Annotated in this window: 108 protein-coding genes (1 of these 108 cut by a window edge); 45 read left to right on the forward strand and 63 right to left on the reverse strand. The window is 71.4% G+C overall.

Features of this window, described 5'->3' with window-relative positions; genetic code table 11:
- Window positions 1-300: 300 nt before the first annotated feature.
- Window positions 301-1,281, reverse strand: a complete 981-nt coding sequence (locus H7965_RS03205) for a 2-hydroxyacid dehydrogenase (RefSeq protein ID WP_186769101.1) — start codon at window positions 1,279-1,281, stop codon at window positions 301-303.
- 200 nt (window positions 1,282-1,481) lie between these two features.
- Between H7965_RS03205 and H7965_RS03210 the strand changes: the two genes are divergently transcribed.
- Window positions 1,482-2,474, forward strand: coding sequence for a Bug family tripartite tricarboxylate transporter substrate binding protein (locus tag H7965_RS03210; protein ID WP_186769102.1), 993 nt, complete (start codon window positions 1,482-1,484; stop codon window positions 2,472-2,474).
- Window positions 2,475-2,488: 14 nt separating this feature from the next.
- Entirely contained in the window at window positions 2,489-3,253 is a 765-nt protein-coding gene (locus H7965_RS03215; RefSeq protein WP_186769103.1) for an SDR family NAD(P)-dependent oxidoreductase, read from the forward strand.
- A gap of 42 nt (window positions 3,254-3,295) precedes the next feature.
- Here H7965_RS03215 and H7965_RS03220 read toward each other — a convergent pair whose 3' ends face one another.
- From H7965_RS03220 to H7965_RS03235, 4 genes are read right to left on the reverse strand one after another with little or no spacing between them, the layout of a single operon-like run.
- Window positions 3,296-4,540, reverse strand: a complete 1,245-nt coding sequence (locus H7965_RS03220) for an ABC transporter substrate-binding protein (protein WP_186769104.1) — start codon at window positions 4,538-4,540, stop codon at window positions 3,296-3,298.
- Between the two features lie 11 nt (window positions 4,541-4,551).
- Window positions 4,552-5,274, reverse strand: coding sequence for an ABC transporter ATP-binding protein (locus H7965_RS03225; protein ID WP_186769105.1), 723 nt, complete (start codon window positions 5,272-5,274; stop codon window positions 4,552-4,554).
- Window positions 5,262-7,025, reverse strand: coding sequence for a branched-chain amino acid ABC transporter ATP-binding protein/permease (locus tag H7965_RS03230; RefSeq protein WP_186769106.1), 1,764 nt, complete (start codon window positions 7,023-7,025; stop codon window positions 5,262-5,264). Before H7965_RS03230 ends, H7965_RS03225 begins: the two co-directional genes overlap by 13 nt.
- Before the next feature lie 10 nt (window positions 7,026-7,035).
- Entirely contained in the window at window positions 7,036-7,989 is a 954-nt protein-coding gene (locus H7965_RS03235; protein WP_186769107.1) for a branched-chain amino acid ABC transporter permease, read from the reverse strand.
- 228 nt (window positions 7,990-8,217) lie between these two features.
- On the opposite strand from H7965_RS03235, the gene H7965_RS03240 reads away from it, so the two are divergent.
- Window positions 8,218-9,168: a TIGR03619 family F420-dependent LLM class oxidoreductase gene (locus H7965_RS03240; protein ID WP_186769108.1), complete on the forward strand. Its 951-nt coding sequence runs from the start codon at window positions 8,218-8,220 to the stop codon at window positions 9,166-9,168.
- Between the two features lie 10 nt (window positions 9,169-9,178).
- Here H7965_RS03240 and H7965_RS03245 read toward each other — a convergent pair whose 3' ends face one another.
- Window positions 9,179-10,147: a Bug family tripartite tricarboxylate transporter substrate binding protein gene (locus H7965_RS03245; protein WP_186769109.1), complete on the reverse strand. Its 969-nt coding sequence runs from the start codon at window positions 10,145-10,147 to the stop codon at window positions 9,179-9,181.
- Between the two features lie 130 nt (window positions 10,148-10,277).
- Between H7965_RS03245 and H7965_RS03250 the strand changes: the two genes are divergently transcribed.
- Genes H7965_RS03250 through H7965_RS03270 form a run of 5 tightly spaced genes read left to right on the forward strand, consistent with a single transcriptional unit; the run spans window position 10,278 to window position 16,064 of the window.
- Window positions 10,278-11,192, forward strand: coding sequence for an SMP-30/gluconolactonase/LRE family protein (locus tag H7965_RS03250; RefSeq protein ID WP_186769110.1), 915 nt, complete (start codon window positions 10,278-10,280; stop codon window positions 11,190-11,192).
- Window positions 11,193-11,202: 10 nt separating this feature from the next.
- Entirely contained in the window at window positions 11,203-12,333 is a 1,131-nt protein-coding gene (locus tag H7965_RS03255) for a thiolase family protein (RefSeq protein WP_186769111.1), read from the forward strand.
- A gap of 13 nt (window positions 12,334-12,346) precedes the next feature.
- Window positions 12,347-12,763, forward strand: coding sequence for a Zn-ribbon domain-containing OB-fold protein (locus tag H7965_RS03260; RefSeq protein WP_186769112.1), 417 nt, complete (start codon window positions 12,347-12,349; stop codon window positions 12,761-12,763).
- Complete coding sequence (locus tag H7965_RS03265; RefSeq protein ID WP_186769113.1) at window positions 12,760-15,306, forward strand: CaiB/BaiF CoA-transferase family protein; 2,547 nt, start codon at window positions 12,760-12,762, stop codon at window positions 15,304-15,306. Before H7965_RS03260 ends, H7965_RS03265 begins: the two co-directional genes overlap by 4 nt.
- Window positions 15,307-15,311: 5 nt before the next feature.
- The gene (locus tag H7965_RS03270) at window positions 15,312-16,064 is read left to right on the forward strand and encodes a metallophosphoesterase family protein (RefSeq protein WP_268239692.1); all 753 of its coding nucleotides are present in this window, start codon (window positions 15,312-15,314) and stop codon (window positions 16,062-16,064) included.
- Here the strand turns inward: H7965_RS03270 and H7965_RS03275 are convergent.
- Genes H7965_RS03275 through H7965_RS03290 form a run of 4 tightly spaced genes read right to left on the reverse strand, consistent with a single transcriptional unit; the run spans window position 16,061 to window position 18,577 of the window.
- Window positions 16,061-16,747, reverse strand: a complete 687-nt coding sequence (locus H7965_RS03275; RefSeq protein ID WP_186769115.1) for a DJ-1/PfpI family protein — start codon at window positions 16,745-16,747, stop codon at window positions 16,061-16,063. The two genes, H7965_RS03270 and H7965_RS03275, sit on opposite strands and share 4 nt — an antisense overlap.
- Window positions 16,744-17,280, reverse strand: coding sequence for an HPP family protein (locus H7965_RS03280; protein WP_186769116.1), 537 nt, complete (start codon window positions 17,278-17,280; stop codon window positions 16,744-16,746). Before H7965_RS03280 ends, H7965_RS03275 begins: the two co-directional genes overlap by 4 nt.
- Window positions 17,277-17,891 carry a TIGR04282 family arsenosugar biosynthesis glycosyltransferase gene (locus tag H7965_RS03285; protein WP_186769117.1) on the reverse strand — a complete coding sequence of 205 codons (615 nt, stop codon included), beginning with the start codon at window positions 17,889-17,891 and terminating at the stop codon, window positions 17,277-17,279. The genes H7965_RS03280 and H7965_RS03285 overlap by 4 nt, the downstream gene beginning before the upstream one ends.
- Entirely contained in the window at window positions 17,888-18,577 is a 690-nt protein-coding gene (locus H7965_RS03290; RefSeq protein WP_222440449.1) for a TIGR04283 family arsenosugar biosynthesis glycosyltransferase, read from the reverse strand. Before H7965_RS03290 ends, H7965_RS03285 begins: the two co-directional genes overlap by 4 nt.
- 74 nt (window positions 18,578-18,651) lie before the next feature.
- Here H7965_RS03290 and H7965_RS03295 point away from each other — a divergent pair, with 74 nt between their 5' ends.
- Window positions 18,652-19,785, forward strand: coding sequence for a PA0069 family radical SAM protein (locus H7965_RS03295; RefSeq protein WP_186769118.1), 1,134 nt, complete (start codon window positions 18,652-18,654; stop codon window positions 19,783-19,785).
- A 40-nt stretch (window positions 19,786-19,825) separates the two neighbouring features.
- On the opposite strand, the gene H7965_RS03300 is transcribed toward H7965_RS03295, so the two are convergent.
- The 5 genes from H7965_RS03300 to H7965_RS03320 form a co-directional block, all read right to left on the reverse strand.
- Window positions 19,826-20,242: a cupin domain-containing protein gene (locus tag H7965_RS03300; protein ID WP_186769119.1), complete on the reverse strand. Its 417-nt coding sequence runs from the start codon at window positions 20,240-20,242 to the stop codon at window positions 19,826-19,828.
- A 553-nt stretch (window positions 20,243-20,795) separates the two neighbouring features.
- Window positions 20,796-20,993, reverse strand: a complete 198-nt coding sequence (locus tag H7965_RS03305; protein WP_186769120.1) for a hypothetical protein — start codon at window positions 20,991-20,993, stop codon at window positions 20,796-20,798.
- Window positions 20,994-21,282: 289 nt separating this feature from the next.
- Complete coding sequence (fabG, locus tag H7965_RS03310) at window positions 21,283-22,020, reverse strand: 3-oxoacyl-[acyl-carrier-protein] reductase (RefSeq protein ID WP_186769121.1); 738 nt, start codon at window positions 22,018-22,020, stop codon at window positions 21,283-21,285.
- A 71-nt stretch (window positions 22,021-22,091) separates the two neighbouring features.
- Window positions 22,092-23,051 (reverse strand): ACP S-malonyltransferase, encoded by a 960-nt coding sequence (gene fabD / locus H7965_RS03315; protein WP_186769122.1) that lies wholly within the window; start codon window positions 23,049-23,051, stop codon window positions 22,092-22,094.
- A gap of 126 nt (window positions 23,052-23,177) precedes the next feature.
- Window positions 23,178-23,906 (reverse strand): hypothetical protein, encoded by a 729-nt coding sequence (locus H7965_RS03320; RefSeq protein WP_186769123.1) that lies wholly within the window; start codon window positions 23,904-23,906, stop codon window positions 23,178-23,180.
- 348 nt (window positions 23,907-24,254) lie between these two features.
- Here H7965_RS03320 and rpsF point away from each other — a divergent pair, with 348 nt between their 5' ends.
- From rpsF to H7965_RS03355, 7 genes are all read left to right on the forward strand, one after another.
- A complete protein-coding gene (gene rpsF / locus H7965_RS03325; RefSeq protein ID WP_186769124.1) occupies window positions 24,255-24,725 on the forward strand; it encodes a 30S ribosomal protein S6 in 471 nt (156 codons plus the stop codon).
- A gap of 3 nt (window positions 24,726-24,728) precedes the next feature.
- A complete protein-coding gene (rpsR, locus tag H7965_RS03330) occupies window positions 24,729-25,016 on the forward strand; it encodes a 30S ribosomal protein S18 (protein WP_186769125.1) in 288 nt (95 codons plus the stop codon).
- Between the two features lie 28 nt (window positions 25,017-25,044).
- Window positions 25,045-25,989, forward strand: coding sequence for a hypothetical protein (locus tag H7965_RS03335; RefSeq protein WP_186769126.1), 945 nt, complete (start codon window positions 25,045-25,047; stop codon window positions 25,987-25,989).
- Between the two features lie 15 nt (window positions 25,990-26,004).
- Window positions 26,005-26,559: a 50S ribosomal protein L9 gene (gene rplI / locus H7965_RS03340; RefSeq protein WP_186769127.1), complete on the forward strand. Its 555-nt coding sequence runs from the start codon at window positions 26,005-26,007 to the stop codon at window positions 26,557-26,559.
- A gap of 95 nt (window positions 26,560-26,654) precedes the next feature.
- Window positions 26,655-28,271, forward strand: a complete 1,617-nt coding sequence (locus H7965_RS03345) for a DUF6311 domain-containing protein (protein ID WP_186769128.1) — start codon at window positions 26,655-26,657, stop codon at window positions 28,269-28,271.
- Window positions 28,272-28,319: 48 nt separating this feature from the next.
- Entirely contained in the window at window positions 28,320-28,619 is a 300-nt protein-coding gene (locus H7965_RS03350; RefSeq protein ID WP_229682454.1) for a hypothetical protein, read from the forward strand.
- Between the two features lie 17 nt (window positions 28,620-28,636).
- Window positions 28,637-28,849: a hypothetical protein gene (locus H7965_RS03355; RefSeq protein ID WP_186769129.1), complete on the forward strand. Its 213-nt coding sequence runs from the start codon at window positions 28,637-28,639 to the stop codon at window positions 28,847-28,849.
- A gap of 30 nt (window positions 28,850-28,879) precedes the next feature.
- Here H7965_RS03355 and H7965_RS03360 read toward each other — a convergent pair whose 3' ends face one another.
- From H7965_RS03360 to H7965_RS03370, 3 genes are read right to left on the reverse strand one after another with little or no spacing between them, the layout of a single operon-like run.
- Window positions 28,880-30,079 (reverse strand): MFS transporter, encoded by a 1,200-nt coding sequence (locus tag H7965_RS03360; protein ID WP_186769130.1) that lies wholly within the window; start codon window positions 30,077-30,079, stop codon window positions 28,880-28,882.
- Window positions 30,080-30,086: 7 nt separating this feature from the next.
- Window positions 30,087-31,064 (reverse strand): Bug family tripartite tricarboxylate transporter substrate binding protein, encoded by a 978-nt coding sequence (locus tag H7965_RS03365; protein ID WP_186769131.1) that lies wholly within the window; start codon window positions 31,062-31,064, stop codon window positions 30,087-30,089.
- A gap of 5 nt (window positions 31,065-31,069) precedes the next feature.
- Window positions 31,070-32,041: a Bug family tripartite tricarboxylate transporter substrate binding protein gene (locus H7965_RS03370; RefSeq protein WP_186769132.1), complete on the reverse strand. Its 972-nt coding sequence runs from the start codon at window positions 32,039-32,041 to the stop codon at window positions 31,070-31,072.
- A 118-nt stretch (window positions 32,042-32,159) separates the two neighbouring features.
- Between H7965_RS03370 and H7965_RS03375 the strand changes: the two genes are divergently transcribed.
- The gene (locus tag H7965_RS03375; RefSeq protein ID WP_229682453.1) at window positions 32,160-33,518 is read left to right on the forward strand and encodes an LLM class flavin-dependent oxidoreductase; all 1,359 of its coding nucleotides are present in this window, start codon (window positions 32,160-32,162) and stop codon (window positions 33,516-33,518) included.
- A gap of 77 nt (window positions 33,519-33,595) precedes the next feature.
- Here H7965_RS03375 and H7965_RS03380 read toward each other — a convergent pair whose 3' ends face one another.
- The 4 genes from H7965_RS03380 to lpdA all read right to left on the reverse strand — a co-directional run bounded on the left by H7965_RS03380 (window position 33,596) and on the right by lpdA (window position 37,060).
- The gene (locus tag H7965_RS03380; RefSeq protein WP_186769133.1) at window positions 33,596-34,252 is read right to left on the reverse strand and encodes a DUF4142 domain-containing protein; all 657 of its coding nucleotides are present in this window, start codon (window positions 34,250-34,252) and stop codon (window positions 33,596-33,598) included.
- A gap of 67 nt (window positions 34,253-34,319) precedes the next feature.
- Window positions 34,320-34,598, reverse strand: a complete 279-nt coding sequence (locus H7965_RS03385; RefSeq protein WP_186769134.1) for a PGPGW domain-containing protein — start codon at window positions 34,596-34,598, stop codon at window positions 34,320-34,322.
- Between the two features lie 2 nt (window positions 34,599-34,600).
- The gene (locus H7965_RS03390; protein ID WP_186769135.1) at window positions 34,601-35,647 is read right to left on the reverse strand and encodes a DNA adenine methylase; all 1,047 of its coding nucleotides are present in this window, start codon (window positions 35,645-35,647) and stop codon (window positions 34,601-34,603) included.
- 21 nt (window positions 35,648-35,668) lie between these two features.
- The gene (lpdA, locus tag H7965_RS03395) at window positions 35,669-37,060 is read right to left on the reverse strand and encodes a dihydrolipoyl dehydrogenase (protein WP_186769136.1); all 1,392 of its coding nucleotides are present in this window, start codon (window positions 37,058-37,060) and stop codon (window positions 35,669-35,671) included.
- Window positions 37,061-37,518: 458 nt separating this feature from the next.
- Here lpdA and H7965_RS03400 point away from each other — a divergent pair, with 458 nt between their 5' ends.
- Window positions 37,519-38,493 carry a tripartite tricarboxylate transporter substrate binding protein gene (locus H7965_RS03400; protein ID WP_186769137.1) on the forward strand — a complete coding sequence of 325 codons (975 nt, stop codon included), beginning with the start codon at window positions 37,519-37,521 and terminating at the stop codon, window positions 38,491-38,493.
- A gap of 7 nt (window positions 38,494-38,500) precedes the next feature.
- Here H7965_RS03400 and H7965_RS03405 read toward each other — a convergent pair whose 3' ends face one another.
- The gene (locus H7965_RS03405) at window positions 38,501-39,649 is read right to left on the reverse strand and encodes an MFS transporter (RefSeq protein WP_186769138.1); all 1,149 of its coding nucleotides are present in this window, start codon (window positions 39,647-39,649) and stop codon (window positions 38,501-38,503) included.
- A gap of 13 nt (window positions 39,650-39,662) precedes the next feature.
- On the opposite strand from H7965_RS03405, the gene H7965_RS03410 reads away from it, so the two are divergent.
- Window positions 39,663-40,289: a GNAT family N-acetyltransferase gene (locus H7965_RS03410; RefSeq protein WP_315898676.1), complete on the forward strand. Its 627-nt coding sequence runs from the start codon at window positions 39,663-39,665 to the stop codon at window positions 40,287-40,289.
- 171 nt (window positions 40,290-40,460) lie between these two features.
- Here H7965_RS03410 and H7965_RS03415 read toward each other — a convergent pair whose 3' ends face one another.
- The 3 genes from H7965_RS03415 to H7965_RS03425 are packed head-to-tail and all read right to left on the reverse strand — an operon-like array spanning window position 40,461 to window position 43,853.
- Complete coding sequence (locus H7965_RS03415; protein ID WP_186769139.1) at window positions 40,461-40,910, reverse strand: DNA polymerase III subunit chi; 450 nt, start codon at window positions 40,908-40,910, stop codon at window positions 40,461-40,463.
- Window positions 40,910-42,325, reverse strand: a complete 1,416-nt coding sequence (locus H7965_RS03420; RefSeq protein WP_186769140.1) for a leucyl aminopeptidase family protein — start codon at window positions 42,323-42,325, stop codon at window positions 40,910-40,912. Before H7965_RS03420 ends, H7965_RS03415 begins: the two co-directional genes overlap by 1 nt.
- 16 nt (window positions 42,326-42,341) lie before the next feature.
- Window positions 42,342-43,853 (reverse strand): leucyl aminopeptidase, encoded by a 1,512-nt coding sequence (locus tag H7965_RS03425; RefSeq protein WP_186769141.1) that lies wholly within the window; start codon window positions 43,851-43,853, stop codon window positions 42,342-42,344.
- A gap of 136 nt (window positions 43,854-43,989) precedes the next feature.
- Here H7965_RS03425 and H7965_RS03430 point away from each other — a divergent pair, with 136 nt between their 5' ends.
- From H7965_RS03430 to H7965_RS03445, 4 genes are all read left to right on the forward strand, one after another.
- The gene (locus tag H7965_RS03430) at window positions 43,990-44,775 is read left to right on the forward strand and encodes a 3'(2'),5'-bisphosphate nucleotidase CysQ family protein (RefSeq protein ID WP_186769142.1); all 786 of its coding nucleotides are present in this window, start codon (window positions 43,990-43,992) and stop codon (window positions 44,773-44,775) included.
- Complete coding sequence (locus H7965_RS03435) at window positions 44,775-45,749, forward strand: L-threonylcarbamoyladenylate synthase (protein WP_186769143.1); 975 nt, start codon at window positions 44,775-44,777, stop codon at window positions 45,747-45,749. Before H7965_RS03430 ends, H7965_RS03435 begins: the two co-directional genes overlap by 1 nt.
- Window positions 45,750-45,927: 178 nt before the next feature.
- Window positions 45,928-46,890, forward strand: coding sequence for a TauD/TfdA family dioxygenase (locus H7965_RS03440; protein WP_186769144.1), 963 nt, complete (start codon window positions 45,928-45,930; stop codon window positions 46,888-46,890).
- 109 nt (window positions 46,891-46,999) lie between these two features.
- The gene (locus H7965_RS03445) at window positions 47,000-48,742 is read left to right on the forward strand and encodes an N-acyl-D-amino-acid deacylase family protein (RefSeq protein WP_186769145.1); all 1,743 of its coding nucleotides are present in this window, start codon (window positions 47,000-47,002) and stop codon (window positions 48,740-48,742) included.
- Window positions 48,743-48,763: 21 nt separating this feature from the next.
- Here H7965_RS03445 and H7965_RS03450 read toward each other — a convergent pair whose 3' ends face one another.
- Together H7965_RS03450 and H7965_RS03455 are read right to left on the reverse strand one after the other, a co-directional pair.
- A complete protein-coding gene (locus H7965_RS03450; RefSeq protein ID WP_186769146.1) occupies window positions 48,764-48,922 on the reverse strand; it encodes a hypothetical protein in 159 nt (52 codons plus the stop codon).
- 81 nt (window positions 48,923-49,003) lie between these two features.
- The gene (locus H7965_RS03455) at window positions 49,004-49,498 is read right to left on the reverse strand and encodes an MmcB family DNA repair protein (protein WP_268239691.1); all 495 of its coding nucleotides are present in this window, start codon (window positions 49,496-49,498) and stop codon (window positions 49,004-49,006) included.
- A 78-nt stretch (window positions 49,499-49,576) separates the two neighbouring features.
- Between H7965_RS03455 and H7965_RS03460 the strand changes: the two genes are divergently transcribed.
- The gene (locus tag H7965_RS03460; protein WP_186769148.1) at window positions 49,577-50,011 is read left to right on the forward strand and encodes an Rrf2 family transcriptional regulator; all 435 of its coding nucleotides are present in this window, start codon (window positions 49,577-49,579) and stop codon (window positions 50,009-50,011) included.
- Between the two features lie 14 nt (window positions 50,012-50,025).
- On the opposite strand, the gene H7965_RS03465 is transcribed toward H7965_RS03460, so the two are convergent.
- Window positions 50,026-50,316: a 4a-hydroxytetrahydrobiopterin dehydratase gene (locus H7965_RS03465; protein ID WP_186769385.1), complete on the reverse strand. Its 291-nt coding sequence runs from the start codon at window positions 50,314-50,316 to the stop codon at window positions 50,026-50,028.
- Between the two features lie 58 nt (window positions 50,317-50,374).
- On the opposite strand from H7965_RS03465, the gene H7965_RS03470 reads away from it, so the two are divergent.
- Window positions 50,375-50,782, forward strand: a complete 408-nt coding sequence (locus H7965_RS03470; RefSeq protein ID WP_186769149.1) for a metallopeptidase family protein — start codon at window positions 50,375-50,377, stop codon at window positions 50,780-50,782.
- Between the two features lie 7 nt (window positions 50,783-50,789).
- On the opposite strand, the gene chrA is transcribed toward H7965_RS03470, so the two are convergent.
- From chrA to H7965_RS03485, 3 genes are read right to left on the reverse strand one after another with little or no spacing between them, the layout of a single operon-like run.
- Window positions 50,790-52,118, reverse strand: a complete 1,329-nt coding sequence (gene chrA / locus H7965_RS03475; protein WP_186769150.1) for a chromate efflux transporter — start codon at window positions 52,116-52,118, stop codon at window positions 50,790-50,792.
- On the reverse strand, window positions 52,115-52,414 hold the full coding sequence (locus tag H7965_RS30710) for a hypothetical protein (protein ID WP_186769405.1): 300 nt from the start codon (window positions 52,412-52,414) through the stop codon (window positions 52,115-52,117). Before H7965_RS30710 ends, chrA begins: the two co-directional genes overlap by 4 nt.
- Window positions 52,387-53,205 (reverse strand): chromate resistance protein ChrB domain-containing protein, encoded by an 819-nt coding sequence (locus H7965_RS03485; protein WP_186769151.1) that lies wholly within the window; start codon window positions 53,203-53,205, stop codon window positions 52,387-52,389. The genes H7965_RS30710 and H7965_RS03485 overlap by 28 nt, the downstream gene beginning before the upstream one ends.
- A 189-nt stretch (window positions 53,206-53,394) precedes the next feature.
- Here H7965_RS03485 and H7965_RS03490 point away from each other — a divergent pair, with 189 nt between their 5' ends.
- From H7965_RS03490 to H7965_RS03500, 3 genes are read left to right on the forward strand one after another with little or no spacing between them, the layout of a single operon-like run.
- Complete coding sequence (locus tag H7965_RS03490; protein WP_186769152.1) at window positions 53,395-53,793, forward strand: hypothetical protein; 399 nt, start codon at window positions 53,395-53,397, stop codon at window positions 53,791-53,793.
- Complete coding sequence (locus H7965_RS03495) at window positions 53,780-54,634, forward strand: hypothetical protein (protein ID WP_186769153.1); 855 nt, start codon at window positions 53,780-53,782, stop codon at window positions 54,632-54,634. The genes H7965_RS03490 and H7965_RS03495 overlap by 14 nt, the downstream gene beginning before the upstream one ends.
- A 9-nt stretch (window positions 54,635-54,643) precedes the next feature.
- A complete protein-coding gene (locus H7965_RS03500) occupies window positions 54,644-55,261 on the forward strand; it encodes a hypothetical protein (protein ID WP_186769154.1) in 618 nt (205 codons plus the stop codon).
- On the opposite strand, the gene H7965_RS03505 is transcribed toward H7965_RS03500, so the two are convergent.
- The 12 genes from H7965_RS03505 to H7965_RS03560 form a co-directional block, all read right to left on the reverse strand.
- The gene (locus H7965_RS03505) at window positions 55,242-56,111 is read right to left on the reverse strand and encodes a manganese catalase family protein (protein ID WP_186769155.1); all 870 of its coding nucleotides are present in this window, start codon (window positions 56,109-56,111) and stop codon (window positions 55,242-55,244) included. The two genes, H7965_RS03500 and H7965_RS03505, sit on opposite strands and share 20 nt — an antisense overlap.
- Window positions 56,112-56,337: 226 nt before the next feature.
- Window positions 56,338-56,883, reverse strand: coding sequence for a YciE/YciF ferroxidase family protein (locus tag H7965_RS03510; RefSeq protein ID WP_186769156.1), 546 nt, complete (start codon window positions 56,881-56,883; stop codon window positions 56,338-56,340).
- Between the two features lie 81 nt (window positions 56,884-56,964).
- Complete coding sequence (locus H7965_RS03515; protein WP_186769157.1) at window positions 56,965-57,912, reverse strand: aldo/keto reductase; 948 nt, start codon at window positions 57,910-57,912, stop codon at window positions 56,965-56,967.
- A 91-nt stretch (window positions 57,913-58,003) separates the two neighbouring features.
- Window positions 58,004-59,083: an extracellular catalytic domain type 1 short-chain-length polyhydroxyalkanoate depolymerase gene (locus tag H7965_RS03520; RefSeq protein ID WP_186769158.1), complete on the reverse strand. Its 1,080-nt coding sequence runs from the start codon at window positions 59,081-59,083 to the stop codon at window positions 58,004-58,006.
- Between the two features lie 651 nt (window positions 59,084-59,734).
- Window positions 59,735-60,394: an endonuclease III domain-containing protein gene (locus tag H7965_RS03525; RefSeq protein ID WP_229682451.1), complete on the reverse strand. Its 660-nt coding sequence runs from the start codon at window positions 60,392-60,394 to the stop codon at window positions 59,735-59,737.
- A 13-nt stretch (window positions 60,395-60,407) separates the two neighbouring features.
- A complete protein-coding gene (locus tag H7965_RS03530) occupies window positions 60,408-60,842 on the reverse strand; it encodes a hypothetical protein (RefSeq protein WP_186769160.1) in 435 nt (144 codons plus the stop codon).
- 647 nt (window positions 60,843-61,489) lie between these two features.
- Window positions 61,490-62,398 (reverse strand): hemolysin family protein, encoded by a 909-nt coding sequence (locus tag H7965_RS03535; protein WP_186769161.1) that lies wholly within the window; start codon window positions 62,396-62,398, stop codon window positions 61,490-61,492.
- Complete coding sequence (ybeY, locus tag H7965_RS03540; RefSeq protein WP_186769162.1) at window positions 62,395-62,898, reverse strand: rRNA maturation RNase YbeY; 504 nt, start codon at window positions 62,896-62,898, stop codon at window positions 62,395-62,397. The genes H7965_RS03535 and ybeY overlap by 4 nt, the downstream gene beginning before the upstream one ends.
- Window positions 62,899-62,920: 22 nt before the next feature.
- Window positions 62,921-64,015, reverse strand: a complete 1,095-nt coding sequence (locus H7965_RS03545; protein ID WP_186769163.1) for a PhoH family protein — start codon at window positions 64,013-64,015, stop codon at window positions 62,921-62,923.
- A complete protein-coding gene (gene miaB / locus H7965_RS03550; protein ID WP_186769164.1) occupies window positions 64,012-65,418 on the reverse strand; it encodes a tRNA (N6-isopentenyl adenosine(37)-C2)-methylthiotransferase MiaB in 1,407 nt (468 codons plus the stop codon). The genes H7965_RS03545 and miaB overlap by 4 nt, the downstream gene beginning before the upstream one ends.
- A gap of 153 nt (window positions 65,419-65,571) precedes the next feature.
- Window positions 65,572-66,540 carry a lysophospholipid acyltransferase family protein gene (locus H7965_RS03555; RefSeq protein ID WP_186769165.1) on the reverse strand — a complete coding sequence of 323 codons (969 nt, stop codon included), beginning with the start codon at window positions 66,538-66,540 and terminating at the stop codon, window positions 65,572-65,574.
- Window positions 66,541-66,610: 70 nt separating this feature from the next.
- A complete protein-coding gene (locus H7965_RS03560; RefSeq protein WP_186769166.1) occupies window positions 66,611-68,668 on the reverse strand; it encodes a protein-disulfide reductase DsbD family protein in 2,058 nt (685 codons plus the stop codon).
- 105 nt (window positions 68,669-68,773) lie between these two features.
- Here H7965_RS03560 and H7965_RS03565 point away from each other — a divergent pair, with 105 nt between their 5' ends.
- Both H7965_RS03565 and hrpB read left to right on the forward strand, forming a co-directional pair.
- Entirely contained in the window at window positions 68,774-69,592 is an 819-nt protein-coding gene (locus tag H7965_RS03565) for an alpha/beta fold hydrolase (RefSeq protein ID WP_186769167.1), read from the forward strand.
- Window positions 69,589-72,102: an ATP-dependent helicase HrpB gene (gene hrpB / locus H7965_RS03570; protein WP_229682450.1), complete on the forward strand. Its 2,514-nt coding sequence runs from the start codon at window positions 69,589-69,591 to the stop codon at window positions 72,100-72,102. The genes H7965_RS03565 and hrpB overlap by 4 nt, the downstream gene beginning before the upstream one ends.
- A 50-nt stretch (window positions 72,103-72,152) precedes the next feature.
- Here the strand turns inward: hrpB and gmk are convergent, their stop codons facing one another.
- Together gmk and H7965_RS03580 are read right to left on the reverse strand one after the other, a co-directional pair.
- Complete coding sequence (gene gmk / locus H7965_RS03575) at window positions 72,153-72,788, reverse strand: guanylate kinase (RefSeq protein ID WP_186769169.1); 636 nt, start codon at window positions 72,786-72,788, stop codon at window positions 72,153-72,155.
- The gene (locus H7965_RS03580) at window positions 72,785-73,684 is read right to left on the reverse strand and encodes a YicC/YloC family endoribonuclease (RefSeq protein ID WP_229682449.1); all 900 of its coding nucleotides are present in this window, start codon (window positions 73,682-73,684) and stop codon (window positions 72,785-72,787) included. Before H7965_RS03580 ends, gmk begins: the two co-directional genes overlap by 4 nt.
- Before the next feature lie 39 nt (window positions 73,685-73,723).
- Between H7965_RS03580 and H7965_RS03585 the strand changes: the two genes are divergently transcribed.
- On the forward strand, window positions 73,724-74,518 hold the full coding sequence (locus H7965_RS03585; RefSeq protein ID WP_229682448.1) for an SDR family NAD(P)-dependent oxidoreductase: 795 nt from the start codon (window positions 73,724-73,726) through the stop codon (window positions 74,516-74,518).
- A gap of 92 nt (window positions 74,519-74,610) precedes the next feature.
- On the opposite strand, the gene H7965_RS03590 is transcribed toward H7965_RS03585, so the two are convergent.
- Window positions 74,611-75,345: a TerC family protein gene (locus tag H7965_RS03590; protein WP_186769171.1), complete on the reverse strand. Its 735-nt coding sequence runs from the start codon at window positions 75,343-75,345 to the stop codon at window positions 74,611-74,613.
- 134 nt (window positions 75,346-75,479) lie between these two features.
- Here H7965_RS03590 and H7965_RS03595 point away from each other — a divergent pair, with 134 nt between their 5' ends.
- The 5 genes from H7965_RS03595 to H7965_RS03615 all read left to right on the forward strand — a co-directional run bounded on the left by H7965_RS03595 (window position 75,480) and on the right by H7965_RS03615 (window position 81,786).
- On the forward strand, window positions 75,480-77,978 hold the full coding sequence (locus H7965_RS03595; protein ID WP_261394067.1) for an ABC transporter permease: 2,499 nt from the start codon (window positions 75,480-75,482) through the stop codon (window positions 77,976-77,978).
- Between the two features lie 186 nt (window positions 77,979-78,164).
- Window positions 78,165-78,959 carry a Bax inhibitor-1/YccA family protein gene (locus H7965_RS03600; protein ID WP_186769173.1) on the forward strand — a complete coding sequence of 265 codons (795 nt, stop codon included), beginning with the start codon at window positions 78,165-78,167 and terminating at the stop codon, window positions 78,957-78,959.
- Between the two features lie 97 nt (window positions 78,960-79,056).
- Entirely contained in the window at window positions 79,057-80,001 is a 945-nt protein-coding gene (locus tag H7965_RS03605) for a cation diffusion facilitator family transporter (RefSeq protein ID WP_186769174.1), read from the forward strand.
- Between the two features lie 85 nt (window positions 80,002-80,086).
- Window positions 80,087-81,256 (forward strand): zinc-dependent alcohol dehydrogenase, encoded by a 1,170-nt coding sequence (locus tag H7965_RS03610; protein ID WP_186769175.1) that lies wholly within the window; start codon window positions 80,087-80,089, stop codon window positions 81,254-81,256.
- Window positions 81,257-81,267: 11 nt separating this feature from the next.
- Window positions 81,268-81,786, forward strand: a complete 519-nt coding sequence (locus tag H7965_RS03615) for a hypothetical protein (protein WP_186769176.1) — start codon at window positions 81,268-81,270, stop codon at window positions 81,784-81,786.
- A gap of 163 nt (window positions 81,787-81,949) precedes the next feature.
- Here the strand turns inward: H7965_RS03615 and H7965_RS03620 are convergent, their stop codons facing one another.
- The gene (locus H7965_RS03620) at window positions 81,950-82,366 is read right to left on the reverse strand and encodes a tellurite resistance TerB family protein (RefSeq protein WP_186769177.1); all 417 of its coding nucleotides are present in this window, start codon (window positions 82,364-82,366) and stop codon (window positions 81,950-81,952) included.
- 93 nt (window positions 82,367-82,459) lie between these two features.
- Window positions 82,460-85,303: an ATP-dependent DNA helicase gene (locus H7965_RS03625; RefSeq protein ID WP_186769178.1), complete on the reverse strand. Its 2,844-nt coding sequence runs from the start codon at window positions 85,301-85,303 to the stop codon at window positions 82,460-82,462.
- 166 nt (window positions 85,304-85,469) lie between these two features.
- On the opposite strand from H7965_RS03625, the gene H7965_RS03630 reads away from it, so the two are divergent.
- The gene (locus tag H7965_RS03630; RefSeq protein ID WP_222440452.1) at window positions 85,470-87,056 is read left to right on the forward strand and encodes an ABC transporter substrate-binding protein; all 1,587 of its coding nucleotides are present in this window, start codon (window positions 85,470-85,472) and stop codon (window positions 87,054-87,056) included.
- Window positions 87,057-87,233: 177 nt separating this feature from the next.
- Window positions 87,234-88,178, forward strand: a complete 945-nt coding sequence (locus H7965_RS03635; RefSeq protein ID WP_186769180.1) for a Bug family tripartite tricarboxylate transporter substrate binding protein — start codon at window positions 87,234-87,236, stop codon at window positions 88,176-88,178.
- A 216-nt stretch (window positions 88,179-88,394) separates the two neighbouring features.
- Here H7965_RS03635 and H7965_RS03640 read toward each other — a convergent pair whose 3' ends face one another.
- The 4 genes from H7965_RS03640 to H7965_RS03655 form a co-directional block, all read right to left on the reverse strand.
- Window positions 88,395-88,985 carry a sensor histidine kinase gene (locus tag H7965_RS03640; protein WP_186769181.1) on the reverse strand — a complete coding sequence of 197 codons (591 nt, stop codon included), beginning with the start codon at window positions 88,983-88,985 and terminating at the stop codon, window positions 88,395-88,397.
- A gap of 196 nt (window positions 88,986-89,181) precedes the next feature.
- Complete coding sequence (locus H7965_RS03645; protein WP_186769182.1) at window positions 89,182-90,720, reverse strand: replicative DNA helicase; 1,539 nt, start codon at window positions 90,718-90,720, stop codon at window positions 89,182-89,184.
- 123 nt (window positions 90,721-90,843) lie between these two features.
- Window positions 90,844-92,058 (reverse strand): SAM-dependent methyltransferase, encoded by a 1,215-nt coding sequence (locus H7965_RS03650; RefSeq protein WP_186769183.1) that lies wholly within the window; start codon window positions 92,056-92,058, stop codon window positions 90,844-90,846.
- A gap of 100 nt (window positions 92,059-92,158) precedes the next feature.
- A complete protein-coding gene (locus tag H7965_RS03655) occupies window positions 92,159-93,328 on the reverse strand; it encodes an MFS transporter (protein WP_186769184.1) in 1,170 nt (389 codons plus the stop codon).
- A gap of 113 nt (window positions 93,329-93,441) precedes the next feature.
- Here H7965_RS03655 and H7965_RS03660 point away from each other — a divergent pair, with 113 nt between their 5' ends.
- From H7965_RS03660 to H7965_RS03675, 4 genes are all read left to right on the forward strand, one after another.
- On the forward strand, window positions 93,442-96,501 hold the full coding sequence (locus H7965_RS03660; protein ID WP_229682447.1) for a helicase-related protein: 3,060 nt from the start codon (window positions 93,442-93,444) through the stop codon (window positions 96,499-96,501).
- 3 nt (window positions 96,502-96,504) lie between these two features.
- Window positions 96,505-96,822, forward strand: a complete 318-nt coding sequence (locus H7965_RS03665) for an RNA-binding S4 domain-containing protein (RefSeq protein ID WP_186769185.1) — start codon at window positions 96,505-96,507, stop codon at window positions 96,820-96,822.
- A 114-nt stretch (window positions 96,823-96,936) separates the two neighbouring features.
- Entirely contained in the window at window positions 96,937-97,269 is a 333-nt protein-coding gene (gene fdxA, locus H7965_RS03670) for a ferredoxin FdxA (protein ID WP_186769186.1), read from the forward strand.
- A 1,029-nt stretch (window positions 97,270-98,298) separates the two neighbouring features.
- Window positions 98,299-98,784 carry a CarD family transcriptional regulator gene (locus H7965_RS03675; RefSeq protein WP_315898677.1) on the forward strand — a complete coding sequence of 162 codons (486 nt, stop codon included), beginning with the start codon at window positions 98,299-98,301 and terminating at the stop codon, window positions 98,782-98,784.
- 267 nt (window positions 98,785-99,051) lie between these two features.
- Here H7965_RS03675 and H7965_RS03680 read toward each other — a convergent pair whose 3' ends face one another.
- From H7965_RS03680 to H7965_RS03690, 3 genes are all read right to left on the reverse strand, one after another.
- Window positions 99,052-100,236, reverse strand: a complete 1,185-nt coding sequence (locus H7965_RS03680; protein WP_186769187.1) for an MFS transporter — start codon at window positions 100,234-100,236, stop codon at window positions 99,052-99,054.
- Between the two features lie 111 nt (window positions 100,237-100,347).
- Window positions 100,348-100,674 (reverse strand): hypothetical protein, encoded by a 327-nt coding sequence (locus H7965_RS03685; protein WP_186769188.1) that lies wholly within the window; start codon window positions 100,672-100,674, stop codon window positions 100,348-100,350.
- A 73-nt stretch (window positions 100,675-100,747) separates the two neighbouring features.
- The gene (locus H7965_RS03690) at window positions 100,748-101,725 is read right to left on the reverse strand and encodes a Bug family tripartite tricarboxylate transporter substrate binding protein (protein ID WP_186769189.1); all 978 of its coding nucleotides are present in this window, start codon (window positions 101,723-101,725) and stop codon (window positions 100,748-100,750) included.
- A 185-nt stretch (window positions 101,726-101,910) separates the two neighbouring features.
- On the opposite strand from H7965_RS03690, the gene H7965_RS03695 reads away from it, so the two are divergent.
- Window positions 101,911-103,284, forward strand: coding sequence for a hypothetical protein (locus H7965_RS03695; protein WP_186769190.1), 1,374 nt, complete (start codon window positions 101,911-101,913; stop codon window positions 103,282-103,284).
- Window positions 103,285-103,289: 5 nt separating this feature from the next.
- Window positions 103,290-104,606, forward strand: a complete 1,317-nt coding sequence (locus tag H7965_RS03700; RefSeq protein WP_186769191.1) for a hypothetical protein — start codon at window positions 103,290-103,292, stop codon at window positions 104,604-104,606.
- Window positions 104,607-104,649: 43 nt separating this feature from the next.
- On the opposite strand, the gene ccmI is transcribed toward H7965_RS03700, so the two are convergent.
- The 7 genes from ccmI to H7965_RS03735 are packed head-to-tail and all read right to left on the reverse strand — an operon-like array spanning window position 104,650 to window position 109,991.
- Window positions 104,650-105,465, reverse strand: coding sequence for a c-type cytochrome biogenesis protein CcmI (ccmI, locus tag H7965_RS03705; RefSeq protein ID WP_186769192.1), 816 nt, complete (start codon window positions 105,463-105,465; stop codon window positions 104,650-104,652).
- A complete protein-coding gene (locus tag H7965_RS03710) occupies window positions 105,462-105,935 on the reverse strand; it encodes a cytochrome c-type biogenesis protein (RefSeq protein WP_186769193.1) in 474 nt (157 codons plus the stop codon). The genes ccmI and H7965_RS03710 overlap by 4 nt, the downstream gene beginning before the upstream one ends.
- Entirely contained in the window at window positions 105,932-106,531 is a 600-nt protein-coding gene (locus H7965_RS03715) for a DsbE family thiol:disulfide interchange protein (RefSeq protein WP_186769194.1), read from the reverse strand. The genes H7965_RS03710 and H7965_RS03715 overlap by 4 nt, the downstream gene beginning before the upstream one ends.
- Window positions 106,528-108,504 (reverse strand): heme lyase CcmF/NrfE family subunit, encoded by a 1,977-nt coding sequence (locus tag H7965_RS03720; protein WP_186769195.1) that lies wholly within the window; start codon window positions 108,502-108,504, stop codon window positions 106,528-106,530. The genes H7965_RS03715 and H7965_RS03720 overlap by 4 nt, the downstream gene beginning before the upstream one ends.
- Window positions 108,505-108,526: 22 nt before the next feature.
- Entirely contained in the window at window positions 108,527-109,045 is a 519-nt protein-coding gene (gene ccmE / locus H7965_RS03725) for a cytochrome c maturation protein CcmE (RefSeq protein WP_186769196.1), read from the reverse strand.
- The gene (locus tag H7965_RS03730; protein WP_186769197.1) at window positions 109,042-109,200 is read right to left on the reverse strand and encodes a hypothetical protein; all 159 of its coding nucleotides are present in this window, start codon (window positions 109,198-109,200) and stop codon (window positions 109,042-109,044) included. Before H7965_RS03730 ends, ccmE begins: the two co-directional genes overlap by 4 nt.
- Before the next feature lie 2 nt (window positions 109,201-109,202).
- Window positions 109,203-109,991 (reverse strand): heme ABC transporter permease, encoded by a 789-nt coding sequence (locus H7965_RS03735; protein WP_186769198.1) that lies wholly within the window; start codon window positions 109,989-109,991, stop codon window positions 109,203-109,205.
- A gap of 83 nt (window positions 109,992-110,074) precedes the next feature.
- Here H7965_RS03735 and H7965_RS03740 point away from each other — a divergent pair, with 83 nt between their 5' ends.
- Window positions 110,075-110,284 carry the 5' portion of an EVE domain-containing protein gene (locus H7965_RS03740; protein WP_186769199.1) on the forward strand. The gene runs 207 nt beyond the window's last position, so the window shows 210 of its 417 coding nt (coding positions 1-210); the start codon lies at window positions 110,075-110,077; the stop codon falls past the right edge of the window.

Below are 110,284 nucleotides of genomic sequence, written 5' to 3' on the forward strand. Positions count from 1 at the left end.
GCCATCACCCGCTACATCCGTGACCACAACAGAGCCGCCAGGCCATTCGTCTGGACCAAACCTGCAGATACCATCCTCAGCAAGCTCGCCAGACTTCCTGCACCTTCTGAATAAGGCAGTGCACTAGGTCTCCGCAGACGAGGGCGGCAGTACCATCATCGGCTATGCCGGTGCGGAGCGCTGGCTGCAGATCTCGGCGTCCGGCTTCGGCGGCGGGTGGCTACCCGCATGAATCTGCTGGCGACGGCCGCGATGTGGAGAATGCCGGCGGCTTCGCCGCCGACGCGGCCGGCGTTTGCGTCAACCCGGCGCCGCCAGCCGCTCATCCTCGCCGATCAGGTACAGCGGCGCCTCGCCGCGCAGCACCCGGGCGCAATTCGCCGCGGCGCGACGCAGCGCCACCTCCTGCCAGCCTTGGATGGAGGCCGAGTTGTGCGGCGAGCCGATGACGTTCGGCAGTTGCAGGAAGGGCCTGTCCATCCGGAATTCGCCATGGCGCACCGGTTCGACCCACCAGGCATCGATGCAGGCGGTGAAGTCCGGAGCCGCCTGCAGATGAGCGTAGAGCGCATCCTCGTCGATGATCTCGCCGCGCGCCAGGTTGATCAGGATCGCATCCGGCTTCATCAGCCGCAGCTCGCGCGCGCCGATCATCCCGCGGGTTGCCTGGGTCAGCGGCAGGCTGAGCACCAGCACATCGGCCGCGGCCAGCATCTCGTTCAGCCGATCGGGCGTGCCGAGCCAATCCACCCCCTCGGCCACGGTCCCGCGCCGGATGGCGTGGATGCGCATGCCCAACGCCCGCATCAGCCGCGCCGTCGCCACGCCGATGCCGCCGAAGCCGAGGATGCCGCAGACGCCGCCGGCCAGCATGCGGTTCACCGTGAACTGGTTGAACACGTTGCGCGACAGCTCCGCCTGCTCAATGAACAGCCGCTTCGCCGCGGCCAGTGCCATGGCCAGCGCGTGCTCAGCCATCGGCTCGGCATAGGCACCGCCATTGCTGGCGATGGGCACCGCAGCGGGCAAGGCGCGCAGCGGGATGTAGTCGACACCGGCTGTCATGAACTGAATGAGTTTCGCCGCGCCGAGCAGCCCGGCCTCGCCTTGCCGCAGCTCATTGCCGGTATTGCGGGCGAGCAGCACGCTGGCCCGACGCAATGCTGCGTGGCGGTCCGCCGCATTCAGCTCAGATAGCGCCACCACCTCGACGTCCGGGCCCAGCTCCTCGGCCAGCACGCTGCGGGCGGGCGTATCCAGGCCGAAGCTGACAACCAGCATGGCGCGGCTCACGCGGGCCCCCGCGCGCAATGGGCACTTAACGTCTCAGCATCGATCCGGTGGGGCATGAGGGCATCCTGCTGGGAAGCGTGGAGCATAGGCCGGACCAACGGCGTGTGCACAGGCACCGATTGACCCCTTGGCCGGCGGAAGTGCAGCATCGCCGCCAAGGCCCAGCACAGGGCCAGTGGGAGGATACGATGACCGATGCCGCCTGCCCGGCCACGCGCCGGACGCTGCTCGCCGCCGGTGTCACCCTGGCCCTGCCGCGCCTTGCGCGTGCCGCCACCTTCCCGGCCGGCGACATCCGCATCATCAGCGGGGCACCACCGGGCGGCACCAGCGACATCTTCTCCCGGCTGCTGGCGGAGAAGCTGGCGCCGCGCTTCCGCCAGCGCGTGGTGGTGGAGAACCGCGGCGGCGCCGGCGGGCTGGTCGGCGCAGTCGCAGTGAACACCATGCCGGCCGACGGCCATGCGGTGTTCGTCACCTCCATGGGCGTGCAGGCAGTGATGGCGCAGCTGCCCGGGCAGGTGATGCCGCTCGATCCCGACCGCGACCTGACGCCGATCTCGAACGGCGTCGGCATCCCCAACCTGCTGATCGTGCATCCGGCCGCGCCCTACGCCAGCGTGCCGGAGCTGATCGGTCATGCGGCTGAGAATCCGGGGCGGCTGACCTATGCCTCGGCCGGCAGCGGCGGCTCGCAGCATCTGGCCGCCGAGATGTTCAAGCAGAAGACCGGCACGCAGATCCTCGGCGTGCCCTATCGCGGCGGCGCACCGGCGACCCTGGCGGTAATCTCCGGCGAGGTCAGCATGTTCTTCGGCAACCTGCCGGATGTGCTGGGTCAGGTGCGGCAGGGCGCGGTGCGGGCGATGGCGGTCGGCAGCACGGAACCGGCACCGGCGCTGCCGGAGGTGTTGCCGATGGCGCGCTTCGTCCCGGGGTTCGAAATGGTGAACTGGTTCGGCCTGGCCGGCCCGCGCGGCATGGATCGCGCCGCCCTGACCCGCTGGACCGAGGCACTGCTCGCTGTGCGCGAGGATGCCGATTACCAGAGGCGGATGCGGGAGAACGGCATGGCGGTGCTGCTCGGTACGCCGGAGGAATTGCAGGCACGGATCGACAACGACAAGCGCATCTGGGGCGAGCTGATCCGGAGCGCCGGACTGCAGGGCGAGAACGCGTAACGGAGGACACCGACATGCGCTTCAAGGACAGGGTCGCCATCATCACCGCGGCGGCCAGCGGCATCGGCCGCGCCACGGCGGAGATCATCTCCCGCGAGGGCGGGACCGTCATCGCCGTGGACAACAATGCGGCACGGCTGGATGCGGCGGTGGGCGCCATCCTCGATGCCGGCGGCAGCGCGCATGCGATCCCGGCCGATGCGCTGGACGAGGGCCAGGTGAACGGGCTGGTCGCCGAGGTGGCGAAGCGCTTCGGCCGCATCGACGTGCTGGTGAACGCCGTCGGCGGCAGCACCATCATCGCCGACCCGGCAGCAACGACGGAGGCGCTGACCCTGGCCGAATGGCAGGCGCTGCTGCACTTCAACCTGACCGGCACCTTCCTCTTCACCCATGCGGTGATCCCGGTGATGCGGCGGCAAGGCAGCGGCAAGATCGTCAACCTAGCCTCCATCGCCGGGCGCGGACTGAGCGAGGCGAGTTCCTCGGCCTATGCCACTGCCAAGGGCGGCATCGTCGCCTTCACCAAGAAGCTGTCGATGGAGCTTGGGCCGCACGGCATCAACGTGAACGCCATCGCTCCGGCAACGACTTTGACCGAGCGTATCCGTCCGCGTTGGGAACAGCGGCCGCCGGAGGCGCGGGCGCGTGACCTGGAGCGGACGCCGCTGCGGCGCATGGGCGAGGCGGCGGACCAAGCGCGGGTGATCGCCTTCCTCGCCTCCGCCGACGCCGATTTCGTCACCGGCCTGACCATCGACGTGACCGGCGGGCTATAGGCGGAGCATGGGCGGCGCGGCGGGTGCCGCGCCGCCGCGCCTTCAGCCCTTCGGCCAATAGGCGGCGGCCGTCGCCATGGAGGGCGGGTCGACCAGTTGCGGTACGCCCGACTTCCACTGCACCGTCACCAGCTGCGCATCCTCCAGCCGGCCGCGGGCGTCGTATTTCAGCCGCTTGCTGGGGAAGAACAGCGCCGGTCCCTCGTTGCGGATGTCGAAGCCGCGGATCGCCTCCGCCACCTTGTTCCGATCGGCGGAGCCGGAGCGTTCCATGGCTTCCCGGAAAATCATCATATGGGCATAGGGGAAGATGCTGTCATGCCCCATCCAGGGCTCCTTGGTGCGCTCGACGAAGCGGCGCGTCAGCGCTTCCTGGTCCTTGCCCGGCCAATTCGCCATGCAGACCATCAGCCCTTCCAGGATTTCCGGGCTGGTGAGCTGCACCAGCTCCGGCACCGCCATGTGGCCGCCGTTGCCGATGGTCGGCAGCTTCGCCTGGCCGAGGCCGTATTCGTTCAGCTTCTCCATCACCAGCTTGTCGTCGGGCACGTTGGTGGCGATGAACAGCAGGAAGTCCGGCCGCGCGCTGCGCACCTTCTGGATCAGTGGCGTGGCGTCGGAGAGCGGCGGCGTGAAGGTCTCGTCCACCACGATGCGCAGCCCGTATTTGGCGGCCTCCGTGGCGCGGACCGGCCGCACGAAGCTCTGCGGCGAGGCGGTGCTGTCGGAGATCAGGCCGAGCCGCGTCGGCTTCTTGCCAGTGGCGCGCTCGGCAAGCGCCATCAGGGTCGGCAGCACCGCGATGGCCTGGTTGTCGTTGGTCGGAGAGGACTGGAAAATGTAGCGGAAGCCGCGGCTGGTCAGGCTGTCGGCGTAGGAGAGGGTCAGCCAGGGCAGCTCCGCGCGCTCCGTCACCTCGGTCACCGCCAGGGTGAAGCTGCTGAGCCAGGCGCCGGTGCCGCCGGCCAGGTCGGGTTCCTGCGCCACCATGCGCTGCGCCGCGTTCTTCGCCTTCTCGGTGCTGTCGCCCGCGTCGTAGACGACGAGCCTCATGCGGGCGCCGCCGAGCGAGCGGATGCCGCCGGAGGCGTTGATGTCGTCGATCGCCATCTCGGCGCCCATCTTCATGAGCAGGCCCTGGCGTGCCCAGGGGCCGGAGATCGGCGCCAGCAGCGCCACCTTCACCTCTGCCGGCGCCTGGGCGCGGGCGCGGCCGGCGCCGCCAAGGGCAGCCATCCCGGCGCCGAGCGCCAGCGCGTCGCGACGGGTAAATCCGCTATCGGTCATCTGGAACCTCCCTATGATTCTTCGTCGCCGATCCCGAGATAGGAACGGCGCACGCGATCGTCGTTCATCAAGGTCTGGTAGGGGCCATCGAGCACGATGCGGCCGGTCTCCAGCACATAGCCACGGTCGCATAATTCCAGCGCCTCGGCGACGCGCTGTTCCACCAGCAATATGGTCAGCCCGTCCTCGCGGTGGATCTGCGAGATGCGGTCGAAGATCATATCGGCCACGGCGGGTGCCAGGCCCATGGAAGGCTCGTCCAGCATCAGCAGCCGCGGGCCGGAGGCGAGGCCGCGGGCGATGGCCAGCATCTGCTGCTCGCCTCCCGAAAGCGTGCCGGCAAGCTGGGCGTGGCGCTGTTCCAGGATGGGGAAGAGCGCATGGATCCGTTCCAGCGTCCGGGCGTAGTGCCGGCGGCCGGCCTCGGGGAAGGCGCCCATCTCGATGTTCTCGCGCACCGTCAGGCTCTTGAACACCTGACGGCCTTCCGGGACATGGGCGATGCCGAGATGCGCCCGGTCGGATGCGGGCCGGGCCAGCAGATCCTCGCCGCAGAAGCGGATGCCGCCGCCCTGCGGCGGGACGATGCCTGAGATGGTCTTGAACAAGGTCGACTTGCCGGCGCCGTTCGGCCCGACGACGGTGATGAACTGCCCCTCGCCCACCGCGAGTGAGACATCGGACAGCGCCCGCAGCCCGCCATAGGCGACGGAGAGACCGGTTACTTCGAGCATGTCTTCGCCAGCCACTTGCGGCCCAGATAGGCCTCGATCACCGCAGGATCCTCCACCACCTCGCGCGGCGGGCCGCTGGCCAGCAGCCGGCCGCGGTCGATAACGACGAATCGATCCGCCAGCTTCAGCATCGCATGCATGGTGTGCTCGATGATGACGATGGTCATGCCGGCCTCTCGCAGCCGGCGCAGCACCGTCAGCACCTCGTCGCATTCCTCGCGGCCGAGGCCCGCCAGCGTCTCGTCCAGCAGCAGCAGATGCGGCTGTCCGGCGAGCGCGCGGGCCAGTTCCATCAGCCTGAGGCCCTTGTTGGTCAGCTGCCCTGCCGGCTGCCCGGCCTGGTGAAGCAGCCCGACCCGGGCCAGCGCATCCTCCGCCGCCGCGGTCGCCGCCGCGCCGGTGAGGCCGGCGCCATAGGCACCGATCAGCACGTTGTCGAGCAGCGGCAGGCGGGGAAAGCTGCGCACCACCTGGAAAGTGCGGCCGACGCCCATGCGGCAGATGGCGTGCAGCTTGCGGCCGCCGAGCGCCTGGCCATCCAGCCAGGCGGTGCCGCTGTCGCTCGGAAGCACGCCGTTCAGCAGATTGAACAGCGTGGTCTTGCCGGCGCCGTTCGGGCCGATGATGCCGAGGATCTCGCCCGGCGCGACCTCGAAGGAGATGTCGTCCACCGCGCGCAGCCCGCCGAAATTCTTGGTCAGGCCGGAGACCTTCAGCAGCGGGCCGGCGCCGCCCGCAGTGGCAATGCGCAGCGGCGCCGGAATGCGCGGGCGCGGTGGTGGTGGCGCTGCGAGGCGGGCCCAGCGGTCGCGCAGGGTCCAGAAGATCCCCTCCGGCGCCAGCAGCATCACCAGGATGATGGCGACGCCATACACCACGCCCTGGATGCCGGGGATGATGTTGCCGAGTTCGGCGTGCAGCGTCTCGGCCAGCGGGATCAGCACCGCGGCACCGATCAACGGCCCCCAAACGGTACCGACGCCGCCAAACAGCGCCACGGTCAACGCCTGGGCGGAGGTGAGCATGCCGAATACCGCTTCCGGCGTTACCACCAGCAGGATGCAGGCGTAGAACCCGCCCGCCGCCGCGGCGATGGCGCCGCTGAGCACCAGCGCCATCATCTTCCAGCGCCGCAGGTTGATGCCGGAGGCCTCGGCCGCCAACTCATTCTGGCGGATCGCCATCAGGGTCAGACCGAAGCGCGAATTCTCCACCGCCAGCGAGATGCCGAAGGCGATCGCCAGCAGTCCGAGCGCCACCCAGGTATAGCCGCGAGGGTCGGTGAATTGCAGCCAGAGCAGCGGCTCCTGCCGCTTCATCGGCAGCGAGACTTCCTGCCAGCCGAGGAACTGGAAGACATAGAGCAGCACCAGCGGAAAGGCGAGCATCGACAGCGCGAAGTAGTGCCCGCGCAGCCGGAAGGTCGGCAGCCCGATCAGCACCGCCGCCAGCGCGCCGACCACGGTGCCGGCCAGGATGCCGAGCCAGGGGTTCAGGTCATAGAGGCTCATTGACAGCGCCACCGCGAAGGCGCCGAGGCCGAAGAACACCGCATGACCGAAGGAGATCAGCCCGACGTAGCCGGAGAACAGGTTCCAGGACAGGCCCACCACCGCCCAGACCGGCACCAGGGTCAGCATCAGCTGGTAGTAGCTGTTGGTGACGATGCCGGAGAACAGCAGGTAGGCCGCGAGCAGGCCGGCGAAGATCAGCGCGTCGCGCCGCAGCCGGGGGAGTGCGCCGGGTCTCATGCCACGCTCCTCATGCCCGGTCCGCCGAGCGGCCGAACAGCCCCTGCGGCCGCAGGATGATGATCAGCAGGAAGACCACGAAAATCGCCGCGTTCTGCAACTGCGGCGGCAACGCCAGCGCTGAGAATTGCTGCACGAAGCCGATGGTGACCCCGCCCCAGAAGGCGCCGAGCAGGCTGCCCATGCCGCCCAGCACCACCCCGGCATACATGATCACCACGAAGTCCAGCCCCATGAAGGGGGTGAAGGAGAGGTAGCTCGCCACCAGCCCGCCGGCGATGGCGGTGACCGCGCTGCCGAGGGCGAAGGCGATGCGATGCGCCCGGTCGACGTTGATGCCCATGTAGGTGGCCGCCGTCGGGTTGTCCGCCGCGGCGCGCAGCGCCCGGCCCAGCCGCGTGCGATCCAGCAGCAGCCACAGCCCGACGACGACGACGATGGCGACGAGGCAGGCGATGACCCGCGCCTTGTTCAGGAAGATGGTGGTGTCGCCGATCCCCACCTCGACCAGCCAGGCGGAGGCCGAGAGCGGCGTGCGCACCGCCCGCGGTGTCGAGCCGAACAGGATCAGCCCGCCGTTCTGCAGGATCAGCGCCAGGCCGAGGGTGACGATGAGCTGGCCGAAATGCCCCTCATCCAGGCTGCCCGCGGTGCGCAGGCCGGACACCTGGGAGACCAGCCAGCGGTGGATCAGCCAGGCGCCGGCGAAGACGATCGGCCCGGCCAGCACCGCGGCGGCGAAGGGTCCCGCCAGCCCGAGGAACGCCAGCAGCCCCCAACCGGCCACCAGGTAGAAGGCGGCATAGGCACCCAGCATCAGCAGGTCGCCCTGGGCGAAATTCACCACCCGCATGATGCCGAAGATCAGGCTCAGCCCGACGCACATCAGCCCATAGATGCAGCCTATGACGAGGCCGGCGACACAGGCGTTCAGCGCGTTCTCGAGCAGGATCTGCGCGTCCATCGCGCCGCCTCAGCAGGCAGCGGCAGCGGGTGGCGCGAGGCGCGCCCAACCGTGCCGCCTGGCATCGCCATGCGTCATCTCGTCCGTCACTCCCGTTCCTGGCTTGCTGCCATTATGGCGGTGATCCTGACAGAGTTTGCCGGCACCGCAACAGGGGCTGCACCGGTTGCCTGCAACATCCGGCTGAGGCAGCCTGCCGGCAAACGGCCAGGGATGGAGACAGTGGCAATGCGGATCGGGTTCAACCTGCCGGTCAGCGGGCCGATGGCGGCACCGAAGACGATGGTGCGCATTGCCCGGCTCGGCGAGCAGCTCGGGTTCGACTATCTGACGCTGACCGACCATCTGGTGCTGCCGGACACCAGCGTGCCGGGCTACCCCTATTCGGAGTCCGGGTCCTTCTACTCGCCCGATCCCGGCCACCGCCATGAGCAGCTGATCGCCGCCACCTATGTCGCGGCCAGGACTGAGCGCATCCGGCTGGTGCTGGCGGTGATGGTGGTGCCGCACCGGCCGGCGGTGCTGGCGGCGAAGATGCTCTCGACCCTCGACGTGCTGTCGGGCGGCCGGCTCACCGTCGGCATCGGCGCCGGCTGGCTGCAGCCGGAGCTGGAAGCGGTGGCGATGACGCCCTTCGCCGAGCGCGGCGCCGTCACCGACGAATACCTCGATGCCTTCCGCACGCTGTGGACGGAGGAGAAGCCGCTGATCGAAGGCAAATACGTCCGCTACAAGGACCTCGTTTTCGATCCGAAGCCGGTGCAGAAGCCGCATCCGCCGTTATGGATCGGTGGCGAGAGCGGGCCTTCCATGCGGCGCGCGGCGCGGCTGGGCGACGCCTGGTACCCGATCGGCAGCAACAACGCGCATCTGCTGGACACGCTGCCGCGGCTGGAAGCCGGCATCGCCAGGCTGCGCAAGCTGACCGCGGCGGCGGGGCGCGACCCGGATGCGGTTGGTGTGGTCTATCGGGTGAAGCGGCACGGCCAGGCGGCGCCACCCGCAACCGACGGCAACCGCCGGCTGTTCACCGGCAGCATCGACCTCGTGCTGCAGGATATCGCCGCGCTGCGCCGCATCGGCGTCACCGCCCTCGACTTCGACTTCGAGGGCCGCGATGCCGACCGCGCGGCGGCGGAGATGGAACGCTTCAAGGCTGAGGTGCTCGACCGCGTGTAACCGCCCCGGCCTACTCCGCGCGAATGCCGAGCTGGCGGATCAGCGGGCCGAACAGGGCCTGCTGGTCGCGCAGCATGGTGGCGAACTGCTCGGGGCCGAGCGGGCCCACCTCCATGCCGATGCTGGCGAAGCGGTCGCGCAGCTCGGTCGTCGCCAGCCCTTGCCGCACTTCGGTGAAAAGCCGTTCGATGATCGGCCGCGGCGTCGCGGCGGCGACCATCAGCCCGTTCCAGCCGCCGATGTCGTAGCCCGGCACATCCGCCGCCTCGGCCAGCGGTGGGACGCCGGGCAGCAGCGCGCTCGGCTTGCCGAGGCTCTGGCCCAGCACGCGCAGGCTGCCGTCGCGCACCAGCGCATTGGCAGCCGCAGGGGTGTCGATGGCGTAATCCACCTGGCCGGCGAGCAGCGCGGCCATGGCCGGGCCGCTGCCCTGGAAGGGCACATGCAGCGCATCCAGCCCGGCGCGGGCGTTGAACATCGCCGTCAGCAGGTGCTGCGCCCCGCCGATGCCGGAGGAGGGGAAGGTGTATTTGCTGGGGCTGCCCTTCACCAGCGCCACGAAGCTGCGGGCATCGGTGGCGGGGAAGCTCGGCTTGACCAGCAGCATGTAGGGCGCGAGCCCGAAGCTGACGACCGGCGCCAGTTCCCGCGCCACGTCATAGGGCGTGCGGTTGACCAGCGGCCCGAAGGTGATCGGCCCGATCGAGGCCGACAACAGCGTATGGCCGTCCGGCACCGATTTCGCCACCGCATCCGTGCCGATCATGCCGCCGGCGCCGGGCCGGTTCTCCGGCACCACCGGCTGGCCGAGCGACGCGGTCAGCAGGTTCGCGATCATACGGCCGATGACGTCAGTGGCCTGGCCGGGCGGCCAGGGAATCACCATGCGCAGCGGCTTCGACGGCCAGGCCTGGGCGGCGGCGGGCCGCGCCGCAAGCAAGGGGGCGAGGGCGAGTGGCAAGGCGCGGCGGCGCAACATGGTGGATCCTCCCGATGGCATCGTGCTTGGCAGCGATGCTGCCCGAGCGGTGACAACCCGGCAACCGCGGCTTGACCGGCTGGCGTATCCGGCGACGATAGGCGGCGAAGCAAGATTTGGGGGAAACGCCATGACCGAGATCCGCATCCTGGCCAAGGGGCTCGGCTTTCCGGAAGGCCCGGTGGCGATGGGCGACGGCAGCATCATTCTCACCGAGATCAACGGCGGCTGGGTGACGCGCGTCGATGCCGACGGCACGGTGACGCGGCTCGGCCAGTCCGGCGGCGGGCCGAACGGGCTGGCACTGGCGCCGGATGGCACGCTGATCCTCTGCAACAACGGCGGCAGCCGCTACCTGCCCGGCAGCTTCATGGGCCATGGCCCGATGGAGGGCTATGAATACGGCTCGGTCGAGCGGGTGGACCCGAAGACCGGCGCGCGCAAGCTGCTCTACAAGGACTGCAACGGTCACAAGCTCTCGGCACCGAACGACCTGGTGTTCGACCGGCACGGCGGCTTCTACTTTACTGATCTTGGCAAGCGCTACGATTACTCGCGCGACCACGGTGGGCTGTACTACGCCATGCCGGATGGTTCCTCGGTGCGGGAGATCGCCTATCCGATCCTCAGCGCCAACGGCGTCGGCCTCTCGCCGGATGAGAAGACGGTCTACGTCGCCGATACCGAATCGGCGCGGCTCTGGGCCTTCGATATCGAATCGCCGGGCGTGCTGAAGAAGCTGCCCTTCCCCTCGCCGCATGGGGGGCGCTGCATCGGCAGCCTGCCGGGCTTCTGCCGCTTCGACAGCCTGGCCGTCACCGCCTCGGGCAATATCTGCGTTGCCACCTTGGTGACCGGCAAGATCAGCGTCTTCGCGCCGGACGGCCGGGTGCTGGACCAGGTCTCGATGCCGGACAGCCACCCGACCAACATCTGCTTCGGCGGGCCGGACATGCGCACGGCCACCATCACCCTCTCGGGCAATGGCGAGCTCGGGCAGATGCAGTGGCCGGAGCCAGGGCTGAAGCTGAACTTCCAGCAGTAGGATCAGCAGGATGAACGCCTTCCACCGGCTGAAGGACCGCATCGCCGTCGTCGGCGTCGGCAACACCGCCTACGGCAATTTCCCGCACACCGACGACTACGGTCTGGGCGCCGAGGCCTTCCGCCGCGCCATCGAGGATTGCGGCCTGGACAAGAACAAGGTCGACGGCCTCGGCGTCTGCCGGGTGCCCTATTACGCGCGCATGGGCGAGATCCTCGGCCTCGCGCCGCGCTGGACCGTGCAATTCCCGCCGCATGGCCGGATGTCGGCGATGGCGATCATCGAGGCGGCGGCGGCGCTGGACGCCGGGCTCTGCGACTACGCCGCGCTGATCTACGCCAACATCGGCCGCTCCCGCCGCGTCAACTACGGCGGCGAGGAAAGCCCCGGCGTGTGGGATTCCTTCGGCTTCACCTCGCCGGGTGCGGCGCATGCGCTGATGTTCCAGCGCCACCGCGCGCTCTACGGCACCACCACGCGGCAACTGGCGGAAGTCTCGGTCGCCTTCCGCCACCACGCCCGCCTCAACCCCGATGCGGTGATGAAGCAGCCGATCACCATCGACGACCATGAGGCGGCACGGCCGATCACCGAGCCGCTGCGGCTGCTCGACTACTGCCTGATCAACGACGGCGCGGTCTGCCTGATCCTGACCACGAAGGAACGCGCGAAGGATCTGAAGCAGAAGCCGGTGATGATCTCCGGCTTCGGCGCGCGGGAAGCCTACAGGCAATCCTCCATCGCCAATTTCGACCTGAATTTCTGGTACGACGAGGTGCGCGACGTCGCCTCCCAGGTCTATGGCATGGCCGGCGTCGGCCCGGGCGATGTCGATGCGCTGATGTGCTACGACAATTTCAGTCCGACCGTGCTGTTCAGCCTGGAAGGCCTCGGCTTCTGCGGCCAGGGCGAGAGCGGCGGCTTCGTCGAGGGCGGAACCTTGCGCGTCGGCGGCAAGCTGCCGACCAACACCGACGGCGGGCACCTTTCGAATTCCTACATGCAGGGCTGGGCGCTGAACGTCGAGGCGGTGCGGCAGATCCGCGGCCAATGCGGCGCGCGCCAGGTGCCGGATGCCGAGGTGGTACAATTCGTCGCCGCCACGCCCTGCTCGCGTTCCATCATCTACACGCCCGGCTGAACGGAGGCACGCCATGTCCACCACCAAGCCGCGCCCGCGCATCGACACCGTCAGCAAGGGCTTCTGGGACGCCGCGCGCGCCGGCACCCTCACCGTGCAGCGCTGCGACGATTGCGGCCACAACCACTACCCCGGTTCGCCGGTCTGCCCCAATTGCCTCTCCTCCAACCAATCCTGGGCGCCGGTGTCCGGCCGCGGCACGCTGCTCTCCTGGGTGCGCTTCCACCGCGCCTACTGGGATGGGTTCCGCGACGACCTGCCCTATGCCGTCATCCTTGTCGGGCTGGAGGAAGGGCCGCTGATGATCAGCAATTTGATGGGCGCAGAGCCGGAATCCCTGAAGATCGGCGATCCGCTGGAAGTGTGTTTCGACGCGGTTGATGAGACGACCACCCTGCCGAAATTCCGCCCGGCCGGAAATACCCGATGAGCGTCGCTCCCGGGCAGGTACCGGCGGATGCACCCGGCATTCTCAGTGGCATCCGCGTCATCGAGGAAGCCGACGAGACCGCCGAGTACTGCGGCCTGATCCTCGCCGGCCTCGGCGCCGAGGTGGTGAAGCTGGAGCCGCCGGAAGGCGCCGCCACCCGCCGCATCGGACCCTTCCTTGATGACCGGCCGGGACCGGAGCGGTCGCTGCATTTCTGGGCCTACAACCGCGGCAAGCGCTCGGTCATAGGCAGCGTCGAGAGCACCGACCTGCTGGCCAATGCGGACATCCTGCTGACCTCCCGCCGTGACCTGGATCTGGCGGCGCTGCGGGCGAAGCATCCGCGGCTCATCGTCGCCCGCATGACGCCCTTCGGCGACACCGGCCCGTGGAAGGATTTCAAGGGCAGCGACCTGGTGCACCTCGCGCTGGGCGGCATCATGATGAATTGCGGCTACGACCCCGATCCGGCGCTGCGCTACGATCTGCCGCCGATCGCGCCGCAGCTCTGGCACGCCTACCACATCGCGGGCGAGCAGCTCATGGTCGGCATCCTCGCCGCGCTGCTGCACCGGCTGCACACGAATGAGGGCCAGGAACTCTCCTGCGCGGTGCATGAGGCGGTCTCCAAGAACCCCGAGCTGGACGTGATGTCCTGGGTGATGCGGCGCGCCCCACTCTACCGCATGACCTGCCGCCACGCCGGCGAGGTGCCGACGCATGTGCCGAGCATCGGCCACACCAAGGACGGCCGCTGGTGCATCGCCGCCGGTGTCTCGGTGCGCGACCAGGCGAATCTCGTGCCCTTCCTCACCCGCTACGACATGCAGGCGGATCTGGTGGCACCTGGCGTCGATGCCGATCGCAGCGCCCGCAACGTGCCGGGTTCCGGCCTCGGGCGGAACGAGAAGGCGGCACATATCGCCGAGGTCGTGCAGCGCTTCATCCGGGCGCATACCTACGAAGACCTGCCCTGGCGCGAGGCCCAGGCGGCCGGCCTGCTCTGGGCGCCGCTGCGCAAGCCGCATGAGAATGCCGCCGACCCGCACTGGCAGGCGCGCGGCACCTTCGCCGAGGTCGAGCACCCGGAGCACGGTCGCAGCTTCACCTACCCGGTCAGCCGCTGGCTCTCGACGGAAACACGCTGGCAGCCCGGCCGCCGCGCGCCGCTGCTCGGCGAGGACAACGGCCACCGCTTCGCCGCGGCGGCGCCCAGCGTGCCGGCCCGGCCGCGCGCCGCGGCGCCGCCACAATTCTCGGCACGGGAAAAACCCTTCCCCTTGCAGGGCGTGCGCATCTTCGACTTCTCCTGGTTCCTCGCCTCGGCCGGCGGCACGCGGCTCGCCGCCGCGCTCGGCGCCGATGTCATCAAGGTGGAGTGGAAGGAGAACCCCGACACCCGCCTCGCCGCCATGGCGCCGGTCGGCGGCCGCGCCGCCCGCGCCGCCGCGACAGCGCCGCTGCCGCCGGTGACCGATCCCGACATGGGCGGGCAGTTCAACAACAAGAACGCCGGCAAGAGCGGGCTGTCGCTCAACATCCGCCATCCGAAGGGGCTGGAGATCGCGCGGCGGATGATCGCTCAATCGGATGTGGTGGCGGAGGGCTTCTCGCCCGGTGTGCTGCAACGCCTCGGCCTGGGCTATGAGGCGCTGCGTGCGATCAAGCGGGACATCATCTATGTCCAGCAATCCGGCATGGGCGGCGTCGGCAGCTACGGGCGCTTCCGCACCATCGGCCCGGTGGCCGCCGCTTTTGCCGGCACTTCGGAGATGTCTGGCCTGCCGGAGCCCGCCATGCCGGCGGGCTGGGGCTATTCCTACCTCGACTGGATCGGCGCCTACGGCTTTTCCATGGCGATCCTCGGCGCGCTGTTCCACCGCGACCGCACCGGGGAGGGGCAATGGATCGACAGCTCGCAGTGCGAATCCGGCATCCTGCTCGGCGCCGTGCCGGTGCTGGACCATTCGGCCAATGGCCGGGTGTGGTCACGCATCGGCAACCGCTCGCCCTACAAGCCGGCGGCGCCGCACGGCGCCTATCGCTGCGCCGGCACCGACCGCTGGCTCGCCATCGCCTGCTTCGAGGAGGCGGAGTTCCGGGCGCTGGCACAGCTCGCCGGGCATCCCGAATGGCTCGCCGACCCGCGTTTCGCAACCCTCGCCGCGCGGCTGGCCAACCAGGATGCGCTGGATGCCGCCGTCACCGCCTGGACCGCGACGCAGCAGGCACCTGCGGCGATGCTGGCGCTGCAGGCCGCCGGGGTCGCCGCCGGCGTCTGCCAGAATGCCGAGGACCGCTGCGACCATGATCCGCAGCTCGCCGCGCTCGACTGGCTGACCGAGATCGAGGGCACCAAGATCGGCCAATGGCCGGTGACGGAACTGCCCGCGGTGAAGCTCTCCGCCACGCCGGGCCATGCCGCCGGCATCACCCGCCGCGGTGCGCCGGGCTATGGCGAGGACAATGAGCGACTGCTCGGCGAGCTGCTCGGCTATTCGCGCGCCGAGGTGGCGGCGCTGGCGGCGGAGGGCGTGATCTGATCTTCATCGGCGACATCCACCGCCGCTGGGACCATGTGGAGCGCGGGCTGGCGATGCTGTCCCGCGCGCCGCGGGATGTGGTGCTGCTCGGCGACATGGAATGCCATGCGCCGCTGGATGCGCTGGTGGCGCCGATCCTCGCCACGGGCGCGCGGCTGCACTGGATCCATGGCAATCATGATGCCGATGGCGGGCCGGAGATGTGGGCCAACCTGGCCGACCCGGTGCGCAACCCCGTCACCGCCGCGGGCGCGCTGCACGGACGGGTGGCGGTGATCGACGGGCTGCGGGTGGCCGGACTTGGCGGCACCTTCCGAGCCCGGGTCTGGACCCCGCCGGCGCCGCCGCGGCTGCGGGCGCGGGCGGAGCTGGCGGCGGATATCGCGACCCTCGGCCCGGAATGGCTGCCTGAGGCGCGTGCGACGCTGCACGCCTCGCTGGCGAGGATGGCGATCTGGGCGGAGGATGTGGAACGGCTGGCGGCGCAGCGGGCCGATATCCTGGTCACGCATGAGGCGCCCTCCAGCCACCCCGCCGGCCTGGCAGTGATCGAGGCGCTGGCGCGCAGCATGGGCGCGGCGCTGATCGTGCACGGCCACCACCATGTCGGCTACCGCGCCCGCGCCGCGGATGGGCTGGAGGTGCAGGGCGTCGGCGCCGCCTGGGGGGTGGACCGGCACGGCGTGGTGCATTGGCCAGGCGAAGCCGACCGCTGGCCCGGCCGGCGGCCGGCGGGGTGGGAGTTCGCGGGAGGCTAGGCCGCCGCCAGCCGCGCCGCGACCCGCGCCACCAGCGCCTCCCGCTCCGCCCGCATCGCCGCGCCGCGGCTGCGGGCGGCGTCCAGCACCTCGGCCGGGGCGGTGTCCGGGTGGCCGGCGTTGAAGGGCGGCGCCGGGGCGTATTCGATCTGCAACTGGATCGCCTGCGCCACCGCCGGCCCGGCGATCTCGGCGGCGATGGTCAGGGCGAAGTCGATCCCCGCCGTCACCCCGCCGCCGGTGAACAGCTTGCCGTCCCGCACCACCCGTGCCGCCACCGGCGTGGCGCCCAGCGCCGCCAGGAAGTCGTGGCTCGCCCAATGGGTGGTGGCCCGCTTGCCGCGCAGCAGCCCGGCCGCCCCCAGCACCAGCGCCCCGGTGCAAACCGAGGTCACGTAGCGCGCCCCCGCCGCCTGGGCGCGGAGGAAATCCAGCACCGCCGCATCCTCCATCAGCGCCGCCACGCCGGGCCCGCCGGGGACGCAGATGATGTCGAGCTGCGGGCAATCGGCGAAGCCGGTGTCGGCCAGGATGGAAAGCCCGGTGTCGGAGCGGACCGGCCCGGCTTCCTTCCACAGCATCCGCACTGCGGCGCCGGGCAGCCGACTCAGCACCTCGAAGGGGCCGGTGAAGTCGAGCTGGGTAAGGCGGGGAAAGAGCAGGAAGCCGATGTGCAGGCTCATGGTGGTCCTCCAAGACTTTGCGCGGAGGGTGCCACGTCGCGCGCCCGTTGGGCGAGGAATCGTGGCCAGGGCCCGACCCCCCAGGGCCGTGGCAGGTTGTTGGTGGCCCAGGCCACGGCGAACAGCACCGCCAGCCCCGGCAGCAGCGGCGAGAGCAGGAAATTCCACCCGGCATCCTCGGCGAAGACCACCAGCGGGTTGGCGCCGGCGGGAGAGTGGATGGTCCGCGTCGCCATCATCAGCGCCAGCCCTGCCCCCACCGCCGCCGCAGCCCAGAGCTCGACCGGCCCGCCGAAGGCCAGATGGCCCTGGTGGAACAGCAGCCCCACCAGGCTGGACAGCAGATGCCCGCCGAGGAAGCTGCGCGGCTGCGCCATGATGCCGCGCGGCATGCCGAAGAGGATGACGCAGGACCCGCCGAAGGAGGGCAGCAGCCAGGGGTGCTCGGTTACCCGCAGCAGCAGCACCGCGCCGATCAGCGCGGCGGTGCAGCCGAGGAAACAGATCAGCAGGCGTTGTGGGGGTACCCTCATGGCATGGCGGCATCCGATGGCCGGGCCGGGCCCCGACGGTCGCGCCTGACCGCCAGGGCCCGGTAATCCTCGGCAGTGTCGACATCCCGCAGCCGGCGCAGCACAGCGGTGCGCGGGCCGCAATTCGACAGGGTATCGGCCAGCGCATGCGGGCCGGACCAGCGCACTCCGGCGAAGGGCCGGGCCGGCCGGCGCGGGCCGAAGCCGACCAGCCAGTAGCCGCCATCCTCCGCCGGGCCGAAGACGGCGGGCACCCGGCCGAGGGCGCGGAAGGCATCGGCGATATCGGCGGCGCGGATTCCGGGAACGTCGCAACCGATCAGCACCGCCCGCCGATGCCGCAGCAACGCCCGCTGCATCCGCTGGCCGAGATCGCCGCGTCCCTGCGGCCGCACCGCGATGCAGCGCGGCCAGCGCGCGGCGGCACGATCTGGCGTCACCGCCAGCTCGGTCCGCCAGCGCCGGCTGCGCCCGAGCCGGCGCAGCAGCGCCGCGACTTGCGCCCGGTGGAAGCGCAGCGCCGCCAGAGCGCCGATACCCTGCGCCAGTCGCCGCTTCACCTGGCCGAGGCGCGGCGCCCGGGCGAAAATGACCAGCGTATCTCCCTTCACCCATAGACCTTTCGGATCAGCCGCGGCGGCACGCCGAGGAACCACAGCGACAGGCACAGCAGATTCCGTGCCGAGCGGCGGCGCCAGCCGTCCCGCCGCCAGCGCTCGGCCGAGGTCACCGCCGCCGCCGGCAGCGCCACCAGCCGCTGGCGGCCGAGGCGGCGGACCAGATCCACATCCTCCATCAGCGGCAGCGGCCGGAAGCCACCGGTGGCATCATACAGGGTGCGGGAGATCAGCAGCCCCTGATCGCCATAGGGCAGCGCCAGCACCCGGCAGCGCCAGGCGACGGCGCGTTCCAGCCGGCGGGCCTCGGACGCCGTATCATCGAGGGCGAAGCGGAAATAGCCGGCGCGGCCAGTGCTGCCGGGGGCGGCGATGAAGCCGCGCACCACGGTCGCCCAGCCGGGCTCCGGGCGGGTGTCCGCATGCAGGAACAGCAGCCAGTCGCCAGCCGCCGCCGTGGCCCCGGCGGCAAGCTGGATGCCCCGCCCGCGCGGCGCCACCACCACCCGCGCGCCGGCGGCGCGGGCCACTGCTGCGGTGTCGTCGGAGCTGCCGCCATCCACCACCACCAGCTCCGCCCCAGCCTCGGCCAGGGCGGCGAATGTCGCCGGAAGACATGCGGAGGCATCCAAGGTGGGGACTACGATGGACAGGCTTTGTTCTCTGGGGATCTTAACCAAACGTTCCTACATTGTTCTTGACAGCGGCTTCCGCAGGCCGGCAAGGTGGCATTGAACAGAAAAGGAACGGAGCCATGCCGGACGGGCATTCTGTTTCTCTCGCCTCGCTGCCGTTGCGCAAGGGGTCTCCGCCCAAGGGCCGGGGCGCCATCTCGAATCCCGCCGTGCGCTTCGAAAGCACCGCGCGGGAGGCCTTCGACGATGGCTGGGGAAGCCTTGCCGACCTCGCCGACCTGCCGCCGCTGCCGACCACGCTGCTGCGGGAGAAGGCGCGTAGCGCGATGGCCTGGAATGAGAGTCCGGACATCGGCTTCGACCGATCCATTAACCCTTATCGCGGCTGCGAACACGGCTGCGTCTACTGCTACGCCCGGCCGTCCCACGCCTATGTCGGCTATTCGCCGGGGCTCGATTTCGAGACCAAGCTGCTGTTCAAGCCTGAGCTGCCGGCATTGCTGGAGAAGGAGCTGCGCAAGCCCGGCTATACGGCGAGGCCGGTTGCCCTCGGCGCCAACACCGACCCTTACCAGCCGATCGAGCGTACCCTGCTGCTGACCCGGCAGGTGCTGGAGGTGCTGGAACGCTTCGGTCATCCGGTCACCATCGTGACCAAATCGGCCGGGGTGCTGCGCGATCTCGACATCCTGCAGCGGCTGGCAAAGCGCAACCTGGTGCATGTGTGCCTTTCGGTCACCACGCTGGATGCGGCCCTGGCCCGCAGGATGGAGCCACGCGCCGCGGCGCCGGCCCGGCGGGTGGAGGCGATCCGGCAGCTTGCCGCCGCCGAGATCCCGGCCGGCGTGCTGGCGGCGCCGATGATCCCCGGTCTCAACGATGCCGAGCTGGAGCGGATCCTGGCGGCCTGCGCCGCGGCCGGGGCAACCCGGGCGGGCTATGTGCTGCTGCGCCTGCCGCTCGAGATCCGGGAGTTGTTCGAGGAATGGGCCCGGGCGCATTTCCCGGAGCGCGCCGCCCGCATCCTGGCGCTGGTGCGGGAGACGCGAGGCGGGGCGATGAACGACAGCCGCTTCGGGGTGCGGCAGACCGGCACCGGCGTCTATGCCGACATGCTGGCCAACCGGTTCCGGATGGCGGTCGGCAGGCTCGGGTTGAACCGCAGCGCGGTCGCAGCGCAGCGCTTGGATTGCAGCCAATTCGTGCCGCCGCCACCGGCCGATGCGCCGGCGCGGCAGCTGGAGCTGCTGTAGCCGGCTGGCCCTCCCTCCCCATGGGGGGAGGGCCAGGGCTTCAGCCCTGGTTTTCCTCGGTGAAGAATTTCCGCCCATCAGCGAAGATGTTCGGCTTGAGGAACACGCCGAGGACCGTCGCCCCCTCCGCCCCGGCCCAGGCGACATGGGTGTTGCCGGCAGGCCGCCAGACGAATTGGCCCGGCAGGCACTCGCCCTCCTCGTCGAGGAAATGTCCCTTCAGCACATAGGTCTGCTCAATGGCGGTGTGTTCGTGCAGCGGCACCTCGGCGCCCGGCTCCATCTCCAGCAGCAGCGTCGCCATGCCGGTGCCGTCGCTGTAGAGCGTCTTGCACTTGATGCCGGGGAATTTCGTCTCCTCCCACGGCATGTTCGGCACGTCGAGGAACACCGAGGCGGGCGAGGGCTCATCGGCCGTCAGGCGCTTGCGGGGCAGCTTGTGGGTTCCGTCGGGCATGGTGCGCTTCCTTCTGGATTGGCGCGGCCGGTGGCTCCGCGCATTCCGGTCGCAGGAGCCTAGAGCAACCGCGGCCCGGCTGGAAACAGCCGCGGTGTGCCGCAGCGCACGGCGCCCGGGCGCGTGATGGGCGGAAAAACGCGGCATCGCCGCGGCGCGGCACCTCCGAAACCTCAGGCTGCGTGGAGCGGTCGAATGCGTATCATCGCAAGATCTCACCGACCGGCCCTGAACGGCCGATCCCTGACGCGGGCACTGGCTGCGCTCTGGAGCTGGCTTAGCGCCAGCGGCTATCGGCCAGAGCGGCATTACATGCGGGGCGGCCGGCCCCTGGATACCGGCCAAGCCTAGCAGGCTGTCGGCCTAAAAGCCGGCAGACAACGCCCGTAAGGTGAAAGCTATCGCCATATGATGCGCGCAAACCTGCAAATTCTGTGTGCTTCTCACAACCAAATTTTGCGCAGCAGCAAATCCGACGGGCTCCGAGAGCGGATCGCAGATAGGCATGACCGCCCCGGAGGGGACGTCCACCTTGCAGGCCACAGCGGCGGCGCTACCGCCGGCCAGGCGCCAGGGCGAGCCCCAGCCGCGCCATGCCCATCATCATCTCGATGGCGAGGCAGGGCACCGCCAGGCATGCGAGGCCGGCAAGGATGGCGGTGTGGCCGTCGCCGCCTTGCGCCAGCACCGCCAGCGGGGCGCAAGCGGCGGTCGCCGCCAGCAGGATCCAAGGCCCCTCCTCCCGATCCATGCCGGACCATCCGCGGGGACGCCGTCGCCAGACCCGTTCCACGTCACACCCCATCGTTGCACCGGGATCAGCGGCGCCCCGGCTCACAGGTTGCAGCGCCGGGGCGGAAACTTGGTGTGCGGCACGACAGACGGAACGAGGCATCCCGCCGATGCGGACTATGGCGCAACGGAACCCCGCCACGCCACAGCGACGAAGGCTGGACGCAAACAGCCTGCGGGTATGTCAAGCTGCGGCGCACAGGCCGCGCTGACCGTGCCGGGCAGGGCAGGCCGCCGGCCCGCACGGCTCAGATCATCGCCATCCCGCCGTTCACATGCAGCGTCTGCCCGGTCACCCAGGCCGCCTCGGCGCTGGCCAAATAGGCAACGGCGCCGGCGATGTCCTCCGGCGTGCCCATCCGCGCCGCCGGGATGCGTTCCAGCAGCTTGCTCCGCTGCGCCTCGCCCAGCGCATCGGTCATCGCGGTCTTCACGAAGCCCGGGGCGACGACGTTCACCGTCACGTTGCGGGTCGCGACCTCCTGCGCCAGCGACTTGCTCATGCCGATCAGCCCGGCCTTGGCGGCGGCGTAATTGGCCTGCCCGGCATTGCCGGTGACGCCGACGATGGAGGCGATGGAGACAATCCGCCCCCAGCGCTTCTTCATCATCCCGCGCAGCGCGGTGCGGGCCAGGCGGAAGGGCGCGGTCAGATCCACGTCCAGTACCGCCGCCCAATCGGCGTCGCCCATGCGCAGCGCCAGCATGTCGCGGGTGAAGCCGGCGTTGTTCACCAGGATATCGAGCCCGCCGAGCCCGGCCTCCACCGCCTCGACCAGCGCCGCGGGCGCGGCCGGGTCGGCGAGATCGGCCGGGGCGACCAGGACGCGCTCGCCCAGCTCCGCCGCGAGTGCCTCCAGCTCCGCCGTGCGGCGGCCGGTGAGAGCCACCGCGGCGCCCTGGGCGTGCAGCGCCTTCGCTACCGCAGCACCGATGCCGCCGGTCGCCCCGGTGACGAGCGCGACCTTGCCATCCAGTCGGAACATGGCGCGATCTCCTTCAGATACAGGCTGTGCCGGCCGCGGGCCGGCGGTCGGGCAGAGGCTTCGCCGGCCCGCTAGATCGATTTCAGGAAGGCCTCGACCTCGGCCGGTGTGCCGATGGCGGAGGCGGTGGCGTCCGGCGCGTTGCGCTTCATCAGCCCGGTCAGCACCTTGCCGGCGCCGAGCTCGACGAAGCGGTCGCAGCCCATGGTGGCCATGGCGGCGACGCATTCGCGCCAGCGCACCGTCGCCGTCACCTGCCGCACCAGCAGGTCGCGGATCTCATCCGGGCCGGTCGCCTTGGCGGCACTGACATTGGCCACCACCGGCACCAGCGGGGCGACCAGCCGGGCCTGACCCAGCGCATCCCGCATCACATCGGCGGCGGGCGCCATCAGCGCGCAATGGAAGGGTGCCGAGACCGGCAGCGGCAGGGCCCGCTTGATGCCGGCGCCGGGTGCCGCCGCCACCGCGCGGTCCACCGCCGGCTTCGCGCCGGAGATCACCACCTGGCCGCCGCCGTTGTCATTGGCGATCTCGACCACCTCGGTGGCGCCGGTCTCGGGGTTCGGGCCGGCGGCCTCGCAGAGCGCGCGAGCCTGCTCAAGCTCCGCGCCGAGCAGCGCCGCCATGGCACCGGTGCCGGGCGGCGTCGCCTGCTGCATCGCCTCGCCGCGCAGCCGCAGCAGTCGGGCGGCGGTGGCCAGGTCGAAGGCGCGGGCGGCGGTCAGCGCGCTGTACTCGCCGAGCGAATGGCCGGCCACCAGGGCGACCCGGGCGGCAAGGTCGAAGCCGCCCTCGGCCTCCAGCACCCGCAGCACCGCGACGGAGGCGGCCATCAGCGCCGGCTGGGCATTGGCGGTCAGGGTCAACTCCTCCGCCGGGCCCTCGAACATCAGCCGGGAGAGCTTCTGCTTCAGCGCCTCGTCGATTTCCTGGAAGACCTCGCGCGCGGCGGGGAAGGCGGCGGCGAGGTCGCGGCCCATGCCGGGGGCCTGGCTGCCCTGGCCGGGGAAGACGAAGGCGAGCGCCATGGCGTTTCCTGCTGTTCCTGGGGCGGAATCCTTCGCCCGATGCACGAACCGGGCGCGGGCCCGGGGCGACCGCGCCTAAACCCTGGTCACTTCGGTGTCAACGCAAGCCCATCGGGTCACGTCGCATCAGGGCGTTGCCTCGCCGCCCATGGCGCGGACCATCGGTAGCGCGACTGGCGGCAACTGGCTGGCTGCGGACTCCTCCAGCTTCTGCCGCACCGCCAGGCCGGGGCCGGAGGAGGTCTCGCCGCTGGGCGGCGGCGGGGGCGGCGCAACCACCGGCGGAGGCGGCACCGCCGGAATGGTGGTGGGTGCGCCGGCCGAGGTGGGCGTCACGGGGGTGGCGTGCTCGGCCGGGCCCGGCGCTTCCCTCGCCACCTCGGCCGGCGTCGCCGGTGGCTGGGTGGTGTAGTCCGGCACGATTCGCGCTTGGTTGCCGGCGATCACCAGCACCCGCTGGCCGACCACCAGCGGCGTGGTATCGCGCTGAGTGACCGAAACAAGTTCCTGTTTGGCGGTGCGGACGACGTATTCGAAGGCCTTGGTGTCGACCACGACGTGCTCGGTCGCGGTGCCGATCAGCCCGCCAATCAGTGCCCCGCCGACGCCGCCGAGCGCGGCGCCGATGCCGCCGCCCGGCGTCTGCGCGCCCAGCACGCCGCCGGCCGCGGCGCCGGTGGCGGCGCCGGTGCTGCCCTCGGCGGAGACCTGGACCTCACGCCGGCCGACCACCATGCCCTGTTCCACCCGGTTCGCCTGTTGCACGGCGCGGGTGGCGTAGGTGTCCGGAGAATAATCGGATTTGCAGCCGGCCAACAGGGCCAGCACGGCGAGGAGGGGGAGGCGGTGCTGCAAGGCAAGGTCCCGTTCCGGTGGGTGCTGCACATAGAATAGCAGGGCGGCGGAGTCACGCTGGAAGCGGCTGGAGGGCCGGCCAACCAATAGCGCGGCTCCCGCACCGCAGCGCGCGGTGTCTGTTCGGAGATTGGGATCTCAGGCATGCAGGGTATTCCTTGCTACAGAATATATTCCTGTTATTCTGCCGGACCAGGAGCTTGCTGCCCCTTGCGCCGCAACCCCCGTCCGTGCTTAACGCCCCGCTTCCCTGCCGCCCGCGGAGGCATCGCGCGCGGCTATGCCCAATTCGCGCCCGGCGGCATCCCGTCCCGGACCAATGGGCTGAGACAGCCATAGGGGGAACCCATGCCGCTATATGAATGCGTGTTCATCGCACGCAACGATGTCACCCAGCAGCAGGTCGACGCCATCGCCGACCAGATCACCACCGTCCTGACCGAACAGGGCGGCGAGGTGAAGAAGCGCGAGTACTGGGGCCTGCGTGGCCTCGCCTACAAGATCAAGAAGAACCGCAAGGGGCACTACATGCTCCTCGGCATCGATGCCTCCCCGGCGGCGATGCAGGAGGCCGAGCGCCAGCTCGGCCTGAACGAGGACGTGCTGCGCGAGATGACCCTCAGGATCGAGGCGATCGACGAGGCGCCCTCCGCCATCCTCACCCGCCGTGGCGAGGAGCGCGAGCGTGACCGCGGCTTCCGTGGCCCCCGCCCGCCGGGCCGCTTCACCAGCGGCCGCCGCGAGCGTGGCGACGAGCGCGAGGAATTCCGTGCCCGCCCGCGCGACGAGGTCGATCCCTCCATCGGCGGCGAGGAGTAAGCAATGTCCGACATCACCCCACCCGCCGACCTGAACCCGGCCGCCCGCCGCCCCGCCGTCGGCGCCCGCCGGCCGTTCTACCGCCGCCGGAAGTCCTGCCCCTTCTCCGGCCCGAACGCGCCGAAGATCGACTACAAGGACGTGCGGCTGCTGTCCCGCTTCCTGTCCGAGCGTGGCAAGATCGTGCCGAGCCGCATCACCGCGGTCAGCGCCAAGAAGCAGCGCGAGCTGGCGAACGCGATCAAGCGCGCCCGCTTCCTCGCACTGCTGCCCTACGTCATCAACGACTAGGCCGGGCGACCGGCCGAGCAGCACGGGAATGCGCGAGGTGACGGCGAGCGGGCCGCAGGACACGCAGGACCGGGGGCAGCCCGGAGGGCAGCCTCATGGCCTGTCTGCCAATCCGAGCCTGCTGGCCGCGGGCGCCGCCGGATTCACCGCGGCCTTCGCGGTGCTCTGGGCGGTGCGCGGACTGCCGGGTGGCACCCTGCTGTTCTGGGCGGCGCCGCTGCCGCTGTTCGCCGCCGGGCTGGCGTTCCGCCCGCTGGCGGCGGCGGTGGCCGGGCTGCTGGCGGCGGCGCTGCTCGGGGTCACCGCCGGCATCGCGCCGGCGCTGGTCTTCCTGGTGCTGTTCGGGGTGCCGGCGGCGCTGCTGCTCGGCAGCTGGCGGCATGGCTCGCTTGGCCTGGCGCTGGCGATGCTCGGCCTCTGGCCGCTGGTGGTGCTGCTGGCGGCCGCGCTCTTCCTCGCCGATGACGGTGGGCTGGACGCAGTGATGCGGGCGGCGGTGGAAGCCGTGCTGCTGCGCCTCGACATGCCTGCCTCGGAAGCGCTGGTGACCACGCTGGTACGGCTGAAGGCCGGCGCCATCGGCTTCTGGGTGGCCATCGCGCTGCTCGGCAATGCCACGGCGGCGGCCCGCCTGCTGGAACGGCGCGGATTGCTGGCGGTGCCGGCGCCGGCTTGGTCGCGGGTGCGGCTGCCCGGCTGGTATCCGCTGCTGCCACCGGTCGCGGCACTGGCCTATCTGGCGATGCCGGAGGATGCGGTGCCACTCTCCGCGTTGCTGCTGCTGCTGGTGCCGCTGTTCTTCCAAGGTGTCGCCGGCGTGCATCGGCGGCTGGAAGGGCGGCAGGCGCGCCCCGCCTTGCTGGCAGCCTTCTACATGCTGCTGGTGATGTTCCTGCAGGTGATGGGCCCCGGGCTGATCGGCCTCGCCCTCTATGACCAATTCCGGCGGCGCGCGGCGCCGCGCAACAGCTGACGAAAGCCGACAACCATGATCGAACTGATTCTCAAGCAGCGCGTCGACAAGCTCGGGCAGATGGGGGAGGTGGTGAAGGTCCGCCCCGGCTACGCCCGCAACTTCCTGCTCCCGCTCGGCAAGGCGATCCGCGCCAGCCAGGAGAACCTGGCGCAGTTCGAGCAGCAGCGCGCCCAGCTTGAGGCCGAGAACCTGAAGCGCCGCGAGGAGGCTGAGCGGGTCGCCGAGCGCGTCGCCGGCCTCTCCGTCGTCATCATTCGCCAGGCGGGCGAAAGCGGCGGCCTCTACGGCAGCGTCTCGCCGCGCGACATCGCCGATGCGGCGAAGGAAGCCGGGCTGACGGTCAACCGCAGCCAGGTGCTGCTGGAGCAGCCGATCAAGACCCTCGGCATCACCACCGTCCGGGTCGAGCTGCACCCGGAAGTGCACCTGCCGATCGCGGTCAACGTCGCCCGCAGCGTCGAGGAGGCCGAGCGCCAGGCCCGTGGTGAGGAGCTGGTCCGCGAGGAGGAGCCGACCCTCGAGGAGGAGCTGCGCGCCGAGATCGGCGCGGCGATGGACGACCGCTGAGCCGGCCGCATCCACGACCGATCGACACTGAGGGGGCCGCAAGGCCCCCTCGGCAATTCCGGGCACTATCATCTTGTAGTAGAATTGCGGCGGCGTTGCTTGGCGCTTCAGTGGTGCTGGTGGTCTTCGGCCTCGGGCCGCTTGACCCGCGCAACCAGGGCTGGCTGCTGGCCGGGCCGCTAGGGCCGGACCCGGTGCAGCTCTGGCTCGGCTGGACCTACTTCGCCCGCGCCCCCTGGGGTTGGCCACCAGGCGCCAACCCGGATTACGGGCTGGAACTCGGCACCGCCATCTATTTCGCCGACACGATCCCGCTGCTGGCGCTGGCGCTGAAGGCGCTGCGCGGCCTGGTTGAGGTGCCACAATATGTCGGCCCCTGGCTGCTGGCCTGCGGGGTGCTGCAGGGGCTGGTGGGATGGCGACTGCTGGGCCGCGCCACCGGCGACCCGCTGGCCCGCGCCGCCGGTGCCGGGCTGCTGGCGTTGCAGCCGATGCTGATCAACCGCATGGCCGGGCACACCCCGATGGCTGGGCAATGGACCCTGCTGCTGGCGCTCTGGCTGGCGCTGGACCCTGGCCGGGCGGCGCGCCGCGGCTTGGCCTGGGGGGCACTGCTGGCTGCGACCAGCCTGATCCACTCCTACCTGCTCGCCATGGCGGTGTCGATCTGGCTGGCCGATTGGCTGCGCCGGGTGCTGGCACGCCGGCCACGCCTTGGCCTTGCCATCGAAGCCCTGGCGGTGCCCGCGGCGGTGCTGGCTGCGCTCTGGACCGGCGGCTTCTTCCTGCTGGGCAGCGGCCTCGACACCGGACCGGGCAGCGACCGGGGCGGCTACGGCACCTGGAACTTCGACCTGCTGGCCTTCCTCGACGGCGGCATGTGGTCCGGCCTGCTGCCCGACCTGCCCGACCCGGGGCATTGGGAGGCCGGCAGCAGCTATCTCGGCCTCGGCGGGCTGCTGCTGCTGGCGGCGGGAGCGCTGGCCTGGGCGCGGCGGCCAATGGCGCTGCCGCGCCGGCTCTGGCCGCTGACGGCGGCGCTGCTCGGCCTGCTGGCCTTCGCGGTGACCCAGCGAGTGACCCTCGGCGGTGCGCTGATGGCGGAACTGCCGCTGCCGGCCTGGCTGCTCGACCGGCTGGACGTACTGCGCAATGCCGAGCGCATGGCCTGGCCGCTGGCCTATGCGCTGATGGTCGGCGCGGTCGCCCTGGCGGACCGAGCCTGGGGCGGGCGGCGGGTGGGATGGCTGCTGCTCGGGCTGCTGGCGCTGCAATGGGTGGATCTGCGGCCGGGCCTCGCCTTCCGGCACGGGCTGGTGGCCGGCGCGCCCTCCGGCGTGCCGCAACGGCTGTTCGACCCATTCTGGGCCGAGGCCGCCGGGCGCTACGTCCGGGTGCGGGCGGTGCCGGCGGTCAATATGGGCGAGGGCTGGGAGAGCATCGCCCGCTTCGCCGCCCAGGCCGGGCTGCCGACCGACAGCGTCTACATGGCGCGGGTCGATGAGGTGGCGGCGGCGGCGCTGCGCGCCCGAGTGGCGGCCGAACTCCGCGACGGGCGCTATGAGCCGGGCACACTCTACGTACTGCGCGACGCGGCAAGCCTGGCGTTGGCCCGAGGCTCGCACGATCCGACGCGCGACCTGCTTCGCCAGGCGGATGGCTATTGGGTGCTGGCGCCGGGCTGGTCAGAGCGGATCGCGGAGGGCCGCTAACGCCCCGAAGCGTGCAAACGGCAGGCTACGGCGGATCGGCATTCGGACATGACCGCAATCCGCGGTAGCGCCGCGCTGAACACCGGGGAACGGCGCCGCGCGGGGCGGCGTTGGGATGCCACCACGGCGTTCAAGGAAACCACCATGTCGAAGGCGCATCTGCCGCCGGTCCCACCGGCCAACCGCACCACCAAGGGGCCGGGCCCGCAGGACGACACGCCGCGCGGCACGGACCACCAGGGCGAGGCCCTGCCCAGCGATGCCAGGGACCGCAATCTGGCCGAGCAGGGCCGCCAGGGAAACATCAAGCAGAACACCACAAACCAGGGCTTCACCCAGGACCGGTGACGCAGGAGAGATCGGCCATGAAGCAGCAGCGCGGCGAGCACGACCCGCACCGCGACAAGGGCGGCCCGGGCAGTAGCCATCAGGGCGGCACACATGGCGCGGCGCACCGCGACCGCGACGACCAAGGGCCGGCGCCTGACGAACCGACCAACCCGGACCGCAGCCGGATCTCGGGTGGTGGCGGCGAACGCGACCGGCATCACGTGCACGACCCGAAGACCAAGTCCTGAGGCCAACGGGCCAACCCGCCGCGGCCACGCCTACGACTCGCGTGGCCACGGCTGCCGCGCGGGCAGCAGCCGGGCCATCGCCAGACAGCCGAGCGCCGGCCCCACCGCCAGCACCGCGAAGGCGCCGCCGCCCCAGCCGAGCCGCGCCTCCACCCAGGGCAGCAGGTGGATGGCCGGCAGGGTGAGCGCGAAGCCGAGGCAAGTCTGAACTGTAAGCATGGTGCCGGCGAGGCCGGGCGGGGCCAGTTCCGCCACACTGGTCGAGAATTGCGCGGAATCCGCCACCACCGCTGCCCCCCACACCAGGCACAGCGTCATCACCAGGGCGGGATGCAGGCCGAAGGCCGGGCCGGCCAGCAGGCAGCACAGCGCGCTGGTGGCCATGGCCCAGATCGTCAGCCTCGCCCGGCCGATGCGGTCCGCCAGCAGCCCGCCGGCGACGCAGCCCAGGCTGCCCGCTGCCATCACCGCGAAGCTGGCCAGCGCCGGGCCGCCCGGCGCCGAACTGCCCCAGGCGAGAAAGCTGGCGGCGAGATAGGCCCCGACCCAGGCCCACATCGCATAGAGCTCCCACATGTGGCCGAGGTAGCCGAGGGTCGCCAGCCTGGTGCCCCGATTGCGGAACAACAGCAGCGCCAGCCCCGGCCGGAAAGGCGGCGCCTTGGCATGGCGTGGCCCGAGCCGCACCGCCAGCACCAGTCCCGCCGCCAACAGCGCCGCCAGCGAGGCCGCCGCCACCGTCACCCGCCACTCCAGCCCGCCCAGCGCATTGACCAGATGCGGCGCGCCGGAGCCCAAGGTCAGCCCACCCACCAGCAGCCCCACCACCAGCCCGGCATCGCCCGGCCCCGCCCAGCCGGCCGCCAGCTTCATCCCCACCGGATAGACGCAGGCCAGCGCCAGCCCGGTGGCGCCGCGCGCCACGACGACCCAGGGATCGCCCACCGGCAGCGCCAGGATCAGCGCATTGGCGGTGGCGCCGAACAGGCAGGCGGCGGCGATCAGCCGGCGCGGATCGACCCGGTCCGGCAGGGCGAGCGCCGCGCTCGCCAGCGTCCCCAGCACGAAGCCGGCCTGCACCCCGCCGGTGAGCCAGGCGAGGAACCCCGGCGGCACCGCCGCCTCCCGCGCCATGGCGGGACCGGCGGCGGTGCCGGAGAACCACAGCGACAGCGCCAGCACCTGCGCCAGCACGATCAGCACGATGCTGGCCGGCCGGTCGCGTGCCATTCAGGCGCTAGTCAACCGTGGCCCCGGCGGCGGTGACCACCGGCGCCCATTTGGCGACCTCGGCGCGCATGAAGGCATTGTACTCGGCGGTGGGCAGCGGCCAGGGCTCGGCGCCGATCTCGGCGAGGCGGGCGATGATGCCGGGGTCCGCCACCGCCTCCAGCAGCACCTCGGCCAGCTTCGCCACCGCGTGCCGCGGCGTCGCCGCCGGCGCGGCGATGCCGTACCAGGAGGCGACGTCGAAGCCGGTCACCCCCTGCTCGGCCAGGGTCGGCAGGTCCGGCATCGTCGCCGCCCGCTGGGCGGTGGAGACGCCGATGGCCCGCAGCGCGCCGGATTGCACATGCGGGCGGGAGGTCGGCGCATTGTCGATATTGAACAGCACCTCGCCGTTCAGCACTGCCAGCATGCTCGGCGCGGTGCCGCGATAGGGCACATGCGTCACCTCGACGCCCATGATCTGGCCGAACAATATCCCCGACAGATGCGACGAGGTGCCGGAGCTGGCCGAGCTGAAATTCGCCCGCCGCGGATTAGCCCTGATGTAGGCAACAAGGTCGGCGACATTGTGGATCGGCAGCTCGGACCGGACGATCAGCACATTCGGCATGGCGCAGAGCCGCGCCACCCCCGGCATGTCGCGCAGCGGGTCGAAGTTCCCCCGGTTGCGGTAGACCGAGGGGCCGATGCCGTGGCTGGCAATGTGGTTCACGGTGAAGCTGTGCGCGTCATTGGCGCGGATCACGCTCTCCGCCGCGATCAGCCCGCCGCCACCCGGCTTCGGCTCGACGTAGAGGGGTTGGCCGAGCCGTTCGCGGATGCGGTTCTCCAGGATGCGCACCAGTATGTCGGAGACGCCTCCGACCTGGGCGCTGACGACGAAACGCAGCGGCCGGTCGGGCCAGCTGCCTTGGGCGGTCCCTTGGGCCCTTGCCGGCCGGATGGCCAGCGCCGGCAGGGCCAGCAGAGCTTGACGGCGGCGCATGGCGGCTAATCCACTGAGGCGCCGGAGGCGCGGACCACCGGGGCCCATGTCGCCACCTGGCTCCGCATGAAGGCGTCGAATTCGGCCGGGCCGAGCGGCGCCGGCTCGGCGCCGAAGTCGCGATACCGCTGGGCCAGCCCCGGGTCCTGCAAGGCCGAGACAAGTTCGCGCCCCAGCCGGTCCACGATCGGCCGCGGCACGCCGGCAGGGGCGGCGATGCCGTACCAGGAGGCGACGTCGAACTCCGCCACGCCTTCCTCCTGCAGGGAGGGCAGTTCCGGCATCGTGGCGGCGCGGGTGGCGGTGGAGACCGCCAGCGCCCGCAGCATTCCCGCCAGCACCTGCTGCCGGCTGGCCGGAGCGTTGTCGATGGCGAAGAGCACTTCGCCGTTCATCACCGCGGCCATGGAGGGGGCGGTGCCGCGATAGGGTACGTGCGTGGTCTCGACACCGGTGCGCAGGCCCAGCAGCACGCCCGAGAGATGCGAGGAGGTGCCGGTGCCGGCGGAGGAGAAGGTCGCCTTCTCCGGGTTGGCGCGGATGAAGGCGACCAGGTCCTTCACCGTGCGGTGCGGGCTGTCGCCCTTGACGATCAGCACGTTCGGCATGGCGGCCAGCCGCGCCACCCCCGGCAGGTCCTTCAGCGGGTCGAAGGAGAGCCGCTTGTAGAGCGTTGGGCCGATGCCGTGGCTGGCGATGTGGTTGATGTAGAAATTATAGCCATCGGCCGGGGCGCGGGCGACGATCTCGGCGCCCACCATGCCGCCGGCGCCCGGCCGCGGGTCTAGCACGATGGGCTGGCCGAGCCGTTCGCGCAGCCGATTCTCCATGATGCGGAGCAGGATGTCGGAGACGCCGCCGGCGGAGCCGCCGATGACGAAGCGGATGGGCTTTTCCGGCCAGCTTGCCTGGGCCCGCGCCAGCCCCGGCATGGCCAGCAACCCGGCCCCCAGCACCATGTCTCTCCGACGCAGCATTCGCTTCCCCCTTGCGGAATTCGTCCAACCGCTTGGTTGCGATGCTACCATCATTGCCCGGCGTTGACGCAAGCCTGGGGCAGCGCGAACCTGCGGGTGATCCAGGGAAGGAATGGCCATGCGCCAGATGCACCTCGTCGGCTTCCTGCAGGCGCAGAATTGCACCAATCTCGCCAGCTCCTGGCGCCATCCGGATAGCCGCACCGATTTCCTCTCGGCCGACTACTACCAGGAGATCGCTCGCATCCTGGAAGCCGGCAAATTCGACCTCGGCTTCTTCGACGACCGACTGTCCATGCCGGACCGCTACGGTTCCGACCATGTGCACACGGTGGAGCACGGCATCCGCTGCGTGAAGATGGACCCGGTGGTGGTGCTGACGATGATGGCGGCGGCGACCTCGCGGCTCGGCCTCGGCTCCACCGCCTCGACCACCTACTACGAGCCCTTCCACGTGGCGCGCCTCTTCCAGACGCTCGACCTGATGAGCAACGGGCGGGCGGCCTGGAATGTCGTGACCTCGCTGAACGACGGCGAGGCGGCGAACATGGGCCATGCCGAGATGATGGCGCATGACGCGCGCTACGACCGCGCCGATGAATTCGTCGAGGTGGTGCTCGGCCACTGGGATTCCTGGGAGGACGATGCGCTGATCGTCGACAAGGCGTCGGGGCGCTTCGGCGACGGCCACAAGGTCCACCGGCTGGACTACAAGGGCCGGTACCTGCACTCGCGCGGGCCCTTCACCGTGCCGCGCAGCCCGCAGGGCCATCCGGTGCTGATCCAGGCCGGCAGCAGCGGCCGTGGCAAGCGCTTCTCCGCCCGCTGGGCGGAGCTGGTCTTCGTGCATTACCCGACCCTCGACGGCGGGCGGAAGGACTACGCCGAGTTCAAGGCGATGGTGGCGGCGGAAGGCCGCGATCCGGCCTCGGTGAAGGTGGCGACGCTGGTCTACCCGATCTGCGCCGCGACCAGGATGGAAGCCGAGGACAAGGCCGCGCTGATCCAGACCCTGCCGCTCGAGATCGACGCGCTCTCGCTGCTGAGCGAGGCACTGAACTTCGACTTCGCCAGCAAGGGGCTGGACGAGGCCTTCACCACGGAGGAGCTGGACGGCATCCAGGGCCTGCAGGCGATGCGCGACAAGGTGGTGCGCGCCATCGCGCCCCGGCTGCCGACGGTGCGCGACTTCATCACCGTCAGCGGCCGCGGCCGGCCGGTGCACCCGATCGTCGGTGGGCCGAAGGAAGTGGCGGACGCGCTGGAGGAATGGTTCACCACCCCGGCCTGCGACGGCTTCGTCATCTCCGCCACCCATGTGCCCGGCACCTACGCCGAGTTCGTGCAGCATGTGGTGCCGGAGCTGCAACGGCGCGGGCTGCACCGCAAGGATTACACCGGGCCGACCTTGCGCGACCACCTCGGGCTGCCGCGCTCGGTGCGCGGCGACTGGCGGGGGAAGCTGGCGGCCGAGTAGCCGCCCCACGAACAACAGGCCGTGGCGGATTGGCGTATGGGCATGAACGCCAATCCGTTGTAACGGCCCCTGCCGTATCAAGCACCATTCTGGAGCTGCTGCGCCATCCGCAGATGCTCCTGCAGCGCGGGCAGGGTCGCCGCCGCCCATTGCTTCAGCTCGGCATTGTCGCCGGACGCGGCATAGGCGCGGAACAGGTCCACCGCCTGCATATGCGCCATCACCTGCTGGCGCAGGTAGAGCCGATCGAAGGCCGCGCCCTGGGTGCCCTGCAACTGCTGGAACAGCGCCAGGTGCTGCTGGTCGAGGCCGGTGGCCTGCGGCGAACCCGGCGTAGGCTCCGCGCCGCCGCGTGGCGCGGCGGTGGCGCCGCTCTGGCCCGGCATCGCCGCAATCAGCCGCTGGAGCTCCTGCGTCGTCTTCTCATGGTCACGCACCATGTGCTGGGCGAATTCCTTCACCTTCGCGGTCTGGGTACGTTCGATGGCCAAGGTGCTGGAGACGATCTCGAAGCGGTCGCTCATCGAGGCCATGCGGATGAACTCCGGCGTGGTCGTCACCTCGGCGCGGTTGCCGGTGGCGCTGGCGCCCGCTGCGGGCCCCGCCGTCGTGCCGGGGACGCCGGGCTGGCCGGTCTGGCCCTGGGCGGCCTGGGACCGCTGCTGTTGGGTCTGCGCCAGCGCGGGCACTGCGGCGAGCAGGGCGGTGGCGGCGAATAGGGCGATCCGGGACATGCGTCTGCCTCCTGTCGGGAGGCAGGATGAACGGGGCGCCGATGGCGAAGTTCGGTCGGCGGCCGGATCAGGGCAGCAGGCGGCGCAGCCGGGCGGTCTGCCGCCGGGTCCAATCCAGCAGCCGGTCCTCCATCACCTCCACGCCCTCGACCGCGCGCGGCCAGCGGCGGCGCAGCGCATCCGTGGCGCGCCGTGCCCAGCCAAATTGCTCGCGCAGCACGAACAGCCCGAGCCCGAGCAGCAGCCCGCCTTGCAGGATCGGCAGCACCAATCCCAGCACGCCCAGCACCAGCAGCCCGATGCCGCCGACCTTGCGCTTCAGGGAGGGCCGACGCGGCGCCGACATCATTACGCCGCGCGCTGTGGAGGCAGGGCGATGCGCTGCTCGCTGACCACGAAGAGGTACTCGATGTTGGTCAGCCGGCCGATGGTGCCGACCTTCTCGCCCCGCGGGTTGTGGATGCCGATCTTGGCGCCGACGTAGCGGCCGTAGGGGATCTCCACCACCTGAACATGGCCGCGCGGCGCCAGCATCGCCTCCAGCGCGGCGCGGCTCAGATAGCCCTCGTCACTGAAGGAGACGACCAGGGTTGGGCAACGCAGCGCGCCGATGGTGCGGGCCAGTGCCGGGCCGATGCCGGGGCGGCTGTTGAAGGCCGAGATCCTGGTGCGGCAATCCGTCCGCTTGTTGGCCACCCCGTAGACCTCCGGCTGGTCCCAGCGCACCAGCGTCTCCCAGACATGGTAGTTCCTGAGGTAGCTGTGCTGGTTGTACGGCGGGTCGAGGTAGGCCAGGTCGCAGTCGAGCGTCGCCGCCACCTGCTCGGCCTCGCCGCAGAAGGCGGCGCAGGCGCCGGCGGCGGGGCGCGTCAGCATCGCCGGCAGCCGGAGGCTCAGCGGGTTCAGTGCCCGCGGCGCCCAGCGCTTCATATAGGCCATCTGCAGCCCGGCGGTGGAATCAACGCGGTCCGCCGCCTCCAGCAGCGAGGTCAGAAGCACCGCCTCCAGCTCCGGCTCGGCGCCGAGCGTCAGGATCGCCTCGCGCACCGCCTCGATCCGGGCGCCATTGTCGGGGTGGAAGTAGCGGGCGGCGACGCAATAGGTCTCGGTGAACCAGCCCGGGCGCGGCGGCAGGCGCTGGAGGTCGGCCAGGATCTTCCGCGCCGGCTCGGCCCAGCGCTCGGCATCGGCCTGGACGTAGCAGGTGGCCAGGATATGGGCGAAGGCGTTGTGGTCATTCGCCAGCACCCGGTAGCCGGCGCGCTTCAGCGCATGGCCGACCCGGGCGGTGCCGGAGAACAGGTCGGCGACCACCGCCCCCGCCGGCGCGGCGGCGCCGATGGCGGAGAGGATATGGGTCAGCAGGGCGCGCTTGCTGCCGATGTATTTGATCACCGGCGGAAGCCCAGCCGCGGATCAGATATGCAAGGCCCGCCCGGCCACCGCGAGCGCCGCTTCCTTCACCGCCTCGTTCAGGCTGGGGTGGGCGTGGCTGGTGCGGGCCACATCCTCGGCGCTGGCGCCGAATTCGATGGCGAGCGCCAGCTCCGCGATCAGTGTGCCGGCATCCGGTCCGACGATATGCGCGCCGAGCAGCCGGTCGGTCTTCGCATCCGCCAGCAGCTTCACGAAGCCGTCGGTGTCGCCCATCGCCCGCGCCCGGCCATTGGCGGTGAAGGGGAATTTGCCGGCCTTGTATGCCACGCCGGCTTCCTTCAGCTGCTCCTCGGTACGGCCGACGCTCGCCACCTCGGGCCAGGTGTAGACCACGCCGGGGATCGCCTCGTAGTTCACGTGCCCGGCCTGGCCGGCGATCAGCTCGGCGACGGCGACGCCTTCCTCCTCCGCCTTGTGCGCCAGCATCGGCCCGGCGATGACATCGCCGATCGCCCAGATGCCGGGGACATTGGTGGCGAAATGCGCATCCACCTTCACCCGGCCGCGCTCATCCAGCGCCACCTGCGCGGCATCCAGGCCAAGCCCCGCGGTATAGGCGCGGCGGCCGATCGCCAGCAGCACCACATCGGCCTTGAGGGTCTCCGCCGCGCCGCCGGCGGCGGGCTCGACGCTCAGGGTCACGCCATCTTCGCCGACCGTGGCGCCGGTGACCTTCGAGCCGAGTTTGAACTTGAAGCCCTGCTTCACCAGGATGCGCTCGAAACCCTTGCAGACCTCGTTGTCCATGCCCGGCAGGATGCGGTCGAGGTATTCCACCACCGTCACCTCGGCGCCGAGCCGCCGCCAGACGCTGCCGAGTTCCAGCCCGATGACCCCGGCGCCGATGACGACCAGGTGCTTCGGCACCGCATCCAGCTCCAGCGCGCCGGTGGAGGTGACAATCCGCTTCTCGTCCACCTCGACGCCGCGCAGCGGAATGCTCTCGCTGCCCGAGGCGATGACGATGTGCTTCGCCTCATAGACCTGGTCGCCGACCGCGACCTGGCCGGGGGCGGCGATGCGGCCGGCACCCTTCAGCCAGGTGACCTTGTTCTTGCGGAAGAGGAATTCGACACCCTTCACATTGGCGGCGACCACCTCGCCCTTGCGGGCCTGCATCCGCGCCAGGTCGAGCGTCACCCCGCCCACCACCACGCCATGGTCGGCCAGCTTATGCGCCGCCTCCTCGAAATTCTCGCTGCTCTGGAGCAGCGCCTTGGACGGGATGCAGCCGATGTTGAGGCAGGTGCCGCCGAGGGTCTCGCGCTGCTCGACGCAGGCGGTCTTCAGCCCGAGCTGGGCAGCGCGGATGGCGCAGACATAGCCGCCCGGGCCGGCGCCGATGACGATGACGTCGAAACTCTCGGGCATGGCAGATCCTCGGCTAAGGGAAGCGGCCGGAACCTGCCGGCAACCGGGCAGCGGCGCAAGTGGCGGGTCATGGAGCCTCCGGCGTTCAGCAGCGCAGTGGTGCGGTCGCCGGAGGGGAAGAACAGCGGGACGAAATCGAGGGCGGTGCAGGAATAGGCGTAGAACTCATACCCTCGACCAGATCGCCGGAGGAGCCGCCGAAGATGGCGAGGGATGCGGCGGCGTCGGTCGGCGGCCTCATCGAAGGCGCGGCATTCAGGCCGGGGGCTTGCGTGGTCATGATCGGTCCTCCGGCCGCTGCAACGCTTCGGACGCCCGCAAGGTCGCAAGACTGGTCCGCGGCGGGGGAGGCACGCCGCCCTCCGCTTCGTGCGGCTTTTGCTTCTCCTCGGCCGCCCACCCCGGCCACACTCGGCGGAAAGGTTCGGAACGGACCAGCCCGAGGGAGGACACCACACATGAAGACACAGGCCACCCACCGCCGTGCCGTGCTGGCCGCGGGAGGCGCCCTGCTCGCCGCCCCCGCGCTCGGCCAGTCCCGCTTCCCCGACCGGCCGATCAGGCTGATCGTGCCCTGGTCGGCCGGCTCCTCCTCCGACGTGCAGATGCGTTCCCTGGCGGAGATCGCCCAGCGCGGCTTCGGCCAGCCGGTGGTGGTGGAGAACAAGGCCGGCGCCGCCGGCACGCTGCACATCGTGCCGCTGGCGCGGGAGACCCGGCCGGATGGCTATACCCTTGGCCAGATGCATCTCGCGGTCATCCGCCGGCCCTATCTGGTGCGCACCCCGCAATGGGACCTCGCCACGGATTTCACCTATGTCATCGGGCTGTGCGGCTGGGTGGTCGGCGTCGCGGTGCGGGCCGATGCGCCCTGGAAGAACTGGGCGGAGTTCGTCGCCTCGGCCAAGGCGGAGCCGGGCCGGCGCACCTACTGCACCTCCGGCATCGCCACCACGCCGCACATCATCATGGAGGACCTCGGCGCCCGGATCGGTGCCGAGTTCACCCATGTTCCCTTCCGCGGCACCAGCGAGGGCGTCACCGCGGTGCTCGCCGGCCAAGTGGATTGCATAGCCGATGCCTCGACCTGGGCGCCGCATGTGGTGGAGGGGCGGATGCGGGTGCTCTGCGTCTTCACCGCGGAGCGCTTCGCCCGCTTCCCCGATGCACCGACATTGCGCGAGCTGGGCATCGACCTGGTGGCGACCTCCGCCTACGGCCTGGTCGGGCCGCCCGGCATGGACCCCGGCGTGGTGAGGGTGTTGCACGACGGCTTCAAGGCAGCGCTGTTCGACCCGGCAAACGAGCGGGTGCGGGCGCTGTTCGACATGCCGGCGGTCTATTACGACAGCGACACCTACAAGACCGTGACCCTGCGCCAGGCGGAGTACGAGAAGCAGGTGGTGCAGCGGCTGGGCCTGCGGCTGGATTGAGGCCGCCCTACCGCCGCACCGCCCGCGCCAGCACGGCGGCGGAGCCGGCCAGCGCCAGCCATGCGCCGAGCAGCGCCGCCGCGATGCCGAAGGCATCGACTGCGAGGCCGACCGCCAGCGGCACCGCGCTGAACCCGGCATGGGCGACGACGAAATAGCCGGCGACGGCGCGTGCCCGGTCCTCCCCGCTGGCAGCCTCGGCCACCGCCGCAAGCCCGCCGGGGTAGACGAAGGCGTAGGTGCCGATGCCGACCATCGCCGCCCCCGCCAGCAACGTCAGCAGCCCGCCGCCCAGCACGCCCCAGAAGGTCAGCGCGCCGCCGACCACCAGCACCCCGAGGCCAAGCCGCACCGCTCGCCCTGCCGGCATCTTCCGCCCGGTTTGCTGCGCCGCCAGCCCGATGATCATCATGCCGCAGGCGGCGAGCGGCCCCAGCAGCGGCCTGCCCTCCGCCGCCATTGCCGCCTGGACGGTGGTCAGCACCGTGGCGGTGGCGCCCCAGCCGGGCAGGATGGCGAGGGTCGTCGCCAGGGTGCCGGGCGGGAAGGCCGGGCGGCTCAGCCAGGGTCCCCGCGGCGCCGCCAGGGTCTCCGGCAGCCGGGCGGTCAGCAGCAGCAGCAGCGCGGCGAAGGCCAGATGCGCGGCGAAGGTCGGCGGCGGCACCCAGGCCGGCCAGATCGCCACCGAAGCCAGGGTCAGCACCCCGCCGGCGCCGAAGCTGCCAATGGTCGCCGCGGCGATGATGCCCGCCGCCCGCCTGCCGCCCGCGGCCCCGCCGCCGGCCAGCTCCGCCGCCCAGGCGGTGGCCGCGCCGGTGACGCAGCCCATGCCGAGCCCTTGCGCCACCCGCGCCACCGCCAGCGCCGGGATGCTCGGCCAGAGCGTCAGCACCAGGGTGGAAACGGCGGCCAGCACCACCCCCAGCAGCACGCAGGGCTTGCGGCCAATGCGGTCCGGCAGCGGGCCGAGCAGCGGGGCAGTAACGATCAGCGTGGCGGCGTAGCAGGCGAAGGCCAGCGCCAGCGCCCCAGTGCCGTAGCCGCCACGCGCCGCCAGCATGCCATAGAGCGGCAAGGGCAGGGTGGTCGCCAGGCCGATGGCGGCGACGGCAAGGCCGACGACCAGCTCCGCATGCCGTCGGGCGGGTTCGGGCAAGCGGCGACTCCATGTGGCGCCGCAGCCTGCGGCCTCTGGCAGCCAAGCACCAGCCCTGCTGGACAGCGCCGCCTCGCCATCGCACCATTCCGGGATGCTCGGCTCCGACCTCATCCTCCGCGACAGCACCCCGGCGGATCTGCCCGCCATCACCCGCATCTACGGCCACTGGGTCCTGCATGGCCTCGCCAGCTTCGAGCTGGAGCCGCCGGATGAGGCAGAGATGGCGCGGCGGCGGGAAGCGGTGCTGGCCGGTGGCTATCCGCATATTGTCGCCACCGACAAATCGGGGGCGGTGCTCGGCTACGCCTATGCCAGCGCCTATCGTACCCGCCCGGCCTATCGCTTCACCGTCGAGGATTCGATCTATGTCGCGCCCGACGCCGGGCGGCGCGGGATTGGCCAGGCGCTGCTGCCACTGCTGATCGCCCGCTGCGAGGCCGCGGGGTTCCGGCTGATGATCGCGGTCATCGGCGACAGCGGCAATGCCGGCTCCATCGGCCTGCATGCGCGCTGCGGCTTCGCCCGCGTCGGCACGCTGCCGGCGATCGGCTGGAAGCACGACCAATGGGTGGACAGCGTGTTGATGAGCCGGCCGCTCGGCGACGGCGCGGCGGCCCCGCCGCCGGCCGGGCGGTAGGGCCGGTCGCGCCCCTGGCGGGGTGCTGAGGAACAGCGGGTCGCTCCTCTCCCACCATGCACGGGCCTTGCCCGTGCATCCGAATGGGACACGAAAGCAGCAGTTGGATGGCCAGATTGAGCCCGGTCATGACGGCTGAGGGGAGCGGGACCACTTACCTCCAGCCGCCCGCTACGCCTTCCTCTCCCAGCCCTGCTCGCCCTGCTGCCAGTAGCTGAGTACGTGCCTGGCCGCCCGGGCGGCCGTCCAGCGACGGCGCGCCGCGGCCACCGCCGCGTCGTCATTGCCATCGAACAGGTCCAGCACCCGGTCGTACTCGGCCAGCCGGGCGCTTTCGGCGCCGTCCACCAGGAAGAGGAAGCGGGCGCCATTCGGCGCGGGCTCATCCTCCGCGGTCAGCCAGATCGGCTGATGCGCCGCATGGCCCATGGCGGCGGTGCCATGCGGCAGCCAATCCGGCTTGCTGGCCAGCCACAGCGCCGCATCCAGCGCCGCCACCCGCGCCGCATCGGCGCAGAGCACCACCGCCCGCCCCGGCTGGTCCAGCACCCGGCCGAGCAGCGCCGGCAGGACCTTCTCCAGCGGCGAACGGGTCAGGTGGTAAAAGCCGATCTCGGCCATCAATGCCGCTCCGGATCCTCGAAATACAGCGCGACGAGCTGGTCCAGCAGCCGCGCGCCGAAGCCGCTTGACCCCTTCCGCCCCAGCGGTCCGGCCTCCGCCCTGATATCCACCCCGGCGATGTCGAGATGCGCCCAGGGCGTCGATCCGGCGAACTCCCGCAGGAAGGCGGCGGCATGGCAGGCATCCGGCAGGAAGCGGCCGCTGGCGCATTGCCTGAGGTCGGCGATGTCGCTGGCCAGATCCTCGCGGTGCCGGGCACCAATCGGCATCGGCCAGAGCGGCTCGCCCACCGCCTCCCCGGCCGCCGCCGCCTGCGCCATCAGCGCCGCATCGCTGCCGAACAGCCCGGCCCGATGCGCGCCGAGCGCGGTCACGATCGAACCCGTCAGGGTCGCCAGGTCGAGCATCGCCTGCGGCTTCAGCCGGGTCGCCGCGAAATGCAGCGCATCGGCCAGCACCAGCCGCCCCTCGGCATCGGTGTCGATCACCTCCACGGTGCGGCCAGAGCCCATGCGCAGCACGTCGCCCGGCCGGTAGCTGGCGGCACCGGTGGCGTTCTCCGCCAGCGCGAGCACCGCCACCGCCGGTGCGGGAGAACGCCGCAGGGCGAGGGCCAGCATCGCCCCGGCGCAGGCCGCGGCGCCCGCCATATCGGCCTTCATCTCCTCCATGCCGGCGGCAGGCTTGATGGAGATGCCGCCGGTGTCGAAGCACAGCCCCTTGCCGATGAAGGCGATGGGCGGCGCGGCGACGCTGCCGCGCCAGCGCAGCACGGCAAGCCGCGGCGGATTCACGCTGCCGCCGCCGACCGCCAATAGCCCACCCAGTCCTTCCCGCCGCAGCCGCTTGCGGCCCAGCACATCCACGGCGATGCCGTACTCCGCCAGCGCCTCCAGCCGCTGCGCGAAGCCGCGGGTGGTGAGGCGGTTGGCCGGCTCGGCGACCAGGTCGCGGGCGAAGAGACAGCCGCGCACCCCGGCCTCGGCGCGGGCCCAGAGCGGCGCCACCGCCTCCGGCCGATCCACCACCAGATCGAGCGCGGATGCCCCCGGCTCGGGCGTGCCGAGATAGGTGTCGAAGCTCCAGGCCCGCAGCGCGGCGCCGGCGGCCAGCGCGGCGGCGGCCTCGGGCGGCAGGCCGCGAGCGTCGATCGCCAGCCGCACCACCCTGCCGGCGGCGGCCAGGGCGGCGCCGCCGACCTGTTCCCAGTCCAGCGGGCGGCGCGGCTCGCCGGCGCCGATCAGCAGCAGCCGTCGTTCCGGCCCCGGCTGCTCCGCCACCTGGCCGGAAGCGCCGGTGAAGCCCGCCGCCACGGCGAAGGGGAAGGGCACCACATGGCCCGCGGCAACCGGCACCGCCAGCGGCGTCGCGGCATCGGCGCGGGGCGTGGTCCGCAGCTTGACCTTCAGCATCGGGAAGGAACGCGGGTCAGCTCTCGTAGTGCTCCGCCACCAGCCGGTCGAGCAGCCGCACGCCGAAGGCCGTGGCGCCCTTCGGCACCGTCGGCAAATCCTTCGTCGCCCAGGCGGTGCCGGCGATGTCGAGATGCGCCCAAGGCATCGGCCCGTCCTTGGTATTGACGAAGCGCTGGATGAAATGCGCCGCGGTGATCGACCCGCCCGGCCGGCCGCCGACGTTCTTCATGTCGGCGATCTCAGATTTCAGCTGCTTGTCATAGGCCTCGCCGAGCGGCATCCGCCACACCGCCTCGCCCACCGCCTTGCCCGCCGCGGTCAGCTGCTGCGCCAGGGCATCGTCGTTGCTGAATAGCCCGGCATGCTCATGGCCGAGCGAGATGATGATCGCGCCGGTCAGCGTGGCAAGGTCGACCATGAAGCGCGGCGCGAAGCGTTCCTGGCAGTAGTGGATGACATCGGCCAGCACCAGCCGGCCCTCGGCGTCGGTGTTGATCACCTCCACCGTCAGCCCGGCGGCGGTCTTCACCACATCGCCCGGCCGCTGCGCGGAGCCGGAGGGCATGTTCTCCACCAGCCCGACCAAGCCGACCGCATCCACCTTCGCCTTCCGCCCGGCCAGCGCGGCCATCAGCCCGACCACCGTGCCGGCGCCGGCCATGTCCCACTTCATGTCCTCCATCCCCGCCGCGGGCTTGATGGAGATGCCGCCGGTATCGAAGGTCACGCCCTTGCCGATAAAGGCGACCGGCTTCTGCCCCGCCCGCTTGGCCTTGGCACCGGAGGCGCCATGCCACTGCATCACCACCATCCGCGGCTCCTGCGCCGAGCCCTGCGCGACGCCGAGCAGCGCGCCGAAGCCGAGCTTCCGCATCTCCTTCGGCCCCAGCACCTCGACCTCCAGCCCGAGGCTCTCCAGCGCCTTGATGCGGTCGGCGAATTCCGGCGGGTGCAGCACGTTCGGCGGCTCGGAAACCAGGTCGCGGGCGATGAAGACGCCGTCGGCCACCGCGCGCATCGGCGCCCAGGCGGCCTTCGCCGCGGGGGCGGCATCGGTGGCGAGGGCCACGCGCTCCAGCTTCGGCTTGTCCTCCTCCTTCTCCGTGGTCCGGTAGCGGTCGAAGCGGTAGCTCTTCAGCAGCAGGCCGAGGGCGAGGGAGGCGGTCTGGGGCGCGGTCAGCGCCTCGGCGGCGACCACCGCCTCCCGCTCGGCGCTGATCAGCGGCAGCAGGGCGCCGCCGGCGGCCTCCAGCACCTCGCTGGTCAGTTCCTCCGCCTTGCCGAGGCCGATGGCGACGATACGGGAGGGGCCGGCGGTGCCGCCCTCCAGGGTCGGTGCCCAGAGCGTCGCGCTCTGGCCCTTGCGGCCCTTGAAACTGGCCGCCGCCAGCGCCCGCTGCACCGCTCCGCCGGTTGCGGCATCGATCGCCTGGGCGAGGCCTGCCAGGACCCAGTCCTCGGCCAGGGGCAGCACCAGGGCGCCATGGCGCGGCAGGGCAGGCTTCACGAAGGCGATGTCCGGCATGCTGGCGATGTCCCGGCTGTGGAATATGCCCCGGATAGATAGCACCGCCCCACGCCGCCGCCATGGCGGGGCGCGGCACCCGGGGTGGTTCCGCCCCCTGGTTCCGCCCCTTGGTGATCTGCCCTAAACCGGCCGGATGGATGATACAGACGCGCTGGAACTTGCCGCTGGCCTCGCCGCCCGGGCCGCCGCCGCCATCCGCGCGGTGCGCGCCGCCGGCTTCGCGGTGGAGCGGAAAGCCGATCACAGCCCGGTGACCGAGGCCGACCGCATCGCCGAGGCGCTGATCGTCGAGGGGTTGCGCGCCGCCACCCCGAGCCTGCCGGTGGTGGCGGAGGAGGAGGTGGCCGCCGGCCTCGTCACCGCGCCGGCCGAACGCTTCTGGCTGGTCGACCCGCTGGACGGCACCAAGGAATTCGCCAAGGGCCTCGACGAGTACGCCGTCTGCATCGGCCTCATCGAGGCCGGATGCCCGGTGCTTGGCGTGCTGGCCCTGCCGGCGACCGATGAGTTGTTCGGCGGCCTTGCCCGGCGCGGCATCGCCTGGAAGCAGCAGGGCGATGGCGCCCGCGCGCCGATCTCGGCCCGTGCGGTGCCGGCGGGCGGGGCGGTGCTGCTCGACAGCCGCAGCCACCCCAATCCGGCGCGCATGGCAGGATGGCTGGCCGAGCGGAAGCTGAAGCTGGCGGCGGTGCAGCCGATGGGCTCGGCGATGAAATTCGCCCGGCTGGCGGAAGGCGCGGCGGATTTCGTCCCCCGCCTCGGCCCGACCATGGAGTGGGACACCGCCGCTGGCCAGGCGCTGCTGGAGGCCGCCGGCGGCCAGGTGCTGGCCGAGGATGGCGCGCCACTGCGCTATGGCAAGCCCGGCTGGCGCAACAGCGGCTTCGTCGCCACGGGCCTGCCCGGAGCGAAGGGATGATGACCCGGCTGCTGCCGGCCACGGCGGTGGCCGAGGCCGCGGCGCTGCTGCGCGCCGGGGCGCTGGTCGGCTTCCCGACCGAGACGGTTTACGGCCTCGGCGGCGACGCGCGGAACGGAAGGGCCGTCGCCGGCATCTTCGCCGCCAAGGGCCGGCCGCAATTCAACCCGCTGATCAGCCATTTCCCGGATGCCGATGCGGCCTTCGCCGAGGTGGTCGCGGATGATCGCGCGCACGCCCTGGCCGCCGCCTTCTGGCCCGGCCCGCTGACCCTGGTGCTGCCGCGCCGGCCCGATTGCCGGGTGGACCTGCTGGCCGGCGCCGGGCTGGACACGCTGGCGGTGCGGGTGCCGTCGCATCCGCTGGCCCTGGCCCTGCTGCGTGCCGCGGCGGTGCCGGTGGCGGCGCCCTCGGCCAACCGTTCCGGCCAGGTCAGCCCGACCACCGCGGCGCATGTGCTGGATGGCCTCGGCGGGCGCATCGCCGCGGTGATCGATGGCGGGCCCTGCGCGGTCGGCGTCGAGAGCACGGTGCTGGATCTGACCGGCCATGGCGCCGTGCTGCTGCGGCCGGGCGGGGTGGCGGTGGAGGCGATTGAAGCGCTGCTCGGCCCGGTCGGTCGGCCGCTGCCGCTGGCGGCGGCCGAGGCCACGCGTACCCTGCGCTCGCCCGGGATGCTGCTGTCGCATTACGCCCCGGCGCTGCCGGTGCGGCTCGGCGCCACGACGGTTGCGCCGGATGAGGCGCTGCTGGCCTTCGGTCCGCCGCTGCCCGGCGCGGCGGTGGTGTGGAACCTCTCCGAGCGCGGCGAACTGGCGGAGGCGGCGGCGCGGCTCTTCGCCGGGTTGCGCTGGCTGGACGCGGAGGGTGGCGCGCGGGGCTGCACGGGGATTGCGGCGATGCTGGTGCCGGAGGTGGGGCTTGGGGCAGCGATCAATGATCGGCTGACGCGGGCGGCGGCGCCGCGCGGCTGAAATGCGAGGGGAGCTTTGCTCCCCTCGCGCTCCCCTCACCGAAGGCCGAAGGGCCTTTGGAAACCATGAGTCATAACTCAGGCCGGTCCAGGGGGCGCCTGCCCCCTGGCGGTAGGGGTCTGGGGAAGGCAGCGCCTTCCCCAGCAAGCTGCTAGCATCCTTCCAAAGGAGGACGCCCATGCACACAACCACCCCCTTCACCGGCGCTCTCGCCTGGACCGGCGCCACCCTGCCGCGCGACACTGGTCTGCTGCAGCTCGACCCTGCCGCGGCGGAGGAGCTGGAGGCGGCCGCCGCGCTGCTTGCCGACAACCCGCTGCCGATCCTGGCGCTCGACCCGCGCGACTTCGCCCTCGACGCCTGTCGGGCGTTGATGCGCCAGGCCGCGGCGCTGCTGGCGGACGGCCCCGGCTTCGCCATCATCGACCGCCTGCCGGTGGAACGCCTCGGGCCGGAGGTGACCACCCAGCTCGGCTGGCTGCTCTGCCGGCTGGTCGGCCGGCCGGTGGCGCAGAAATGGGACGGCACCATGGTCTATGGCGTGCGCGACCTCGGCCGGCCGCCGGGCAATGGCGTGCGGCCGGACATCACCAATGCCGAGCAGAACTTCCACGTCGACAACAGCTACAACCTCTGCCCGCCCGACCATGTGGCGCTGATCTGCCTGCAGGTGGCGAAATCCGGTGGCGTCAGCGGGCTGGTCAGCTTCCAGGCGGCCCATAACGCGATGCGGGAGCGCCACCCCGAACTGCTGCCGCGGCTCTACCGCCCCTTCATCTTCGACCGCCAGCGCGAGCACGCGCCGGGCGATGTCATGACCCATCGGGCGCCGATCTTCGAATGGCGGGACGGCCGGCTGCTCGGCCGGATCTCCCGCTTCCAGATCATCAACGGCCACCGTCTGGCTGGCGAGCCGCTGGATGAGGAGGGCCAGGCGGCGCTCTCCGCCTTCGATGCCATACTGGAAGACCCGGCGCTGCGCTTCGACTTCCATTTCCGCCCGGGGCAGATCCAGATCGTCGACAACCGCGCGCTCGGCCACAAGCGCACCGGCTTCGAGGATTGGCCGGAGCCGGAGAGAAAGCGCCACCTGGTGCGGCTCTGGCTGCGCGACCGCGGCCGGCCCTTCTACAATGGCTGACCCTCGGGGCTGAGCATTGCCGGTTTACCCGGCGTTCATTTTCGCCCTAGCCTCACCCCAGCGGCGCACGGGCGCGCACCGGACGTCGAGACCTTTGCAGGAGGGCGTCATGGCTGAACCATCCACGCTGGTCATCCGCAACGGCACCATAGTTGACGGCCGGGGCGGGGAGCCCTTCGTCGGCGATGTGGCGATCATCGGCGGCCGCATCGCCGAGGTCGGCCGGGTGACGCTGCGCGGCGAGCGCGAGATCGACGCCACCGGCCTGCTGGTGACGCCGGGCTTCGTCGACATCCACACCCACTACGACGCCCAGGCGCTGTGGAGCAATCGGCTCGACCCCTCCTCCTGGAACGGCGTCACCACGGTGATGATCGGCAATTGCGGCGTCGGCTTCGCGCCCTGCAAGCCGGAGCAGCGCGACATGCTGGTGGCGCTGATGGAAGGCGTCGAGGACATCCCCGAAGTGGTGATGACCGAGGGCCTGGACTGGAATTGGGAAACCTTCCCGCAATTCCTGGACCGGCTGGATGCACGGCAATTCGACCTCGACATCGTGGCCCAGGTGCCGCACGCCGCGATCCGCGTCTATGTGATGGGCGAGCGCGGCTTCCAGCGCGAGCCCTCGACCGACGCCGAGCGGCGGGAAATGGCCCGGCTGACGGTGGAGGGCCTGAAGGCCGGTGCGGTCGGCTTCTCCACCTCCCGCGCCATCGCCCACAAGACCCTGGCCGGCGAGCCGACGCCGACCCTGGGCTCGGCCGAGGAGGAACTGGCGGTGATCGCCGAGGCGGTCGGCCGGTTCGGCGCCGGCTGGCTGCAGGTGATCAGCGACTTCGACGATCCGGACGGCGAGTTCGCCCTGCTCCGCCGCGTCGCGGAGCGCAGCAACGGCCGCGCCATCAGCCTGACCTTCGCCCAGCGGGAGAACGACCCGAAGCGCTACAAGCGGCTGCTGGATCTGCTCGGCCAGGCGAACCGCGACGGCGTGCGGATGATCGCCCAGGTCATGGGCCGGCCGATCGCCATCAACCTCGGCTTCGAGCTGTCGATCAACCCCTTCTGCGAGCGGCCGAGCTACAAGGCGATCGCCCATCTGCCCTTCGCCGAGCGGCTGGCGGCGCTGCGCACGCCGGCGCTGCGCAGCGCGCTGCTCTCGGAAGTCACCGAGGACCCGATGCTGCGGCGCCGGCTGAACAGCTGGGAGCGGATGTTCGAACTGGGCAACCCGGCGAATTACGAGCCGCACCCGGATGACAGCATGGCCGCGCGCGCCGCCCGGGCCGGCGTGCCGGTGGAGGCGTTCGTCTACGACCTGCTGACCGCCGGCGACGGCAAGGCCACGCTCTACCGGCCGGTGAGCAACTACGTCGACGGCAACCTCGATGTCTGCCTGGAGATGATGCGGCACCCGAATACGGTGATGGGCCTTGGCGACGGCGGGGCGCATTACAGCTTCATCTGCGACAGCTCCACCGTGACCCATTCCATCATGCACTGGACGCGCGACCGTACCCGCGGCGAGCGCGTCCCGCTGCCCTGGATGATCCGGCGGCTGACGCATGACGCGGCGGTGGCGATCGGGCTGGAGGACCGCGGGGTGATCGCGCCGGGCTACAAGGCCGACCTGAATGTCATCGACTACGACCGGCTGGCGATCGGTCCGCTGGAAGTGGCCTATGACCTGCCGGCCGGCGGCAAGCGACTGATCCAGCGGGTGGAGGGCTATGCCGCCACCATCCTCTCCGGCGTCGTCGTCGCGGAGGGCGGCAAGCCGACCGGGACGCTGCCCGGCCGGCTGGTGCGCGGCGTGCAACCCGCCCCGGCAACGGAGCGCATCGCCGCCGAGTGACTGCGGGCGTCGCCCGGTTCTTCAGCGGCGTTCGGCCCGCCTTGGGCCGGCCGCCTCCACCGCCGTCACCTCGTCGCGCACGCTGGCGGCGATGGCCAGGCGCTGCAGCGGGACCATCACCTGCTGCTCGGCACCGGTCTCGAAGTGGGCGATCCGTGAAAGCTGTTCGGAAACCGGCATGACGCGGACATCATCGGGAGTCGGCGAAGGAAGCGTTGCGCCGTAAGACCGAAATGCGGCGCGGCGGCACCGCCGGCCGCGTCACTCCGAGCGCAGGGCTGCCCGGACTGAGGCGTGCAGCCCGGGATCCGACAGCATCGCCAGCCGCTGCGCCGCGAGCATGGCGTAGCGCTGGAGCAGCGCGCGGCGGCGGGCCGGGGCCAGCGCATGCGCCGTCGCGTCCCGCAGCAGTGCCGCCTCGCCCTCCGCCGCCACCAGCAGGCCGGCGTCCTCGGGCAGCAGTGCCTGCGGGAAGTCGAGATCGACAGCGAAGTAGAACCTATCGCAATACTCCCGGTACTCCTGCCACTTGCCATCGGACAGGAAGTCGAGGGCACCGGACTTCACCTCCAGTATGGCGAAGCTGCCATCCGGGCGCAGCGCCAGCACATCCGCCCGGCGGCCGTTCGGCAGCGGCACCTCGGGCAGCGGCGACCAGCCGCGCAGGAGGCAGAAGCGCATCGCTGCCCGGCAGATCGCAGCCGTGCGTTGCGGAGCGGTGGCGCAATCCACGCCCAAATCGGCTAATTCATTCACGGGAAAATTCCATAGCAGGCGAATTATCGCGAGACAGGGCTGGCAAACCTTGCGATCTCGCGTCATACATTCCGTAGCATGATTGCAACCCGTTATTCAGTCGCCCTCCACATCCTGCTCCTGATCGCCGATGAGAACGCTGGCGAATCAACGAGTGCGCGCATGGCCTGGAGCATCGGCACCAACCCTGTGGTGGTCCGCCGCATCTCCGGGCAACTCTCACGGGCCGGGCTCATCTCCGTGCAACGTGGTCCGGGCGGCGCCACGCTGTCGCGGCCGGCGAGCGCCATCACCCTGCGCGATGTCTGGCGGGCGATCCATCCTGAGCGGGAGAAGCTGCTGCGGGTGCATGCCCGCACCAACGCCGCCTGCCCGACCGGCAGCCGGATTCCGGGATTGCTGCGCAACCGGTTCGACGAGGCCGAGGTGGCGCTGCTCGATCATTTCGGTACCACCACCCTGGCCGACCTCGCCGCCAACCTGCGGCAGGAACACCGCCTGGCCGCCGACTGACGGCTGCGGCGGGCTCAGCCGAGCAGCGCGTCGATCGCCCTGGCCAGGCGCAGGTCACGGGCGGACAGGCCGCCGGCATCATGGGTGGTCAGCAGAATCTCCACCCGGTTCCAGACATTCGACCATTCGGGATGATGGTCCTGCGCCTCGGCCAGCAGCGCCACCCGCGCCATGAAGCCCCAGGCCTCGGAGAAATCCCGGAAGCGGAGACTGCGGCGGATGGCATCGCGCCCCTCCACCAGGGTCCATTCCGGTAGCGCCGCCGCCAGCCCGGCCCGCGCTGCCGCGTCCAGCTTCTCGACCATGCCTGCCTCCCTGATGCCATGCTTGACGCCGGGGCCGCGGCGGCCTCCGTTGTCGGCCATGCCCTCGGACTCTCCGTATACCGTACCGCCCGGCCTCGATGATATCGTCGAGCTGGCGGAAGCTGCCTTCGCCGCCATGCCGAAGCCGCTGCGCGACCTGGTCCGCGGCGTGGCGATCATCGTCGAGGACAGCCCCGATGACGAGACCCTGGCCGAACTTGGCCTCGACAATGCCTGGGACCTCACCGGCCTCTACCGCGGCACGCCGCTGACCCAGAAGAGCGTGCTGGACGTGCCGCAGGAACCGGACACGGTGCTGCTGTTCCGCGAACCCATCCTGCTGGAATGGATCGAGACCGGCGAGGATCTGTTCGGGCTGGTGCGCAACGTGCTGATCCACGAGATCGGCCACCATTTCGGCTTCTCCGACGAGGACATCGCCCGGCTGGAGGGGGAGGAGCCGTAAGGCCCCACTACCCGACCGCCAGCCGCACCAGCCCCGCCACCGCCACCAGCCCGAGCGTCTTCACCACCCCGAACTTCAGCCGGAACAGGCAGACCGCCGCCAGCCCTGCCAGCACCGCCGCCAGCGGATCGAGGCTCGCCAGCACCGGCACGTCCAGCGCGACCGGGCCGGCGCCCACCTGCCGCACCTCGGCGAACAGCACCCGCAGCCCGAACCACAGCGCCAGATTGGCGATGACGCCGACCACCGCTGCCGTCACCCCGGCCAGCGCGCCTTTCAGCTTCGGCGAATCATGCAGCCGCTCGACGAAGGGGGCGCCGAGGAAGATCCAGGCGAAGCAGGGCATGAAGGTCACCCAGACGGTCAGCAAGGCACCGAACACCCCGCCCCAGATGCCGCCCTGCGCATGCCCCGCCAGGAAGCCGACGAATTGCAGCACCAGGATCAGCGGCCCCGGCGTGGTCTCCGCCAGCCCCAGGCCGGTCAGCATCTGTCCGGCGGTCAGCCAGCGATAATGCTCCACCGCTTCCTGCGCCACATAGGCCAGCACCGCATAGGCGCCACCGAAGGTGACCACCGCCATCTTTGAGAAGAACCAGGCGATGTCGCCCCAGACCGCGGTGCCGTAGAGCATCGCAACCGGCCAGATCCAGAGCGCCAGTGCCACCAGCCCGGCTCGCCTTGCCGCCCCGGTCAGCCGGGCGATCCGCCCCGGCTCCGCCGCCAGCAGCGCATCCAGCGAAGCAGGTGGCCCCGGCCGTGCCGTGCCATGGCCGCCGGCGGCGAAGGCCTTCGGCATGGCGAAGCCGAGCAGCGCCGCCGTCAGCACCACCAGCGGGAAGGGTAGCTGGAAGACAAACAGGGCGGCGAAGGCAGCGACGGCCAGCGCCCAGGGCACCGCCCCTCGCAGCGCCCGCCGGGCCACCCGCAGCAACGCTTCCACCACCAGCACCAGCACGGCGCATTTCAGCCCGAAGAACAGCGCCGCCACCAGCGGCACCTCGCCCAGGGTCGCGTAGACGATCGACAGCGCCAGCATCACCGCGACGCCGGGCAGGATGAACAGCAGGCCGCCGGCGATGCCGCCCTTCACCCCATGCAGCAGCCAGCCAAGGTAGGTCGCCAGCTGCGTCGCCTCCGGCCCCGGCAGCAGGGTGCAGAAGTTGAGCGCATGCAGGAAGCGCGTGTCGGAAACCCAGTGGCGCTCATCCACCACCTCCCGGTGCATCAGCGCGATCTGACCGGCCGGGCCGCCGAAGGACAGGCAGCCGATGCGGAACCAGACCCGCACTGCCTCGGCGTAGGTGGGGAAGGCGCGCGGCGGCTCGGCGTTCACCGCAGCACCTCGGGTCGCGGCGCCACGCCCGGCGTATGGCGGCCGGCGATGAACCACAGCGCAATGCGGTCGGGACCGGGGATACTGCCGTCCCGCGCCTCGAATATCGCGGCATCGTCGAACCAAGCCATGAACCGATCCCCTTCCAGTCGTAGCCTATGCCAGGCATTCACGACGGCGTGCCGGCCGCCGGTGACATGATAAAGCCGGAGACGAGACGCCGCCGCATCGCCTTGCAGCACGGAATAGTGGCGGATGTCGTGGACCCTCACGAGGCCGGCCCCGGCGCCGGCCAATCATGGGTCTCCTCCACCGCGTCGCGGCACCAGCGGTAGAAGGCGTCGTAGAGCGGCATCGCCGCCGCCAGCTGCGCCAGATCGTCGCGGTACATGCGCGACAGCCCGAGCGAGGCGGCGAGCAGTCCGGCCGCCTGCGGCGCCAGCTCCGGCCGCGCGGTGTCGGCGCCGCGCACGATCAGCGCCAGCCGCTGCAGCGGCGCGGTCCGCAGCCCGAACTCCTCCAGCATGGTGTCGAAGCTGCAATGCGGGCCGCGGTGGCTCCAGAACACGCCCTCGATGTCGAAGGGGGTGGCGCCGAAGCGCTCGGCCACCGCCGCCACCTCGGCGGGGGCGACGAAGAGGAACACCGCCGCTGGATCGATGAAGCGGCGGATCAGCCAGGGGCAGGCGATGCGATCGACCTTCGGCCGGGCCCGCGTCACCCAGAGCGTGCGGCCTTGCGCGTCGCGCGGCGGGATGCGGTCCGGGCGGAGCAGCGGCAGCCCGGCCGCCGCCCAGGCCGCGAAGCCGCCGTCCAGCACCTCGGCGGCAATGCCTTCATGGCGCAGCCAGGCGGCGGTGCCCTGACTGAGTTTCTGACCATGCTGGCAGACCACGACGGCGGTGCGGCCAGCCAGCGCGGGTGCCCATCCGACGACGCCGCGGTGGTCGCGGGCGATGGCGGCGGGCAGTTGGCGCGGGTCGCGCGCCACATCCTCCGGCAGCCGCACGTCGATCAGCAGCGGTGCGTCGGGCAGGCCGATGCGGCGGGCGAGCTGGGCGGGGGTGATCTCGTTCGGGGCAGTCATGGCACGGGGCGTCCATTCCGGCAGTCGGAAGGTGGACGCGATGCTTGGGCTGACGCCTCACGGGGCGATCGCGGATGCCCCCTGGCGCCGATGATGGGAAGCCGGCCCGGCCGATGTCAAGCACGGGCTTTGCTTGCCGCTCCCGCTGCGATCTGCAAGCCTTCTCCCCGAGGGTCAGGGAGCCAACCCATGTCCGAGACCACGACAGCCATCGTGCCGCCCAGCCGGGAACAATCCGACGCGCTGAAGGCGATCTGGGAGGCGATCGGGCGGGCGGTGCAGAGCGCCACCCACCTGCAGGTCGTCACCATCCTCGGCAATGCCTCGGTGGACACGGTCAATGGCCTGTCGGAGGTGGTGGTCACCCTGCCGGCATCGTCGCCGGAGGCCGGCTACAGCGTGCTCGCCACCAATATCAACCTCGCCCTCGGCGACATCGCCCAGACCTTCAGCCCGGCGCTGCTGGACGGCAGCCACGACAACCTCCTCGTCCTGCACCAGCAGATGCTGGACAAGGGCCAGACGATCGTCAGGGACAACCTCGAGCTGCTGAAGTCCCTGGTGAAGGAATTGCGTGCCTCCGGCTGAGCCGCCGCCGGCCTCGCTGCCCGACAATCTCCGGGCGAGCGCCGACGGGCTGCTGCGCGGCCTGCTGACCCTGCAGGTCAACACCATCCTGAAGGATGGAATGACCGGCGAGCAGGTGCCGACGATCTCCCATGCGCTGATCGATGTCGCCTACGCCTATCTCGACTACCTGCAGGATGTGGCCGGGATGCGGCTGGCCGAGCCGCCGGGCGCGGCGCGCGGCCCGGCCGAGCAGATGCTGCTCGGCACCTGGCCGCGCCAGCGGCTGGCGGAGGAACAATACGAGACGCTGCGGGGGGATGCGCTGCTGCCCGCCGCGCCGGCCGAGCGGTTCGGCGGCGACATCCGGGTGACCCCAGGGGTGTTCCACGTGCTGCGGGAGGCGGCGGCACGGGCGCTGAAGGAGCGCCGCAACGATGGCGCCGCGGATACCGCGGTGCTGCGGCGGATCATCGCCAATTGCGACTCCATCAAGCTGGTGCTGACGAAGCCCGATGCGATGCGGGCCTGGAATCGGCCACTCGGCGACGGCACGGGCCCTAACCGCGCCGATCTGGTCGGCAACCGCAGCCTGGTCGAGGCCTGGTATGCGGTGCCGGCCAGCGATGCCCTGGTCATCCGCCATGCCTGGGAGATCGGGACGGAGCGGATTCTGGCGCAGACCGTAGTGCAGCTGCGCGGCGACATCGTCACCCGGCTTGACCCGGACGCCACCGGCATGCCGGCGCTGCAATCGATGCACCAGCTCGGCATCAATGCCGCCCTCAGCCATTGGCATGACCTGCTGGCGCTGGCGGTGCAGATCGCCGGCCGGGTGCTCGGTCTGGCGAAGGGGCGCTGAGGCGGCGGCATGCCGGTCAGGCTGCGGCTCTTCATCGGGGTGTCGGACCGCCTGCAGGATGCCTCGCCGCTCGGCCGGCTGCTGCGGGAGGGAAGGCTCAGGATCGACAGCTGGGGGCCGGAGCCGGCGCGCGACGGAGTGGTGCTGCGCACCGTCATCGCCCTCGATGGCGACGTCGCTCAATTCGTCTCGCCGCGCTGGGCGGCGTCGGTGCCGGCGCGGCAGGTGTCGGCGACCATGGCGGCGCATGAGGCCAAGGTGCAGGAGGTCTCGGCGGCGGCCTTCGGGCGCATCCACCAAATCCTCGGTGGCGGTGTCATCCTGCTGGTCGGGCTGGCAGGCACCGGGGCGGGAAGTGGCTTCGCCGCCCTCGGCATCGATCCGCTGGCGCTGGTGGCGCTGCTTGGCTGGTCGCCGCCGCCGATCACGGGAATCGGCAGCGGCCTCAACATCGTGCTCAGCTGGTACGCCAGCCATCGCGGCTGGCCCTGGATCCGGCGCCGCAGCGCCGGCATCGCCTGGCGGATGGGGCGGCGGCCGCTGCTCTGGTGGCTGCGGCGCCGCTTTTCGCCAGGGACGGTCGGCCGGCTGCTGCGGCCGGATGAGGTCAGGCGACGCTCGATGTAGACCCCGAGGGATCATTCGCCGCCGCCGGCGACACCTGTTCCAGCTGCGCCCCGCCATCCGGGCGCGGCGGCGCCAGCATCGGCTCGCCGCCCAGCGGCTCGCTGATCATCGGCTCGAACTTGCCTTTGCCATCCAGCGAGGCGCCCTCGGTCCAGCGACCCGCCGGCACTTGCTTGTCGATGCGGTGGCCGAAATAGGCATAGGAGAAGCGGTTCGCCTCCTGCTCCTGCGGGAAGCTGTTCGGGATCGGCAGCACCTTCTCCATGCCGCCGAGTTCCTCGATCACAGCCAGCCATTGCTGCTGGTGCATGGTGTCGCGGGCGATGAGAAAGGACAGCATGTCACGCATGCCAGGATCGTCGGTCATGCCGTAGAGCCTGACGGCCAGCGCCCGGCCGGTGGCCTCGGCGGTGACATTCGCCAGCATGTCGGCGGCGAGGTTGCCGCTGGCATAGACATGGCTGGCATTGAACGGCACGCCATTGCAATTCTCCGGCGTCGCGCCGAGGCCGGTCGAGAGAATGTGCCGCAGGTTCATGCCGCCGAGCACCGCGCCGGCAACGCCATCCTGCGCGACATCCTCCTGCATCGACAGCGGCGCACCCTCGAGGTTCAGTGCGACGGCGGTCGAGAGCATCTCGATATGGCCGATCTCCTCGGTGCCGGTGTTGATCAGCATGTCGCGGTACTTCTTCGGGCTGCGGCTGCCCCAGCCCTGGAAGAGGTACTGCATCATGACGCGGATCTCGCCCTCGACGCCGCCGATCGCCTGTTGCAGGGCGCGGGCGAAGATCGGGTTGGGCTTCTCGACACGCACGGGATATTGCAGCTTGCCGTCGGTATAGAACATGGGTTGCTCCGGGCTGGGGTGTCCCTAGGCAACAGCCGTGGCGCGGCGAGAGTTCGGGGCCAGAGCCGCAATGAGGGCGAAGGATCGCCAGCCCGTGATGCGGCCGGGTGGAGCGGCAGGCACCGAATGATGGACGGGGGCGGACACTGCCGTGCCCACCCCCGCCTCGCATTCGCTAACCGACGCGCCGGTTCAGCCGGCCGACACCTTGCGGCGCGGCCTGAACTCAGGCCGCCGTGGAACGCCGGCCGCCACGCTTGTCGTTCGCCGGTTCCGTCTGTTGGGCACTCTCGAGGGCCGCCGGATTCACCTCGCGCTCAGCGAGCTGGGAGAGCTTCTCGTCGGTCTGCTTTTCCTCGGCCAGGGTCTCGGCCAGGAGATTCGCCAGCTCCTTCTGGCCGCAGGCCTTGGCCATGGCGACCATGGTGCCGTAGGAGGCGATCTCGTAGTGCTCCACGCGCTGCTGGCCGGCGATGATCAGCGCGTCCATCAGCGGGCCCTTGTCATGCTCCTCGAGCTCGCCCTGGGCTTCCTCGATGATCCCGCGCATGCCCTCGCAGACCTTCCGGCCCGGCCGGCCGCCGAGCATCTCCAGCGCCTTCTCCAGCCGCTCGACCTGCCCCTCGGTCTGCTCGACATGCATCTGTAGCGCATCCTTCACGGACTGCGCGCTGGCTTTCTTCATCATCCGCGGCATCGCCCGCAGCGCCTGCTTCTCGGCGCTGTAGGCATCGCGCAACTGCTCGACCATCAGCTTGGTGATTTCGTCCATCTCGCCGGTCCTTCGCGCGCGCGGCCGAAGCGGCTGCGCGTGCCGAGGCAACGGGCGGAACCGGGGAGGAGTTGCGGGCGGTCAGGCGCTCGCCGCGTCCAGCGCCTGCACCTCCGCCGGGCTGAGCTTCAGCGTCACCGCCTTCACCAGCTCCTCGATCTGCGCGTCGCTGGTGGCGCTGGCGATCGGCGCCGTCACCGCCGGCTTGGCCAGCAGCCAGGCCAGCGACACCTGTGCCGGTGTGGCGCCCTTGGCTGCCGCCACTTGGTCGAGCGCCGCCAGCACCTTGTGGCCACGTTCGTTCAGATACTTTACCATGCTGGCGCCGCGCTTGCTCTTGCCGAAATCCGCCTCCGACCGGTACTTGCCCGAAAGGAAGCCGGCCGCCAGCGCATAATAATTGATGACCCCGATACCTTCCGCCTGGCAGAGCGGGCCGAGCTCGGCCTCGAAATCGGCGCGGTCCATCAGGTTGTACAGCGGTTGCAGCGTCTCGTAGCGCGGGATGCCGAGCTTCGCGCTCACCTCCAGCGCCGCCTTCAGCCGGGGCGCGGTGTAGTTGGAGGCGCCAATGGCCCGCACCTTCCCCGCCTTGATCAGTTCGGCGAAGGTCGACAGCGTCTCCTCCAGCGGGGTGTCCGGGTCGTCGCGGTGCGCCTGGTAGAGATCGACGTAATCGGTTTTCAGCCGGCGCAGCGAGGCGTCGATCTCCTCCAGGATCCAGGTGCGGGACAGGCCCTGGCGGCCATTGCCCATCTTCATCCCGACCTTGGTCAGGATCTGCACCTTGTGGCGGCCGCCGCGCGCGGCGAGCCAGTCCCCGATGATGGTCTCGCTCTCGCCGCCCTGGTGGCCGGGCACCCAGTAGGAATAGACATCCGCCGTATCGATCGCGGTCAGCCCGACCTCGACCAGCCTATCGAGGATGTGGTGGGAGGCACCAGCATCCACCGTCCAGCCGAAGATGTTGCCGCCGAACACGATGGGCGGCACGGCGATGCCGGACCGGCCGAGGCTGCGCTGTTCCATCCTGCCTGTTCTCCCTTGGACGTGCGGACAGGATGGGGGTTGCGGCAGCAGGCGTAAACCGGGTGCCAGCGCCGGGATCGGGCGGCCCCGCTCAGCGCTTCAGCAGCCCCGCCGCGGCCAGCGCCTTGCGGATGACCTGGTCCGGACCGGTGCCTGGCCAGGGTCCGGACGTGTCGCGCCGCGGTGGCGCGACCTGCGCAGCACCATCGCGGCCGATGGCGATGACCCGCCCCGCCAGCTCGCTCGGTGCCACCGGGCGCGGCGCCTCGGCGGCGGCGATGCCGAAGAAGGCGGCGATGCGCTGGGTGGAGGACACGCCGACATCGAGGATGAAGGGCGCCGCAGCCGCCACCCCGCTGGCGGGATCGACCGGCACGCCATGCGCCATGCCGGCGATGCCATGGTACTCGACCAGCGGAACACCCGCGGCGTCCCGCCAGGCGCGGTGGGTGTGGCCGGGCTCCGCCGGCACCGTCACCGGCGCGTCCGCCAACCCGTGCAGGGCGGTCCATTGCTTGACGAGTTCGGCTGCATTGGCCGGGCGGACCGTGGTGTCCGCCTCTCCCTGCCACACCGCGACCCGCGGCCAGGGCCCGCGATGCGGCGAGGCGGCGCGGACCAGCCCGGCCCACGCCGCCGCGCCACGCGGCCGTCCGCCCGCCATCGCCTCGAAGGCTTGCGGCATGCTGGCGGCGCTGCCGTAGGGCAGGCCGGCGATGATGGCGCCGGCGGCGAAGACCTCCGGACAGGTCGCCAGCATCGCCGCCGTCATGGCGCCGCCGGCGGACAGGCCGGTGATGAAGATCCGCCGTGCATCCAGGCTGTGCTGTGCCACCAGATGCGCAATCGCCTGGCGGATGCTCTCGGCCTCGCCCTGGCCACGGGTGGTGTCGCCCGGCTCGAACCAGTTGAAGCAGCGGTTGGGGTTGTTGGCCTGGCGCTGTTCCGGCAGCAGCAGGGCGAAGCCATGCCGCGCCGCCAGGGTGGACCAGCCGCAGCCCTGGTCGTAGCCGGCAGCGGTCTGGGTGCAGCCATGCAGGGCGACGACCAGCGGCGCGCCGACGGGCAGCCCGTCCGGCACGAAGGCCAGCATGGCAAGATGGCCGGGATCGCTGCCGAAGCCGGTAACCGGCCGCAGATGCGGCGCGCTGGCCGCGTTTGCAGGCTTCATCCTGGCACCGCCCTGACGGACGAGGTCGGCAAGGCTGAAATAGGGCTTGCCCAAGAGCAGTCCTTTCAAGGCCGGAGCGGCCTCACCTCGGCCACAACCGGCCGACATGAAACAACCACCTGAAATCGGTTATTTGCAGGGCAGGTTCGCCTGAACCTGCCCAAGGGGCCATGGCGACGGCAGCCGTGGGCCCAGCGTTCGGAGCCGCAGCGGATTTCGCTGCACCGCAGCATATTTGCCTTCGCCAGCCCGGCTGCAATAGCGCCGAGCCCGAAACGCCGCCCTGACCGGTCCCTGGTGCCTGATTCCTTCACCCGACATTCCACCTGATTAGTTGCGCGTTTCATGTGCGAGCGGCGCGCATCGGCTTGGTGCGCGCGTCGCCGGAGTGATCAGACGATGACGTGGGTTGGCCGGATGTGTCGCTGTGCAAGGCGGATCACCAGCCGCCTTGGTCTATCATTCAGCCTGTCTTGCGTTGTTTCAACCCAATCAGCCATCGAGGAACTGGCCAGCCGGTGCCGCCACTCTCTCCCCCGCTGACGATGCCTGGAACTCCAGCGTCGTCTCGATCGATGCACCGCTCGCCAACTCGCCTCCAGGCAAAGGAGAGCAACGCCTCAGGGCCAGAGATGCTGAGTCTTCGCCGTGTCACCGGCTCGCCGTCACCCCCACCTGCCGGCACTGACGGATCAGCAGGCAGGTCGAGCAGCGCGGCCGCTCGCCGGTGCAGATGTGCTTGCCGAAGGGCACCAGCCGTTCGTTCAGCTCGATCCAGTAGCGCTCCGGCAGCACTGCCCCCAGCGCTCGCATCGTCCGCTCCGGCGTCGCCGCCGCCACATAGCCCCAGCGGTTGACGATGCGGTGGACATGAATGTCGACCGAGATCGCCGGCACGCCGAAGCCGACACCGAGCGTCAGCGCGGCGATCTTCGGCCCGACGCCGCGCAGCGCCTGCAACCCCTCCATCGTCGCCGGCACCGCGCCGGCGGCGGCGATCTGCCGCGACAGGGCCAGGATGTCGCGCGCCTTGGGCTCGGGAAAGGTGACGCCGTGCAGCAGCCGGACCAACTCGGTCTCGTCCAGCGCTGCCATGGCCGCGGGGGTGCGGGCAACGGCGAACAGCCGCTCGCAGACCGGCGTGGTGGTTTCGTCGCGGGTGCGGGCGGAGATCAGCGCGGCAACGAGCTGTTCGAAGGGCGAGGCATAGCCGGCGTCGCGCAGCGCGAACATCGCCGCCTTGGGCAGCCCCGCCACCGCCTGCCGCAGCAGGCGGAACACCAGATCGATGTCGAAGGGGTCCTTGTCCACGCCGTCGGCACCGTCAGCCGTTGCTGCGCTCCGACAGCAGGCCCGGCAGCAGATCATCCTGCTCGGCCGGCCGGCGCCGCGCAGTCGAGCGGGAGGCGGCCTGGGCGCGCAGCCGGATCAGCTCGTCGAACAGCCGGTCCATGGTCACCCACAGCGGCTCCCGCCCCTGCCGCTCGCCCATCACGAAGGCATGCGCCGCCAGGGTCACGTTCAGCGTGCCGCGGGTGGTCTCCGGCCGAGGGCTGCGCATCTGCAGCAGCACCTTCTCCACCTCCTCCACCGGCACGTTGAAATGCGCAGCGATGGCGGCGGGCGCTTCGCCCTTGCGGCGGCGGGCACGGGCGCGGCGGGCCTCGGTGGCGGTTAGCGCGATGGAGGGGCGCAGCGCCTGGGTCCGGCGCGAGATATCGCCCGATCCGCTCCCCGGCGGCTGGCCCTTGAACCGCATGGCGCGACGTCCTCTCCATGAATGGCCCGAACAAACGGCTTCCTTACGCCGCAATCAACCATGACGACAGCGCCGAGGCGTGCGAAGGGTTCCCGGCGGCGCTTGCGGCGTGAATCGGCCCGCCAGCGCGGCGGCTTCCGGCACGCCGGCCGGCTCATCGGGGATCGGCGGCAACAGGAAAGCGCGTCTTGAAGGCAAGGAGGCCGAAGCCGGTGATCTGCCCCGCCTCGTTGACCCTTGCGTCTCCGTCAGCGTCCCGCCGCCGAGGCTGTCCCCCAGGTTGTTGAACTCGTACATGCTCCCGCCATCCTGCGGGAAGGGTGGTAGAAGCCCGCCGCCACGCTGCTGCGCCCGGCCACCTGCCCGGAGCATTGATGGCCCTGCCCTCAGAACTGGATGGGCCGACGCCCAGGTCGATGATGCTGAAGCGCGGCGCCGCCAAAGCGGGAGTGACGGGCTTGCCGGTGCGAGGAGCGCACCGGCAAGCCCAAGCAATCTCATGCGGCAACTCGGTTACGGAACTTGCGGTGCCATTTCCGTAACGGAGCCGAGCACGCGCCCTGCCTGCCGCCAACCTCTTGCTAAACTTCGCGCCATGCGCAGGCGGCCGACGCAGTGTAAAATACTCTGCCGCATGCTTGGCCCGCCTATTCCGCCGCCTGCTTCTGCACCTGGATGCCGGGCCGCCGCACCCGCAGCTTGCGGATGCGGCGCGGGTCCGCCTCCAGCACACGGAATTCGAGCCCCGAGGAATGCGAGACCAGCTCGCCCTTCGCCGGCACCCGCCCGGCCAGGGTGAAGACCAGCCCGCCCACCGTGTCGATGTCGGAGGCGCGCTCCTCCTCGGTCAGCGCCACGCCGAGCCGGCTCCCGAACAGCTCCACCGGCGTCCGGGCATCGACCTCGAAGGTGCCGTCCGGCTTCTCCACCATCTGGGGCGTCGTGTCCTCGTCATGCTCGTCGGAGATGTCGCCGGTGATGGTCTCGACCAGATCCTCGATCGTCACCAGCCCGTCGATCCCGCCGTACTCATCCACCACCAGCGCCATGTGGATGCGCGCCTGGCGCATCTGCAGCAGCAGGTCGAGCACCGGGATCGAGGGTACGACGAACAGCGGCTTGCGCAGGATGGCCTTCATCTCGAACGGTCCCTCCCGCCCCACTGCGGCGAAGACGTCCTTGATGTGGACCATGCCGACGATCTCATCCAGCTGCCCGCGGTAGACCGGGTAGCGGCTGTGGCCGTCGCGCTGGATCAGGCGGATCGCCTGCTCCAGGGTGAAATCCTCCGGCATCGCCATGATGTCGGCCCGCGGCACCATGACATCGACCGCCGACTTGCCGCGCAGCTTCAGGACGTTGCCGAGCAGGGCGCGTTCCTGGGGGTCGAGGTCGGCGGCGTGGCCGGGGGTGCCGTCCTCGCCGTCGCGCTCCGGCGCCTCGATCAGCTCCTCCATCCGGTCGCGGACGCTCTCGGCCTCGCGCTTGCGGAGCAGGCTCTGCAGCCGCCAGAGGATGCCGTCGCGTCGGTAGCTGTCGCCATTGCCGGAACTCATGCCGCTACCCCCTTCCAGGGGTTCGGCAGCCGCATCCGGTGCAGCGCGCGGGCCTCGGCACGCTCCATCCGCCGGGCCTCGCCGGCGGTCATGTGGTCGTGGCCCAGCAGGTGCAGCGTGCCATGGGCGACCAGATGGGCGAAATGCGCCATCGGCCGCTTGCCAGCCGCCTGCGCCTCCCGCCGCACAACGCCGAGGGCCAGCGCGATGTCGCCGAGGTGCCCGGCGCCCGCGCCAGGGAAGCTCAGCACATTGGTCGGCTTGTCCTTGCCGCGGTGCTCGCCGTTCAGCCGGCGCAGCTCGCGGTCATCGGCCAGCAGCACGGTGATGCTGCCGCTGGTGCCTGCGCCGTGCAGTGCCGCTGCGGCGGCACGCCGGGCCAGGGCCTCGGCCCGTGGCAGCAGCCGCCGCCAGGCCGGATCCGCCATCACCACCTCGACCGACACCTTCGGTATGTCGGCCTCGTCTTCTTCCTCGATCCCGGTGGCCGTGTGGGGCATCCCCCGCGTACCGCCAGGACGACTACTTCCCGGTTCCATCGCGTTCCTTCTTCCCCCGACGCTCGGCCTGCACTTCGGCAGATTGCGCGTCGGCGCGTCCGTAAGCCGCGACGATGCGCGCCACCAGTGGGTGCCGCACCACGTCGCGTTCGTCGAAGTGAGCGACCCCGATGCCCGGCACCCCGTCCAGGATGCCAAGCGCGTCGATCAACCCGCTTCTCTGTCCCGCCGGCAGATCGACCTGGGTCGGATCGCCGGTGATCACCATGCGTGTCCCCTCGCCCATCCGGGTCAGGAACATCTTTATCTGTGCCGGCGTGGTGTTCTGCGCCTCGTCAAGAATAGCATAACAATGCGCCAAGGTGCGGCCCCGCATGAAGGCCAGGGGCGCAATCTCTATTTCGCCCGAGGTGATGCGGCGGGCGACCTGTTCGGCGGGCAGCATGTCGTGCAGCGCGTCATACAGGGGGCGCAGATAGGGGTCCACCTTCTCCTTCATGTCGCCGGGCAGGAAGCCAAGCCGCTCCCCTGCCTCCACCGCCGGGCGGGACAGCACGATGCGATCGACCCTCCCGGCCTGCAGCAGCGCCACGCCCTGGGCGACCGCGAGGTAGGTCTTGCCGGTACCGGCCGGGCCGACGCCGAACACCATCTCCTGCCGCGCCAGCATCTCGATATAGGCGGCCTGGGCAGGGGTGCGCGGCGCGATCGCCGCCTTGCGGGTGCGGATCTCCGGCACATCCTGCAACGGCAGCCGGGGGTCGTTCTCCGCCTCGCCTTCCGCCATGCGGAGCGCCGCCTCAACATCCGCGGTGGTCACGCCCTGCCCCTTCTCCAACCGGCGCCAGAGCGCCTTGAGCGCCGCCTCCGCCACCTCGGTCGCCGCGGTGGCACCGGCCAGAGTCAGCCGGTTGCCGCGCGACCCGAGCCTTATCCCCAGCCGCTGCTCGATCCGCGCCAGATGGCGGTCATGTTCCCCGTACAGCAGGGGGAGCAGGCCATTGTCGTCGAATTGCAGCGTGACGCTGCGCTGTTCGGGAAGGAGGGGAGGGGGGGAAGCCGGGCGTAGCGTGGCGCGGCCGTCTCCGGGCCTGAGGGCGATGGCGGCGGGGTTCAAGCGGGGGCGGGCTCCTCACTGGGCTGGTTGCTGCGGGCCACATCCCCGGCTGCCAGCCGGCCGGAGAGGGAATTGGGATTGCCGGCGAGCACCGTGACCGGCACCTCGCGGCCGACCAGGGCCAGGGAACCGGGCAGGTGCACCGGCTGCAGCCAGGGCGAACGACCGGCAATCTGGCCGGGATGGCGGCCGGCGCCGGTGATCAGCACGGGCAGGGTCATCCCGACCCGTGAATGATTGAAGCCGGCCTGCTGGTCCCGCAGCAGGCTCTGCAGCGCCTGTAGCCGCGCGTCCTTCTCCGGCTCCGGTACCTGATGTGGCGCTGCCGCGGCCGGGGTTCCAGGGCGGGCGGAATACTTGAAGCTAAAAGCCTGCGGAAAACCGACCTCCCGCACCAGCGACAGGGTCGCCGCGAAATCCGCCGCGGTCTCACCGGGGTGGCCAACGATGAAGTCGGAGGAGAGGGCGATGTCCGGCCGGGCCGCCCGCAGCCGCTCGACCACCGCGCGGAACTCCGCCGCGGTATGGCCGCGGTTCATCGCCGCCAGCACCCGGTCGCTGCCGCTTTGCACCGGCAGGTGCAGGAAGGGCATCAGCATCGGCAGGTCGCGGTGGGCGGCGATCAGCTCGGCGTCCATGTCGCGCGGGTGGCTGGTGGTGTAGCGCAGCCGCAGCAGACCGGGGATTTCCGCCAGCGCCCGCAGCAGCCGGCCGAGGCCCCAGGTGCCGCCGCCCGCCACCGCCTCCCCGTGATAGGCGTTCACATTCTGCCCGAGCAGGGTGATCTCCCGCGCCCCCCCGGCCACCAGCCGGCGGGCCTCGGCCAGTACCGCGGCGGCGGGGCGGGAGTATTCGGCGCCGCGGGTGTAGGGCACCACGCAGAAGCTGCAGAATTTGTCGCAGCCTTCCTGCACCGTCAGGAAGGCGGTCACCCCCGGCGGCGCCACCGTCTCGGGCAGATGGTCGAACTTGGCCTCGACCGGGAAATCAGTCTCGATCACCGTCCCGGCGGCGCGGCTGGCGCGGGCCACCATCTCCGGCAGCCGGTGGTAGGTCTGCGGGCCGAGCACGATATCCACCCAGGGGGCGCGGGCGGTGATCTCGGCGCCCTCCGCCTGGGCGACGCAGCCGGCGACGGCCAGCACCATCTCCTGGCCGGCGGCCGCCCGTTCCCGCTTGGTGTCGCGCAGCCGGCCGAGTTCGGAGAACAGCTTCTCGCTGGCCTTCTCGCGGATGTGGCAGGTGTTGAGGATGACCATGTCAGCCGCCTCCGGCGCCTCAGCCGGGGCGTAGCCGAGGGGTGCCAGCACATCCGCCATGCGGGCGCTGTCGTAGACATTCATCTGGCAACCCCAGGTCCGGATGAACAGGCGCTTCCGGGGCTCGGCCGCTGGTGTCGTCATGCGAGGTAAAGACTCCGCCGCTCCGCGCGCATGGTGGCGGCGGATATTCGGCGGGAGATGCGGAAGCCGCATGGCGCGGTCAAGCCGGCGGCGGCCCCTGAGGGTGCGCGAATCGTCTCACGGGAACAGCCTCGGCCACCGGCGGCGTACCGGTCAAGCGCCGGATACGTCGCGCCGTCGCGACAAGGCCAGGGCCTCGTAGACGGCGGGCGAGGGGGCCGGCAGCGGCGCCACGGCGCGGTTCTGCCGCAAGGTCGCGGCGCCTTCGGACACGATCCGCCAGGCCTCGGCCGTCAGCGCCTTGCGATCCGGCAGCAGGGCCGGGCTGAAGGGCTCGTGCAGCACCACCGTGGCGCGGCTGCCGCTGTGCCGGGCGAGCTGCCAGAAATGGCTGCCGATCTCCATGTCGCCGTACCAGGCGAACAGCGGCCGGTCGCGCCGCCCGGCCGGCAGCCCGCCCAGCCGGTCGTAGACCACGGATACCGGCTGCACCTGCTGCGCCGCATCGGCCACCGCCAGGAAGCTGCTGCGGAAGGGCAGCACCCGCGTGCCATCGTTGCTGGTGCCCTCGGGGAACAGGATCAGGCTGTCGCCAGCCGCCAGCCGCTCGCGCATCGCCGCCGCCTCGGTGCCGGTGCGGCCGCGGCTGCGGCTGACGAAGACGCTGCGGCCGAGCTTCGCCACCCAGCTGATCAGCGGCCAGGTGCCGACCTCGCCCTTGGCGACGAAGCAGCCCTCGATGACGCCGCCGAGCACCAGCACGTCGAGCCAGGAGGAATGGTTGGACAGGAACAGCACCGGCCGGTCGCGGCCCGCCTTGCCGACGACCTGGACCTTGAGGCCGATCAGCCAGCAGAGCACCGCATGATACGTCCGTGCGAAGACCACCTTGCCGCGCCCCGGCAGGGCAATCAGCACCGCCTGGATCGGGATGGCGATCAGGGTCCAGAGCAGGACCGTGACGATGCGCCGAACGGCACGGATGCGGCCGCCGAGCGGGCGGTCCTCGAAGACATCGAACAGCCGCCCGCCGGGCAGCCGGTTGCCGAAGCGCAGCGGCGACTTCCGGCGCAGGCGGCGGGGACGGAGGGCGTCTATCGGGGCGCGGGCCACGGCTTCCATACCCCAAGGCCGATAGCCCGCGCATGGCGACGCCGCAATGACGGCTCCGCGAAGCCTGCGTTACAGTGGATCAACCCTCGGCAAGCGCGCGCAGCACGATGCCCTCGGTCAGCACCTGTGGCAGCACCGCCGGGGCCCCGCCGCCGGCCGGGAACAGCAGGTAGAGCGGCACGCCCTCCCGCCCATGCTCCCGCAGCAGGGCGCCGATGGCGGCGTCGCCATTGGTCCAGTCGCCCTTGAGATAGGCGAGGTTGCGGCTGGCGAAGGCGGCCTGCACCGCGGCGCCGCGCAGCACCAGGCGTTCGTTCACTTGGCAGGTGATGCACCAGGCGGCGGTGAGGTTGACCAAGACCGGCCGTCCCTCGGCCTGCAGGGCGGCGACACGGGTGGCCGACCAGGGCTCGGCCCCGGCCTCCGCCGCCGCGGCAGGGGGCGGCGCGGCGGCGAGGCCGGGCAGCAATGCGAGGGCGGCCAGCGCCGCCACCCCGGCCAGTGCCCGCCCGGCCCGGCGGCCACCGCCGGCACTGCGCTGCGCCACCCCCAGCGCCCAGGCGGCGAAGCCGGTCAGCACCGCGCCAGCGAGCAGGAAGGCCAGTCCCTCCGGCCCCGCCTGCTGCGCCAGAACCCAGGCGAGCCAGGCCGCGGCGCCATACATCGGGAAGGCGAGGCCCTGGCGCAGCCGTTCCATCCAGCCGCCCGGCCGCGGCAGGAGGCCGGCAAGGCCAGGGAAGAGGCCGAGTAGCGCATAGGGTGCCGCAAGCCCGAGGCCGAGGGCGGCGAAGACCGCCAGTGTCGCCGCCGCCGGCAAGGCGAGGGCGGTGCCGATCGCTGCCGCCATGAAGGGGGCGGTGCAGGGCGTGGCGACCAGCACCGCCAGCGCCCCGGTGGCGAAGCTGCCGGCATGGCCGCCGCGCGCCGCCAGCGCCCCGCCGGCTCCGACCGTTCGGCCGAGGTCGTAGACGCCGGAGAGGTTGAGCCCCACCGCCAGCATCAGCCAGGCGAGGGCGGCGACGAAGGCCGGGGCGGTGAACTGGAAGCCCCAGCCGGCCGCGACCCCGCCGGCCCGCAGCCCGATCAGCAGCCCGGCGAGCGCCAGGAAGGTGGCAAGCACACCAAGGGTATAGCTGGCGGCATGCGCCCGCACCTCGACCCGGGCGGCGCCGGACAGCCGGGCCAGCGCCATCGCCTTCATCGCCAGCACCGGGAAGACGCAGGGCATCAGGTTCAGCAGCAGCCCGCCGAGGAAGGCCCAGAGCAGCGCCTGCCCCAGCGGCAATGCCGGCGCGGCGGTCTCCGGCACCCCGCCGACCGGCGCGGCGACGGCATAGGTCGAGCGCACCCCGGCGGCATCGACCAGGGCAACGACGCCCTCCAGCGTGGCGGGCAGCGCCGCGCCCTCCGGCCGGGTCAGGGCCAGGGTCAGCGTCCCGTCACCCAGCCGCAGCGGCTGCGGCGCGGCATTCTCGATGAGGCCGCCCTCGGCCGGGAAGAAGAAGGCTTCGCGGATGCGACCCGGGGCCAGCCCCTCACCCGCCAGGGTCAGGCTGCCGCGGCTCCCCGCCAGGGCGGCGCGGGCCGGCCAGGGGGAGGCGCGCGGCGTCGCCGCCTCGGTGGCGGTGAACAGCGCGGCAAGGCCAGCGTCGGCGCTGCCGGTGGCGGCCACCGGCAGGTCCAGGCGGAAGCGGCCTTCCTCCGGGATGCAGAGCTGCTCGCAGACCAGCCAGCTCGCCTCCGCCTCCACGGTGAAGCGCGTACCGGGGGCGAGGCCGGGCGGCGGGGTGACCCGCAGCGGCAGCAGCACCTCGCCCTCGTAGCCGAAATTCACCAGCGGGCCGTAGGCGATGCGGCTGGGCGCCGGCCATTCGATCGGCCCGGCAGTGGCGCCCTCCGGCAAGGTGAGCGCGACCTCGGGCGCCGCCCCGGCGTCCCCGGCGTTGCGCCAGTAGCTGTGCCAGCCCGGCGCCAGCCGCAGCCGCAGGCCTACACGGAAGGGCTGGCCCGGCGCCACCGCCGCGGCCTCCGCCACCAGGCTGGCCACCGCGCGGGGCGAGCGCACCGCCTCGCTCTCCGCCGCATGAACGGAGGGGGCGAGCAGAAGCAGGGCGAGCAACGGCAAAAGGTGGCGCATGGCGCTTCCATAAAACAGGACGCCCGCGCGCCCAAACAAGGCCCGTGTGACCGGGGCGCGGGGAGCGGGTAGAACCGGGCCAATCCTGCCACGGGAAGCGCCCCCATGCCCTTCGTCGACCGCCCCGGATGCCGGCTCGGCTATCACGTCATCGATACGACGCCGCCCTGGGTGGCGAATCCGCCGACCATCATCTTCCACCATGGCGTGAGCACCACTGCGGCGCTCTGGAGCGACTGGGTGCCGCTGCTCTGCGACGCCTACCGGCTGGTGCTGTTCGACACCCGCGGCTTCGGCCGCTCCGCCCCGCTGGACGAGGCGCTGCCCTGGACCTTCGAGCTGATGGTCGAGGATATCCTCGCCATCGCCGAGGCCGAGGGGCTGGAGCGCTTCCATCTGGTGGGCGAATCCGCTGGCGGCACGGCGGCAATGGCCGCCGCCATCGCCCATCCGGGGCGGCTGCTCAGCCTCACCGTCAGCAATGCGGCGCACCGGGGCAGCGCGGTGCGCAATGTCCGCGGGGTGTGGAATGAGCGGATTGCCACCGCCGGCCAGGCGGATTGGGCCGACCGGATGATGGAATGGCGCTTCTTCCCCGGCGCACTGACCGAGGCGAAAGACCGTTGGTTCCGGCAGGAGCAGGCAAATTGCTCGGCGGCGGCGACCCTTGGCCTGGCGGAGCTGCTGCTGCGCAGCGACCTGTCCGAAGCGATCGGCGGCATCACCGCGCCGACCCTGATCCTGCATCCGGATTCCAGCCCCTTCATCCCGGTCGGCATCGCCGCCGAGCTGCACGCCGCCATCCCGGGCGCCGAACTGCGGGTCTTTCCGCATGCCAGGCACGGGCTGCCGCTGTCGCATGGCCGCGAATGCGCCGCCGCGCTGCGCGGCTTCCTCGAACGGCGCTGCGGCCCCGCGGCGTGACGACCACCATCCTGCTACCGAAGCTGCCGGTTACCGAGGCGCTGCCGGCGCTTGTCGAGGCCCTGCGCCATGGCTCGAACGCCGTGCTCATCGCCCCGCCCGGCGCCGGCAAGACCACGCTGGTGCCGCTGGTCCTGAAGGATGAGCCCTGGGCCGAGGGGCAGAAGATCCTGGTGCTGGAGCCCCGCCGGGTCGCGGCGCGGGCGGCGGCGCGGCGGATGGCCGAGCTGATCGGCGAGAGCGCACCGGGCCAGACCATCGGCCTTGCCACCCGGCTCGACCGCGCCATCTCGCCGGCGACGCGGGTGGAGGTGGTGACGGAAGGGCTGCTGGTCCGCCGGCTGCAATCCGACCCGGGCCTCGACGGCGTCGCCGCGGTGCTGTTCGACGAGGCGCATGAGCGCAACCTCGACACCGATCTGGCGCTGGCGCTCTGCCTTGACCTGCAGCGCGGCCTTAGGCCGGAGCTGCGGCTGCTGGCCATGTCGGCGACCATCGATGGCGCCGCCTTCGCCGGGTTGCTCGGCGAGGCGCCGGTGGTGGAAAGCCTCGGCCGCGCCTTTCCGGTGACGCTGGAGCACCGCCCGCGTGATCTGGCCGACCCGCGCGACCTGCCGGAGGCGATGGCCGGTGCCATCCGTGCGGCGCTGCGTGAGCACCCCGGCGATGTGCTGGCCTTCCTGCCCGGCTGGGGCGAGATCCGCCGCACCGCGGAACGCCTCGTCGGCCTTGATGCGGAGGTGCTGCCGCTGCATGGCGAGTTGCCGCCGGCCGAGCAGGACCGCGCCCTCGGTCCCAGCGACCGTCGCAAGGTGGTGCTGGCCACCTCCATCGCCGAAACCTCGCTGACCGTGCCCGGCGTCCGCATCGTGGTCGATGGCGGCTTCCGCCGGACGCCGCGGCTGGACCCGGCGACCGGCCTCTCCCGCCTCGTCACCGTCCGCATCAGCAAGGCGGCGGCGGAGCAGCGCGCCGGCCGCGCCGGCCGCACCGCGCCGGGCGTCGCCATAAGGCTGTGGTCGGAGGCGCTGCACCGCGGCCTGGCGCCGGCCGACCGGCCGGAGATCCTGGAAAGCGAGCTGTCCGGCCTCGCCCTCGACCTCGCCGCCTGGGGCACCGCGCCGGGCGATCTGTCCTGGCTCGACCCGCCGCCGGCCGGCGCCATGGCGGCGGCGCGGGCGCTGCTGCGCGACCTCGACGCGCTGGACGACGCCGGCCGGGCCAGCCCCATCGGCCGCCTCATGGCCCGGCTCGGCACCCATCCGCGCCTCGCCCGGATGCTGGCGGCGGCCGAGACGGAGGGGGAGAAGGCGATGGCCGCCGACCTCGCCGCGCTGCTGGAGGAGCGGGACCCGATCCGGCGCGGCAATACCCGTGGCGGCGGGCAGGAGGCGCCGAGCGACATTGGCCTGAGGCTCGACCTGCTGCATGGCGGAGACCATCCGAACGCCGACCGCGCCACCCTCCAGCGCATCCGCCGCGCCGCGGCGCTGCACCGAAGGCGGCTCCGCGTGCACGGCACCACCCGCGCCGAAGGCGACCCGGGCGCGCTGCTGGCCGCCGGCTTTCCCGACCGGATCGCCGCCATGCGCGGGGTGATGGCCGGCGCCTTCCGGCTGGCGTCCGGCCAGGGCGCCAGGCTGCCGGCGACCGACCCGCTGGCGAAATCACCGCTGCTGGCGGTCGCCGACCTCGAATTGCAGGGCACCGAGGCGCGCATCCGCATGGCCGCGCCGCTTGACCGCGCGGTGCTGGAAGAGCGGTTTCCTGGACGCTTCATCCGCGAGGAGGCTGCCGCCTTCGATGCCCGTACCGGCGCCGTCCAGGCCCGCCGCCGCTTACGCTTCGGCCCGCTGGTGCTGGAAGAGCAGCCGCTGCCGCACGCCGACCCCGCCACCGTGGCCGCGGCGCTGGCTGCCGCGGTGGCGGAGCGCGGGCTGCGCGACCTGCCCTGGGGCGACACCGCGCGGCAGATCCAGGCGCGGATCGGCTGGCTGCGCCGTGTGGAAGGCGAGACCTGGCCCGACCTCAGTGATGCGGCGCTGATCGCCACGGTCCAGGACTGGCTGGCGCCCGCGCTGCACGGCAGGTCGCGGCTGTCGGAACTGGCCGGGCTCAACCTGCCCGACCTGCTGCTGAACCGGCTGGAGTGGGAGCAGCGCCGCCGCCTGGACACCGCGCTGCCGTCCCGGCTGCCGTTGCCCGTCGGCCGCAGCGCCGCCATCGATTACGCCCGCGATGTGCCGACCCTGGAAGCCCGGGCGCAGCACCTCTACGGGCTGGCGACCCTGCCGCCGCTGGCGGAAGGGCGGGTGCCGCTGCAGGTGGCGCTGCTCTCGCCCGCCGGCCGGCCGATCGCCGTCACCGGTGATCTCGGCGGCTTCTGGAAGGGCGGCTGGCTGGACGCCCGCAAGGACATGCGCGGCCGTTACCCAAAGCATAATTGGCCGGAAGATCCCGCCAGCGCGGTGGCCGACGCGCTGCGGCCCGGCGAATTGGCGCGGCGGTAGCCCAACGGCCCAAGCATGAACCTCAGTGGAACGGGAGCGGCGCTACCGACCTACCCACGCAACAGCCCGGCGACGAAGCCGGCCAGCCAGGGTTGCCGCGTCCGCCGGGTTCGCGCCGCATGCAGCACGGCCCGCGCCGCCGCCACGGTCGCGTCGAAATCGGCGTTGACCAGGACGTGGTCGAACTCGTCCCAGTGCTGCATCTCGGTCCGCGCCGCTTCCAGGCGCCGGGCGATCTCCGGCTCCGGGTCCTGGCCGCGGCCGCGGAGGCGGCGTTCCAACTCGGCGAGGCTTGGCGGCAGCAGGAAGATGCCGACGACATCCTCGGGCATCGCCGCCTTCAGCAGCCGGTGGCCCTGCCATTCGATGTCGAACAGCACGTCCTGCCCGGCCGCCAGCGCCGCCTCGACCGGGGCCCGCGGCGTGCCGTAGGAACGGCCGAGGAAGGTGGCGTGCTCCAGGAACTCCCCGGCGGCGACCCCGGCGGCGAAATGCTCCGGCGTGCGGAAGAAGTAGTGCACCCCCTCCTGCTCGCCCGGGCGCGGTGCCCGGGTGGTGGCGCTGATGGAGAGCGAGAGCGCAGGCTCGCTCCCCAACAGGGCGCGGGAGATGCTGGTCTTGCCGCCGCCCGGCGCCGCTGCCAGCACCAGGCAGACCCCGCGGCGCGGCCCACCCGCCGCACTCATTCGATGTTCGCCGCCTGCTCGCGCAGCCGCTCGATCGCCGCCTTCAGCTCCAGACCGATGCGCGTCAGCGGCACCGAGGCGGATTTGGAGCAGAGGGTATTCGCCTCCCGCTGGAATTCCTGGGTGAGGAAATCCAGCTTGCGGCCGGCGCCGTCGCCCGCCGCCAGCAGCGCCCGCGCCGCCTCGATATGCGCGGTGAGCCGGTCCAGCTCCTCCCGCACATCGGATTTCTGCGCCAGCAGCGCGACCTCCTGGGCGAGCCGCTCCTCCGGCACCCGGGCGCGGCCGGCCTCGCCGAGGAGCGCGGCGAGCTGTTCCAGCAGCCTGGCGCGCTGGGCTTCCGGCTGACCGGCGGCGGCCTCGGCGGCGGCGTCGCGCAGCGTGGCGATCTCGTCCAGCAGCCCGGCGAGGATGGAATGCAGCCGTGCCCCCTCGCCCTGCCGCGCCGCGACCAGGCCGGAGAGGGCGCGGCCATAGGCTTCCGCCAGGGTGGCGCGGGCGGCGTCCTGCTGCGCCTCGTCCACCTCCGGCACCTCGGCGCGCATCACCCCGGGCAGGGCGAGCAGCGCCTCGGCCCGTGGCGCGACGCTGCCGCGGATCCGCCCGGCGAGGTCGAGGGCCAGCTTCAGCACCTGTTCCAGCGCGGCTGGATCGACCGCCAGCTTCGGCCGCTCCTCCCGCTTCAGGCTCAGGGTGGCCGAGACATTGCCGCGCTTCAGCCGCTTCGCCGTGGCCTCCCGCAGCAGCGGCTCCAGCGCATCCTGGCCGTTCGGCAGGCGGAGGCGCAGGTCGAGGCCCCGGCCGTTCACGCTGCGCAGTTCCCAGACAAATGCGGTGCCGTCGCCCAGGCTGCCGCTCTCGCGCGCGAAGCCGGTCATGCTCATAAGGGTGCCCATGCGGGCGCTTGTCCCGCGTGGCGGGGGAGGATGCAAGCGATGGCCGACCGAGGCTGGCCCTGGCGCCAGGTGCTGATCACCGGCGCCTCCTCCGGGCTGGGGCGCGCCCTGGCGCTGGCTTGCACGGCGCCCGGGGTGACGCTGCACCTGGCTGGCCGTGACGCGGCGCGGATCGGCGAGGTGGCCGAGGCCTGCATCGCGGCGGGGGCGGAAGCGCGGCCGCGGGTGGTGGAGGTGCGGGATGCCACTTCTATGGCCGAATGGATCGGCGGCGCCGGCCGGCTCGACCTCGTCATCGCCAATGCCGGCATCTCCGCCGGCACCGGCGGCCGGGCGGAGCCGATGGCGGTCTCCCGCGCGGTGTTCGAGACCAATGTCACCGGCGTGCTGAACACCGTGCTGCCGGCGATCGAGGCGATGGCCGAACAGTCGCCGGGGGCGGATGGGGTGCGCGGGCGGGTCGCCGTGGTCGCCTCCATCGCCGCCTTCGTCGCCGCTCCGGGGGCGCCGGCCTACTGCGCCAGCAAGGCCGCGGTGCAGCGCTGGACGGAGGCGCTGGACGCCAGCGAGCGGCGGCGCGGCATCCGACTGCACGCGATTTGCCCTGGCTACATCCGCACCCCGATGACGGCGCGCAACCGCTTCCCCATGCCGCTGCTGATGGAGGCCGAGGACGCCGCCCGCCGGACCCTGTCGGGGATCGCCGCCGGGCGGGTGCGGGTGGCCTATCCCTGGCCGCTCTACCTGGCGGCGCGGCTGGTCGGCGGCCTGCCGCCCGGACTGCGGGCGGCGCTGCTCAATCCCTGGCCGGCGAAAGCTGCCGATCCGGGTTAGCCTCACCAGCGGCCCTGAAGGTTGACACGTTCAGGGCGGCTCAAACCGGGCCGCGCCACTTGGCGCGGGCCACATTCGCGGCCTCGGACCGGTCAGTGAACCGGTCCGCCGGTATCAGGCCGCCTCCGCATGGCCCGCTTCGCCAGCAGGTTCAGCGCCTCCACCCCCGTGGCGAAGGCCATGGCGGCGTAGACGAAGCCCTTCGGCACGTGGAAGCCGAAGCCTTCCGCCACCAGCACCATGCCGATCATCACCAGGAAGGCGAGGGCCAGCATCACCACCGTCGGGTTGCGTTCCATGAAGCGGGAGAGCGCATCCATCGACATCAGCATCGCCAGCACGGAGATGATGATGGCGGTGGCAATGACCCAGAACTCCCGCGTCAGCGCCACCGCGGCCAGGATGCTGTCCACCGAGAACACCAGGTCGAGCAGCAGGATCTGCGCCACGGTCGGCCAGAAGCGGGCCGTCGCGGCATCCGCGGCATGGCTGGCGGCCTGGGACGCCGGGTCTACCCGGTGGTGGATCTCGACCACCGCCTTGCCGATCAGGAACAGCCCGCCGGCGAGCAGGATCAGATCCTTGCCGGAGAATTCGACCCCCAGCAGGGTGAACCAGGGCCGGGTCAGCGACAGCAGCCAGGTGGCACCCGCCAGCATCGCGAACCGCATGAGCACCGCGAGGCCGAGGCCCGCCCGCCGGGCCGAGACGCGCTGTGCCTCGGGCAGCCGGTTCGACAGGATGGCGATGAACACCAGATTGTCGATGCCGAGCACCACTTCCATGGCGATCAGCGCGACGAGTGCCACCAGCAATTCGGTTTCCATGCCCATCCTCTCCCGGCTATGCCCGGCGTAACGCTTCGTCACCGGCAGATTTGCCGCCAGGGCTTATATGGCCGGCGCACCGTGCCATCTTGTGACACTTCCGCAGCACAGCCGGGGGCCGCCGCTTGGGCATGATGGGTCAATTGTCGCTTGGCGCCAGGCTGGCGCGGCGAGACCTGCGTGGCGGCGCGCGCTCGTTGCGCATCGTGCTGGCCTGCCTCGCCCTTGGTGTCGCCGCCATCGCCGCGGTCGGCACCCTGCGGGCCGGGTTGCAGGCGGGGCTGGCGGCGGATGGGGCGCGGCTGCTCGGCGGCGATGTCGAACTGCGCAGCGGCGCCCGCCCGGCCGGGCCGGAGGCGCGGGCCTGGATCACCGCCCGCGGCGGCAACGTCTCCGAGATCGTCAGCCTGCGGGCCATGCTGGTCGCTCCCTCGGCCGAGCGAATGCTGGTCGAGCTGAAGGCGGTGGACGGCGCCTATCCGCTGTACGGGACGCTGGGTCTGGAGCCGGCGGTGGCGCTGGCCGAGGATACCGTCGCGCTCGACCCGATGGTGGCGGAACGGCTGGGGCTGGCGCCCGGCGACCGGGTGCGGATCGGCGAGGCCGAGCTGCGCTTCGCCGCACTGGTGACGCAGGAGCCTGACAAGGTCGCCACCCCAGCGATCTTCGGGCCGCGCGCCCTGGTGACGCGCGCGGCGCTGGACCGTGCCGGCCTGTTGCAGCCGGGCAGCCTGGCGCAGCACGAGCTGCGCATCCGCCTGCCACCTGGTATCGCCCCCCGCGGCTTCGCCGCGGCGCTGCGCGCGGCCTTCCCGGCCGAGGGCTGGCGGATTCGCACCGCCGATGCCGCGGAGCCGGGGGTGAACCGCTTCCTCGACCGCGCCGCCGCCTTCCTCACCCTGGCCGGGCTGACCGCGCTGCTGGTCGGCGGCATTGGCGTCGCCACCGGGGTGCGGGCCTGGCTGGAGGCGCGGGCACGGAGCATCGCCACCCTGCGCTGCCTGGGCGCGGCTTCCTCGACCATCTTCCTCACTTATCTGTTGCAGGTCCTGGCGCTGGCGGCGCTCGGCATCGCGGTCGGGCTGGTGGCCGGCTACGGGTTGAGCTGGGCGGCGGCGCAGGCGCTGGCCGGGGCGCTGCCGGTGCCGCCGCGGTTGGCGCCCTATCCGCAGCCGCTGGCGCTGGCGGCGCTGTACGGGCTGCTGACGGCACTGGCCTTCGCGCTCTGGCCGCTCGGCCGGGCGGCGCGGATCTCCGGCGCGGCACTGTTCCGGGATGCGGTGCAGCCGACCGGGGGCCAGCCGGGCTGGGGCGTGCTGGGGATGAACCTCGCGGCCGGGGTGGCGCTGGTCGGGCTGATCGTCACCACCTCAGGCGACCCGGTCATCGCCGCCTGGTTCTGCGCCGCGGCGGTGGCGGCGCTGGTCCTGTTCCGCGGCGGGGCGGAAGGGCTGATGCGCCTTGCCCGGCGGCTCGGCCATATCCGCCGCCCAGCCTGGCGGCTCGGCCTCGCCAATCTGCACCGGCCGGCGGCGCCGACGCCGGTGATGGTGGTGGCGCTTGGCATCGGCCTCACCACCCTGGCCGCCATCGCCCAGATCGAGGGCAACCTGCGGCGGCAACTGGCCGGGGAGATGCCGGCGCAGGCACCGAATTTCTTCTTCATCGACATCCAGTCCGATCAGGCGGTGCGCTTCGACGCGCTGGCCCGCGGCCTGCCCGGCGTGGCGGAGGTGAAGCGGATGCCGAGCCTGCGCGCCCGGGTGGTGGCGGTGAACGGCGTGCCGGCCGAGCGGGCGCGGACCACGCCGGAGACCGCCTGGGCGCTGCGCGGCGACCGCGGCCTGACCTATTCCGCCACCCCGCCGGAGGGCACGAGGATCACCGCCGGCCAGTGGTGGCCGGCGGATTACCGGGGGGAGCCGCTGCTGTCGCTCGACGCCGGGATAGCGCAGGGCTGGGGGGTGGGGATCGGCGATACCATCTCGGTCAACATCCTCGGCCGCACGATCGACCTGCGCATCGCCAATCTGCGGGCGGTGGAATGGCGTGGACTCGGGATGAACTTCACCCTGGTGGCCTCGCCTGGCCTGCTGGAGGCGGCGCCGCACACCCATATCGCCACCCTCCGCGGCGACCCGGCACGGGATGCCGCGGTGCTGCGGGCGGTGACCGATGCCTTCCCCAACGTCTCCGGCATCCGGGTGCGGGATGCGCTGGAGGCGGTGGCGGCGTTGCTGGGCCGGGTCGGGGTGGCGATGACGGCGACCGGCGGCATCACCCTGCTGGCCGGCGGGCTGGTGTTGGCCGGAGCCATCGCCGCCGGGCAGCGCCGGCGGGTGCGGGATGCGGTGGTGCTGAAGATCCTGGGCGCAACAAGGGCGCAGATCCGTGCCGCTTGGCTGGTGGAATACGCCTTGGTCGGGCTGGTGGCCGGTGGGCTGGCGGCGGTGGCCGGCAGCGTCGGTGCCTGGGCGGTGGTGCGGCTGGTGATGCGGGCGGAGTGGGTACTGCTGCCAGGGACGCTGGTGGCCACCGTGCTGGGCTGTATGCTGCTGACCCTCGGCTGCGGCCAGATTGGCGGCATGCTGGCGCTGCGGGCCCGGCCAGGGCCGCTGTTGCGCCATGAGTAGCAACCGGTCACACTTCGCCACATGAGGGACGTGCCCGCCGTCCCCGGATCAACATTGCGGGCATCCAGGCTCCGCCGCACGGGGAAGATCGGAATCGCTGCCGATTCCCATTGAAGCGGATTACCGATTCTCCATATACAGCGTGACGCGGGGCTACGTCCCCACTTTCGGAGGTTCAAGACACCAATGGCCCTTCAACCCGACTATCGATTCCAGACGGGTGCGTCAGGCTGGGGTCGTACCGCGACCGCCGACGCCGCTGCCGTCGATGCCGGGCTCCGGGCATATATGCTCCGGGTCTATAATTGGATGGCATCCGGGCTGCTGCTGACCGGCATCGTGGCCCTTGCCGTCGTGACCGTTCCAGCGCTTCAGGAGCTGTTCTACCAGGCGGTGCGCCTGCCGAACGGTCGCGTCGCGATGCAGCCGACGATCCTGTTCTGGGTCGCCGCCCTTTCCCCACTCGCCTTCATCCTGGTGCTGAGCTTCGGCTACAACCGGCTGAGCAAATCGACGGCGCAGATGCTGTTCTGGGCCTTCGCCGTCTGCATGGGCGCCAGCATCAGCAACTTGGCCTTCCGCTACACCGGTGCTTCGATCGCCAGCACCTTCTTCGCCACGGCCGGCATGTATGCCGCGGTCAGCCTCTACGGCTACACCACCAAGGCCGACCTGACGCGGATGGGCAGCTTCCTGATCATGGGGCTGATCGGCATCCTGATCGCCATGGTCGTGAACATCTTCATGCAGTCGTCGGCGCTGGCCTTCGCCATCAGCGTGATCGGCGTGCTCGTGTTCCTCGGCCTCACCGCCTATGACACCCAGCGGATCAAGGCCGACTACATCGAGCACTCCTACGCCGAGGGGACCGAGGAAGCCGGCAAGCGTAGCGTGATGGACGCGCTGGCCCTCTATCTGAACTTCATCAACCTGTTCCAGTTCATGCTGCAACTGGTTGGCGTACGCCAGGGCAACGACTGATCCTAGTCACCAGCTACGAGGATCGAGCCCCGGAGACACCGTCTCCGGGGCTTTTTTCTTGCCTCGGCCGCCGGTCCGGCGCACGGCTTTCGACGCCATGACCGAGCCGCACGCGCACCACCACGGCCACCGCCAGCACGGCCACGGCGGCCATCAGCATGGACCCAGGCCGGAGGAGCGGGGCTTCGCCGCCGGCGTCGCACTCAACCTCGGCTTCGTGCTGGCGGAAGCCGCGGCCGGCCTGCTTGCCGGCTCCCTGGCGCTGCTGGCGGATGCGGCGCACAACCTTTCGGACGTGCTGGGGCTGATGCTTGCCTGGGGCGCGGTGCGGCTGGCGCGGCGTCAGCCGGGCGGGCGGCGGACCTATGGCTGGCACCGCGGGACCATCCTGGCGGCGCTGGCCAACGCGATGCTGCTGCTGGTCGCGGTCGGCGCCATCGCCCTGGAATCGGCGCAGCGGCTGCTGGACCCGGCGCCGGTCGCCACCGGCTTCATGCTCTGGGTCGCCGCCGTCGGGGTGCTGGTCAATGCCGGCACGGCGCTGCTGTTCGCCCGCGGCCGCCACGCCGACCTCAACCGTCGCGGCGCCTATCTGCACATGCTGGCCGATGCCGGCGTCTCCGCCGGCGTGGTGGCCGGGGCGCTGCTGATCGACGCCACCGGCTGGGCCTGGATCGACCCGGTCCTCGGTCTCGGCATCGCCGCGGTGATCCTGATCGGCACCTGGGGGCTGCTGCGGGAGGCGGTGGACCTGGCGATGGATGCGGTGCCGCCCGGCATCGATCCGGCGGCGGTGCTGACCTACCTCCAGGCGGCCCCCGGCGTGGCCGAGGTGCATGACCTGCACGTCTGGGCGATCTCGACCACCGAGACGGCCCTGACGGCGCATCTGGTGCGCCCCGCGGCCGGGCTGGACGACGGTTTCCTCACCACCGTGCAGGAAGCGTTGCGGGACCGCTTCGGCATCGGCCATGCCACCCTGCAGGTCGAGGCGGGCGACCCTGCCCATCCCTGCCGCCTTGCCCCCGCCGAAGTGGTCTGAACCACCCGACAACCCCACCCGCCATGCCGCGTTTGCCCCTGGGACGGCCGCCGCGCCACGTGCCGGCCACGAGGGAGACAACCGCATGCGCGCACTCTGCTGGCACGGCAAGCAGGACATCCGCTGCGACACCGTGCCCGATCCGAAGATCGAGCACCCGCGCGACGCCATCATCAAGGTGACGGCCTGCGCCATCTGCGGCTCCGACCTGCATCTCTACGACGGCTTCATGCCGGGGATGGAGAGCGGCGACATCATGGGCCATGAGTTCATGGGCGTGGTCGAGGAGGTCGGGCCGGAGAACACGGTGCTGAAGAAGGGCGACCGCATCGTCGTGCCCTTCACCATCATCTGCGGCGAATGCGACCAGTGCCGGCGTGGCAATTTCTCGGTCTGCGAACGCAGCAACCGCAACAAGTCGCTGGCCGACAAGGTGTTCGGCCACGCCACCGCGGGGCTGTTCGGCTACACCCACCTGACCGGCGGCTACGCCGGCGGCCAGGCGGAATACGTCCGCGTGCCCTTCGCCGACAAGACGCATGTGAAGATCCCGGATGGGGTCACCGACGAGCAGGTGCTGTTCCTCGGCGACATCTTCCCGACCGGCTGGCAGGCGGCGGTGCAATGCGACATCCAGCCGACCGATACGGTGGCCATCTGGGGCTGCGGCCCGGTCGGGCAATTCGCCATCCGTAGCGCCGTGCTGCTCGGCGCGAAGCAGGTCATCGCCATCGACACCGTGCCGGAACGCCTTGCCATGGCCCGAGCCGGCGGCGCCACGACCATCGACTTCATGGCCGAGAGCGTGGTGGAGCGGCTGAACGAGCTGACCGGCGGCAAGGGGCCGGAGAAATGCATCGACGCGGTCGGCATGGAAGCGCATGCCACCGCCACCCTCGACAGCCTCTACGACCGTGCCAAGCAGGCAGTGATGCTGGAGACCGACCGGCCGCATGTGTTGCGGGAGATGATGTATGTCTGCCGCCCGGCCGGAACGCTCTCCATCCCCGGTGTCTATGGCGGGCTGCTGGACAAGGTTCCGTTCGGCATGGCGATGAACAAGGGCCTGACCTTTCGCATGGGCCAGACCCATGTGAACCGCTGGACCGACGACCTGCTGCGCCGCATCCAGCAGGGCCAGATCGACCCCTCCTTCGTCATCACCCATACCGTCGGACTCGAGCAGGGGCCGGAGATGTACAAGACCTTCCGCGACAAGAAGGACAACTGCATCAAGGTGGTGCTGAAGCCATGAGGGGCAAGGCGATGGCGAAGCGACGCAACACGCGGCCGGATGCGCTGGCCCAGGGCCTCGGCTGGTTCAGCATCGGGATCGGGCTGGTGGAGATGCTGGCGCCGCATGCGCTGGCGCGCGGCCTCAACCTGCGCGGCAACGAACGGCTGCTGGCCAGCTATGGCGTGCGGGAGGTGGCGACCGGCATCGGCATCCTCGCCTCGCGCGATCCCGAGCCCTGGATCTGGGGCAGGGTGGCGGGCGATGCGCTGGACATCGGCACCCTGGCGACCGGGCTGGACGGCCATGACGACCGGCGCGAGGGCGCGGGCATCGCCCTGGCGGCGGTGCTCGGGGTGACGGTGCTCGACGTGCTCTGCGCCAGCAGCCTCAGGGCCCGGCGCCGGGCGCGGGCGGTGCCGCCCGACTACAGCCGCCGCAGCGGATTGCCGCGGCCACCGGAGGCGATGCGCGGCGCCGCGCGGGACTTCGAGGTGCCGGCCGACATGCGCACGCCAGAGCCGCTGCGGCCCTGGGTGCCGGCGGCCTGACGGCAGTTGGCCAGTCGATCCGGCAAGGCGCGGGTTGCCCCTGCCTGCCATGCGTGGGCTTGGCCCGCGCATCCGCCTCAGCCGTGAAAGCAACAGGTTGGATGGTCAGGCCAAGCCCAACCATGACGGACCAGGGGCGCGCCGGCGGTCGGCCGCGAGCCCGCTAAACGACCTGATATCGCGCCTTGGCCGCCCGCTCGATCGCGCCGGCGATCAGCCGGTCGATGTCCATGGCGATGCGGAAATCCTGCAGGAACCGCAGCTCCCCCTGGGTCGCCTCGCCATCCGCCGCGGCGACCTCGCAGGCCAGCAGATAGGCGGTTTCGCGCAGCCGCGGCGGCAGCGCCTCGCGGATCAGGGTGCAGGCGCGGTCGAGCCCGTCCTCGCGCTCCAGCAGGCGGAGGCAGGTTTCGGTGACGCTGGCGATGCCGCTCGGGTGGAAGTCGCTGAACACCGGCAGGCTCTGCACCAGGCGGGACATCATGCCGAGCTCGGCATCCGACATCTGCCGGTCAGAGGCGCCCATGAGCACCATGGCGCAGACCAATGCCTCTTGCGGATTGAAACGGGTGTTCGGCATGGGTCCTCGCTTTCCAGGCCCGATCGCCGCGGTGCAGCCGTGGCGTGAAATCGAACCAACGCATGCTCCACGTCGCGCGATGCGGCGGTGACGTCAACACGCGGATTCGTCAGCGAGGAAGGCGCGGGTTTCCGCGACCGCTTCCGCCAGCCCCAGCCGGCGCGGCTGCACCCCCGGCGGCAGCCCGGCCAGCAGGCGGGAGGGGCAGGAGCGGTCGAGCAGCACGAACACCCCCTTGTCCTCGCCCCGCCGGATCAGCCGGCCGAAGGCCTGCCGCAGCCGGTGCCGCGCCAGCGCATCGTCATAGCCCTTGGGATCGCCGCCCGAGAGATGGATACGTCGTTCCCGGTGCAGGATGGAGGGCCGTGGCCAGGGGACCCGGTCGAACACCAGCAGCCGCAGCGACCGGCCTGGGACATCGACGCCGTCCCGCATGGCATCGGTGCCGAGCAGGCAGGCATCCTCCTCGGCCCGGAACACATCCACCAGCGTCGCATTGTCCATGGCGTCGACATGCTGGGCGTAGAGCGGGATGCCCGCCCGCTCCAGCCCTGGCGCCATGCGCTGGTAGCTCTCGCGCAACCTGCGGATGGCGGTGAACAGGCCGAGCGCGCCGCCGCCTGCGGCCTGGAACAGCGCCTGCATCGCCGCCGCCACCTGACCGCTGCGGGTCTTGTCCACATCGGTCACCACGAAGGCACGGGTGCGGCTGGCGTAATCGAACGGAGAGGCGACGGCGGCGCGGATCGCCGGCGTCGCCAGGTGGCTGGCGCCGGTGCGGGCCTCGGCGGCGGCCCAGGCGGCCTCCGGCTCCTCCGCCAGCCCCGCGTCGCCCCTGCGGTCCAGCAATGTGGCGGAGGTGATCAGCACCCCATGCGCCGGCGCGGCGACCGCCATGGCGAAGGGGGTGGTCGGGTCCAGCCAGTGGCGATGCAGCCCGGCATCCACCTCTCGCCCCTCGCGCCGGGTCAGCGCCAGCCAATCGACGAAGACCCGCCGCTCCCCCGGCACAGGCGGCGGTGCGCGCAGCGCCTGAAGCATCGCCTGCCAAGCCTTCAGCGGGATCAGCCCGCGCCGCTCGATGCCGCGGGCGGCGGTGTCCAGGCGGATGCGGTCGCCGGTCTCCAGCTCCTCCACCTCATCCTCCAGCCGGGCCTGCAGCCGGTCGCGCAGGGTGGTCAGCGGCTCCTCCAGCCGCTTCAGCGCCCGTTCCAGCGCCTCCGCCGCCTCGGCCATGTCCTCGCCCAGCGGGTGCAGGTCGCATTGCGCGTCGTAGAGCCCCTCCTCCTCCGCGGCGCGGGCCAGCACCTGCCGGCGGGCGGCGCGCAGAAAGACCTCGGTCGGGTTGGTCAGGCGTTCGGCCGCGGCTTCGCTCGCCGGCTCGCGCGGCTCCTCGGAGAGGCGGGCGACCCAGCCGAGGCCAGGCAGGGCGCGGGCGGCCTGCAGCGCCGCCTCCATCGGGGTCAGCAGATCGGGGGCGGTGCCGCCGCCCGACTCGCCGGCGAGTTCCTCGATCCGCCGCCGCATGCCGCGGGCGCGGCTGCGGCCACCCTCGGCGCCGAGCAGCCAGCGGCGCAGCTCCGCGGTCTCGGCACCGGTGATGGCGGCGCTGAAGGCGGCGTCGGCGGCATCGAACAGGTGGTGCCCCTCGTCGAAGACGTAGCGCAGCGGCCTTACATCCTCGCTCCTGCCCTCGGCGCCGCCGAGCGCCGCCTGGACCATGACCAGCGCGTGGTTCGCCACCACCAGCGTCGCGGTGCGGGCGCGGCGGATGGAATGCTCGACGTAGCATTGCTTGTAGCGCGGACAGGCGGAGCGGATGCATTCGCCGCGCCGGTCGGCCAGCGGCCAGATCGCGTGCGGACCGTGCAGCTCGGTGATCCAGCCGGGGAAGTCGCCGCCCATCAGGTCGCCGTCGCGGGTCGCCAACGCCCAGCGCGCCACCAGCCCCAGCGGCACCCCCATGTCCGGCTGGCCGGCCTGGCCGAGCATTTCCTCAAGGTTCAGCAGGCAGAGGTAATTCTCCCGCCCCTTGCGGATGACGATGCGCCGCCGCCGCTCCTCCGGCTCCGGGTAGAGCCGGCTGAGCTCCTGGTCGATCTGCCGCTGCAGGTTGCGGGTGAAGGTGGAGATCCAGACCGGCGCGCCGTTGCGTTCCGCCCAAAGGCTGGCCGGGGCGATGTAGCCGAGGGTCTTGCCGGTGCCGGTGCCGGCCTCGGCCAGTACCACATGCGGCTGGCCGCGGTCGTCGCGCGGGGCGAAGGCGCCGCTGGCGGCTGAGGCGTAGTCCGCCTGCTGCGGGCGCTGCTCCGCCCCCTCGCCGAGGATCTGGCCAAGCCGCAGCCGGGCCTCCGCCGGGGAGACATCGAAGCTGGCGGGTGGCTGGGCCGGTCCGGGGTCCTCCCATTCCGGCAGCCGGCGCCAGACCCGGTGCGCCTCCAGCGAGGGCTTCGTCTCCTCGGCGCCAAGGGCGGCCAGCACCGCCGGCGCCCAGGGCCAGCCGGCGGCCTTCTCCATCTGCGCCGCCAGGGTGGCGGCGTCGCGGTTGAGCGGCGTGCCGCGGCCGAGGGCCAGGTGCCGCAGCAGCGCCGTTGCCATCTCCGGCAGCAGCGCGGCGGCGGCGGCATCGTCGCGCGGCAGGGGCAGGTCCAGCGCCATGGCGAGGCCACGTGGCGTCGGCGCCGCCAGTTGGGCGGGGCGGCAGAAGGCGAAGAGCTCCAGCAGGTCGAAGGTCAGGTCGAAGCGTGGCAGGTCGAGCCGTCGTGCCGTTGCCGGGCCATGCACCAGCAGCGGCGGCGGCATCTCCTCCAGCGCCCGCGCCACCTCGGCGGCCGAAAGCTCCAGCAACTCGCCATCCGGCGTCAGCAGGGTGGCGCGGCCATGGGCGGCGACCAGCGCCGGGGCATCGGGCAGAAGCAGGCGGGGAGCGGAGGCCATTGCCCCTGGTGTAGCGCAACCATCACGCCCGGTCGCGGCCGATGGCACGGCGGCGGGCGGCGTGACCCGCCCGGCACGCAAGGCAGCGGCGACGTCGACGCCCGCAACCTTCGGCGCCGCCTCGGCTATGAGGCGCCCCGATTGGATGGGACATGGAGGGGCTGCGATGATCGACCGCCGCGGGCTGCTGGCCGCCGGAACCCTGCTGCCCTTCGCCGCCAGGGCGCAGGGCCGGGCGGAGACGCTCCGCTGCGTCATGGGCGGCAGCGTCAATTCCCTGGACCCGGTGCGGTTCGGCGCGACGCGCGAATCGACCGGCTGCGCGGTGCATGTGGCGGACACGCTGCTGCGCTTCGGCCGCAAGCCGCAGGGGACCGGCTTCATCTTCGACTACGACCGGCTGGAGGGCGCGCTGGCGGAGCGTTATGCGCTCAGCGCCGACGGTCTGCGGATCACCCTGCACCTGCGTCCCGGCGCCACCTGGCACGATGGCAGCCCGGTGACGGCGGAGGATGTCAAATGGTCGCTGGACCGGGTGGTCGGCGCCCAAAGCATGGCGCGGACGCAGGCTGAGACCGGCTCGATGACCAGCCCCGACCAGTTCCGCGTGCTGGGCGAGCGGGTGGTCGAGATCACCCTGCCGCGGCCGGACCGCATGGCGCTGCCCAACCTCGCCACCATCTTCATGCCGATGCTCAATGCCCGGCTCGCCCGGCCGCATGCGACCGCGGCCGATCCCTGGGCGAGCGAATGGCTCAAATCGAACACCGCCGCCGGCGGTGCCTACCGGGTGGAGAGCTTCCGCCCCGGCGAACAGCTCATCCTGCGCCGCAACGACGCATGGCGGTGTGGCCCGCTGCCCTTCTTCCGCCGCGTCATCATCCAGACCGTGCCGGAACCGGCGACGCGGGCCAGCCTGATCGAGCGCGGCGATGCCGATTTCTCGCTCGACCTGCAATCGAGCGACGTGATCGCGCTGGAGCGCCGCGGCCGGGTGAAGGTGGTGCAGATGCCGCAGCAGAGCATCATGAGTTTCCTCGCCTTCAACACCCGCCAACCCCCCTTCGACAGCATCGCGCTGCGCCAGGCAGTGGCGGCGGCGCTGCCCTATGAGGATCTTTTCCAGGCCGCGGTCTTCGGCCGCGGTGAGCGGCTGTTCGGCGCCACCTGGACCGGCGAGCCGGATGACGCGGTGTTCCCGCAGCCCATGCCCTTCCGTACCGACCCCGCCCTGGCGCGGGCGAAGCTGGCCGAGGCAGGCTTCGCCGGCGGGCTGCGCACCACGCTCAGCTTTGGCGTCGGCGCGGCGCAGGTGAACGAGCCGATCGCCACGCTGGTGCAGGAGGCGCTCGGCCGCATCGGGATCGAGGTCACGGTGCAGAAGCTGCCGGATGCGCAGATGGCCAGCGCGATGACGGAGAAGCGCCTGCCCATGCTGATCGAGACCTCCGGCGCCATCTTCCCGGCGACCGACTATTTTTTCCGCGTCATCTACAGCGGCGAGCAGCGCTGGAATTTCTCCAGCTGGCGCAACCCGGAGGTCGATGCGCTCGTCCAGGAAGCGCGGTTCGAACGCGACGGCGCGCGATTCCAGGCAATGGCGCGGCGGATGATCGCGCTGGCCGCGGCGGAGGTGCCGCTGGTGCCCTTGTGGAAGCCGGCGCTGAATGCGGTGATGGCGCGCGACATCGAGGGCTTCACCTACTGGTTCCTCCGCCAGCCGGATTTCCGCGACCTCAGCCGATCCGCTTGAGGCGCAGGCCAGGATGCGGCGCGAATTCCGCTATGCCCGCGGCCGCCGGGCATCGAGCAATCGCGCAACTCGTCCTAACATCCTCGAACCAATCTGCTGCCGGGTGCGACAGTGCGGGGCACGTCATCCCTGCGGTGGCAACGAAGATGGAGGAACGACAGAGTGCGATTCACATGCATGCTCCTGGGTGCGCTGCTGCTGGCGCTGACGGGGCGGCCGGCGGTGGCAGCCTGGCCGGAGCGGCCGATCACGGCCATCGTGCCCTTCGCGCCGGGCGGCGGCACGGATGGCGTGGCGCGAATCCTGGCCGACCAGCTCGGCCGCGCGCTGGGCCAGCCGGTGGTGATCGAGAACCGCGGCGGCGCCAATGGCACCATCGGTGCGACGGCGGCGGCGCGGGCGCGGCCCGATGGCTACACCCTGTTCCTCACCACCGGCACCACCCAGGCGATCAACCCGGCGCTCTATCGCAGCCTGCCCTATGATCCGCAGCGCGACTTCGTGCCGGTGGCGCGGGTTGGAGTCTTTCCGCTGATGCTGGCGGTCAATCCCGGCGTGCCGGCGCAGACCATCGCGGAGCTGATCGGCCAGGCCCGGGCGCGGCCCGGGGCGCTGACCTTCGGCCATTGGTCGGCGGTCTACCTTGCGGCGGGCAAGACCTTCATTCGGCAGATCGGCGCCGAGGTACTGGACGTGCCCTACCGCTCCTCGGCCAACACCATGACGGATCTGGTGGCGGGGCGGATCTCCTTCGCCATCGTCGATCTCACCGTTGGCCTGCCGCTGGCCCGCGCCAATGAGGTGCGGCCGCTGGCGGTCACCGGCGCGCAGCGCAGCGCGCTGCTGCCGGGCCTGCCGACGCTTCAGGAAGCCGGGCTGGCGGGCTACGACTTCAGCGCCTGGATGGGCGTCTATGCGCCGGCTGGCACGCCGGCCGAGGCGCTGGCCGGCGCCGCAGCGGCGGTGCGCCGGACCCTCGGCGATACGGCGCTGATCGCCCGGCTGGCGGAGCTGGGCTTCGAGCCGGTCCCGGGCGATGCCGCTGAGCTTGCGGCCTTCACCACCGCCGAGCAGCGGCGCTGGCGCGAGATCGTCGCCGCCTCGAACATCACGGTGGAGTAGGACGACGGCCGATTGCGGGCAGCCTTGGCTGCCCGCGGCACGAAGGCGCCATGTGTTGCAGAGCGGATTCACGCCTCCGGGCGATGCCGCCCTAAAGCAATATCCGATCGGGTGGAATCACCTGATCGGATCTCTTGCTCTAGAAAATACAAGAGCTAGAGCAGCTTATCTCCGACCTGATGGATCACGCCGTGATCCATCAGGTCGGAGGCTGCTCTAGGCTGGTGTTGCCGCCAGAACCTCTGGCGGCAGCGTCAGCCGGCAGCAGCCATCCTCGACCGTTCCGCTGCCGCCCGAGGCCTCGGCCAGGGCGGCCAGCGTCGCCAGGGCCGGCAGGCTCGTCCCTTGCGGTGCCACGATGGCGAGCTCACTGCAGGACTCGCGCCGGACAACGGCAAGGCGGATGCCGGAGCCGCGCGGCAGCGTCTCCGCCGCCTGCTCGGCCAGCGCCAGCAGCGCCTCCTCCAGGGCCGCGCGGTCGATGCGGACCGGCCTATCCTCGACGGCGATCTCCAGCGTCAGCGCGCCAGGGGCGGGCAGCAGCAGATGCAGCAACGGCTGCATCGCCGCGATCACCTCGGACAGCCGGATCGTCACCTCGCCGGCGGCCGGGCGGCGCAGCATCGACAGGATCGCGCGGCTGGTGCCCTCGAAGCGGCGCGCGGCTTCCTGGATGCGGTCGAGCTGGCGCTGCGGCCCGCCCGCGGCAGCGGTGCGCTTCAGCATCTCCAGATTGGCGAAGACCACGGTCAGCAGGTTGTTGATGTCGTGCTGCACCGGTCGGGCGAGGCCCGCCAAGGCCGCCATCCTTGCCGCCTTGCGCCGGAATCCGGCATCCTGAGCATCCATCGCAGATCCCTGCCCGCTCGATTCACTCCCCTGCGTAACGCGTCCGTGCAGGGAAGGCGCCCATGGGCAAGAAGATTCCGCCCCCATCGCAACCTGTAATAGGGTGACGGCGCCCAGGTTTCCACCAGGACCATATACCCGGTGGGTTACGAGGTCAGTAGCCGTCGTGGCCCGAATGGGTCTGGTCGAGGTCGCCGAAGCGGGTGAACTCACCCTCGAAGAACAGCTGGATGGTGCCGGTCGGGCCATGCCGCTGCTTGGCGATGATGAGGTCGGCCTTGTTGTGGACCTGCTCCATCCGCTGCTGCCACTGGTTCAGCGCGTCCTGGAACTTGTCCTCGCTCTCGTGGCCGACCTGCTTCGGGGCGCGCTGCGCCTCGTAGTATTCGTCGCGGTAGACGAACATCACCATGTCGGCGTCCTGCTCGATGGAGCCGGATTCGCGCAGGTCGGAGAGCTGCGGCCGCTTGTCCTCGCGCTGCTCGACGGCGCGGGAGAGCTGGGACAGGGCGATCACCGGCACCGAAAGCTCCTTCGCGATCGCCTTCAGCCCCTGGGTGATCATCGAGATCTCCAGCACCCGGCTTTCCGGCCGTGTCCCCGCCGCCGGCCGCATGAGCTGGAGGTAGTCCACCACCACCAATTCCAACCCGCGGGTCCGCTTCAGCCGGCGGCAGCGGGTCCGCAATGCGGAGATGGTGATGGCCGGGGTGTCGTCGATCACCAGGGGCAGCACCGACAGCTCCCGGCTCACCTCGACGAAGCGGTCGAAGTCGCGCTGGGAGATGTCGCCGCGACGAATCTTGTCGCCGGAGATGCGCGATGCCTCGGACAGCAGGCGGGTGGCGAGCTGGTCGGCGCTCATTTCCAGGGAGAAGATCGCGACGGTGCCGCGCGGCACCACCTCGACCCCCTGGCCCTCGCTCTTCTCCCGCGCCTCCCGCACCAGCGCCTGGGCGGCGCCGAAGGCGATCTTGGTGGCGAGCGCGGTCTTGCCCATGCCCGGCCGGCCGGCGAGGATCAGCAGATCCGAGGGATGCAGCCCGCCGGTCTTGGCATCCAGGTCGCGCAGGCCCGACGACAGGCCGGAGACACCGCCGGGCGTGGAAAAGGCCCGCTCGGCCGCCAGCACCGCATCGGTCAGGGCGCGTTCGAAGGTGACGAAGCCGCCCTCCGAGCCGCCATCCTTCGCCAGGTCGAACAGCCGCTGCTCGGCGGCTTCCAGCTGCATCTTGGCGTCGAGTTCGGGCTCGGCGCCGAAGGCGCGGTTCACCACCTCCTCGCCCACATCGATGAGATGCCGGCGCAGCCAGCAATCATGGACGATGCGGCCGTATTCGCCGGCGTTGATGATGCCGACCATCGCGCTCAGCAGCTGCGGCAGGTAGGCCGAGCCGCCCACCTCGTCGAGCAGGCCGGAATGCTCGAACTCCGACCGCAAGGTCACCACATCGGCCAGCTGCCCGGCTTCCACCCGACGCTGGATGGCGCGGTAGATGCGGCCATGCACCGGGTCGGCGAAATGCTCGGGGGCGAGGAATTCCGAGACCCGCTCATAGGCCTTGTTGTTCGCCAGCAGGGCGCCCAGCAGCGCCTGCTCCGCCTGCAGGTTGGAGGGCGGCATGCGCTGCGACAGGCCAAGCAGCCCGCCGCCGGCATCCCCGAAGGGGGGGGGCGAATCAATGGTGTTCATGCACCGACTCTAGCGCAGTTCTCCCCCTGTGGATTACGGGGATGGGTGTGGATCACGGGGATCATGCCGCCGTGCCGGCCTACCGTGTCCCCGGCGCAACGGGGCGCCGGCGAGCGCCCGGCCTCAGGCCGGCAGCGGGGCCCGCTCCGCCTTCAGCATGTAGTCCCGGGTCAGCGGCACCGTATCCGCCCGGGCCGCGAGCTGCATCTGCCAGACCATGTGGCCGGCGTGGCGGAAGGCCAGCTCGCAGCTCGCCAGGTAGAATTCGAACATCCGGCACAGCCGCTCATCGTACAGCGCCCGGATGGCGTCGCGGCTGGCGGCGAAGCGGTGGCGCCAGTGATGCAGGGTGGTGGCGTAGTGCAGCCGCAGGATCTCGATGTCGGTGGCCCAGAGGCCACTGCGCTCGACCGCCGGCAGCACCTCGGACAGCGCCGGGGAATAGCCGCCGGGGAAGATGTATTTGGCCAGCCAGGGGTTGGTCGCCTCCGGCCCGTGCGCCCGGCCGATGCTGTGCACCAGCGCCACGCCCTCCGGCTTCAGCGCGTCCCGGACGGTGGTGAAGAAGCGGCGGTAGTGCGGCACGCCCACCGCCTCGAACATCGCCACCGACAGCACCCGGTCCACCGGGCGGCGCCATTCGCGGTAGTCCATCAGCTCGAACCGCACCCGGTCGGCCAGACCTTCCGCCGCCGCCCGCGCCCGCGCCACCGCCAGCTGCTCGGCCGAGAGGGTGAGGCCGATGACCCGGGCGCCCCAGCCCCGCGCCAGGGCCAGTGCCATGCCGCCCCAGCCGCAGCCGATCTCCAGCACCTCCAGCCCCGGCCGGTCGAGCAGCAGCTTGCCGGCGATGTGCCGCTGCTTGGCCGCCTGGGCGGCTTCCAGGGTTTCCGCGCCGGTGCGGAAATAGGCGCAGGAATACTGCATGTCGGCGTCGAGGAAGTGGCGGAACAGCCGGGCGTCCAGGTCGTAGTGGTGCGCCACGTTGCGGCGCGACCGGCCGGCCGGGTTGTACTGGTCCAGCCAGCGGCGCAGCCGGCGCAGCCGGTCCAGCATGTCTGACACAGGGTGGTGGCCGGCCTCGGCGAGGTTGACGGCGAACACCTCGATCACCTCGATCAGGCTGCAGCGGAGCGGCTCCAGCGTGCCGTTCATGTACAGCTCGCCGCCGGCGAGGCCGGGGTTGAGCGCGAGGCGCCGGGCTGCGTGCCAGTTCTTCAGCGTCAGCCCGCCGCTGGGGCCGGGGCCGCCGCCGTAGCGGCGTTCCTGCCCATCCGGGTAGCGGACGGTCAGGGTGCCGATGCGGATCAGCCTGGACAGGAGGGGGTGCAGCAGCATCCGGTCGCTCGTCTCCGTCTTGTCAGGCGCGAAGTGTCAGCCTCGCGCCATGCTGAACGGAAATTCGTGTGTGGTGCGATTGCATTCGCGTGCGCGACGGTCAGCCGGCCGCCGAGCGCCCTGGCAGGGCCGCGCGCAGCCGCCAGGTCAGTGGCAGGGCCAGCGCGCAAAGCCCGGCCATCGCCCAGAACCCCGCCCCGCCAAACCGGGCATAGAGCGGGCCGGCGGCGAAGGTCAGCAGCCCGGAGGCGAGGCCAACGCCGATGGAGGCGTGCAAGGTCTGCGCCGTGGCGGCCTGGCCCGGCGGCATCCCGCCCAGCACCCGCATTGCCCCGAGATGCATGGCGCCGAAGCTCAGCGCGTGCAGCAGCTGCGCCCCGGCGAGTGCCGGCAGCCAGCTGGTCTCGGCCAGCACCGCCCAGCGCAGCAGCCCGGCGGCGGCGGCCAGCGCCGCCATCCCGGCCGCCCCCAGCCGTTCCACCAGCGGCTTGCCCCAGAGGAACAGTGCCACCTCCGCCACCACCCCCTCGGCCCAGAGCAGCCCGATGACCGAAGGCGAGAGCCCCGCCGCCTGCCAGTGCAGCGTGCCGAAGCCGTAGTAGAGAGCGTGGCTGCCCTGGATCAGCGCCGAGAGCGGCAGCAGGCGGCGGAAAGCCGGCTCGGCGAAGGGCGCGGCGAAGCCGGCGCGGCCGCCGCCCCCTGTCGGCAACGGCGGCAGCCCCCGCGCCGCCAGCGCGGTCAGCGCCAGGCAGCCGGAGGCGATCCAGATCACCGCGACCGGGCCGGAAGCCTGCACCGCCAGCCCGGCAACCACCGCGGCCAGGATGAAGCTGGCCGAGCCGGCCGAGCGCACGCGGCCATAGTCGAAGCCAAGGCGGCGGGAGGCGGCGAGGGCCAGCGCATCCGACAGCGGCACCACCGGCGCGTTCACCATGCTGTGCAGCATGGCGACCAGCAGCAGGGCGGCGAAGCCCTGGCCGAGGGCGAAGCCGGTGACGGTGAAGGTGGCGAGCGCCGCCGCCAGCAGCAGCACGTTGCGCGGGTCGCCGATGCCATCGGCGCCGCGGCCGATCGCCGGCGCCGCCAGCAGCCGCACCGCGGAGGCGGCGGCGAGCACCGTGGCGATCTGTGTCGGGGTCAGGCCCTGGTTGGCCAGCACTGCCGGCAGGAAGGGCATCAGCACGCCGACAGCGGCGAATTGCGCGGCGAAGAGCAGCGCGAAGCGGAGCGGGGGCGAGACGATCGGGGCGGGGTCCCGCAGCTTCGGCATTCTCCCCGCCTATAGCCCGCGATCGCCCGGGGTGGAAACACCCAGGCCGCGAGTCGATGGCCGGCGGCCCGCGCGGTTGCAAATCACGCCGTCCCGGCCCAAGGATGCGGGGCATGCCGAGCCCCTATCCCCCCATGTTCGATGCCCGCGTCAAGGCTGTGTTGGGTCCAACCAACACCGGCAAGACACATCTGGCGATCACCCGCCTGCTGGCACATGCCAGCGGCATCATCGGCTTTCCCCTGCGCCTGCTGGCGCGGGAGAACTACGACCGCATGGTCGCCGCCAAGGGTGAGAAGCACGTCGCCCTGATCACGGGGGAGGAAAAAATCATCCCGCCGGAGGCGAAGTGGTTCGCCTGCACGGTGGAGGCGATGCCGCTCGACCGGCGTGCCGAATTCGTCGCGGTGGACGAGATTCAGCTCTGCGCCGACCCTGACCGCGGCCATGTCTTCACCGACCGGCTGCTGAACGCCCGCGGCATGGTCGAGACCATGTTCCTCGGCGCCGAGACGATCCGCCCGCTGCTGCAACGCCTGGTGCCGCAGGCCGAGGTCGAGACCCGGCCGCGGCTCTCCCAGCTGACCCATGCCGGGCCGCAGAAGCTGACGCGGCTGCCGCCGCGCAGCGCCGTGGTCGCCTTCTCCGCCGCCGAGGTCTATGCCATTGCCGAGGCGATCCGCCGGCGGCGCGGCGGCTGCGCCGTGGTGATGGGCCGGCTGAGCCCGCGCACCCGCAACGCCCAGGTGGCGCTCTACCAGAACCGCGAGGTGGATTTTCTGGTGGCGACGGACGCCATCGGGATGGGGCTGAACATGGATGTGGACCATGTCGCCTTCGCCGCCTTGCAGAAATTCGACGGCCACCAGGCGCGGCTGCTGAATGCCCAGGAGGCCGCCCAGATCGCCGGCCGCGCCGGCCGCGGCATGCGCGACGGCACCTTCGGCACCACCGGCGACTGCCCGCCGCTGCCCGACGAGATCGTCAACAAGATCGAAGCGCATAATTTCGAGGCGCTGCAGACCCTGGCCTGGCGCAACGGCGAACTGGACTTCACCAGCGTCGATGCGCTGCTCGACAGCCTGGCGGCACCGCCGCCGCAGCCCGGCCTGTCCAAGGGCCATGACGCCGACGACCACATCACCCTCTCGATGCTGGCGCGCGAGACCGAGATGCGGGCCCTGGCCAGCAGCCGCAGCCGCGTGGCGCTGCTGTGGGAAGCCTGCCAGGTGCCGGATTTCCGCAAGCTGGCGGACGACACCCATGTCCGGCTCTGCGGCCGCATCTTCAAGCACCTGGCCGAGGACGGCGTGCTGCCGGATGACTGGATTGCCGGGCAGATCGCGCTCTGCGGCAGCACCGAGGGCGACCTCGACACGCTGATGGCGCGCCTCGCCAACATCCGGGTCTGGTCCTATGTCGCCGCCCGGGCCGACTGGACCCGCGATGCCGCCAGCTTCCAGGCCGAGGCGCGCAAGGCGGAGGATGCCGTCTCCGACGCGCTGCACGAGCGCCTGACCGCCCGCTTCGTCGACCGCCGCGCCGCGCATCTGATCCGCCGGCTGGATGATTCCGAGGGCGAGGAGCTGCTCTCCGCCGTCACCCGCAAGGGCGAGGTGGTGGTCGAGGGGCATACGGTCGGCCGGGTCGAGGGCTTCCTGTTCCACCCGGAGGCCGAGGCGGCCACCGAGGAGGAGCGCAAGCTGGTCCTCCGCGCCGCCCGCCGTGCGCTGCGGGAGGAGATGCCGCGCCGGGTCGCGGCGCTGGAGGTGGCGAAGGACGATGTCTTCGCGCTGACCGGCAGCCATCGGATCACCTGGAACAACCACGGCGAGCTGGCCGAGGTCGGCCGGCTGCGCCCGGGGCCCGAGCCCGCCAAGCCGCTGGTCGAGGTCATCCCCTCCGAATTCCTCGATGGCGCACAGCGGGAGCGGGTGCGGGCCCGGCTGGCGAAGTTCATCGAGGGCGTGTTCGGCCGAGAATTGGCCATCCTGACCACGGTCGAGGCCAAGGCGGAAGCCGAGGGCGCGCTGCGCGGGCCGGCCTATCTGCTGCGGGAATCCCTCGGCCTGGCGCCGGGCGGCACCGAGGGCAACATCGCCCCCGACCTGCGGCAGAAGCTGAAGGCGATCGGCGTCCGCGCCGGCCGTTACGCGCTGTTCGTGCCGGAGGCGTTGAAGCCGCGCGCCATGGCGCTCAGGGCGCAGATCTGGTCGCTGATCCGCAACATCGAGACGCCGGCGCTGCCGGCCCCCGGGCTGGTCGCGCTGCAATTGCGCGAGCCGGAGGAAGGGGAGGCCAATCCGCAGCCGCCGGCCGGCTGGCCGAGTGGCTTCGCCCAGGCAATGGGCTGGCTGCCGGCCGGGCCGGTGCTGCTGCGCCTCGACGTGGCGGAACGCATCGCCGGCGAGTTGGCCTATCTCACCCGCCGCGCCCCGGCGCCGCCGCCGAGCGACCTTGCCAGCCGGCTGGGCGTGAAGGCGGATATGCTGGGGGTGGCGCTGACCGCGCTCGGCTTCCGGCTGCTGGAGCCGGTGCCGCTGGAGGAGGGGCAGTACGGCCCGCCGATGCCGCTGCGCGTCGCCCAGCCGCGGCCGCAGCACCATCAGCACCAGCGCGGGCCGCGCCCAGGCGGGCATCAGGGCCAGGGGCACCGCGACGGCCAGCGCCAGGGACCGCGCGAGGGCCAGCGCCCAGGCGGCGGACCGCGCCCCGAGGGCCAGCCGCCGCGCCGGCATGAGGGGCGCGGGCCCGAGGGCAGGCCAGAGGGGCGGCACGAGGGGCGGCACGAAGGCCGGCCGCCGCGCGATCGCGATCGCCGGCCGATGCGCGAGCCGAGGGAGGCGCCGCCGCCTCCGCCGCCGCCGCTGCCGCCTGCGAACAGCCCGGCGATGATCTTCTACGGCCCGCCGATTCCACCCGAACTGCGCCGCGCCGTGCCGCAGCCGCAGCGCCGCGGCGGCCCGGGTGGCCCGCCCTGGCAGAAGGGCGGCCAGCATCGCCAGGACGGGCCGCGGCGCCCGGACCAGCCGCGCGGGCCGCGGCCGGACCGTCCGCCGCGCGACCAGGAGGACCGCCGCGACCGTCCCGCCGCCGCGGCCAAGCCGCCGGAGCCGCGCGGGCCGGACCCGGATTCGCCCTTCGCCGTACTGGCGCAGCTCAAGCTGCGGTAGCGCGTGGCTGAGGCGGGCGAGGATCGGGACTGGCAGCGCCTGGACAAGTGGCTGTGGTGCGCGCGGGTCGCCAAGACCCGTGCCGCCTGCGCCCGCCTGGTCGAGCAAGGAGGCGTCCGCATCAATCGCCAGCCCACGGTGAAGGCACATGCCAGGCTGCGGCCGGGCGATGTGCTGACCTTCGCGCTAGGCTCGGCGGAGCGCGGGGTGGTGCGGGTCTGGCGGGTGGTGGCGCTGGGTGACCGCCGTGGCCCGGCGCCTGAGGCGCGGCTGCTGTTCGAGGATCTGTCGGCGCCGCCCCCGCCCGAGCCGGAGGCATGATGTGGGCAGAACCGCCTTGCCAGCGGCTCCGCGCCGGGCCATGTCTCGCACCGCAACACCGCCCCTGGGCATCGCCGCCGATGGCGCCTCGCCAGGCCTGAAGGACCGCCTGCCGTGACTTATGTCGTTCTCGAGAATTGCATCAAGTGCAAATACATGGACTGCGTCGAGGTGTGTCCGGTGGACTGCTTCTACGTCGGCGAGAACATGCTGGTCATCCATCCGGACGAGTGCATCGATTGCGGGGTGTGCGAGCCCGAATGCCCGGCCGAGGCCATCGTCCCGGACAGCGATGACCGGGCGGCGGAATACGCCGAACTCAACCGTACCTATGCAGCGGAATGGCCGAACATCACCCGCAAGGGGGAGCCGCCGGCCGATGCCGAGGAATGGAAGGACAAGCCGGGCAAGCGGGCGCTGTTCAGCCCGGAACCTGGCAAACCCTGATTGGGTTCCGGCAACAAATCTGACCAAATGCTGCCCGCCGCCTGTGGCGGGCGCTGGGCGGGCGTGACTCTGCCAAAAAATAATGCTATGCTTTCAATCCGATGGCAGGGCTGGCTGGTGCTGGCTGGTTGCCGCCGGCGGCACCATGGCGGCGTAACGGTAGGACAAGTGAACCGGACGCGTCTTTGGCCGATAAATTGGTCTGGCTGAAGCGTGCTGGCGCGCAGGATGCAGTGTCGGCCACGCTCGGGCAGCGCCGCAGGAGAGTTGTCCGGCATGAAGGCACCCGCCCGCGCCAAAGGCTCGAAGACGAAGCGCCCGGTTTCCGGAAGCGCCCAGGCGCCTTCCCGGCCGGCGGCCAAGGCCAAGCAGGTGGCGCCGCAACGGCGGACCGCGGCTCCGGCCGCCAAGTCGGCGGCGAATCCGGGCACGACCAAAGCTGGCGTAACGAAACCCGCAGTGAAGCCTGCCGCCTCCAAGCCGGCAAGCCCGAAGATCCTGGCTCCGAAGACTGCGGCCCCGAAAGCCCAACCACCGAAATCCGCCGCACCACAGCCTCCGGCTGCGAAAGCCGCGCCAGTGAAACCGGCAACCCCACAACTGGCCGCACCGAAACCCGGTGCCGCTGCCGCCAAGCCCGCATCCGTGAAACCTGCTGCCGACAAGGCGGCGCCCGCGTCGCCTGCGGCTGCGAAACCCGCATCGGACAAGCCCATCCCCGTCAAATCCGCAGCCACCCAACCAGCGCCGGCCAAGCCGACGGAGGCGAAGCCCGCCGCCAGCCCTGCGATCCCGGCGGCCGCGCCGCCGAAGGCGGTCGGCAAGCCGCCCGTCGCCGCCGAGGCCAAATCCGGCGTCCAGCGCCCGGCACCCCGCCCCGGCGGCTTCGCCGAAGCCCAGGCCGCAGCGCCCGTGCCGCCCCCCATGCCGCCCGCCAGCGAGGCCGGCCGTTCCGCCGCCCCCGCCGCACCGCCCCCGGTGCGGCGCGAGGGTCCCTCTTTTCCTCCTCCGAGACAGCCCGCAAAGCCCGTGGAATTCAAGACTGGCGACCATGTCGTCTACCCGACCCATGGGGTCGGCACCGTGCAAGGCATCGAGACCATGTCCGCCGCAGGCCATGCCCTGCAGGTCATCGTCGTCACCTTCGAGGAAAACCGGATGACGCTGCGCGTCCCGGTCGGCAAGGCGGCCTCCTCCGGCCTGCGCAAGCTGACCGCGCCGGACGCCATCAAGGAGGCGCTGGAAACGCTGAAGGGCCGCGCCCGGATCAAGCGGACCATGTGGTCCCGCCGGGCCCAGGAGTATGAGGCGAAGATCAACTCCGGCGATCCGGTGGCGATCGCCGAGGTGGTGCGCGACCTGCACCGCAACGCCGGCCAGCCGGACCAGTCCTTCTCCGAACGGCAGATCTACGAGCAGGCGATGGATCGCCTGGCCGCCGAGGTCGCTGCCATCGACCGCACCGACAAGGTGCAGGCAACGGAGAAGCTATTGGCGCATCTGAAAGCCGGCTGAGCCGCCAGGGTAATGGGTCGGCGGCCCACCTTCATGCACGGGCTTGACCCGCGCATCTGATTTTATCGCAAGAACAGTGACTTAAGGATGGCCGGGTCAAACCCGGCCATTCTGGTCTCCGGACGCGCGCACCGCCGCGGCGTTCCACCGTGCCGGCGCCTATCCGACAACGGATCGCGTTCATGTCTGAACGCTGTTCCGCTGCAGCCTGTTGACTGCGGAACAGATAGGCGCTCCGGGACGTTCACGTCCCCTCCGCGATCCGCCCTATCGCCGCCCCAGCCGGATCCCAAGCGCCACGATCCCGGCGGCCGCCAGCGCCAGTGCCACCGGCGCCCCAAAGCCACCGATCGCCAGCCCGACCAGTACCGGGCCCAGCGACTGCCCGACGTAGAAATGAAAGGCATGCATCGCCACTGCGGAGCCGCGGGCTTCCGGCGCGACCTCCGTCACCCGGGTCTGGATGCTGTTATGGACCATGTAGAAGCCGGTGCCGAGCACCAGCCCGGCGGCGATGAACACCGCCGCCGCCGGGGCCAGGCCGAAAGTCAGCAGCGCCAACCCTGCCAGCCCCCCACCCAGCATCACCATGCGCGACTGGCCGATCCGTCCCAGCACCGGCCGCACCACCGCGGCATAGACGAAGCCGCCGCAGCCGAAGGCGGCGACGGCCAGCCCCGCCTCGAAGGTGGCGCCGGCGGCGCTGGCCAGGCCCTTCGCCTGCAGGATCGGGGCGAAATAGGGAAAGGTGCCGAACACCAGCACGCCCTCGATCAGCACCGCGGCGAACAGCAGCCGCGCCGCTGGCAGACCGAGGATCGCCCGGTAGCGGCCGAGGGCGCGGACCGGCTCGAATCGCCCGCGCGGCTCTGGCGGGCCGCCGAAAGGCACCAGCAGCAGCACCACCGAGGCCAGCAGCGCCACCCCGCCGCACAGCCCGAGCACCCCACGCCAGCCGAGCCAGGGCGCCAGCAACCCGGCCAGCGCGCCGCCGCCGATCTGCCCGCCAATGGCGAAGACCAGCAGCCGGCTGAGCGCGACCTGGCGTTCCTTCAGCGGCACCGCATCGCCGATCGCGGCCAGGGTCAGCGGCATGATACCGCCCGCCGCCGCGCCGGTCAGCGCCCGCAGCACCATCAGCGTGCCAAGGCCGGGGGCGAAGGGTGCCGCCAGGGCGAAGATCGAGAGCAGGAACAGCGACAGCCGCACCACCCGCCGCTTGCCGAGCGCGTCGCCGACCGGCCCGAGGATCGGCTGCACCAGGGCGAAGGGCACGGCATAGGCGCTGGCCAGCAGTGCCACAGTGTCGGTTGAAGAGGCGAATTCCTCGGCCATGGTGGCGACGAACGGGTCGGTGACCCGGCCGCTCAGCGCCCCCGCGAAGCAGGAGATGCCGAGGAGGAGAATGAGGCGCCTGGCGCGCGGCTGCGGTAGAGCGGGGTCAGGCGCCATCGGCGCCACTGTGCACCGCAGCGCGGAAGCCGTCCATCCGTGCCGGGGCCGAGCCTCGGCCCCGGCGCAGGGTTGGGACCCCCGCTCCTCCCTGGACCTACCGGCGCCCGATCAGCCCTGGCCCGGCGTGAATTCCCCGGCGACTTCCATGGTGATCCGCCGCCGCGTCACCCTGTCGCCCCAGACCCGGTCGAATTCGGCGATCAGCCCCGCCATGCCCGGCGAGTCCTGGATCGCCTCCGCCTTCCCCGCATCAGCGAATTCGTAGAAGGCGTAGTGCACGGTCGGATCGGTCAGGCTCCAGCAGCGCCAGCCGCGCAGCGCGCCGAAGGCGGCGACCGCCTCTGGCATATGTTCGGTCTCGTACCAGCGGTCGAAGCGCGGCCGGTCGGCCGCTTCCGCCAGGACCGCGCGCACCATGAGATGGGTCTTTGCCATGGGGTCTCCTCCGCTGCCGAGCCTATCGCGGTGTGTGCTCATATCGGAACGCCAATCCGCCGCAGACCGTTGTTCAGCCTCCGGTCACGCCGGTCTCCCGCACCACCGCGCCCCAGCGCACCCAATCCTCGGCGATGACCTTGGTGTAATGCGCGCGGCTGCCGCCGACCGGATCGGCGCCGAAGGTCTTCACCCGCTCGACCACCTCGGGCAGCTTCAGCACCGCGTCGATCTCGGTGTTCAGCCGGTCGAGGATCGGCGCCGGGGTGCCGCGCGGCGCCATGAAGCCACCCCAGAAGGTCACCTCGTAGCCAGGCAGGGTTTCGGCGAAGGTCGGCACGTTTGGTTGTGTCGGCGAGCGCTGCGCGCTGGTGATGCCGATGGCGCGGATGGTGTTTGATTCCAGCAGTGTGCGCGTGGCGAAGAGGGAATCGCTCGCCACATCGATCTCGCCGCGGACCAGCGCGGTCAGCGACGGGTTGTTGCCGTTGTAGGGCACCAGGGTGAACTCGACGTTGGTCTGCTTCATCAGCACCGCGAGCGACAGGTGGTTGATTCCGCCGACGCCGGGGTGGGAGATGGTGATGCGCCCCGGCCGCTGCCGCCCCAGCTCGATAAGCTCCCCCAGGGTCTTTGCCGGGAAGTCAGGCCGCGAGACCAGCAGCAGCGGCGAGGATTGCGCCATCACCACCGCGTCGAAATCCCGCGTCGGGTCGAGGGTGGAGGTGCGGTTGATCAGCGGCGTGATCAGGGTGGAGGAGGAGGCGTACATCAGCGTGTAGCCATCCGGCGCGGCGCGGGCGACGTATTCGGCGGCCAGCAGCGTACCGGCGCCGGGGCGGTTCTCCACCACGATGGGCGTGCCGGCCATGCGGTCGGTCAGCTTGGCGGCGACCAGCCGGGCCATGATGTCGTTGGCGCCGCCGGAGGCGAAGCCGACGATGATGCGGATCTGGCGGGACGGAAACGCCTGCGCCGCGGCCCGCCGCGGCAGCGCGGCCAATGCCAGCGGCGCGCCCAGCAACGCGCCTCGCCTGCCGATCCCGATCATCGCATCCTCCCGAGCTTAACTGCTTTGGCGGAAGCCTAGCGTAGCGCGGCTGCTACGGAAACCGGCGGGCTGCCGCGCCGCCGCGCGCTCCGTGATCTGGCGCACATCGGCATGGGTGATGCCGGGTACAGGCTGAGGAACCGGCCGGGCAGTTCCCTGCCGGGGATTTCAGCGGAGCATTCACGATGAACGAGCAACAGGCCAGCCAACTGGTCCAGCGGCTCTACGACAGCATCTTCACCATGCTGACCGGATCCTCCGAAGGCGGCCCCGCCGCCTATGATCCGAACAAGACCTTCATCACCCTCAACAAGGGCGGTCAGCTCATCAACCCGGCGGATTTCCGCAACCAATGGTCGCCGGGCAACCTCGACGGCAGCACCGACGCGACCCAGCGCTTCGCCGAGCTGGTGGACGACATCCCGAATTTCTCCACCATCCACACCGCCAGCGGCCGCCGGGTGTCGGAGATCTATCAGCAGCTGCTGCGGGCGACGGTGACCGCCGACGCCACCTCCGACCCGACCAAGCGCAAGGCCTATACCGACGCCTGGAAATTCCTCCACCAGACCATCACCGATGAGGAGACCGGCAAGAAGCGCGAGGTCGATTCCGACCTCGCCACCGACTACGACACCAACCAGGCGTTGTGGCGACAGAAGCAGGGCGAGTTCTTCGCCGCCTTCATGGCGGCGATGGCGACGCCGGAGACCAAGCGCACCTGGCCGATGCTGGCGCCCTCCCTCGCCGGGCCGGTGAAGACCGCCTTCACCAAATGGCGCACCAACAAGGCCGACCAGGTGGAGGCGGCGCGGGCGACCCTGCAGACCTCCGGTGTCGATCAGGTGAAGCGCGCCTTTGCCGATGCGCAATTCGTCTTCGACAGCTACGCCATCGGCACCGAGGGCGGCACCTCGGTCGCCGGCACGCGGCGCAGCACCGCCATGCCATCCAACTGGTTCACCTCGGACAACTTCAACAACTGGCCGACCTACAAGTGGGAGTACAGCAAGTCGGTCACCAACACGAACTCCGACTACACCAGGTACGGTGGCTCCGCGGGGTTCAGCGTGGGCCTGTGGTCCTTCGGCGCCAAAGCCGGAGGCAGCAGCGAGAATTTCCACTCGGACGCCAACGCTGAGCAGGTGAAGCTCGAATACAAATGGGCGCTGGTGAACATCCGGCGGCCATGGATGTCGCCCTTCCTGTTCAGCCTGCCCAACTGGAAGACGGATGTCGCGCGGAAGGGCGGCTTCTCCAACGGCACGCGCAATGGCCAGGGCAATTCGCTCTTCCCGCTGCTGCCAATGGCCTTCCTCGCGGTGAAGGACGTCACCGTCACCGCGAATTTCTCCCAGGCCGAGGTCGATCGCGCGAAGAAGGCGATCAGTGCCGGCGGCAAGGTCGGCTGGGGGCCCTTCTCGGTGGGCGGCAATTACGAGCGTGGCAGCAGCCGCGAGCATGTCGCCGGGACGGTCGGCAATGCCGGCTTCAGGATGCCCGGGGTGCAGATCATCGGCTGGGTGAACCAGATCATGCCCATGTGTCCGCCGGAGTGATGCCCATGCCCGGCCAGGACGGCTTCGTCGACGAACTCTACGCCACCGTCCTGGCCGGCACCGGCCAGGAGAGTGGCGGGGCATCCGGGCAAGGCTACATCTGCCTGGAATGGCCCGGCCTGCCGATCGAGGCGGGCGATTTCGCCAATGCGCTCACCGGGGAGAACCCCGGTGGGTCGCCGGCGGCGCTGGAGGCCTTCTCCACCCTGGTGGATGAGGTGCCGGCGCTGGCGCCGCTCTACACCGAGACCGGGGTGAGCCTCGAATCGGTGTACGGCATGATCCTGATGGCGACGGTGACGGGCGGCGGCGCGGTGGCGCAGGCTTTCGTCGGGGCCCGCGAGAAATTCGAATCCCTGCTGCGGGGGTCGGTCGAGAATGCGCTCGACATGTACCACCCCTCCTATGCGCAGCCGCGGACCTGGGCCGATCCGGCGGGCGCGGGTGGCTGGGTGAAGGTGGAGATCGGCGGGGGCGTGCCGGCACCGCCGCCGCCGCCGATCCTGCACACCCTGCCCATCGGCCTGACCAAGGCGGCCTGGCGCTTCAGTGGCGAGACGCCGCCGGTCGTGGTGCGGCCGAAGCCCGAGGTGATGCTGCGGCCGAAGCCGGCCGCGTCGCTGAGCGTCACCACGGCGCTACGGCCCGGCCTGGCGGCGCGGGCCAGGGCGGCGCCGCTTGCCGCCGCGCCACAGGCGACGTTGGTGAAATCGGTGGCGCGGCTGCCGCCGGCCTTGCAGGCGACGCGGCTCTCCACCGCGACCCTGCGGCCGGCGGCGCTGCCCACGGCGATGGCGGCGCCGTCGAGCGCCACGATGCGGGCCGCGGTGCAGCCGGAGGTGCTGAGGAAGCTCGGCACGGTGGTGGCGCAGAAGCCGCCGCCGATCCGGGCGCCGGTGGAACAGCCCACCGGCTCCACCGGCCTGAAGGCGACGCTGCAGATGATGCAGATCGGCATCAAGCGGCCGTGGTTCGACCCGCTGGTGATGCGGCTGCCAGGGTGGTCGCTGGAGGGCATCCCTTCCGGCTTCTTCTCCAACGGCCAGCCGGATGCCGACCCCGGGCTGTGCCCGCTGGTGCCGACCTCGATCATCGCGATCCGCGACGTCCGCATCACCGGCAGCTGGACCGATGCCGACCGCACGGCGGCGGGGAAGGCGGTGACCGGTGGCGCCCAGGCCAGCAGGCAGGCCGCCTTCGGTCCCTTCACCCTGGCGGCGGGCGGCCGGGTACAGGGGCGGTTCGACGGCTCGACGCTGACGATCCCAGGAATGCAGATCATCGCCTGGGTCTGCAGCCGGATGCCGATGCTGCCACCCTGAGTGGCGCCGGGGCGGCATGCATGTGCCGTCCCGGCGAACCACCCTACGGCAGCGCCTGCAGCCGCCGCTCGACCATTCCCCGCCACGGCGCCCCCTCCGGCGCATCGGCGAGCAGCGCGCGCCAGGCGCCGCGGGCGTTCTCCGGCCGGCCGGCGCGTTCCTCGGCGAGGCCGGAGAGGAAGCGCAGGCCGACATGCCGCGGCGCGCGCGGCAGGCTTTCCGCCAGCAGAAGCGCCGCCTCCTCGGTCCTGCCGTCCTCCAGCAGCACCTGAGCGAGCTGGCCGGCCAGCTCGGCGTCGAACTGCCCGGCCAGCGCCCGGCGATAGGCCTCGGCGGCGGCGGCGAGTTGGCCGCGGCTGCGCTCGGCATTGCCGAGCAGGGCCCAGCCCTCCCGCGCCTGCGGGCTCTCCGGCGGCAGCTGGCTGAGCCGGGCGCGCAGCATCGCCAGCACCTCATCGTCGCGCGCCGCCACCTGCTGGCGCAGGGAATAGGGCGCCGAGGGCATCTCGGGTTCGCCCTTCGGCAGGTAGATCGCCAGCGCCAACAGCGGCACCGCTGCCAGCAGCGCGCCGATCGCCCAGCCGCCACGGTGGGGCTGCGGCGGCCGTGCCTCGGGCGTCTCCTCCGGCGCTGCCAGCAACCGGCGCTGCAATTCCAGCAGCGCGGCGCGATGCGCCTCGGCGTCCAGCCGTCCGGCCTCGCGCTCGCGCTCCAGCTCGATCCGCTGCGCCTCGTAGAGGGTCACGTCGGCCTCGCGCCGGCCGCGGGCGCGGGCCGGGCGAAGCAGGGTGATGGCGAGCGGCAGCAGCGTCGCCGCGGCGGCGAGGCCGAGCAGCAGCCAGAAGGGCAGGGCGGTCACGCGGAGGGACGGTCCTTCAGCCTGGCCTCGAGCCGCGCCTGCTCGGCGGCGGAGAGCGCCTCGGGCGGGGCGGTGGCGGCGGCGCGGCGGCGCATCGCCAGGATCAGCAGCAGCCCGCCGCCGAGCGCCACCACCGGCGCGCCCCAGAGCAGCGCCGTCGCCAGCTTGAACGGCGGCCGCAGCAGGACGAAATCGCCGTAGCGGTCGTGCAGGAAGCGCATCACCTCGCTGTCGCTCCGCCCGGCTGCGACCTGTTCGCGGACGATGCGGCGAAGGTCGCGGGCCAGGTCGGCGTCGCTGTCCTCGATCGACTGGTTCTGGCAGACCATGCAGCGCAGCTCGCGGCCGATGGCGCGGGCGCGCTCCTCCTGCGCCGGGTCGCGGAGCTGTTCCGCCGGATCGCCGATGGCGGCCATGGCGGGGGCCGTCAGCAGCAGCAGCAGGGCCAGCAGGGGTGCGCGCAGGCTCATGCGTAGCGGCGCAGCAGCGGCTGAAGCTCGGCGCGCAGCGTGTCCTCGGTAAGCGGGCCAGCCCAGCGCCAGCGGATGATGCCCTCCTTGTCGATCAGATAGGTTTCCGGCACGCCGTAGAGCCCCCAGTCGATGGCGACGCGGCCGGGCTGGTCGACGCCGAGCCGGGCATAGGGATTGCCATGGCGACGCAGGAAGTTTTGCGAATCGTCCGGCTTGTCCTTGTAGGCGATGCCGAAGACCGGCACCCCGGCGCGCGAGAGCTGCATCAGCTGCGGATGCTCGATGACACAGGGCATGCACCAGGAGGCGAAGAAATTCACCAGCACCGGCCTTGCGGCGCCGCGCAGATCGGCGGCGGAGAGCGCTGGCCGATCGGCGCCTTCCAGCGGCGGCAGGGCGAAGTCGGGCGGCGCCTTGCCGATGAGGGCGGAGGGCACACCGCGCGGGTTGTAGCTGCCGGTGCCCATGCCGCGCAGCATGGCGAGGAACCCCACGCCGGCCCCGGCGGCGACGCCGAGCGGCGCCAGCAGCAGCAGCCGGCGGCGCCATGGGTTGCGCGGTGCTGCGATGGGGGCCTGTCCGGTCGCGCTCATGCCTGCGCCGCCTTGCCCATCCCTGGGGCCGCCAGCTTCGCCGCCGGCGCGGCGACGCGCATCCGCCGGTCGCTCAGCGAGAGGCCGCCACCCAGCGCCATGATGGCGGCGCCGGTCCAGATCCAGGGCGCCAGCGGGTTGTGGTGGAGGCGAAGGATTGCAGCGCCGTCGCGCTCCTCGCCCAGCACCACGTAGAGGTCGGACAGAACAGTGGTGTGGATGGCGGCCTCCGTCGTGGTCATGCGGCCGACGGGGAAGGTACGGCGGTCCGGCTCCAGCACGGTGACCAGCGCGCCGTCGCGGCGGATCTCGACGGTGGCGCGGCGGGCGGTCCAGTTCGGGCCGGTGACGTCGCGCACCGCATCCAGGCGGAACTCATAGCCGGCGAGGCGGGTGGTCTCGCCCGGCTTCAGCGCGGCAAGCATATCCGTTGCGATGCCCATGCCGGCGAGGCCGAGCACGGTGACGCCAAGCCCGGCATGCCCCACCGCCGCGCCCCAGGCGGCGCGTGGCAGCCCCTTCGCCCGCCCCCAGGCGGCGCGCGGCCGGCTGAACAGCGCGGTGCGGTCGGCGATGTCCGCGGCGGCGCCGGCGATCAGCCACACCGCCGCGGCGAAGCCGAGCGCCGGGCCGATCCGCGCGCCGGAGAGCGCCAGGCACAGCAGGAAGGCGGCCAGCGCGCCGAGCGCGACCCACCACAGCCGCTGGATCGCCGGGAAGAGCCGCGCCCGCTTCCAGGGCAGCAGCGGCCCGACCGCCATGGCACCGATCAGCGGCGCCGCCAGCGGCAGGGTGGCGGTGTTGAAGAAGGGCGGCCCGACCGAGATTTTTTCCGAGAGCAGCAGGTCGGCGAACATCGGATAGAGCGTGCCGACCAGCACCACGGCGGCGATCGAGCAGAGCAGCAGGTTGTTCATCACCAGCGCGCCCTCCCGCGACAGCGGGGCAAAGATGCCGGTCGGGGTCATGGAAGCGGCGCGCCAGGCGAACAGCGCGAAGCCGCCGCCGATGAAAGCCGCCAGCAGGGCGAGGATGACCACGCCGCGCTCCGGGTCGTTGGCGAAGGCATGGACGCTGTTCAGCACACCGGAGCGCACCAGGAAGGTGCCGAGCAGCGACATCCCGAAGGCCAGCAGCGCGAGGAACACTGTCCAGGTCTTCAGCGCCTCCCGCTTCTCGACGACGATCGCGCTGTGCAGCAGGGCGCAGCCGGCGAGCCAGGGCAGCAGCGAGGCATTCTCCACCGGATCCCAGAACCAGTAGCCGCCCCAGCCCAACTCGTAATAGGCCCACCAGGAGCCGAGGGCGATGCCGAGGGTCAGCAGGCTCCAGGCCGCGAGCGCCCAGGGCCGCACCCAGCGCCCCCAGGCGGCATCGACCCTGCCCTCGATCAGCGCGGCGACCGCGAAGGCATAGGTCACGGCGAAGCCGACATAGCCGAGGTAGAGCAGCGGCGGATGGAAGGCGAGGCCGGGGTCCTGCAGGATCGGGTTCAGCCCCTGGCCATCCACCGGCGGCGGCCAGACCCGGTCGAAGGGGTTGGAGGTGGCCAGGATGAAGCCGAGGAAGCCGGCGCCGACCAGCGCCAGCACCGCCAGCACCCGCGCCTGCAACGCCGAGGGCAGGTTGCCGCCGAAGCCCGCGACGGCGCCGCCGCAGAGCGCCAGGATCAGCACCCAGAGGACCATCGAGCCCTCATGGTTCCCCCAGGTGCCGGAGATCTTGTAGAGCAGCGGCTTCGCCGAATGGCTGTTCTGCACGACATTCGCCACGGTGGTGTCGTTCACCACGTAGCTCCACATCAGGCAGCCGAAGGCGAGGCCGACCGCGACCAGCACGCCGGCGGCGAGCGGCCCTGCGGCGGCCATCAGCCGCGCCTCGGCACGCTGCGCGCCGATGAAGCCGACCGCCGCCTGGGCCAGCGAGAGCGCCAGCGCCAGGGCGAGGACGAAATGGCCGAGTTCGGGGATCACGCGCCGCTCCGTGCCGCCTGGGTCATGACCCGTTCCGGGGGCGGCTGCGCTCCGGCTCAAGGGTATTCCAGCTTGCCGCCGGAGGCGCCGCGCCCTCGGCCGGGTTCCAGTGGCCGCTGCGCTTCAGCGCATCGGCGACCTCGGGCGGCATGTAGGTCTCATCGTGCCGGGCCAGCACCTCGGAGGCGCGGAAGACGCCATCCGGGCCGAGCTTGCCGAGGGTGACAACGCCCTGGCCCTCGCGGAACAGGTCGGGCAGCACGCCGGTGTAGGTGACGCTGACCGCATGGGCGCCATCGGTGACGCGGAACCGCGCCGCGGGGCGGCCGTCGGCCGCAGTCTCCCGTGCCACGCTGCCGGCCTCGACCAGGCCGCCGAGGCGGAAGGCGCGGTCCGGTGTCGGCGCCGCCTGGGCGATGTCGCTCGGCGAGCGGAAGAACACCAGATTGTCCTGGAAGGCGGTGAGGGTCAGGGCGGTAGCGCTGCCGAGCCCAAGCCCACACAGCAGCAGCAGCCAGAGCCGGCGACGCTTGCGGGTCATGCCGCGTCGCCCCGGGCCCGGCCGGCGCGTGGGTCGAGCAGCGCCAGCCGGCGCCTGGCCGCTGCATGCCGCAGCACGCTGGCCAGCGCCATGGCGGCGAAGCCGCCGAGCACCAGCGCGTACCCCGCCGCCACATGCGCCCAGTGCAATGACATGCCTACCCCGCCTCCGCCCGCCGCGCCGCCGCAAGCTGCAGCGCGCGGATCCGCCGTTCCATCACCGCCGCCCTGGTCCGCGCCAGCACCAGCGCCGCGAAGGCCAGGGTGAAGCCGAGGCCGCAGACCAGCAGCGGGTAGAGGATGTCGACATGCAGCCCCGGCGCATTGATCCTGGTCACGCTGGCCGGCTGATGCAGGGTGTTCCACCAATCGACCGAGAATTTGACCACCGGCAGGTTCACGGCTCCGATCAGCGCCAGGATCGCCCCCATCCGCGCGCCGCGTTCGGTGTCGTCGAAGGCGCGCACCAGCGCGGCATGGCCGAGCCACAGGAAGAACAGCACAAGCACGCTGGTCAGCCGCGCATCCCAGACCCACCAGGTGCCCCACATCGGCTTGCCCCAGAGGCTGCCGGTGGCAAGGCAAAGCGCGGTGGCGGCGGCGCCGACCGGCGACAACTCCCGGCAGGCGAGGTCGGCCAGCGGGTGGCGCCAGACGAGTGCCAGGACGGAGCCGATGGCGAGGCCGACATAGCCGCCCATCGCCAGCCAGGCCATGGGCACATGGATGTAGAGCAGCCGCACCGTCTCGCCCTGTTGCCAATCCGGCGGGGAGAAGATCAAGGCCCAGGGCAGCCCGACCGCCAGCACCGCCAGGGCGGCGGCGGTCAGCCAGGGCAGCACGCGCCCGGACAGCCGCAGGAAGCGACCCGGGTTGGCGAAACGGTGCAGCGAGCCGCCCCGGGGCAGGAGGCTGGCGGCTAGCGGCGGTAGGTTGGCGGTGTCCACACCCCCAAACTAGGGCCAGATCGCCACGGATTGAAGCATCCGCCGCGCGCGGTAACCTGCCGATACGGTTGCAGGGGCGAATCATGGCGTATTGGCTGGTGAAGAGTGAACCCGACGCATTCTCCTGGGACCAGCAGATGGCCAATGGCATCGAGCCCTGGACCGGGGTGCGCAACGCCCTGGCCGCCAGCAACCTGCGCGCCATGGCCAAGGGTGACCGCGCCTTCTTCTACCATTCCAATATCGGCAAGGAGATCGTCGGCATCGTCCAGGTGGTGCGCACCGCCTATCCT

Source organism: Siccirubricoccus deserti (assembly GCF_014283215.1).
Lineage (GTDB): Bacteria > Pseudomonadota > Alphaproteobacteria > Acetobacterales > Acetobacteraceae > Siccirubricoccus > Siccirubricoccus deserti.

Bases quoted from the DNA above. Each gene is read 5' to 3' on its own strand.
- H7965_RS03205 (WP_186769101.1), bottom strand. From the start codon at position 1,281: ATGCTGGTTGTCAGCTTCGGCCTGGATACGCCCGCCCGCAGCGTGCTG.
- H7965_RS03210 (WP_186769102.1), top strand. From the start codon at position 1,482: ATGACCGATGCCGCCTGCCCGGCCACGCGCCGGACGCTGCTCGCCGCC.
- H7965_RS03215 (WP_186769103.1), top strand. From the start codon at position 2,489: ATGCGCTTCAAGGACAGGGTCGCCATCATCACCGCGGCGGCCAGCGGC.
- H7965_RS03220 (WP_186769104.1), bottom strand. From the start codon at position 4,540: ATGACCGATAGCGGATTTACCCGTCGCGACGCGCTGGCGCTCGGCGCC.
- H7965_RS03225 (WP_186769105.1), bottom strand. From the start codon at position 5,274: ATGCTCGAAGTAACCGGTCTCTCCGTCGCCTATGGCGGGCTGCGGGCG.
- H7965_RS03230 (WP_186769106.1), bottom strand. From the start codon at position 7,025: ATGAGACCCGGCGCACTCCCCCGGCTGCGGCGCGACGCGCTGATCTTC.
- H7965_RS03235 (WP_186769107.1), bottom strand. From the start codon at position 7,989: ATGGACGCGCAGATCCTGCTCGAGAACGCGCTGAACGCCTGTGTCGCC.
- H7965_RS03240 (WP_186769108.1), top strand. From the start codon at position 8,218: ATGCGGATCGGGTTCAACCTGCCGGTCAGCGGGCCGATGGCGGCACCG.
- H7965_RS03245 (WP_186769109.1), bottom strand. From the start codon at position 10,147: ATGTTGCGCCGCCGCGCCTTGCCACTCGCCCTCGCCCCCTTGCTTGCG.
- H7965_RS03250 (WP_186769110.1), top strand. From the start codon at position 10,278: ATGACCGAGATCCGCATCCTGGCCAAGGGGCTCGGCTTTCCGGAAGGC.
- H7965_RS03255 (WP_186769111.1), top strand. From the start codon at position 11,203: ATGAACGCCTTCCACCGGCTGAAGGACCGCATCGCCGTCGTCGGCGTC.
- H7965_RS03260 (WP_186769112.1), top strand. From the start codon at position 12,347: ATGTCCACCACCAAGCCGCGCCCGCGCATCGACACCGTCAGCAAGGGC.
- H7965_RS03265 (WP_186769113.1), top strand. From the start codon at position 12,760: ATGAGCGTCGCTCCCGGGCAGGTACCGGCGGATGCACCCGGCATTCTC.
- H7965_RS03275 (WP_186769115.1), bottom strand. From the start codon at position 16,747: ATGAGCCTGCACATCGGCTTCCTGCTCTTTCCCCGCCTTACCCAGCTC.
- H7965_RS03280 (WP_186769116.1), bottom strand. From the start codon at position 17,280: ATGAGGGTACCCCCACAACGCCTGCTGATCTGTTTCCTCGGCTGCACC.
- H7965_RS03295 (WP_186769118.1), top strand. From the start codon at position 18,652: ATGCCGGACGGGCATTCTGTTTCTCTCGCCTCGCTGCCGTTGCGCAAG.
- H7965_RS03300 (WP_186769119.1), bottom strand. From the start codon at position 20,242: ATGCCCGACGGAACCCACAAGCTGCCCCGCAAGCGCCTGACGGCCGAT.
- H7965_RS03305 (WP_186769120.1), bottom strand. From the start codon at position 20,993: ATGGATCGGGAGGAGGGGCCTTGGATCCTGCTGGCGGCGACCGCCGCT.
- fabG (WP_186769121.1), bottom strand. From the start codon at position 22,020: ATGTTCCGACTGGATGGCAAGGTCGCGCTCGTCACCGGGGCGACCGGC.
- fabD (WP_186769122.1), bottom strand. From the start codon at position 23,051: ATGGCGCTCGCCTTCGTCTTCCCCGGCCAGGGCAGCCAGGCCCCCGGC.
- rpsF (WP_186769124.1), top strand. From the start codon at position 24,255: ATGCCGCTATATGAATGCGTGTTCATCGCACGCAACGATGTCACCCAG.
- rpsR (WP_186769125.1), top strand. From the start codon at position 24,729: ATGTCCGACATCACCCCACCCGCCGACCTGAACCCGGCCGCCCGCCGC.
- H7965_RS03335 (WP_186769126.1), top strand. From the start codon at position 25,045: ATGCGCGAGGTGACGGCGAGCGGGCCGCAGGACACGCAGGACCGGGGG.
- rplI (WP_186769127.1), top strand. From the start codon at position 26,005: ATGATCGAACTGATTCTCAAGCAGCGCGTCGACAAGCTCGGGCAGATG.
- H7965_RS03350 (WP_229682454.1), top strand. From the start codon at position 28,320: ATGACCGCAATCCGCGGTAGCGCCGCGCTGAACACCGGGGAACGGCGC.
- H7965_RS03355 (WP_186769129.1), top strand. From the start codon at position 28,637: ATGAAGCAGCAGCGCGGCGAGCACGACCCGCACCGCGACAAGGGCGGC.
- H7965_RS03360 (WP_186769130.1), bottom strand. From the start codon at position 30,079: ATGGCACGCGACCGGCCGGCCAGCATCGTGCTGATCGTGCTGGCGCAG.
- H7965_RS03365 (WP_186769131.1), bottom strand. From the start codon at position 31,064: ATGCGCCGCCGTCAAGCTCTGCTGGCCCTGCCGGCGCTGGCCATCCGG.
- H7965_RS03370 (WP_186769132.1), bottom strand. From the start codon at position 32,041: ATGCTGCGTCGGAGAGACATGGTGCTGGGGGCCGGGTTGCTGGCCATG.
- H7965_RS03375 (WP_229682453.1), top strand. From the start codon at position 32,160: ATGCGCCAGATGCACCTCGTCGGCTTCCTGCAGGCGCAGAATTGCACC.
- H7965_RS03380 (WP_186769133.1), bottom strand. From the start codon at position 34,252: ATGTCCCGGATCGCCCTATTCGCCGCCACCGCCCTGCTCGCCGCAGTG.
- H7965_RS03385 (WP_186769134.1), bottom strand. From the start codon at position 34,598: ATGTCGGCGCCGCGTCGGCCCTCCCTGAAGCGCAAGGTCGGCGGCATC.
- lpdA (WP_186769136.1), bottom strand. From the start codon at position 37,060: ATGCCCGAGAGTTTCGACGTCATCGTCATCGGCGCCGGCCCGGGCGGC.
- H7965_RS03400 (WP_186769137.1), top strand. From the start codon at position 37,519: ATGAAGACACAGGCCACCCACCGCCGTGCCGTGCTGGCCGCGGGAGGC.
- H7965_RS03415 (WP_186769139.1), bottom strand. From the start codon at position 40,910: ATGGCCGAGATCGGCTTTTACCACCTGACCCGTTCGCCGCTGGAGAAG.
- H7965_RS03420 (WP_186769140.1), bottom strand. From the start codon at position 42,325: ATGCTGAAGGTCAAGCTGCGGACCACGCCCCGCGCCGATGCCGCGACG.
- H7965_RS03425 (WP_186769141.1), bottom strand. From the start codon at position 43,853: ATGCCGGACATCGCCTTCGTGAAGCCTGCCCTGCCGCGCCATGGCGCC.
- H7965_RS03430 (WP_186769142.1), top strand. From the start codon at position 43,990: ATGGATGATACAGACGCGCTGGAACTTGCCGCTGGCCTCGCCGCCCGG.
- H7965_RS03435 (WP_186769143.1), top strand. From the start codon at position 44,775: ATGACCCGGCTGCTGCCGGCCACGGCGGTGGCCGAGGCCGCGGCGCTG.
- H7965_RS03440 (WP_186769144.1), top strand. From the start codon at position 45,928: ATGCACACAACCACCCCCTTCACCGGCGCTCTCGCCTGGACCGGCGCC.
- H7965_RS03445 (WP_186769145.1), top strand. From the start codon at position 47,000: ATGGCTGAACCATCCACGCTGGTCATCCGCAACGGCACCATAGTTGAC.
- H7965_RS03450 (WP_186769146.1), bottom strand. From the start codon at position 48,922: ATGCCGGTTTCCGAACAGCTTTCACGGATCGCCCACTTCGAGACCGGT.
- H7965_RS03460 (WP_186769148.1), top strand. From the start codon at position 49,577: ATGATTGCAACCCGTTATTCAGTCGCCCTCCACATCCTGCTCCTGATC.
- H7965_RS03465 (WP_186769385.1), bottom strand. From the start codon at position 50,316: ATGGTCGAGAAGCTGGACGCGGCAGCGCGGGCCGGGCTGGCGGCGGCG.
- H7965_RS03470 (WP_186769149.1), top strand. From the start codon at position 50,375: ATGCCCTCGGACTCTCCGTATACCGTACCGCCCGGCCTCGATGATATC.
- H7965_RS03485 (WP_186769151.1), bottom strand. From the start codon at position 53,205: ATGACTGCCCCGAACGAGATCACCCCCGCCCAGCTCGCCCGCCGCATC.
- H7965_RS03490 (WP_186769152.1), top strand. From the start codon at position 53,395: ATGTCCGAGACCACGACAGCCATCGTGCCGCCCAGCCGGGAACAATCC.
- H7965_RS03500 (WP_186769154.1), top strand. From the start codon at position 54,644: ATGCCGGTCAGGCTGCGGCTCTTCATCGGGGTGTCGGACCGCCTGCAG.
- H7965_RS03505 (WP_186769155.1), bottom strand. From the start codon at position 56,111: ATGTTCTATACCGACGGCAAGCTGCAATATCCCGTGCGTGTCGAGAAG.
- H7965_RS03510 (WP_186769156.1), bottom strand. From the start codon at position 56,883: ATGGACGAAATCACCAAGCTGATGGTCGAGCAGTTGCGCGATGCCTAC.
- H7965_RS03515 (WP_186769157.1), bottom strand. From the start codon at position 57,912: ATGGAACAGCGCAGCCTCGGCCGGTCCGGCATCGCCGTGCCGCCCATC.
- H7965_RS03520 (WP_186769158.1), bottom strand. From the start codon at position 59,083: ATGAAGCCTGCAAACGCGGCCAGCGCGCCGCATCTGCGGCCGGTTACC.
- H7965_RS03530 (WP_186769160.1), bottom strand. From the start codon at position 60,842: ATGCGGTTCAAGGGCCAGCCGCCGGGGAGCGGATCGGGCGATATCTCG.
- H7965_RS03535 (WP_186769161.1), bottom strand. From the start codon at position 62,398: ATGAGTTCCGGCAATGGCGACAGCTACCGACGCGACGGCATCCTCTGG.
- ybeY (WP_186769162.1), bottom strand. From the start codon at position 62,898: ATGCCCCACACGGCCACCGGGATCGAGGAAGAAGACGAGGCCGACATA.
- miaB (WP_186769164.1), bottom strand. From the start codon at position 65,418: ATGACGACACCAGCGGCCGAGCCCCGGAAGCGCCTGTTCATCCGGACC.
- H7965_RS03555 (WP_186769165.1), bottom strand. From the start codon at position 66,540: ATGGAAGCCGTGGCCCGCGCCCCGATAGACGCCCTCCGTCCCCGCCGC.
- H7965_RS03560 (WP_186769166.1), bottom strand. From the start codon at position 68,668: ATGCGCCACCTTTTGCCGTTGCTCGCCCTGCTTCTGCTCGCCCCCTCC.
- H7965_RS03565 (WP_186769167.1), top strand. From the start codon at position 68,774: ATGCCCTTCGTCGACCGCCCCGGATGCCGGCTCGGCTATCACGTCATC.
- gmk (WP_186769169.1), bottom strand. From the start codon at position 72,788: ATGAGTGCGGCGGGTGGGCCGCGCCGCGGGGTCTGCCTGGTGCTGGCA.
- H7965_RS03580 (WP_229682449.1), bottom strand. From the start codon at position 73,684: ATGGGCACCCTTATGAGCATGACCGGCTTCGCGCGCGAGAGCGGCAGC.
- H7965_RS03585 (WP_229682448.1), top strand. From the start codon at position 73,724: ATGGCCGACCGAGGCTGGCCCTGGCGCCAGGTGCTGATCACCGGCGCC.
- H7965_RS03590 (WP_186769171.1), bottom strand. From the start codon at position 75,345: ATGGAAACCGAATTGCTGGTGGCACTCGTCGCGCTGATCGCCATGGAA.
- H7965_RS03595 (WP_261394067.1), top strand. From the start codon at position 75,480: ATGGGTCAATTGTCGCTTGGCGCCAGGCTGGCGCGGCGAGACCTGCGT.
- H7965_RS03600 (WP_186769173.1), top strand. From the start codon at position 78,165: ATGGCCCTTCAACCCGACTATCGATTCCAGACGGGTGCGTCAGGCTGG.
- H7965_RS03605 (WP_186769174.1), top strand. From the start codon at position 79,057: ATGACCGAGCCGCACGCGCACCACCACGGCCACCGCCAGCACGGCCAC.
- H7965_RS03610 (WP_186769175.1), top strand. From the start codon at position 80,087: ATGCGCGCACTCTGCTGGCACGGCAAGCAGGACATCCGCTGCGACACC.
- H7965_RS03615 (WP_186769176.1), top strand. From the start codon at position 81,268: ATGGCGAAGCGACGCAACACGCGGCCGGATGCGCTGGCCCAGGGCCTC.
- H7965_RS03620 (WP_186769177.1), bottom strand. From the start codon at position 82,366: ATGCCGAACACCCGTTTCAATCCGCAAGAGGCATTGGTCTGCGCCATG.
- H7965_RS03625 (WP_186769178.1), bottom strand. From the start codon at position 85,303: ATGGCCTCCGCTCCCCGCCTGCTTCTGCCCGATGCCCCGGCGCTGGTC.
- H7965_RS03630 (WP_222440452.1), top strand. From the start codon at position 85,470: ATGATCGACCGCCGCGGGCTGCTGGCCGCCGGAACCCTGCTGCCCTTC.
- H7965_RS03635 (WP_186769180.1), top strand. From the start codon at position 87,234: ATGCTCCTGGGTGCGCTGCTGCTGGCGCTGACGGGGCGGCCGGCGGTG.
- H7965_RS03640 (WP_186769181.1), bottom strand. From the start codon at position 88,985: ATGGCGGCCTTGGCGGGCCTCGCCCGACCGGTGCAGCACGACATCAAC.
- H7965_RS03645 (WP_186769182.1), bottom strand. From the start codon at position 90,720: ATGAACACCATTGATTCGCCCCCCCCCTTCGGGGATGCCGGCGGCGGG.
- H7965_RS03650 (WP_186769183.1), bottom strand. From the start codon at position 92,058: ATGCTGCTGCACCCCCTCCTGTCCAGGCTGATCCGCATCGGCACCCTG.
- H7965_RS03655 (WP_186769184.1), bottom strand. From the start codon at position 93,328: ATGCCGAAGCTGCGGGACCCCGCCCCGATCGTCTCGCCCCCGCTCCGC.
- H7965_RS03660 (WP_229682447.1), top strand. From the start codon at position 93,442: ATGCCGAGCCCCTATCCCCCCATGTTCGATGCCCGCGTCAAGGCTGTG.
- H7965_RS03680 (WP_186769187.1), bottom strand. From the start codon at position 100,236: ATGGCGCCTGACCCCGCTCTACCGCAGCCGCGCGCCAGGCGCCTCATT.
- H7965_RS03685 (WP_186769188.1), bottom strand. From the start codon at position 100,674: ATGGCAAAGACCCATCTCATGGTGCGCGCGGTCCTGGCGGAAGCGGCC.
- H7965_RS03690 (WP_186769189.1), bottom strand. From the start codon at position 101,725: ATGATCGGGATCGGCAGGCGAGGCGCGTTGCTGGGCGCGCCGCTGGCA.
- H7965_RS03695 (WP_186769190.1), top strand. From the start codon at position 101,911: ATGAACGAGCAACAGGCCAGCCAACTGGTCCAGCGGCTCTACGACAGC.
- H7965_RS03700 (WP_186769191.1), top strand. From the start codon at position 103,290: ATGCCCGGCCAGGACGGCTTCGTCGACGAACTCTACGCCACCGTCCTG.
- H7965_RS03710 (WP_186769193.1), bottom strand. From the start codon at position 105,935: ATGAGCCTGCGCGCACCCCTGCTGGCCCTGCTGCTGCTGCTGACGGCC.
- H7965_RS03715 (WP_186769194.1), bottom strand. From the start codon at position 106,531: ATGAGCGCGACCGGACAGGCCCCCATCGCAGCACCGCGCAACCCATGG.
- ccmE (WP_186769196.1), bottom strand. From the start codon at position 109,045: ATGACCCGCAAGCGTCGCCGGCTCTGGCTGCTGCTGCTGTGTGGGCTT.
- H7965_RS03730 (WP_186769197.1), bottom strand. From the start codon at position 109,200: ATGTCATTGCACTGGGCGCATGTGGCGGCGGGGTACGCGCTGGTGCTC.